The organism is Ralstonia sp. 22086 (assembly GCF_052045975.1).
Lineage (GTDB): Bacteria > Pseudomonadota > Gammaproteobacteria > Burkholderiales > Burkholderiaceae > Ralstonia > Ralstonia wenshanensis.
The window spans coordinates 801,017-916,359 of record NZ_JBQEPZ010000002.1; the positions used below are offsets into that span (position 1 = coordinate 801,017).

Here is a 115,343-nt window from a genome sequence, read left to right on the forward strand (position 1 = left end):
AATTGCTTTCGAACATGCACCGGTCTGCGCCGAAGAGTTCGACACAGGTCTCGAAGTACGGCCTCCACGCGGCTGCGAGCATCTCCGATGCGGGGGCTTGTTCATGAGACGCAAAATCGAAGCCGAACACGGTCATGCCCGCACCGCCGAGTTTCATCCGCGTGTTGGGCAGACTTGCCAGCCGGGTCAGTGCCTTGCGCCAGTCTTGAAATACAGCGGCGGATTGCCCAGCGTACGGGCCGACGCCAATCGGCCCACCAAAGTGGTCGATGACGATCGTGACCCCTGGCATCGCACTCGCCAGCTCGAACAACGCGTCGAGCTGTGTGTGATAGACCCAGGCATCGAGCGACAGGCGGTAGCGTTCCAGCGCTCTGACACCTTCCCGGAACGGCCTGCTGAACATCAGGTCCGGCGGCGGGGTTACCGGGCTGGAGCGCACCGCATCGCTTACGTGCCATGCAAGCGGATTGCGAATGCCGCGCAATCGCCCACCAGAGACTTCAAGCATGGCTTCCAGCACAGGGATAACGTCTCGTCCCAATGAGAGATCCGCTCCTCCAACGATTGCCTCACAACCGCGTGCTGGCCCATAAGCATCGCTGGCAAACATGGCAGCAACCCCGTTGGCAAACTCGACCTCACCCACCGGCCGCATGGCGACAGGACCGTCGCTCCGCAGCATCGACCTGCATTGCACATAGACCGTCGAAATGACCCGATGGCCGCTGCTCACGTCTTGCTGCAGTTCTTCGGTCAGATAGCGGCCGGTCTGCCGATCCCACAGATGGTGATGCGCATCGATGATCGGCAGCTCAGGCAGCAGAACCGCTTCCTGACGGGTGGCGAGCCACGCTTGCCTGATAGGCAGATGCGGCGCATGGACGATTTGCACGGGCTTTCTCGATGAGGATGAAGTCAACCGGGCTGGAGGTGTTGCGTCAGCGGATCGCGTCGGCTTCACCGGCATCGGCGCCCGGGTCGCCCAGCCAGGCAATCGACAGCGCACCGATGAGCAACACAGCCGACACCGCCAGCAGCGGCGCAGTAAAGCCATGCGAGAACTGCTTGATGGCACCGATCATCGAGGGGCCGACAAAGCCGCCGAGGTTGCCCACGGAAACGATCAGCGCCAGGCCGCCCGCGGCCGCACGGCCCGTAAGGAACGTGGACGGAATCGCCCAGAACGTGGCCTGGAACGCCAGGATGCCGCTCACCGTCAGGCACAGCGCCAGCAGCTTGAGCGCCGGTGCATCCACGGCTGTGCTGGCCGCCAGCGCTACCGCTGCAACCACCAGCGCACCCGCCACATACGGGATGCGGTTCTGCGCCCGGTTTGCCACACGCGCCCACCAAAGCATGGCCACCGCACCCACGGCATACGGGATGGCCGTCAGCCAGCCGACCACGGTGTGCTCGACGCCAAACTGCTTGATGATCTGCGGCATCCAGAGGCCCACGCCGATGGAGCCGACGATGCCGCAGAAGTTGATGAACGCCAGCACGAAGACGCGCCAATTGGTCATGGCACCGCGCAGTGTCGCGCCGTGCTTGCTGGCGATGTCGCGTTGCTCCAGCGCCAGGCGGCGCGCAAGGACGGCCTTCTCATCGTCGGTAAGCCATGTCGCCTTCTCCGGCCGATCCGCCAGCACGAACAGGCACGCGATACCGAGCAGCACCGCCGGCAGCCCTTCGATCAGCAGCAACCATTGCCAGCTGCGCAGCCCATGCAGGCCACCGAGTTCGAGCAGCGCGCCGGAAATGGGGGAGCCGATCATGTTCGCCACCGGAATGCCGACCAGGAAGGCAGCCGTCACTTTGGCGCGCCACTTGCCCGGAAACCAATGCGTGAAGTACAGGTAGATGCCCGGCGTGAAGCCCGCTTCGGCAAGACCCAGCAGAAAGCGCGCCGCCGCAAAACTCTTGGGCCCGACCACGAACGCCGTAGCCATCGAGAAGATGCCCCACGTGATCATGATCCGCGCGATCCAGATGCGCGCACCCACCTTCTGCATGATGAGGTTGCTCGGGATCTCGAACAGGAAATACCCAATGAAGAACAGCCCTGCCCCGAACCCGAACTGTTCGGCCGTCAGGCCAATGTCCTTGTTCATGGTGAGCGCGGCAAACCCCACGTTGGTGCGATCAAGATAGCTGATCACATAGCAGGCAAAGATGAACGGCAGGATGCGGCGGAACGCCTTGGCCAGCGTGCGTTCGCTCGCCTGGTAGTCCGCATCGGGCAGCGTGGCGGCGGAGCGCACATCCGCGCCATGCCCTGGCGTGGTGGCACTCAAGGTCTGGGACATTTGCATGGTCTCCTCCATCGCGCTTCTATGAGCGCTAGGGGTTGTGTATCGATGATCTGTGGCTAGGGCGTGGCTTTTGTCTGCTTTGCCCGATGCGGCTGCGGGCCGGCGATGTCCATCTCTGTCTTGAGCACCGTGCCGGACACCGATTCGGTCATGAACAGCGTCTTCATTTCACGGCCACCGAAGCACAGGTTCGTGAGCGATGCACCTTCGGGACTGGTCACGACCACATCTGGCTCCGCGCGGTGGTTCAGCACCCAGACGCGACCGAGCCCGGGGTTGGCCACGAACAGCCGCCCCGCCGTGTCGATCGTCAAACCATCCGGGCCGCTCGGGCCGTACGACGTGAAGAACTGTCCGACCTTGCTGACGGAGCCATCGGCCTGTAACGGCACACGCCACACGCAGTTGCCGCGCGTCATGGCGACGTACAGCACCTTCTCGTCGGGCGACAGCACAAGCCCGTTGGGACTGGGGCAATTGCCGAGCAGCATGTCGAGCCTGCCCTCGGGCGAGAGCCGATAGACGCGCCCCGTCGGGTCTTGCAGCCCAGTCTGTCCCTGGTCGGTGAAGTACAGGTTGCCGTGCGAGTCGAACGTCAGGTCATTCACGCCCTTGAAGCGCTCCGAGTTGCGGCGCTCCAGATACGGCGCGACTTCGCCGCGCTTGATGTCGAGCAGCATCAGCCCGTTGCGGTAGTCGGTGATGAGCAGGTGCGCATCGTCGACGAACTTCATGCCGTTGGGCTCGCCGTCGTATTCGGTCACCAGTTCCCAATCGCCTGCCATCGAGATGCGGAAGACGCGGCCGTGCGGGATATCCGTCACGTACAGATGACCGTGACCGCGGCCGTCCGGACACCACACCGGTCCTTCGAGAAAGGAATCGGTGGCTTGCCCCCCGCGATTGGCGCGTGCCCATTCCGTCTGGACATCGGGCTTGCGAAACTTGGCCGGCATGCGCGTGAAGACTTCGGCTTCACGCACCACGGGTGGCGAGAGCAGGAACATGGACATCACGCCGCCGTGCGGGCACGTTCCTCGATCACTTCGAGCACATTGGCCGCCGCGCCTTTGCCCATGTTCACGTAGGCCGCGTCGCTCACGCCGCCGATGTGCGGCGACAGGATGATGTTCGCAACGCCCTGGAACGGATGCGGCGTGGTCATCGGCTCCACGTCAAAACTGTCGAGCCCTGCTGCACGGAGTTGGCCACTGGCCAGCGCTTCCACCAGCGCTGGTTCGTCGATGAGGCCGCCGCGCGCCGTGTTGACCAGAATCGCACCGGGCTTGAAGCAGTTGAACGCGTCACGGTTCAGCATCTTGCGGTTCTCGGCCGTCAACGGGCAGTGCAGCGACACCACATCGGACTGTGCGTACAACTCGCCCAGGCTCACCAGCTTGACGCCTGCGGGCGCCTCCTTGGCGTACGGGTCGAATGCGACAACGTGCATACCGAACGCCAGCCCGATCGCGGCGGCCCGGCGCCCGATCGCGCCCAAGCCGACCAAGCCAAGCGTGCGGCCATCCAGCTCGACCGACTTGTGCGTCGCTTTATCCCAATGCCCGGCATGCATGCGCACGTCGAGATGCGGGACAGACTTCGCACACGCCAGGATCAGTGCCCACGCATGCTCGGCCACGGCGGCGGCATTGGCCCCCACTGCTGCACGCACCGCGATGCCACGCGCCGCGGCGGCATCCTGATCGATGACGTCGATACCACTGCCATGCTTGGAGATCACCTGCAGGTTACCGGCCGCGGCATCCATGATGCGGGCGTTGATCTTGCCGTAGCGCACGATGATCGCCACCGGCTTGTGCCGTGCGCAGAGCGCGACGATGTCGTCTTCGGTGGGTTGCTTGCCGGCAAACACGACTTCGAAATCGCCCAGCATCTCCAATGCTTGCGGTGCCAGGTCAGCCGCCGTGACGAGCAGGACAGGCTTGGTTGCAGTCGTGCTCATTACAGTGCCTCACCTTCTGCCAGCATGCCCGCGGCGCGCAGTTCTTTCTCGAGCCAGCCCGGGCGCGTATCGCCCTTGCGGATCGCTGCAATGCGGGCCGCTTCGGCGTCCACCTTTTTCTGTGCGAGCACGAGGATGCGCTCAACGTCGGCACGCGGGATCACGACCACGCCATCCGCGTCGCCCACCACCAGGTCACCCGGGTGGACCGTCGCGCCGGCGGCGGACACGGGCAGATTTACGCGCCCAGCCACGCTCTTGGTCGGCCCGCACGGGTTCAAGCCGGCAGAAAAGATCGGGAACGTGCCGTGCGCCAGCTCGTGCGAATCGCGCACGGCCCCATCGATGACAAATCCGGCGATGCCGGTTGCCTGCGCCTGCGTGGCCATGATTTCGCCGATCAGCGCACAACTCTGGTCGCCCTTGCCGTCCACCACGATCACATCGCCGGGCTTGGCGACCGCCAGCGCGGCATGGATGGCGAGGTTGTCGCCGGGGCGAACCTCCACCGTTACGGCCGGCCCGGCCACTTTCATGGTCGGCGCGAGCGGTTTGACGCGACAGTTCAAGGTGCCGCGGCGGCCGGCAACGTCGGCCAGGATGGCGGCCTGGAAGCGGGCGGCAGCCTCGACCAGCGCGGGCGAAACGCGCTCGATATCGCGAACGATGGCGGAAGAGTTGTGCGAAAGGGTACTCATAAAAACCTGCCTCAGACTATGATGTTTTACTGTGTAAAACTGTGGTGTACTCAGTGAAATCACTATAGCCACCGCAGGCGGGTCGATCCACTAGCGTTTACCCTTCCGCCAGATACAACGGCGTTGTACATAGTACAATCGTGCCATTCGGAGTTCGGGGATTCGGAAATGGGAAATGACGGCGTTGCCGCAGTAGAAAAGGCGTTGGCCTTGCTGGATTGCTTCAAGCCGGGGGCGGAAGCGCTGTCACTCGCGACCTTGGCGCAAGCGTCGGGCATGCACAAGACCACGGTGTATCGGCTGATGAACTCACTGGAGCGCATGAGCTATGTCATCCGCTCCGAGTCCGGCGCGTACTCGCTCGGGCCGCGCCTGCTGTATCTCGGCAAGCTGTACGAGCAGTCGTTCCACTTGTCGTCCGTGGTGGAGCCGGTACTGCACGCCCTGGCGGCGGCCACGCGAGAGAGCGCATCGTACTACGTCATCGATCACGGCCGGCGGCTTTGCCTGTTCCGCGCCGAGCCCTCGGAAGGCCTGCGCGAGACCCGTCTGCCTGGCACGTCGCTGCCACTGGACGACACGGCCATCAGCCACGTGCTGCGTTATTGGGGGCTGGGTGAAGCGTTGTATGACGGCGTGCCCGAATTACCGCTGTTCACCTCCGGCGCGCGCGATCAGCACACGGCGGCGTTTGCCACGCCCATCTTCGGTTCCGGCGACAAGTTCATGGCCGCGCTGACGCTGTCGGGCGCAGCCTCCCGGCTGGAAGCGGCGCGCACCTCTGGGGATGTCGTCGCAAAGCAGTTGCAGGCGGCGTCCGAGCTGTCGCGCAAGCTCGGCGCAAGTGCGGCGTTGTGCGAACGCTTCTACGGTGTTTGATGTGAAGGCGCTGCCTCGGTAGGACGCTTTGCATGGCCAATGCGCTGCGCATGATAGATGCCGGTGTGGCCTGAGAAGAGATAGCTCACCACACACGCGATGCCGGCAAACGTGCCGACTTCAGGGCCGAAGAGTTCCATCGCCATCAAGGTCGACGCGATGGGCGTATTGGCGGCACCCGCAAACACCGCAACGAACCCAAGGCCGGCCAGCAGCGGAAACGGCAGCGGCAGCACATAACCCAACGCATTGCCCAACGTGGCACCGATGTAGAACAGCGGCGTGACTTCGCCACCCTTGAAACCCGAGGCCAGCGTCACGATGGTGAAGGCCGCCTTGCCGGCAAAGTCGTAGGCCGGAAGCGGGTTGTGGAACGCATCCACGATGACGGGAATGCCGAGGCCCAGGTATTTGTCTGTACCGAGCGCCAAGGTCGCAGCCACGACCACGCTGCCGCCCAGCACGGGGCGCAGCGGGCCAAACGCAATGTGATGCTTCAACAGGCGGCCAAACCGATGCGTGAGCGCCGCGAACGTCATCCCCGTCAGACCGAAGATGATGCCGGCCACCACAACCAGGCCAATTGCGATTGGCGTGAGATGCGGCACAAACGGAATCGCGTACGGCGTGTGGTGTACGCCCAGCAGCGGCGGCACCAAGTCGCCCACAATGGCCGCGATAAAACACGGCAGGATCGCGTCATAACGCAGACGCCCGATCGCAAGCACCTCCAGCCCGAACACAGCACCAGCCAGCGGCGTGCCGAACACCGATGCGAAACCGGCGCTGATGCCCGCCATCAGCAAGATGCGCCGGTCCGCCGGCGCCAGCGAGAACAGGCGCGTCAGGTAGTCCGCAAAGCTGCCGCCCATCTGGACAGCCGTGCCTTCACGCCCCGCTGAACCACCGAAGATGTGGGTGACGACGGTGCCCAGCAGGATGAGCGGCGCCATACGCTTGGGCACGACCCGCTTGGGGTCGTGGATCTCGTCGATCAGCAGATTGTTGCCGCCTTCCACCGAGCGCCCCGTGTAGTGATAGAGCAACCCAACGGCAAGCCCCGCCACGGGCAGGAACCACAGCAGCCACGGGTGGGCGGTGCGCGTGTTGGTCGCCCAATCGAGCGCCAGCAGCAGCACCGCAGAGCCTAAGCCGGCGAGCATGCCGACGAGCGAGCCCAGCGAGAGCCAGCGCAGCAGATACCCGAACATGAGCATCGGCTCGGAGCGTGTAAGCGTTTTCTTCATGATGACCAGATTCGAAGAACTCAAACCTGAGCGACAGAACGTCGTTTGGGCGTGTGCCTACAACTTCCTTCGTTCAGGAACTTGTAGGCATCATCAGCCGGTTTCGTGATCCGCAGACCGGCGGTTAAGGGAGGAATGCCATCTCCACAAGGTTGCGCATTGTGCCTGAAAGCGGCCTACGGGCACAAGCCGATCTGGCCTCGCGTGGCGTGCTGCCCACTGTCGCCTTACGGCTTGGCAAGCATCTCCTCGATGGCATGCTCGAACACACTCAGACCTTGCGCGCCAACGATCAGGCGGCCCTGCACCATGCCATCCACCACCCTGCCGACCACAAACGACGGGGTGCCGGAAATGCCCACGGAATGCGCGTACTGGCTATCCGCATTGATCTCAGGAAGATACTTGTTGTCCGCCATGCACTTCTGATACTGGCCGGCGTCGAGCCCCAGGTCTTGGGCGTATGAGGCCAGTGCAGCGGTGTCGATCCGGCTCTGGTTCTTGAACACCAGATCCTTCATTTCCCAATACTTGTTCTGATCGCCCGCGCAGCGCACCGACTGCGCCGCGTTGATCGCGAAGGGATGAAAGTCGAGCGGGACGTCTCGCAAGACGTAACGCATCTTGCCCGTATCGATGTATTTCTTCTTGAGTTCGGGAAACGTAGTGGCTTCAAAGCGCGCGCAGTACGGGCACTGGAAATCGGTAAAGGCGACCAACGTGATCGGCGCATTCGCCTTGCCCAACACATGCGTTGCCGGCGCCTTGACGGACAGCGTGCGTGCCGGCGCGGCATTGCCCGGCGCAGCGGGCGCCGCCTGCCGCGTCAGTAGCTGGTGGATCTCGCGCAACTCCTTGAGAATGGCCTCGCCTTGTTGCTGGGTCATGGGCGCGTCGGCATAGGCCGCGCACGAGAGGAGCGCGCTGGCGGCGCAAACGAGGATGGCTGACCAGAACTTCATGTCGTTCCTTGCATGGAGATGGATGGAGAACTCGCGGGTCAGTGGCAAAAGCCGGCCGTGCATACTCCGGATTGGCAGTCGGTCGACACCAGACAAGCCTGCCCTGCCGCGCAAGCGCCGCAGACACCGCCGCCGCAGTCGATTGCCGTCTCGCTACCGTTCTTCACGCCGTCAAAACAGCTTGCCGCTTGGCAGACGCCGGACGCACAGACGCCCGAAGTGCAATCGCTCGGCGCTGCGCAGTGCTGCCCCACCGCACATGCCGAACATGTGCCGCCACCACAGTCCGTGTCGGTCTCCTGACCGTCGCGCACGCCATCGGTGCAGGTGGGCGCCTGGCATGTGCCGCCCAGGCAGACATCCCCACCTGTACAGTCGGCAGTCGTCGTGCAAGCCGCGGCAACGCAGCCGCCGGAACTGCAGGCGAAGTTGGCGGGGCAGACCACGCCGCAACCGCCGCAGTTGTTCGAATCGGTTGCGGTATCGACGCACGCACCACTGCAAGCGCTATAACCCGACGCACACGAACAGGACACGGACACGTTCGTCACGTTGCCGCTGATGGTTCCTGATCCATTCACCACCGGGCAGCTCAGATTGGCGGGCTGGCTCGATACGGTCACAACGTACGGATTGCCGTAGGCCACCGCCGATGGAAACGTGAAGGCGCCGTTGACGCTGCGCGAGAGGCTGTCGCCGCCATTGTTCTTGAGCACGACCGTGCCGCTGCTCAAACCCGAGAGCGTTCCGCCCACGGTATAGGCGTTGGTTGTGCAGGTGACCGCAACGGTGCTGATGTCGCCCGTGCCCATGGTGCCGGCGCCGTTGGCAACGCTGCAGCTCTGCCCAGCCGGATTGGTCTGCACCGTGACTGAGAATCCGCCGCCTTCCGCCACAGGCGTAGCAAAAGCGAAAGCGCCGTTGGCGGAACGGCTCAGGCTGTCCGTGCCGTTGTTCTGCAGGACGACGGTGCCATTCAGCCCCGAAACCGAGCCGCCGACCTTGAATGCATTCGTTGCGCAGACCACCGACACGTTGCCGACATTGGCGGCCGAAACCGTACCGGCGCCATTGGTCACGGTGCACGTCTGGGTCGCCGGCTGCGTCGATACGGTGACGTGATACGCCGCGCCGTTGGATACGCTGGTCGCAAAGGTGAAGGTGCCGTTGGCGCCGATGGCGAGATCATCGGCCGCATTGTTCTGGAGCACCAAGGCGCCGGACAGGCCCGTCACCGATCCGCCAATGGAGTAGCCCTGCGCCGCAGGTGCCGTAGGCCCCGTAGGCCCAGTAGGTGCCGAAGGCCCCGTAGGCCCGGCAGAGGCCGCGCCGGTTGTGCTGCCTCCATCCCCTCCCCCGCAACCGGAAAGACCCAGGACGACACAGCAGGCCAGAAGCCTGCTTGAGAACTTTTTCGACACGCTCATTTGGAGCCCAGCGGGTGACCGCATTCAGAACGATGCCCGCGACGACATGCACGGCGCGCGGCAAGGCGACATCCCGCGTGCGGCTGCCCGCCGTTGGGGATGAACCACAAGGAAGCCATTGAAGTGAGGCCTGGAGAGGCTCGACAGACTGCGCCATGCGCCGCCAGAAGCAGCGCCTGGAGACACCTAACGCGTCAGCACTTGCGGCTGACGACGGTGGTGCCGCAGCGCATCGGACACGGTCGGGCGCATCTACTGAAGCAAGCCCGGTGTGGCTGCCCGGCCCTCGGCTTGGCGGAGGTGAGAGGAGCGGTCAGCCGCCCTTTCAACGCCCGCCTTCCCCCGTCTTCATTCGACTTCTTCTTATAGGCATGTGTAATTTTGTGGCATAGGCTACACATCCGACCCCACCGCTGCAAGGGATATTTGGAGGGGGATGGCACCGCTCCAGTGGGGGAGCCCGGGCCCGCGCGGGATTCATAAACAGGCCCGGTTGTCCAATCGCATTCACCAGTGTGCGCAATCGGGGGCGGATTGTTCAGCGTTGGGCGATCCGGCATGCTGCGCAGGCTAAGCTGCCGTCCGACTGCAACATCACAACATAGAGACCCGCCACAGGAGACACGCATGACCGCCAGCCTCATCTTCGACGATCGCCCGACCGATGCCGACACGCTGCTCGCGCGGGGTGCCGCCCTTGCCGGTGGGTTGCGCCGCATGGGTGTGCAGGAGGGCGACGTGATCGGGGTGCTGCTGCGCAATGCGCCCGCCTACATCGACGTGATGCACGCCTGCCGCATCGCCGGGTGCTACTTCTGCCCCATCAACTGGCACTTCACGCCGGCCGAGGTGGAATTTCTCGTGCGCGATTCGGGCGCCAAGGTGTTGATCGGCCATCGCGATCTCGTCGATGCGGTGGAACCGCTGCTGCCTGCCCATGTGCAGCTGTTGCGTGTGGACGCCGAAGGCACCGACCGTGCCGACGGCTATGCCAACTGGCTCGCGCTGCAGACGCCATACGACGGGCCGATGGTTTCTCCGCGCGGGCACATGGCCTATACGTCGGGCACCACGGGCCGGCCAAAGGGCGTGGTGCGTCAGGCCGTGCCGCTTGATCAGCTCGACGCGCATCTGCAAAAGGCGCGTGCCGTGGTGGCGGCCACGTTCGGTATCGTGCCCGGCTGCCGTGCGCTGGTGCCGGCGCCGCTGTATCACAGCGCGCCGAGTCTATTCGCGCAGCAAGCCGCGCAGATGGCGGAGCTGCTGGTGGTGAACGCGCGCTTTGATGCGCTGCGCGTGCTCGAGCAGATCGAGCGCTACCGCATCGACACCGTCTACCTCGTGCCCATCATGTACGTGCGCCTGCTCAAGCTGACCGACGAAGAACGCAGCCGCTACGACCTGTCTTCGTTGCGCTTCGTGGCCTCCACCGGCGCACCCTGCGCGCCGGAGATCAAGCGCAGGATGATCGACTGGCTCGGCCCCGTCATCTACGAAACCTATGCGTCGAGCGAGACCGGCATGATCACGGTGATGGACCCGCGCGACGCAGCCGCTCGCCCCGGCAGCGCCGGCCGCCCGGTGTGCGACGCGCAGGTGCGCATCCTGCACGACGACGGCACGCCATGCGACACGGGCGAGATCGGCCTGATCTACAGCCGCCAGCCCGCTTACCCAGACTTCACCTATCGCGGCAACGACGAGGCACGTCGCAAGGCCGAGCGCGATGGCCTCGTCACGCTGGGCGACATGGGCTACCTCGATGCCGACGGCTATCTGTATGTGTGCGACCGCGCGTCGGACATGGTCATCTCGGGCGGCGTGAACATCTACCCGGCCGAGATCGAACATGCGCTGCTGCGCCACCCCGATGTGGTCGACTGCGCTGTCTTTGGCGTGCCGGACGACGAATACGGCGAGCGCCTTGTCGCCGTGGTGCAGACCGAACGCGAAGACCTGCAAGCCGGGCCCGTGATCGAGTGGCTGCGCGGCCAGATTGCGGGCTTCAAGATCCCGCGCCACATCGAATTCACCGCAGCCCTGCCGCGCGATGACAACGGCAAGATCGCCAAACGCCGCCTGCGCGATGCGTGGTGGGGCGACCGGCAGCGGCGCGTTTGATCGCCCGGCTCAACCAAGCCCCGCCAACGGATGCCCCTCTGCCCGCCACGGCGACGTCAGAAAATGCCGCACCCGCTCCGGCCGCACTTGCGGCAGCGTTGCCGGCGCCCAGCCGGGGCGATGATCCTTGTCTACCAGATGCGCGCGCACGCCTTCACAGAAATCGCCGTCCAGGATTCCGCGCGCGACGATGCCCAGCTCCATCTGAAAGCACTCGGCCAGTGACAGCTGCCGACCGCGCAGTAGCGCTTCGCGTGTGACGTGCAGCATCGTCGGCGAGTGTGAAGTCATTGCATCAAGCGTGCCCTGCAGCCATTGGCGCGGCTCGCGGGCCTGCTCGCGCTCCAGGCTCTCGCGCAGCGTGGCGACAATGCGATCGACCGACGAACGCCGATCGAAGTAGCGCAGCACCCACGGCGTCGCCTGTGCCAGCGGCGCGTGCGGCACGACGTTGCACGGCGGCTCGAACACGCGGCGCAGCGCCTGCATGAGGTCGCCATCGTGCGGCATGCGCTGCAGGCGCTCTTCGAAGGAGGCAAGCCATTCGGCAGGCACGCACACATCGGCCAGGTGGCAATGCAGCGCGTCGGCACCCGTGAGCGTCACGCCCGTCAGCCCGACATACAGCTCAAGCTCGGGGGACATCGCGCTCAGGAAGCGCGTGGCGCCCACGTCGGGCAGGAAGCCGATACGCGTCTCTGGCATCGCCATCTTGGTGCGTTCGGTCACGACACGCAGACGTGCGGCCTGCCCCAGGCCCATGCCACCGCCCATGGTGATGCCGTCCATCAGCGCAACGATGGGCTTCGGGAACTGATGCAGCGCGTAGTCGAGCCGGTATTCGTCAACGAAGAACTGCAGCCAGCCGTCGTCGCCATCCATGCGGCCCTGTTGCGCAAGCTGATAGAGCGAGCGCACATCGCCGCCGGCGCAGAAGCCTTTCTGGCCAGCGCCGCGCAGCACCAGCGCGACGATGCCGTCGTCATGCCGGCATTGCTCCAGCAGCGTCGCCAACTGGCGCACCATGCCATGGGACAGCGCGTTCAAGGCTGCTGGCCGGTTCAACGTGATGATGGCCACGCGGTTCACCACGCGCATCAATACCTCGGGTTCGGCAGCGGCTGCCTCGGGCAGCGTTGCCTGACGTTGGACGGCACTCATTGCAGCGTCTCCGATTCGTGTGCGGCATGCCAGCGCGGCGCGCGCTTCTCCAGAAAGGCGTTCACGCCTTCGCGTTGATCCGGATGGTCAAACAGGTCGACAAAGCGCTCGCGCTCCACGGCCAGCGCCGCGCTGCGCGGCACGCCATTGCGCGCCTGATGGATGAGCTGCTTGCTGAAGGTAACGGCCTGCGGGCTCAACGTCGTGACACGCAGCGCCATGGCGATGGCGGCTTCGCGTGCGGCACCGGTTTCCACGACTTCCTCGACCAGGCCGATACGCAGGGCGGTCTGCGCATCGACGCGCTCGCCGGTCAGGATCATGCGCTTGGCCCAGCCTTCACCCACGAGCCATGGCAGCGTCTGCGTGCCGCAACCGCAGCACAGCAGGCCGACGGCCGTCTCGGGCACGGCCAGCTTGGCGTGGGCCTCGGCGATGCGGATGTCACATGCGAGCGCGCACTCCAGGCCGCCGCCCATCGCAAAGCCATTGATGGCCGCGATCACCACCGGCGGCGCATTCTGCAGCGCCTCGAACGCGGCACCGAAGCGCGCAGCGGCCTCGCGGGCCACATCGCGGTCGCCATCGGCAAAGGTGTTGAGATCCGCCCCTGCGCTGAAGAACTTCGGCCCGTCGCCGGTGACGACGATGGCGCGCACGCGCGCGTCGGCGTTCAACCGTTCGACGGTGGCTTGCAGTTGCAGCAGACCTTCCGGCGTGAATGCGTTGGCCGGCGGCCGCTTGAGCGTCAGCACCGCGATGGGGCCGTCATGCAGCGTTTCCAGTTCGATCATCACACCGCTCCGTCTTTCCGATACAGCTTGATGACGGCGGAGAAATCCAGCTTGCCATCGCCCTTGCTGCTCACGGTTTGATAGAGCTGCTGCGCGAGCGCCCCCAGGTAGACCGGTTGATGGACCGACTTTGCCGCATCGCCAGCCAGGCCCAGATCCTTGAGCATCAGGTCGGTGCCGAAGCCACCCGTGTAGCCGCGCGAGGATGGCGCGGTCTCGATCACGCCCGGGAACGGGTTGTAAGTGTCGGAACTCCAGCAGCGTCCCGTCGATGTGTTGATGATGCCGCCAAGCACCTTCGGGTCGATGCCGAGCGCCTCGCCCAATGACATGGCTTCGGCCACGCCAGCCATGGTGATGCCGAGCACGAGGTTGTTGCAGATCTTCGCGCCCTGCCCGGCGCCGGAGTCACCGCAATGCACGAGGTTCTTGCCCATGGCGGAAAGCACGGGGCGCACCTGTTCGAACGCCGCCGCGCTGCCGCCCACCATGAAGGTCAACGTGCCGGCCGCCGCGCCGCCCGTACCGCCAGAGACTGGAGCATCGACAAAGGTGTTGCCGTGCTCGGCCGCCAGCGCAGCAAACGCCTTCACGCTGGCCGGGTCGATGGTGCTTGAATCAATGATCGGCACGCCCTTCGCGATGCCCACCAGCACGCCATCTTCCGCCGTCAGCACGTGGCGCACGTGGGCGGCGGCGGGCAGCATGGTGATGACCGTCTCCGCGCCGGTCACAGCGTCCTTGGGGGATGCGGCGGCTACAGCACCGGCTTCCACCAGCGCGCCCACTGCCTGCGCGTTCAGGTCGAATACGCTCAGTGCGTGGCCCGCCTTGAGCAGGTTGCGCGCCATGGGGGCGCCCATGTTGCCCAGGCCGATGAATGCGATTTTCATGACAACGCTCCCGGTGCGATCAGCGCAGGCTGATGGTGGTGTTCACGCCGCCGGCGTCGACCGCATCGTCAAACCAGCGCGCCGTGACCGTCTTCGTTTGCGTATAGAACTGCACGACCTGCTTGCCGTACGGGCCCAGGTCGCCCAGCTTGGACCCACGCGAGCCGGTAAAGCTGAAGTACGGCACGGGCACCGGAATGGGAATGTTGATGCCCACCTGACCGATGTCGATCTCGCTCTGGAACTTGCGTGCAGCTGCGCCGCTCTGCGTGAACAGCCCCACACCGTTACCGAACGGGTTGGCATTGACCAGCGCAATCGCGTCGTCCAGCGTGGGTGCAGTCAGCACCAGCAGCACGGGGCCGAAGATTTCGTTGGTGTAGATGTCCATGTCGGTCTTCACGTCGGTGAAGACCGTGGGGCCGATAAAGTTGCCGTCTTCGTAACCGGCCACGCGCACATTGCGACCGTCGAGCGCCAGCGTGGCGCCCTGCTGCACGCCGGATTCGATCAAACCGAGAATGCGTTGCTTGGCGGCACGCGAGACAACCGGGCCGACGTCGGTACCCGGCTCCACACCGGCATTCACCTTGAGCGTTTTTGCCTTGGCGATCAGGTCCGGCACCCACTGCTGCGCCGCGCCCACCAGCACGACGACGGAGGTCGCCATGCAGCGTTGCCCCGCCGCGCCAAAGGCCGCGCCCACCAGCGCGTTGATGGCCTGCTCGCGGTTCGCATCGGGCAACACCACGGCATGGTTCTTCGCGCCCATCATCGATTGCACGCGCTTGCCGTGCTCGCTCCCGAGGCGATACACATGTGTGCCGACCGCGGTGGACCCGACAAACGAAATCGCCTTCACATGTTCGTGCGTGCACAGTGCGTCCACCACATCCTTGCCGCCGTGCACGACGTTCAGCACACCCGGCGGCACACCGGCTTCCAATGCCAGCTCAACGAGTTGCATGGTTGAGAGCGGATCCTGCTCCGAGGGCTTGAGCACGAACGTGTTGCCGCACACGATGGCCATCGGGAACATCCACAGCGGAATCATGGCCGGGAAATTGAACGGCGTGATGCCCGCGCACACGCCAATCGGCTGGCGCAGCGTGTAGGTATCGACCGCGCCGGCCACATTCTCCAGGAACTCGCCTTGTTGCAGCGAGCCCACCGAGCACGCGTGCTCCACCACCTCCAGCCCGCGGAAGATGTCGCCTTCGGCATCGGGCAGCGTCTTGCCCTGCTCGGCCGTGAGCGTGCGGGCGATGCGCGGCGAGTGTTCGCGAATCAGCGCCTGGAACTTCAGCATGATGCGCATGCGCGCACCGACCGGCGTGTTCTTCCACGTGGCAAACGCGGCATGTGCGGAGCGTATGGCTGCATCCACTTCGCCGGCCGTGGCAAACGGCACGCGCGCCAGAACTTCCTGCGTGGCGGGGTTGACGATGTCGCGCCATTCCTTCGACTGCGATTCGACAAACTCGCCGCCAATCAGCAGCTTGACGGTGGGCGGGGTGTCCTGCTGTGCAGCAGGCTTGGCGGAAGCGAGGGAAGCAACGGCGCTCATGGGAGTCTCCTGGCGAATCGGTGTCGGTTGCGGTGGCGGTAACGGGTTCAATGCGAGATGGGCAAATCAGGCGAAGTCTTCTTCCCAGTACTCGCCGGGCAGGCGAGCCGGCTGGGGCGTGCGTTCCAGTTCGAGCCGGCGCAGTTCAACGCGGCGGATCTTTCCGGAGATCGTCTTGGGCAGCTCGCTGAACTGCAGGCGGCGGATGCGCTTGTAGGGCGCGAGCTTTTCGCGCGAGAAGAGAAACACGGCGCGGGCCAATTCAGGGCCGGCTTCGTAGCCCTGGCGCACCGTCACGAACGCCTTGGGCACGGACAGCCGCAGCGGATCGGAACTTGGCACCACGGCGGCCTCGGCAATGGCCTCGTGCTCGATCAGCACGCTTTCCAGCTCGAACGGGCTCAGGCGATAGTCGGACGATTTGAATACGTCGTCGGTGCGCCCCACGTAGACGAAGTAGCCGTCGTCGCGGCGCATCGCCACGTCGGACGTGTGGTAATAGCCATTGCGCATGGCTTCGCTCGTGGCTTTGGCGTTGTTGGCGTAGCCCTGCATCAGGCCGAGCGGGCGGTGCGAGAGCGGCAGTACGATTTCGCCTTCGCTGGCGGGCTGGTCGTCGTGGTCGACCAGCTCCACGCGGTAGCCCGGCAACGGGCGCCCGACCGAACCCGGCACCACCGGCTGTCCGGGCGTGTTGCCGATCTGGCAGGTGGTCTCGGTCTGGCCGAAGCCGTCGCGAATGGTCACGCCCCAGGCGCTGCGCACGCGCTCGATGATCTCGGGGTTCAGCGGCTCGCCCGCACCGACGATCTCGCGCAGCTTGACGGCGTAGGAGGCCAGCGGCTCCTGCACCAGCATGCGCCACACGGTGGGCGGCGCGCACAGCGTGGTCACGTTGAAGCGCACCAGCACGTCCAGCGTGTCCTTCGGCACGAAGCGCGCGTAGTTGTAGACGAACACGCAGGCCTGCGCGTTCCAGGGTGCGAAGAAGCAGCTCCAGGCATGCTTGGCCCAGCCGGGTGAGCTGATGTTCCAGTGGATGTCGCCAGGCTGCAGGCCAATCCAGTACATCGTCGACAGGTGGCCGACCGGATAGCTCTGGTGCGTGTGTTCAACCAGTTTCGGCTTGGACGTGGTGCCCGAGGTGAAATACAGCAGCAGCGGGTCGGTCGCCTTGGTCGGGCCGTCAGGCGTGAACTGCGCGGGCGCGTCGTAGGCTGCTGCCAAGTCGATCCAGCCTTCGCGCTGCGCACCCACGGCGATGCGCTTGACGCTCGCATCAACACTGTCGAACTTGTGCAGCTCCGCTGCGTCGACGACCACGCAGTTCGCGCCCCCGAGTTCCACGCGGTCGCGCACGTCATCCGGGGAAAGCTGCGTGGTGGCCGGCAGCACCACCGCGCCCAGCTTCATTGCCGCGAGCATCACGTCCCACAGTTCAACGCGGTTCGGCAGCATCAGCAGCAGGCGGTCACCACGCACGATGCCAAGCCCACGCAGAAAGTTCGCCATGCGCGATGAGCGCTCCGACATCTGCGCAAACGAGAGCTTCAACCCGCCGCTTTGCGGGTCATCGACGATCCACAGCGCCGGGTTGTCGTTGCCGCGCGCCATCACATCGAAGTAATCGAGCGCCCAGTTGAACGTGTCCAGCTTCGGCCACGCAAACTCGCGATACGCGCGGTCGTAGTCGGTGCGATGGCGCAGCAGAAAATCGCGCGCCTCCACAAAACCCTGTGCTGCAGATACCGCTTCGTTCATCGTCGTCTCCTGGTCGGCGCGTTTGCGCTCTTTCGTATGCGGTCGATGTGCGCGGGGCGTGCTACACGTGCCGCGCGATCACCATCCGCTGGACTTCGCTGGTGCCTTCGTAGATCTGGGTGATGCGTGCATCGCGGTAGTGGCGCTCGACAGCGTAGTCGGCCAGATAGCCGTAGCCGCCGTGGATCTGGATGGCGTTGGAGCAGATCTCCTCCGCCAGTTCCGATGCGTAGAGCTTGGCCTGCGAGGCTTCCGACAAGCACGGTTTGTCTGCGCTGCGCAGGCGCGCCGCGTGGTGGACGAGCAGGCGCGCCGCATTCAGGCGCGTGGCCATGTCGGCCAGCATGTTGGCGATGGTCTGATGCTCGCGCAGCGCCTTGCCAAACTGGATGCGTTCATTCGCGTAGTTGCGCGCCGCATCGAACGCGGCGCGCGCAATGCCCACGGCCTGCGCGGCAATGCCGATGCGCCCGCCTTCCAGGTTCGACAGCGCGATCTTCAGGCCCTCGCCGCGCTCGCCCAGCAGGTTCTCTTCGGGCACGGCGCAGTCTTCGAGCGTGATCGGGCAGGTGTCCGATGCGCGGATGCCAAGCTTGTGTTCGGGCCGGCCAACGTGAAAGCCCGGCGTGTCCGTCGGCACGATGAACGCGGAAATGCCGCGCTTGCCCGCCTCAGGATCCGTCACGGCAAACACGATCGCGATGTCTGCGCGCGCGCCATTGGTCACGAACTGCTTGTTGCCGTTGAGCACCCACTTGCCATCGCGCAGCACCGCACGCGTGCGCAAGTTGTTGGCCTCAGAGCCGGCGTGCGGCTCGGTCAAACAAAACGCGCCGATCGCGCGGCCGGTGGCCAGATCCGGCAGGTAACGCGCCTTCTGCGCCTCGGTGCCGAACTTGAGGATCGGGCCGCAGCCGACCGAGTTGTGCACGCTCATCATCGTCGCGCTGGCGGCGCAGCCGGCGGCCACCTCTTCCAATGCGAGCGCATAGGCCACGTAGTCGGTGTACGAACCGCCCCACTCCGCCGGCACGATCATGCCCAGCAGGCCCAGCTCGCCCATCTCGCGCACCACCTCGTCGGGCAGGGCGCCGTCACGGTCCCACTGCGCGGCGTTGGGCGCCAGGCGCTCGGTGGCAAAATCGCGCGCAGCGTCGTGGATCATCCGCTGCTCTTCGGTGTAGAAGTCGTCCATCGCTTGGCTCTTGCTTGTTGGCTGACCGGGGCCGCGTGACGCTGCCTGTGCAGGCGCCTTACACTGTGCAGCCCGCGGCGCTTGGGTTCGATGGGGAAAAAGTGTAGGCACGCGGCTGGGCGGCTTCGATGCCCGTCACGATCAACTTGCGTGAGCGGATTTGCCATACCAATGAAAAACAACGAAAAGGGAACCGTCTCGGTCAGTCTCGTCAACGAGGCCGTCACGCGTGCACGCGCGCATGGCGTGGACATGCAGCCCATCATGGCGGCAGCCGGCATCACGCCGCAGATGCTGGCGCAGCCGCGCAGCCGCGTGTCGTCCGCACAGTACGGCGCGCTGTGGGCCGGCATTGCGCAGGCCATGGACGATGAGTTTTTCGGGCAGGATGCGCACCCCATGCGCTGGGGCAGCTTCGTGGCGATGACGCAGGCGGCGCTCACCGCGCGCACGGGCCGGCAGGCGCTGGCCCGTGCCACGGGTTTTCTGCGGCTGGTGCTGGACGATCTGCATGTGCGTGTTGAAGAAGACGATCAGCGTGTGCGTCTCGTCTTTGTGCACCGCAAAAGCACGCGGGTGCCGCCCATGTTCACGTACGCCACGTGGCTCATCATGGTCTACGGCCTGGTGTGCTGGCTCGTGGGGCGGCGTATTCCGTTCATTGCCGCACGCTTCCGTTGTGCGGCGCCGCAGGATGCGCAGGAATACCGCCTGATGTTCTGTGACGACATGGCGTTCAAGCACGATGCGTCGTACGTCGACCTATCGCCGGACTTTCTCGACCTGCCGGTCATTCAGACGGCCGCGTCCGTCAAGACCTTCCTGCGCGACGCGCCGGGCAACTTCATCGTCAAGTACCGCAACCCGGATTCCTTCGCCGCGCGCGTACGCAAGACGCTGCGCAATCTGCCGGTGGCAAGCTGGCCCGCGTCGGACGCAATGGCGCTCAAACTGAACGTGGCCGAGGCCACCATGCGGCGGCGCCTGAAGCTCGAAGGCCACACATATCAGTCCATCAAGGACGACCTGCGGCGCGACATTGCCATCGGCCAGTTGCAGGACACGCGCCGCACCATCGCCGACATCGCGGTCGCAGTGGGCTTTGCAGAGCCGAGCGCCTTCCACCGCGCCTTCCGCAAATGGACGGGCATGCGGCCGACGGACTATCGGCTGGCGAGCGCCGACTGAGGCTGCGCAACGACGGCGTCTTCGCTCGTGCCGCTCACTTCCCGCAGGGTCTCCAGAAAGGCCCTGAGCACCGGCGAGTGATCGTCCACGCGATAGTGCACATACAGCGGCACGGCCGGCAGTGCAGGCTCCAACGGCCGGAAGACCACACCGGGCGGCGCCAAGTTCGCCGTTGAGCCCGGCAGCAGCGCCACGCCAAAGCCCGCGTTCACCAGCGCCAACAGCGTCTGCACCTCGGTCACCTGCTGGCGCACCAGCGGCGCAAATCCGGCTTGGATACACAGATGAAGCAGGTGATCGGCAAAGCGTGAGCGCTTGGATTCGAATGCAACGAACGGCTCGCCGGCAAAATCGCCGAGCGCGAGGCTGGAGTGTCCGGCCAGGCGGTGCGTGGCCGGCAGCGCCATCACGATCGGCTCGTGCTGCAGCAGCTCGCTGCGCACGGCAGGGTCTTCGTGGCCCAAGCGGAAGATGCATGCATCGATGCGGCGTTCCTTGAGCGCGGCCACCTGCGCCGCAGGCGTCATCTCTTGCAGGCGCCATTCAACGCCGGGGTAGCGCTCGCGGAACTGGCGCAACGCTTCGGGCAGCAGCCCCACCATCACCGAGCTGATCATGCCGATTTCCAGCTCGCCCACCTGCCCACGGCCCGCCTGGCGGGTGAGGTCCAGCGCGCGATTGAGCTGCGCAAACACGAGCGGCGCCTGCTCCTTGAGCGTGCGCCCCGCCGCGGTCAGTTCCACGCGGTGGTGGCTGCGCACAAACAACGGCGTGCCGATCTCGTCTTCCAGCAGCCGGATCTGCTGGCTCAGCGGCGGCTGCGACATGAACAGGCGCGCCGCCGCCCGACCAAAATGCAACTCGTCGGCCAGCACCGAGAAATAGCGCAGCAGGCGGATGTCCACGGTATGCGCTATGCCTTCAGGTCGAAGTTGAACGGCGTTTCGCGCTGGCGCTTGCCGGTCAACCGGAAGATGGCATTGGCAATGGCGGGCGCCACCGGTGGATTGGCCAGCTCGCCCACACCGCCGGGCTTGTCGCGGTTGCCATCGATGACGACGATGTCGATGGCGGGCATGTCCGACATGCGCATCACGGGATAGTCGTGGAAGTTGCTTTGCTGCACCGCGCCGCCCTGGATGTCGATGCGATCGAACAATGCATGGCCGAGGCCCCACATCAGCCCGCCGTACAGCTGCTCCTCCACGCCGGTGCGCGAGACCGCCAGGCCAACGTCGGCCACGCAGGTGAGCTTTTCGACAACTACGCGGCCGTCCTTGCGCGCCACCTGCGCCACCACGGCGATGTAGCTGTCATACGCCTGATGCGTGGCGACGCCCAGTGCGTGGCCGTGCGCCATGTTTCTCCACCCCGCACGCTGTGCGGCGGTGCGCAGCACGTCGACATGCCGGTGCCGGTCGGCCATGTGAGCGACGCGGAAATCAACCGGATCGCGCCTGGCCGCCACAGCGAGTTCATCGATGAAGCTCTCGGTGGCGAACACGTTGGGGATGAAGCTGACGGCGCGGTACCAGCCTGTCGGGATGCCCGTTTCGTGCCGCACCCAGCCGATGTCCATGTGGTGCGCGCGGTATGGGAAGTCCCATTTGGAGATGGCCTCGGTGGTGCTGTAGTCCATGCGATCGGGCCGGTCGAAGTAGCCGGGCTCCCACTGCTCAGGCGATGCGGGCGACACCGCACGGATGCGCAGCGCATCGATCCGGCCCTGCGCGTCGAGCGCGCCCTCGAGCCGGTGATACGTTGCCGGGTGGCCGTACAGCGCGCGCATCTCGTCTTCGCGGCTGTTCATCAGCTTGACGGGAACGCCCGTCTTTTTGGCGAGGTAGCTGACTTCGAGCAGCCAGTATTTGCTCTCGCGCGCGCCAAAGCTGCCGCCCGATACCATCTCGTGCAGCACCACCTTGTCGCGCGGCACGCCGCAGATCACCTCGGCCGCTTCCATCGCGGTGGATGGCACCTGGATGCCGCCCCAGTATTGAATCGCGCCGTCCTTGAACCATGCGGTGATATTGACGGGCTCCAGTGGATTCTGCTGCTTGTAGGGCATGCGATACGCCGCGTTAATGCGCTTTGCGCCATGGGCCATCGCCACGTCCGTATTGCCGCTCTGCACGGTGTGCACCACGCGCGCCTTGCCGCTGGCGAGCCATGCTGCCTGATGCTGTGCGACTTGGCCGCTGTCGAAATCGGCGAAGGCGCTGTCGTCCCACTCGACCTTGAGCGCCGCGCGGCCCTTGTTGGCGGCCCAGTAGTCATCTGCCAGCACGGCCACGCCTTCCTGGTTACCGCCCAGCACATCGGAGCGCATCGGGATGGTCATGACCTGGCGCACGCCGCGCACCTTCAATGCCTCAGCGCTGTCGATGCGGCGCACGCGTGCACCGGGCATGGGCGCACGCTGCACCACCGCCACCAGCATGCCGGGCAACGACACATCGATGCCGTACTGGAACCGGCCTGTCGCCTTGGCCAGCGCATCACGCTTATGCCTGAGCTTGCCGATGTACTTGAAGTCCGCCGGGTTCTTCAACGTCACGTTAGCAGGTGCGGGCAGGCGGCCTGCTGCATCGGCCAATTCGCCGTAGGTGGCCTTGCGGCCGTCGGCATTGCAGACCACGGTGCCGTCGGCGGTGCTGCATGCGACCACGGGCACACCCCAGCGTTGTGCCGCCGCACTCACGAGCATCGCGCGCGCCGTGGCGCCGGCTTGTCGCAGGCGCGCATATTCGAGCGACACGCTGGTGCTGCCGCCGGTGGAATACACCTTCCAGATCGGGTGGATGTATTCGTGGAAGAACGGATCTTCCGGCGTGATGACGGCAATGCGCATCGGGTCGACATCCAGCTCTTCGGCCACGCACGCCGCCAGCGCGGTTTGCGTGCCGGTGCCGGAATCGTGCTTGTGGACGACGATCTTGACGGTGTTGTCGGCCAGCACCCTCACCCAGGCATTGGGCTCGAACTCGCCCGCAGCCATATCCTTGCCGGCAGCCAGTGCATCGGGCAAACGGAAACCGACTGCCAGCCCTGCCGTCAGCAGCGCGCTTTGCTGCAGGAACTGGCGGCGCGACGGTGCATGCAAATCACGGGGCGCGTTCATGCCTTGCCTCGCTCGTCGGCGGCGCGCTTGATGGCCTGGCGGATGCGTCCGTAGGTGCCGCAGCGGCAGATGTTGCCCGCCATGGCATGCGTGATGGCCTCGTCGTTGACGGGCGTGCCTGCCGCCAGCAACGCCGCGGCCGACATGATCTGTCCCGACTGGCAGTAGCCGCATTGCGGCACGTCTTCGGCCACCCAGGCGCGTTGCAGCGGGTGCGTGCCGTCTTTCCACAGGCCTTCGATGGTGGTCACGCTGTGCCCGGCCGCCGCCGATGCCGGTGTGATGCACGCGCGGATTGGCGCGCCATCCAGATGGACGGTGCACGCCCCGCAGAAACCGCCGCCACAACCGAACTTGGTGCCCGTCAGCTTGAGCCGATCGCGCAGCACCCACAGCAGGGGCATGTCGGCATCGGCATCATCCAGCGCGTGGGGCGCGCCATTGACCATAATCTCGGTCATCATTGTCTCCTCCAGAATCGGGCCGTCTCATGCGGCCGCGCCTGGCAGCAATATGAAGCCGCGCACGGGCACCCCGCCAGCGACGATTTCTGCCAGCCCGTGTAAGTCGAACTAACAGCTCACCCACCGCCGCCATGTACAAGCGTTATCCGTCGATCCAGTCGATGCATGCCTTCCTGCAGGCGGCGCGCACCGGCAGCTTCACCAAGGCCGCGCAGCAGCTGGACCTCACGCACAGCGCGATCAGCCAGCAGATCCGCTCGCTGGAGGAATTCATCGGCCAGCCGCTGTTCGTGCGCGAAGCGGGCGGCATCGTGCTGACCGATGCTGGCCAGCTCTTTGCCAGCATGCTGACCGACGGCTTTGGGCAGGTCGACCGGGCGCTGTCTTCGGTGCGCAACCGGCATGTACCGCAAACGCTCATCGTCGATGTCGACAGCGAACTGGCGCAGGGCTGGCTCAATGCGCGGCTGCCGCAGTTGCTGGGGGCGCTGCCCGGCTACCAGGTGATGTTCCTGTCGACCACGCGCGGCGAGCGGCCCTCGTTCGAGCGCGTGGATGTCTCGCTGCGCTACGGCTATGGCGAATGGGATGACTGCGAGATGGCCCTGATCTGTGGCGACCACGTCACCGCAGTGGCGGCGCCCGCGCTGCTGGAGCGCCATGGCGTGCAGGCGCCGCTGGCCCCATCGGCAGCGATGGCGCTGCCGCTGCTCGGCTACACGCGGCGCTCGTGGATTCCGTGGGTGGACGCCGCCGGTCTGGAGCCGCTGGAACCCGCCGTGGTGGCAGCGTTCGACAACGCCGCAAACATGGTTGCCGCCGCCGAAGCCGGCATTGGCGTGGCGCTCGTCCGTGGGCTGCTGGCGGCCGATGCACTGCAACACGGGCGCCTCGTGCGGCTGACCGATGTCGCCATCCCCGCGCACTACAACCTGTATGCCGTCTGGCAGCGCGGCCATGGTGAGCGCGCACAAGCGGTGGTGAACGCAGTGCAGCAACTCGCCCGCGACACGCTCGGCGCCTGAGCGCCCGCCGCCTTCCTGCCGATCTGCCGATATCGGCAACGTATCAAGACTGCCGCCAAATAGTATTGGCCGGCCCCCGGCCCTGACTCCGATACTGCGCCCCAAGCAGCACGCATCCGGCATCACGCGATCCGGCGAGGGGAAGGCACACGCCTAGCAAAGCGCCACGCTGCCGCACGTGCCTGCCCTCACCGGGAAGCCATCACGCGCTTCCTCCCAGTCATCAGGAGATCCAACGATGATCATCGACATCAGCTGCTACCCCACCGACCTGGTGGACCTCGCGTGGTGGCACGCCGGCGACCCCTTTACCGGCGAGCGCTTGCTCGAAATGATGGACGGCCCTTACATGATCAACGGCAAGCCGCGCCGTATCGACAAGGCCTTCATCCAGCCGCCGCAGGGCAACACCATCTACACGTGGACGGACGGCGAGCTTTCGGGCCGCGAATCCATCGACGCCTACATGGCATACACGCTCAAGATGGTGCAGACGTACCCCGACCGTTTCATCGGGTGCTTCGTCTACAACCCGCGCTGCGGCGTGCAGAACGGCGTGGAGGCCATCGAGCGCTACGTGAAGGAACACGGCTTCAAGATGGTCCAGATGCAGGCCAACATGCACGCCTACCGGCCCGACCGCGCGCTGGACTGGGTGATGCCCGCGTTCGAGAAATGTGCCGAGCTGGGCGTGCCCGTCAAGCTGCATACGGGTGACGGCCCCTACAGCATTCCGTCGGAATGGATTCCGATGATCAAGCGCTTCCCGAACGTCGATTTCATCATGGCGCACTTCGGTGTGCAGACCGGCGGCGTCTACGTGTTCGAGCCGATGCAGTGGGCGATGGAGTTGCCCAACGTGTATTGCGAATCGGGCTGGTGCCTGCAGTCGCGCATCGTCGAGTTTGCCAAGGTGCTGCCCAAGCACAAGATCCTGTTCGGCACCGACACGCCGCCCAACGAGCCCGGCATGTGGCTGCGCCTGCTCGAAGTCTTGTGCATGGACCCGCCGCAGGGCCTGAACCTCGATGAAGACACGCTCGAGGATTACCTGGGCAACAACATCGCCCGCATGATCGGCCTGGAGCCGACCCGTCCGCCCAAGACCGTGGCCGAAGCCGAAGCGCAGCTCGCGCTGGCCGCCGCCTGAGCCACCGCAGCACGCACGGAGCGCACACATGATTATCGATACCCATCTGCACCCGACCAACCTCGTCGACGAGGCCTGGCGCCACACCGGCACGCCGTTCAACGGCGAGCGCATGATCCAGTTGATGGATGGCCCCTACATGATCAACGGCAAGCCCCGCCGCATCGACATGGGCTTCATCCAGCCGCCGCCGGGCAACACCGGCTATCGCGACGGCAACCGCCGCGGCCGCGAAGGCATTCGCGACTACATGGCGTACATCGCGGAACTCACGCAGAAGTACCCGGACCGCTTCATCGGCAACTTCACCTACAACCCGCGCTGGGGCCCGGAGAACGGCGCGGCGGAGCTGGAATTCCACATCAAGGAATACGGCTTCAAGATGGTCAAGCTGCACGCCAACATGCACGGCTACCGGCCCGACCGCGCGCTGGACTGGCTGCGCCCGGCGATGAAGGTCTGCGCCAAGTACAACATCGTGGTGCTGATCCACACCGGCGACGGCCCGTACACCATCCCGACGATGTTCTACCCGATCATCCGCGAGTTCCCGATGGTGAACTTCATCATCGGCCACTTCGGCATCCAGACCGGCGGCAACTACTCGTTCGAAGCGTTCTGGATGGCAATGGACACGCCCAACGTGTACTGCGAATCGGGCTGGTGCTTCCAGTCGCGCATCGTCGAATTTGCGAAGCAGTTGCCGCGCGACAAGATCGTCTTCGGGACCGATTCGCCGCCCAACGAGCCCGGCATGTGGCTGCGCGAGCTGGAGGTGCTGTGCTCGGCGCCGCCGCAGGGGCTGGGCATCGATGAAGACCACCTCGAAGACTATCTGGGCAACAACATTGCGCGACTGGTCGGCATCGAGCCCACCAAGCCGCCCAAGGACCTGGCCGAGGCGGAGCTTCGCCTGAAGTCGACCTACCTCCAGACAGCAGAAGCGGCCTGAGCGCCGATCCCGCGGGCGCCGCGCCTCTGTGGTGTTCGGCGCCCGCCTCTAGCGAGGTGTGCCATGAGCATGACCCGGCTTGGCGAAGGCCAGGATTTCCACGTCTTCGCCAATCTCTATCGCGAGCTGTATCCGGAAGATGTGCTGACCCTGCACAACGGCGTCTGCGCCGATCAGGATGTCACCGCCGTCATCGATCAGCTTGCTGCGCGCAACCAGACCCCGATGCTGGTCTGCGAGCAGGTGAGCGGCCTGCAGGTGCCGCTGGTCACCAACGTCTTTGCCTCGCGGTCACGGCTGGCACGGCTGTTCGACGTGCTGCCGCATCAATTGCACGATGCCTTCCTGGCACGCGCCAATGCGCCCATCGCACCGCGTGTCATCTCGCACGGTGCCATCACCGACGAGGTGATCGAAGGCGACGCAGTGGACGTTGCGCTGCTGCCGATGATCAAGCACTTCGAGAGCGATCGCGCGCCCTATATCACCAACGCCATCATCGTGGCCGAGGACCCGGTGACGGGCGTGGCGAACATGAGTTATCACCGCTCGATGCGCCATGCACGCAACGCACTGGCGACGAGCCTGCACTCGCGCGGCCACCTGTGGCGCATGCTGCAGACCGCGCGCGAACGCGGCGACGTGCTGCGCGTGGCGATGGTGGTGGGCGCGCATCCGCTGTTCATGCTGGCCGCAGCCGCCCGCCTGCCCTTTGGCGCGGATGAACGCGCCGTGGCCGGTGGCCTGCTCGGCGCGCCGCTCGATATCGTCCGCACGCCGCGTTACGGCATCGGCGTGCCGGCGGCAGCGGAGTTCGTGCTCGAAGGCACCATCGACCCCGCCGCCTATGCCGAGGAAGGCCCGTTCGGTGAATTCACCGGCTATTCGTCCGACCGCTCCACCAACAATGTGCTGCGCATCGATGCCCTGATGCGCCGGCGCGACGCTTGGCTGGTCGACGTGGTGGGCGGCCCGTACGCCGAGCACCTGACGCTGGCCCGCCTGCCGCGCGAAGCCGAGATGAGCGAGAAGCTCAAGGCGCGCTTCCCATCGGTGACGGCGCTGCACTATCCGAACTCCGGCACGCACTTCCATTGCTATGTGGCGCTCAACCCCACGCGCGACGGCGAGGCGCGGCAGGTCATGCTGGCACTGCTCGGCTGGGACCCGTACCTCAAGACCGTGATTGCCGTGGATTCCGATATCGACCTGCAGCAGGACGAGCAGGTGCTGTGGGCCATGGCCACGCACTTCCAGCCGCACCAGGATGTGTTCATGATCGATGGGCTGCCGGGCAGCCCGCTCGATCCGTCGTCGTCCGTGCATGGCACGACCTCGCGCATGGGCATCGACGCCACGCGCGGCGCCGGCTTCGAGGGCATCCGCGCACGCATCGACCCGCAGGCCATTGCCCGCGCGGGCGACATCCTCCGCCAGGCCGGAGTGCGGCCATGAGCGCGCGCCACCCTCGCGCTCCCGCCCGGCCGCGCATGGTGGTCGGCATCAGCGGTGCTTCGGGCTTCATCTACGGCGTGCGGCTGCTCGAACTGCTGCGCGCGCTCGATGTGGAGACGCACCTCGTCGTCACGCGTTCTGCGCTGCTGACGATGGCGCACGAAACGCCGTACAAGCTTGCCGACGTGATCGATCGCGCCACGCATTACCACCGTGCGGACGACATGGCCGCCGGCATTGCCAGCGGATCGTTCCGCGCGCTGGGCATGATCGTGGCGCCGTGCTCGATGAAGTCTTTGGCGGAGATTGCCACGGGCGTCTCGTCGACGCTGCTCACACGCGCAGCAGACGTCACGCTCAAGGAGCGCCGTCCGCTTGTACTGATGGCGCGCGAGACGCCATTCACGCTTGCACACCTGCGCAACATGCAGGCCGTCACGGAGATGGGCGCCATCGTCGTGCCGCCCGTGCCGGCCTTCTATGCGCGCCCCAATACGTTGGACGACATGATCGGCCACACCCTCGGCCGCGTGCTCGACCTGTTCGGGCTCGATGCCGGCACCGCCCTGCGCTGGGGCGAAGAAGCCTTACCTGCCTGAGTCCGTACCCCACCCACGCCCGACAAGGAGACAACATGAAACCCCAAGCCACCGCCCACGCCACGCTTCCCGGCCCGAACACCAAGATTCCGGTCACCATCCTCACCGGCTTTCTCGGCGCCGGCAAAACCACGCTGCTGAACTTCATCCTGCGCGAAAACCACGGCCGCAAGATCGCCGTGATCGAAAACGAGTTTGGTGAAGTCGGCATCGACGGCGGCCTGGTCATGGCCTCGGAAAACGAAGAGATCTACGAAATGGTCAACGGCTGCGTGTGCTGCACGGCCGAGGTGCGCGAAGACCTCGTGCGCATCGTGCGCCAGCTCGTCGCGCGGCCCGAACGGCTCGACCACATCCTGGTGGAGACCAGCGGCCTGGCCGATCCGTATCCGGTGGCGCAGTCGTTCTTCATCGACGACCCGATTGCCGAACATGTCGAGCTTGACGCCATCGTCACCATGGTCGACGCCAAGCACATTGCGGCGCATCTGGACGACCTGCACCTCGACGGCGTCGACAACCAGGCCGTCGACCAGATCGTCTGCGCAGACCGCATCGTCATCAACAAGGTGGACCTTGTGGGCCGCGACGATATCGACGCGCTGCGCGGGCGCATCCGCGGCTTGAACGCCACGGCCGACATCGTCACTTCCAGCTATGCCGAGGTCGATCTGAACAAGATCATCGGTGTGGGTGCGTTCGAGGCAACGCAGAAGCTGCTGGAGATCGGCGCAGACGCCGGCCATGGCGAGCATGACGCGCACGACCATGAACATGAGCATGCTCACGCGGCGGCTCATGAGCATGACCATGAGCACGAACATGAGCACGACCACCAGCATGATCCGAGCGTCTCGTCAGTGGGTTTTGACGTGCCGGCCGACGTGGATCTCGTGCGTTTTCACACGTGGATCGACACCCTGCGCACCGAGCAGGCGGAGACCCTGTTCCGCATGAAGGGCATCCTGGCCGTGAAGGGCCAGGCGCAGCGCTATGTGCTGCAGGGCGTGCACAGCCTCATCGACTTTCGCGCAACGCAGCTCTGGGGCAGCGAAGCGCGCAGCAGCAAGATCGTCTTCATCGGCCGCGACCTCGATCGTGCGGCCCTGCAGGACGGTTTCAACGCATGTCTGGCGGCGTGAGCATGCCATGACATGACATCCCCCTGACCCGAGGGCGGCTCCTGGCACGCCCCGGGCATGACAACGATAGGAGACAACCATGACAACAGCCGTACACCCGGTCGACCAGATTCTGTCGACCCGACAGATGTTGACGTTGGGCTTGCAGCATATGGCGGTGTCGTACATCGGCGCCATTGCGGTGCCGATGATCATTGCATCAGCACTGAAGATGTCGCAGGCGGACACCATTGTCCTCATCAGCACCACGTTGTTCTGCTCGGGCATCGCCACGCTGTTACAGACCATCGGATTCTGGAAGTTCGGGGTGCGGTTGCCGATCCTGCAGGGGGTGGCGTTCAGCAGCGTGGGGCCGGTGATTGCCATCGGCACCAACCCTGCCGTAGGTTTCGCGGGCGTGTGCGGTGCGGTCATTGCGGCCGGGCTGTTTACGCTGCTCGCCGCACCGCTGGTGGGGCGGCTGCGGCGATTTTTTCCACCGGTGGTCACGGGCTGCATCGTGACCGTCATCGGCCTGCAGCTCTTTCCCGTCGCGTATGACTGGGTGGGCGGCGGACGCAACGCCGCCAACTTCGGTGCGCCGTCGTTTCTGCTGGTGGCCGTGGTTGTCGTCGCCACCATCCTGCTCATCAACCGCTTCGGCAGCCCGCTGCTGCGCAACCTTGCCGTGCTGGTGGGCATGATCGTCGGCACGTTGCTGGGCTGCACCATGGGCATGGGCAACTTCCACGGGGTGGCTGAGGCGCCGTGGGTCACGCTGCCGGTGCCGTTCCACTTTGGGGTGCCAGTGTTCGCCGTGGTGCCCGCGCTGACCATGATCGTGGTGATGATCGTCCAGATGGTGGAATCGATGGGCCTGTTCCTGGCCATCGGCGACATCGTCGAAAAGCCCATCGAAGAAGAGGAAGCCATCAACGGCCTGCGCGCAAACGGCTTGGCCAGCGCCATTGCCGGCATGTTCGCCGCATTCCCGTTCATTGCGTTCATGGAGAACGTCGGGCTGGTGGTGCTCACCGGCGTGCGCAGCCGCTGGGTGGTGGCCGTGAGCGGTGTGCTGATGTGCCTGGTGGCGCTGGTGCCCAAGGCAGGCGCCGTGATTGCGGCCACGCCGCCTGCCGCATTGGGCGGTGCCGGCATCGCCATGTTCGGCGTCGTGGCCGCTGCGGGCATCCAGACCCTGGCACGCGTCGACTACGAGCACAACCGCTACAACGTGCTCATCGTGGGCTTCACGATAGCCGCCGCGCTGGTGCCGGTGCTCGCGCCCACGCTGTTCAAGCAGTTGCCCGACTGGTCGCAACCGTTCCTGCACAGCGGCGTGGTCATCGCCTGCCTGGTGTCGGTGGCGCTGAACCTGCTGCTCAACGGTACCGAAGAAGCACATGTGCCCGCGTCTGTCGTGCGTACGGCCGGCCGCGCCTGATTTTCCAATGGACACCTCCATGCACAACACGCCTCAAGACATCCTCATCCGCCGCCCCTTGGCCGTCATGACCGGCCTGCGCGGTGACGCAGCACGCGCCGGTGCCGTCGACATCCGCATCGCCGGCGGGCGCATCGCCGAGATGGGCCCCGACCTCATGCCCCGCCCCGGCGAGCGCGTCATCGACGCCAGCGACTGCATCGTCTACCCGGGCTGGATCAACACGCATCATCACCTGTTCCAGAACCTGCTCAAGGCCGTGCCGGAAGGCATGAACCAAGACCTGCAAGGGTGGCTGGCCAGCGTGCCGTATCCTCGCCTGCCGCTCTTTACGCCGGAATTGATGCGCACGGCAGCGCGCCTGGGCATGGCCGAGCTGCTGCTGTCGGGCGCCACCACCTGCGCCGACCACCATTACCTCTATCACGCAGGCGGCGGCACCGAATCGGGCGACATGCTGTTCGATGTCGCCGATGAATTCGGCATGCGCTTCGTGCTCTGCCGCGGCGGCGCCATCGAGTCCGCCAGCAGCCACCCGGGCTTCTCCAAGACGGCGCTGCAGCCTGAAACGCTCGACCAGATGCTGGCCGACATCGAGCGGCTCAAACACCGCTATCACGACGACGCCCCCGACGCGATGCGCCGCGTGGTAGTGGCACCGACCACACCGACGTTCTCGTTGCCGCCGGCATTGCTGGTCGAGTTGGCACGTGCCGCGCGGGGGATGCATCTGCGCATGCATACGCATTTGTCCGAGACCGACAACTACGTGCGCTTTTGCCGTGAGAAGTACAACTGCCTGCCGGTGGAGTTCGTGGCCGAGCACGAGTGGCTGGGCCCGGACGTCTGGTTTGCGCACCTCGTGCACCTGCAGCCGTCGGAGATCCGCATGCTCGCGCAAACAGGCAGCGGCATCGCGCACTGCCCCGTCAGCAACAGCCGGCTGGGCAGCGGCATCGCGCCAGTGCCGCAACTCGCGGCGGCCGGCGTGCCGGTGTCACTGGGTGTGGATGGCGTAGCGTCCAACGAATCGGGCAGCATGACCGGCGAGGTCAACACCGCGTGGCTGATCCACCGTGCCGCGCAAGGCGCCAGTGCCACCACCGCCGAAGACGTCATTCACTGGGCAACCGCAGGCGGTGCGCGCGTGCTCGGCTTGAGTGAAGTCGGCACGCTGCAGGTCGGGCAAGCCGCCGACCTGGTGCTCTACGACATCAATCACCCGCGCTTCTACGGCTTCCACGACCCCGCGCTGGCGCCCGTGGTCGCCGGCGAGCCCATCACCGTGCGCACCAGCATCATCGGCGGCCGTGTCGTGGTGGACGAAGGTGTGGTGTGCGGGCTCGATGTGGCGAGCATCCGCGCCGAGGCCAGCCGAGGCGTGGCGGACCTGATGGCGTGTGCCTGACGGTTCAAACGTCCAACCGCAGCGCCATGTGTTCTTCGTCGTAGAACCGATCACCGACACGCATGGCGCGGCGCTCGATACCGAAGGTCTCGAAACCCGCGTTGCGATACAGCGCTTGCGCACGCGGGTTTTCGGCGTTCACGCAGAGATGAATCTGCAGCACCTGTGCAGCACGCGCATGCGCAATGGCGGCGTTGAGCAGACGGCCGGCAATACCGCCTCGCCGGTGTGCGGGATCAACAAACACGCCCCACAGCACGGCCTTGTGCGCGACCTGCGCCAGCGGCTCGCGACGCAGCCCGGCAATGCCAATCAGCGCCGGCCCGGAAAATGCACCGAAGACGATCTGATGCTCGGTCGCCCGGATGCGGTTGCGGGTGTCCTCCAGCGTGCGCCCCGACTCTTCATCGTGCGTCGGCCAGATGGCGGTAGGCGCATCTTGAATGGCCTTCAGGCGCAGCGCCTTGAACGCTGCGGCATCCTCATCGACCAACGGGCGGATGGCGATGTCGCTCATGGCTGCTTAGCCTCCACGGTAAATGCATCACCGGTTTCGAAGAACGCGCCGCCCGCGAGGTAATGCACGGTCTTGCTGCCCGCATCGGTAAAGTGCCAGCGGCCGTTGCTGAACAGCGCCGGGTCCGCCCAGGCGGCTGTCACTTCAGCGATGAAGAGGTCGTAGCGCTTCTCGTTGTGCGGTTCGGGAATGACGCGGCATTCCAGCCACCCTGCGCAACCTTCTACCAGCGGCACGTCGATCGTGCGGGCTGGCACCGTGGCCAAGCCGAGCGCATCGAACTTGTCGCCATCCCGGCCTGACAGCGTGCCCACCGCGAGCGTCGTCTCGGCAATGGCGCGCGTCGGGATATTGAGCGCAAACACGCCCGAGGCTTCGATCAGCTCACGTGTGAGGGTGCGGCTGTCGACCACGACCAGCACCTTGGGTGGGTCAAAGTCGAGCGGCATGGCCCAGGCGGCTGCCATGACGTTGCGCACGCCGTTGTGGGCGCTGGTGACCAAGGTGGTCGGGCCGTGGTTCAGGAGGCGGTAGGACTTTGCCAGCTCTACTGGGGCGAGTGTGATGGGGTTGGGCATGATGGCGAGGGCACTCAGGGGAGGTGTCATCATAGGCCAACGATGTTGTGGGTGGTTTTGTGTTGGTTTTTTTGTTGTTGGTGCATCCCTTGTTTCATCCCCTGCCGGGGCTGACTCACTTTCTTTGGTCTTGCCCAAAGAAAGTAAGCAAAGAAATGCGCGCCCGAGATGGCGAAAGACTCCTTGAATTTATGTCGCAGGGAGGGGAAGGGAAAAACTCGCTTCGCTCAGACAGTTTCCCTTCCTTTTTCCTCCCTGCAACAGAAATTCAAGGCGCCATCTAGGGCAGGAAGGTCAAAGGACAACAGCCACACCTTCTGGGCGCCAGCCCAAATGCCAAGGCCAACCTCACGACGGGTTGGCCTTTCTCTTTTGACGTTGAGCCCTTGATGGCGCCTTGAATTTTCGTAAGCGGGCGGAAAAAAGAACGGGAACTGTCTGAGCGCAGCGAGTTTTCCCGTTCTCCGCCCGGTTACGCAAATTCAAGGAGTCTTTCGCCATCTCGGGCGCGCCTTTCTTTTGCTTACTTTTCTTTGGCAAGACAAAGAAAAGTGAGTCGTGCCCGGCAGGGTACGAAACAGGGATGAACCACAAAAACAAAACCCCGGCGAACCCCATCAAGCGGGCCAAAACTCATTCCGCAACGCGCCGCGCAATATGCTCCAACGCCTCCTCCACCTGATCAATCAAAATCAGGCAGAGATCCCCCGGCTGCAACCGCCCCAATGCGGTGTCGATAGCCAGAAATTCACCACGGATTTCATCCACACGGCTCGTGCGCGACGCACCCTGCAGCCCTTCACGCAACAGCGCGAGCACTTCACCATCGGCGCGCCCGCGCTGGCATTGGTCTTCGTACAGGACCACATCATCAAACACGCCGCCCAGAATCTGCGTCTGCCGGCGGATATCCTCGTCGCGGCGATCGCCCGCCCCGCTGATCACTACCGAGCGGCGCTTGGCCGGCATGGTGGCGACGGCGTTGCATAGCGCCTGGATGGCATCGGGATTGTGGCCGTAGTCGGCGATGAGCGTGGCGCCCTTGTAGTCGAATACGTTGAAGCGGCCGGGCGCGGTGGCGGCGTCGTTCACAAAGGTGGCGAGGCCCCGGCGGATGATCGCCCAATCGATGCCGAGTGCCCATGCAGCAGCAATCGACGACATCGCGTTTTCAACCTGGAAGCCGATCGTGCCGTTGCGCGTGAGCGGAATGTCGGCCAGTGCGATGCGCGTTTCGCTGGCGCCTTCGGTGGCCACAATCTCGGCACCATCGACGAACACCACGCGCTTGCCCTGCGCGCGGTGCAGGGCCATGGTCGGCAGGCTGGCGTCGTGCGCGAAGAACGTGACCGATCCGGGGCAGCCGTCGGCCATGCGCGCGACCATCGGGTCGGCGGCGTTGAGCACCGCCATGCCGCGCGGCGCCACGTTCTGCACGATCACGCTCTTGAGCACGGCCAGGTCTTCCACCGTGCTGATGTAGTTCAGGCCCAGATGGTCGCCTTCGCCCACGTTGGTCACCACCGCCACATCGCAGCGGTCGAACGCGAGGCCTTCGCGCAGCAGGCCGCCACGCGCGGTTTCGAAGACGGCGGCATCGACATCCGGATGCAGCAGCACGTTGCGTGCGCTGCGAGGGCCGCTGCAGTCACCGGTGTCGATGCGCTGGCCCTGGATGTACACGCCGTCGGTACCGGTCATGCCCATGCGCAGGCCGCTGGTGGCGAGCAGATGCGTGATCAGGCGAACCGTCGTCGTCTTGCCGTTGGTACCGGACACCGCCACCACGGGAATGCGCCCGTCGTCTCCATCGGCAAACATCGTGGAGATGATCGCCTCGCCCACCGCGCGGCCCTTGCCGTACGACGGCTGCAGGTGCATGCGCAGGCCGGGCGCGGCGTTGACTTCCACAATGCCGCCGGCCTGGTCCTCAAACGGCTTGAGCATCGTTTCGCACACGGCGTCCACGCCGCAGATGTCGAGGCCGACCATCTGCGCTGCCGCCACGGCACGCGCCGCGATGGCGGGGTGCACGTCGTCGGTCACGTCGGTGGCGGTGCCGCCCGTGGAGAGGTTCGCGTTGTTGCGCAACACCACGCGCGTGCCCTTGGGCGGCACGGCGTCGGCGCTCAGGCCCTGCTTGGCGAGCGTGGCCAGCGCAATGTCGTCAAAGCGGATTTTCGTGAGCGACGTGGCATGCCCTTCCCCGCGGCGCGGGTCGCGGTTCACTTCATCGACCAGCTCACGCACGGTGTGCTTGCCGTCGCCAATGACTTGCGGCGGGTCGCGGCGTGCAGCCGCCACCAGGTGCTTGCCCACCACGAGCAGGCGGTAGTCATGGCCGGGGATGTAGCGCTCGACGATCACGTCCGACGAAATGTCGGCGGCCACTTCGTAGGCCGTCATCACTTCTTCGCGCGTGCGGATGCGCACGGCCACGCCCTTGCCCTGGTTGCCGTCGCGCGGCTTGACCACGACTGGGCCGTGGATTTCCTGCGCGGCTTCCCAGGCTTCCTCGGCGCTGCGCACCGACCGGCCCAGCGGTACCGGCACGCCGGCCGCGTGCAGCAGGGTCTTCGTCAGATCCTTGTCCTGCGCGATGGACTCGGCCACGGCGCTGGTCATGTCGGTTTCGGCGGCCTGGATGCGGCGCTGCTTGCTGCCCCAGCCAAACTGCACCATCGAGCCCTGCGTGAGACGACGGTACGGAATCCCGCGCGCCACAGCGGCGTAGACGATGGAACCGGTGCTGGGCCCCAGGCGCACGTCTTCGTCCAGCTCGCGCAAGCGGTGCAGCGCCTCGTCCAGATCGAACGGCTGGTCGTCGCGCGCGGCCAGGCAAAGTTGGCCGGCCAGCTCGAATGCAAGTCGGCCCACTTCCTCTTCGCTGTATTCCACGACGACCTGGTACGTGCCGGGTTCGAGCGTCGGCTCGGTATGGCTGAACGTCACCGGGCAACCGGCGGCAGCCTGCAGGCCCAGCGCGGCGGCTTCCAGCGCGTGCGCAATCGATGGCGCATCGGCTTCATCATCTGGCCGCAAGGGGCCAATCGCCGGAAAGCGCGCGCGCAGGCGGTCTTCAAAGCCCGGCAGTTCGGCCAGCAGTTGGGATTGATCCGAGCAGGCCACGATGGCTTCGATGGCCGTATGGCGGCACCAGAGATTTGGGCCGCGCAAGGCCCGGATACGAGAGACTTCCATGCAATCAGCTTTCCGTTGTGCTTTGGGCGTTCTTTTGGATTCAGGCCCGATCGTCAGTTCTGGGATTCGGCGCGGCCCATCCACTGGTGGACCTGCTCGACGGTGCCCTCGATGGCGCACTCGTCGCATTGCAAGACCAGCAGGTCGCCTGCCGTGAGCTGCGAGAGCGCCGCATCCACGACATCCCGGCGCTTGGCCCCTTCGACGACGACTTCAGCCACGCGACCGCCCGCCTGCAACCCTTGCTTGAGCAGCGCGCGCGTCTGGCGATCAAACTCTGCATCGGTGCGCTTGACGCTGGCGTCTTCGCACAGCAGCACGCGATCGAACGTCTGGCCGATGACGGTGCCTTGCGCAATCAGGTCTTCGTCGCGGCGCTGCAGCCCGGCGCCAAATACCAGCGTGCGACGTTGGGCGGGGAAGTTGTCCAGTGCAGCGGCCAAAGCTTCCAGCGCCGAGGCGTTGTGCGCGTCGTCCACCACGATGGTGGCGCCGTTGTGCTGGAACAGCGTGAAGCGGCCCGGCACATCCACCTGGCCCACATCGAAGGTGACGATGCCGGCGCGCATCAGGTCGTTCGAAATGCCCAGTGCCCAGCCGGTGGCCACGGCGGCCAGCACGTTCTCAAGTTGGAACGGCACGCGGCCGGCGTAGGTCAGCGGAATGGCCGACACGTCGGCCAGTGCCAGTTCGGTCGCGCCAGTAGCGAGCACCACCTTGCCGTCACGCACGAACACGGCCCGTTTGCCAGCGGCACGATGCGCGGCAATGGCTTCCAGATCGCCCGACAACGCGAAGAAGATCACTTCGCCGTCGCACAGCTCGGCCATTTCAACGAGGCGCGCATCGGCGGCATTGAGCACGCCCACACCGCTTTTCAGCACCACGTCGATCTGCGTGCGCAGGACGCTAACCATGCGGTCTTCGTCTTCGACGTAGAAATCGCCCAGGTGATCGGGCTTGCCGAAGTTGGTGACCACGCCGACCTGGCAGCGGTCATACGGCAATCCTTGCGAGAGGATCATGCCGCTGTCGTTCTCGAACACGGCGGCTTCCACCGCGCGGTTCATCAGGATGCGATGGCAAGCGTCCCACGCGGCACGGTCGCTGCGGGCGCCGGCTTCCACCTGGCGGCGATCGAGGTAAAGGCCGTCACTGCAGCCCAGCCCCGTGTGCTTGCCCGAGAGCTGCAGCAACTGCGCAACCAGCTTGGCCACGACGGTCTTGCCGTTGGTGCCCGTGATGCCGACGATGGGAATGCGGCCATCATCCTGCGCGCCGTCCTTGTCGGAAAACAGGTGATCCACAATCGCGCGGCCCACCGGGCGCGGTTCGCCCTCGGCCGGCCGGATGTGCATCAACAGACCGGGCCCTGCGTTGACTTCCACAATGGCGCCACGCTGTTCGTCCAGCGGGCGCGAGATGTCGTCGGCCACGAGGTCCACACCGGCAATATCGAGCCCGACCACCCGCGCGGCCAGCGATGCGTGCGCGGCTACGCTCGGGTGCACGCGGTCGGTCACGTCAAAAGCGACGTTGCCGTTGCGCTGGATCAGCACGCTGCGGCCCGGGGGCGGCACGGCGCTGCCATCAGCATAGCCCTGGCGCTTGAGTTCGAGGCGCGCGGCGGAATCCAGGCGCACGCAGTTCAGCGGATGTTCTTCGGTGCTGCCGCGGCGGGGGTCGGAGTTGATCTGCGATTCGATCAGTTCTTCGATGGTCGAAGTGCCGTCGCCGACCACCGAGGCGGTTTCGCCCATCGCCGCCGCTGCCACGCGGCCGCCCACCACCAGCAGGCGGTGTTCGTTGCCGGAGACGAAGCGCTCGACGATCACGCCGTTGCCTTCCTCGATGGCCACGGCGTAAGCGGTTTCCACCTCTTCGCGCGTCATCAGGTTTGTGAACACACCGCGGCCGTGGTTGCCGTCGTACGGCTTGACGACCACCGGCACGCCGATGTCTTCAGCGGCGTCCCAGGCGTCTTCGGCGCTGTCGACCATGCGGCCTTCCGGCACCGGCACGCCGCACGACTGCAGCAGGCTCTTGGTCAGGTCCTTGTCGCGCGAGATCGATTCTGCAATGGCGCTGGTGCGGTCGGTTTCGGCCGTCCAGATGCGGCGCTGGCGTGCGCCGTAGCCGAGCTGCACAAGGTTGCCGTCCGACAGGCGGATGGACGGGATATTGCGGTCATCGGCGGCATCGACAATGCATGCGGTGCTGGGGCCGAGGCAATGTTCGTCCACCAGGTCGCGCAGCGTCTCGACGGCGGCATCCACGTCGTACGGGCGGTCTTCGATGGCCGCCATGACCAGATCACGGGCGGCGAACAGGGCAGCGCGGGTCACGTCTTCGTGCCACGCACGGACGATTACCTTGTAGACGCCGCGCACGGGCGTCTCGCGCGCCTTGCCAAACCCGCCGGGCATGCCGGCCAGGTTCTGCAATTCGAGGGTGACGTGTTCCAGGATGTGGCCGGGCCAGGTGCCTTCCTTCAAGCGCATCAGGAAGCCGCCGCGCACGCCGGGGCTGCAGCGGTGCTCGATCAGCGTTGGGAGCCATGTCGAGAGGCGCTCGTAGAAACCCGGAATCGTGTTGGAAGGAAAATCCTCCAGTTCACCAATGTCGACCCATGCCTCCAACACTGGCCGATATGTCCACATATTCGGGCCGCGCAGCGACATGACATCGAGAATCTCAATGTCCTTCTTCTTCATTGAATTTGCTTGGAAGCAGGGGGCGATGTACCCGTGAATTGGTCCGTGGAATCGAACCGTTACCTTTCAATAACGTTACAACGGCGTCGGCGTTGACGTCTTGAGCCCGAAGTGCGTTGTGCAGCGCACCAAATGCCGTGCTGGCGTGGCTATGTATACTTGCGAGCAAAATTTGCAGGCCGCAACAATTGCGACGCCACGCTCTTGCCTCGATTTATGTTCGTCCTTTTCCCGTTTTGGGCTGTTTTTTGGCCATTTGGACGCGCTTTTTGAATTCTTTGCGCCACTGATGACCCAGTCCTCCCCATCGTCCGCCCCCACCGTCGCCCGCGCTCAGGAACCCTGGAGTGTCGCGCTGGGCTCAAGCCTCGCTCCAGAAGAAACCGTCCAGGCCGGGCTGAAGCTGGATTTGGACGCAAGGCTGCATTTTACCCAAGGGTGGCTGGTTGTTACGAACCGCCGCCTAGTCTGCCAGGCGCCTGGTGAAAAGGTTTTACAAAGCTGGGATATCGCCCCCGGCATGACACTTGCCCACAGCGACCACGCCGGCGTGGGCACGCTCGAGCTGTCCGACGGACAGCGCCGGCTGGCAAGCTGGCGTTACACGCTGGGCCGCAACACCGACGCCCTGCGCCTGGCCGACGCCTTCGACGCCGAGCGCAACGCCCTGGCCACCGGCGCCAAGGCCGCACAGCCCGACGCGGAGGTCTGCCCCACCTGTAAGGCGCCCCTCCCGGCCGGCGAAGATAACTGCCCGCAATGCAGCCGTGAACTGGAGCAGCCGCCCTCGACCTGGGCGCTGCTGCGCCTGTGGCGCTTTGCCCGGCCGTATCGGTGGGAATTGCTGGCCGGCTTCGCCCTGCTGCTGATCGGCACGGCCGCTACGCTGGTGCCGCCGTACCTGACGATGCCCTTGATGGACAAGGTGCTGATCCCCTATCAGAACGGCCAACCCGTCGATTACCGCTTGGTGACGCTCTACCTGTCGGGCCTGTTTGGCGCCGCGCTGGTGGCGTGGGTGCTGGGCTGGGCGCGCACCTATCTCCTGGCGCGCGTGTCCGAGCGCATCAGCGCCGACTTGCGCACGACCACCTACGAGCACCTGCTGAAGCTGTCGCTCGAATACTTCGGCGGCAAGCGCACCGGCGACCTCATGGCGCGCATCGGCTCGGAAAGCGACCGCATCAGCGTGTTTCTGTCGTTGCACCTGCTCGACTTCGCCACCGATGTGCTGATGATTGCGATGACGGCCGTCATCCTGGTCTCGATCGATCCGTGGCTGGCGCTCGTCACGCTGGTGCCGCTGCCGTTCATCGCGTGGATGATCCACCTGGTGCGCGACCGCCTGCGCCACGGCTTCGAGAAGATCGACCGGATCTGGTCGGAAATCACCAACGTACTGGCCGATACCATCCCGGGTATCCGCGTGGTCAAGGCCTTTGCCCAGGAAAAGCGCGAAGTGACGCGCTTTGCCGAGGCCAACAAGCACAACCTGGCGATCAACGATCGCGTCAACGCAGTGTGGTCGCTGTTTACCCCGACCGTCACGCTGCTGACCGAAGTCGGGCTGCTGGTGGTGTGGATCTTCGGCATCTGGCAGGTGAGCCACGACGCCATTACCGTCGGTGTGCTGGTGGCGTTCCTGACGTATATCAGCCGCTTCTACACACGTCTGGATTCCATGAGCCGCATCGTGTCCGTCACGCAGAAGGCGGCGGCCGGTGCCAAGCGCATCTTCGACATTCTCGACCACGTATCGAGCGTGCCGGAGCCGGCCAAGCCCGTGCACATCGATAAGGTGAACGGCGCGATCGAGCTGCGCGACCTGGGCTTCCGTTACGGCAACCGCGCGGTGATCCGCGGCCTGAACCTGTCGATCCAGCCGGGCGAGATGATCGGGCTGGTCGGGCACAGCGGCTCGGGCAAGAGCACGCTCGTGAACCTGATCTGCCGCTTCTACGATGTATCGGAAGGCGCGATCCGCCTGGACGGCACCGACATCCGCTCGCTGCCCGTCTCGGAATTCCGCCGCAACATCGGCCTGGTGCTGCAGGAGCCGTTCCTGTTCTTCGGCACGATTGCCGACAACATCGCCTACGGCAAACCCGACGCCACGCGCGAAGAGATCATTGCCGCCGCGCGTGCCGCCCATGCGCACGAATTCATCCTGCGCCTGCCGCACGGCTACGACTCGCTGGTGGGTGAGCGCGGCCAGGCGCTGTCGGGCGGCGAACGCCAGCGTATTTCGATTGCGCGGGCGCTGCTCATCAACCCGCGCATCCTGATCATGGACGAGGCCACATCGTCCGTGGACACGACGACCGAGAAGGAAATCCAGAAGGCGCTCGACAACCTTGTGCAAGGGCGTACGACCATCGCCATCGCGCACCGTTTGTCGACGCTGCGCAAGGCGGATCGCCTGGTCGTCATGGATCGCGGCCAGATTGTCGAAGTGGGCAACCACGATGAGTTGCTCGCGCGCGAAGGGGCTTACTACAAGCTCTATCAGGCGCAGGCCCGCAATGTCGACGCCGACACCGATCTGACCAGCGACGGCGAGCGCGTGGACGCCGCCGCGCCGGCTTACGCGCAGTGAACCGCTATTTGAAATGACTGCGATGCAAACGCCCGATTTCAGCCTGAGCCGCAACGGCTTTGGCAAGCTTGTGATGACCCTGGCCGACGGCACCGTGCATGAAGGCGTGGTGCCCGTGCGCGCCTTTCCCATCTCCGCCGCCGACGAGGGCTTGAGCCTGATGAGCACCGACGGCCGCGAGCTGGCATGGATCACGCAGCCGGCAGCGCTGCCGGCGCCCATGCGCACGTTGATCGAAGCCGAACTCGGCGCGCGTGAATTCATGCCCGAGATCCGCAAGATCGTCGGCGTATCGACCTACGCCACGCCCAGCACGTGGACGGTACAGACCGACCGCGGCCAGACCGACCTCGTGCTGCGCGGCGAAGAAGACATCCGGCGCCTGGCCGGCACCACGCTGCTCATCTCCGACAGCCACGGCATCCACTACCTGATCCGCGATCTGCTGACGCTCGACAAGCACAGCCGCAAGATCCTCGACCGGTTCCTTTAAGCCCGCGTAGCCACGCAACCGCGCCGCCGTTAGCGGGGTGTCGGCTGCACGGCTGCCATCACTTGGTCGAGTAGGTTTTCAGCCTGTTTCCAGCTGGCCCGCTGGTTGTAATCGCCCGCCGTGGTGACCATCACCATGTCGAGCCCCGGCACGATCCACAGACGCTGGCCGCCGTTGCCGATGCCACCGATCCACGCCTGTTCGGTGCCGCCGGCCACCACCTTGCCGAGCCACCACTGATAGCCGTACTGCAGGTCCATGCCGGTATCGATGTGCGGGCGTGTTGATTCGGCAATCCACTCCGCAGGCACAATCTGCCGCCCATTCCATTGGCCGTGCTGCAGCACGAGCTGGCCGATGCGCGCCAAATCTCGGGGGCGCAGGCGCACGCCGGCAAACGCCAGCGGGCGGCCACGGTAGTCGTCCACCCATTCCCAGTCGGTGATGCCCAGCGGTTCAAACAGTTGCGTGCGCGCGTACTCCGGCAACGACATGCCCACGCGCTCTGCCAGCAATTGCGCCAGTACCGCCGTGTTGCCGCCGTTGTAATTGAACTGCGTGCCAGCCGGCGCCGCCATCGGGCGGTCGAACACGTAATGCGCCTGAGACGTGTGCCAGAACAGTCCGAACTCGTCGTTGTTCAGAAAGCTTGTCGCACGCCATTCGTTCCAGGCAAGGCCGCTGGACATCGACAGCATCTGCGAAAGCGTAATCGCCTCGCGCCCATCGCGATTCAGATCGGCCAGCCCGGGAAACAGCGACAGCACTGGCGTGTCGAGCGGCGGCATCTTCCCCTGCCCTTGCGCAATGCCCCACAGCAGGCTCGTCACCGATTTGCTGATCGAGCGGATGTCGTGGAGCGTGCTGGCGTCGAACGTGCGCGCGGTGCGGAACAGATCCTTCACGCGCTCATCTTTGCCGGCGTGATAGACCTCCGCCACCAGATGGCCATGGCGCACCACGAGCAGGCTGTGGAAGTTGATATCGGCGTCGGCAAAACCGCGCAGCACGGCGCAGAGTTGGCCGGCATCGAAGCCGGCTGCGGCGGGGTCGGCTTCGGTCTGCCAGCCGTCGTTCAACTGGGCTGGCGCGTCGCAGGGCGCTGCCTGGGCGCCGCCTACCGCGCAAACCAATGCCAAAGCGATGCCGATGCTGCGCAGTCGTAGCGTCATCCCAGCCCCCGTTTGATGTGTCATCAAGTATCGTAACCGGCACTTGAAAGGTCAAACGCCCTGCGATGAATGGTCGATTTGGGCGTCCGAACGGCGCTGGATCGGCCATCCGGGGGAGTGTTCAGCCCGCGTCGGAACCTGGGCCCGCGTTACCATGTCGGACCCTTCTTGTTCATCAGTCACATCACAGGCACCTATGGTCACACGTCGAACCCTTCTTGCCTCCGCATCCGTTACCGCCACGCTGGCTGCGCTCGGCATCACGCCCGAAGCGCTGGCCGCCAATCGCGTCAAGCTCGGCGATGCCGCGCCGTTTTCATTCGATGCGCTGATCGAACGCGCCCGCTCGATGGCCGGCAAGCCTTACACGCCGCCCGCCACGGCACCGGCTGACATCCTGTCCAAGATCGATTACGAGGCGCACGGCAAGATCAAGTTCGACACCGCCCACGCGCTCTTTGCCGACGGTCCAGGCCAGTTTCCGGTGACGTTCTTCCACCTGGGGACGTTCTTCCGCGCGCCGGTGCGCATGCACGTGGTGGAAAAAGGCGCCGCACGCGAGGTCGTCTACGACGAATCGTATTTCGACATGCCCGCCGACAGCCCGGCGCGCAAGCTGCCGCGCGGCAGCGGCTTTGCCGGCTTCCGCTTCCAGGAAAGCCGCCTGGGCGATCAGAAAAAACTCGACTGGAAAAAGAACGATTGGGTTGCCTTCCTGGGCGCGTCGTACTTCCGCGCCATCGGCGAGCTATACCAGTACGGGCTGTCCGCACGCGGCATTGCGCTCGACGTGGCGCAGGCCGGCAAGCCCGAAGAATTCCCCAACTTCACGCACGTGTGGTTCGACACGCCGGCAGACAACCGCGCCGATTCCGTGACGATCTACACCCTGCTCGACGGCCCAAGCATCACCGGTGCGTACCGCTTCGTAATGCACCGCACGAAGGGCGTGGTGATGGACATCGACACGGCCATCTTCCTGCGCAAGGACGTGGACCGTTTCGGCATCGCGCCGGCCACGTCGATGTACTGGTTCTCGGAAACCGCCAAGGGCACGGCCACCGATTGGCGCCCCGAAGTGCATGACTCCGACGGCCTGGCCCTGTGGACCGGCAGCGGCGAACGCATCTGGCGCCCGCTGAACGATCCGCCGCGCACGATGGCGTCTGCCTTTGGGGACAACAACCCGCGCGGCTTCGGCCTGCTGCAGCGCGACCGCGACTTCAACAACTACCAGGACGGCGTGCACTACGAGCGCCGTCCGAGCCTGTGGGTGGAGCCGCTGGAAGGCTGGGGCGAAGGCGCCGTGCAGCTCATCGAGATCCCGACCGACGACGAGATCCACGACAACATCGTCGCCATGTGGGTGCCGAAGGCCCCGGCGCGCGCGGGCAGCCAATACCGTCTGCGCTATCGCCTGCACTGGTTGGCCGACGAGCCGTATCCGACGCAACTGGCGCGCTGCGTGGCCACGCGCATGGGTAACGGCGGCCAACCGGGCCAGCCGCGTCCGCACGGCGTGCGCAAGTTCATGGTCGAGTTCAAGGGCGGCCCGCTGGAGAAATTGCCCTTCGGCACCAAGCCAGAGGCCGTGCTGAGCACCTCGCGCGGCACGTTCTCGTATGTGTTTACCGAGGCCGTTCCGAATGGCGTGCCTGGGCACTGGCGCGCGCAGTTCGATCTGACAGTCGACGGGAAGGAGCCAGTGGATATGCGGCTGTTCCTGCGCGTGGATGGCAAGCCGCTGTCGGAGACGTGGCTGTACCAATACCACCCGTTCCAATCGCCGGTGGGGCCGGTGGCGTCGTAAACGCCATCGCGGCGGTCGACAAATAAGGCGGGGATTCCCGCCTTTTTCATTACTGGTAGGACAGCGTCACCACAGCCAGTGCTGGTTCCGCCCCCGGCGCCCGCGACAAGGTCAGCGTGCCGTTGTTTGCCGTCAGCAGGTTGGCCTTGAAGCCGCCGTATTTGGCCAGGACGTCCGCCTTGCCGCGTGCATCGCCCACACGCAAGGGCTTGAGCGACGATGCCGCGCACGCCTCCACCGATACATCAACCGGTACGACGCGCATCGCCGGCGAATGAAACTCCAGTACCACCTGATCGCCAGCCGCGGACGCACGCGCCTGCAATGCATTTTCCGCGCCGGTTGACCGCTGTACCGACTGCACGCGAAACCCTGCCTCGACGATGGCGCCCGTGAAATGAATCACGCCGTCCTCGCTACCGCCCGCAAGCGCGCTACTCGCGCCGAGGGCGGCCACCATGGCGACCGCCGTTGCCTTGTCAACCTTGAACATGAGGACCCTCGATGTGCGCATCCGCCGCCTTCCGGCAGACCGGCGCAATAGTTTTTTACGATTTTCATCGTCCTCAGGATCAATCTCATTGTGGATTGCGGGCATCCCTGATTGCGGGTCAGACGGCGAAGCCCGCCGATGCGCCTCTCACGGCGCCGGCCACACCTCCAGCGCCTGCATCAACTGCTTGCCCAGCGGAATACGCTTGGCCATGTCGCCCTCGCGTGGCATATCGATGTTCAGTGCGAACGCATACACGTGGCCTGCACGCTCCACCCAGCCGACCCACCAGCCGATCTGCGGCTGGTATTCCGTGGCAACGCCCGTCTTGGCGTACAGCGCGGCATCGCCCTGCTGCTCGATCAACAACATGCGGTGGACCATGTCCCACGTGCGCGGCTTCACCGGCAATTGCTTGAGCGCCATGCGGCTGGTGAAGCGCGCTTCTTCAAACGCGGAAATTTCCAGCGGGCCGCGTAGCCAGAATTGATCGATCACGCTGCCGAGCTGGCGGTTGCCGTAGTCGAACGCATCAACGTAGGCCTGCATGCGTTCAAAGCCGACGCGGCGCGCCACCTCCTGGTAGATCGGCACGGCCGACAGGCGAATCGCCTCGGGCAACGCCATGTCGTGCTCCCACTGCTTGTAGGCCTGCGGCTTGCCGCCGTAGGGCAGCACTTCGTGATCGTCGCGCACAGCGCCGGTGTCGAAGGCGATCAGGCTGTTCGGAATCTTGAACGTCGATGCCGGATGGATGCGCCGCGCGGCGCGCGCCGGATCGACGACATAGGTGCGGTCGGCGCTGATATCCATCAGCACGAAGGTGCCGGAGACGCCGGCATCGTCGAACACGCGCTTGAGGTCATTGCGCACGACCAGCTCGGCGTGGGCCGTGGCGGTGCTCATAGCAACGGCGCACGCCGTGAGGGCAAACGCGAAGGTCTTCGACCAGCGAGAGAACATGGAAAGCTCCTTGAATTGAGTGATTGGCTGCCGGCAACCCTCGACACGCGGATGAGCCGGCGCTGCGCATCGTAGGGAGCGCACCGTGCCACCGCCAGCGCACCTACCTCGCCGCACGTCACGCGCGTAACTCCTGTAACAAGGGGCTTGGCGCACAATGGCGCCACGTTTCGCTTCGCCAGATTGTTTGCATGACGCCGCCCCCCCTGCCCGCCCTCCATGTCGAGCTGACCACACCGCAAACCGTCGACGGCCGGCGTGCGCCGTTCCAGAGCCTGTGGCTGCTGGTGCGGCTTGCATACGCGCACCGTCTGTCGCCGGAACAACCGCTGGTGCGCCTGGCCGACCTGCGCGGCGCCGTATCGGACGCCAGCACGCAGCGCATGATGATCAGCCGCGCCTTTCGCGACTGGCAGAACTGGGGCGTGCAGGCCGGCTGGGGCGAGGCGCGCGATCGCGAGCCGCGCTTTCTCAACGCAGACAAGCGCAGCCAAGGGCCCTTCTGGCTCACCCCCGAAGACGCAGAGCGCGTGGTCTGCGTGGTTGAAGGGCGGATTGCCGATGATGCCGATGTGCGTGCCTTCCTCGGGATTGCCGCGCCGGATGGCAGCACGGACAACACCACCGAAGCCAATGCCAGCGCGCTGTCCGGCCCGGCGCCTGGCACGCCCAACCCCGCGTTCTGGCACGCCTTTCTGACCGCGCGCCACGCCATGCGCGAAGGCCGTCTGCTGCATGCGCTGGGCGCCAGCACCGGCGCGTCCGACACCGAGCGGGGCGGCGCCCTGCTCGCGCTGCGCCACGCCAGTGACGCCGCCGACAACGACTTCCAACGCGCCCTCGTCACCCTGGGCGAGGCAATGGCCGCGCGCCGCCTGGGCGACTCCACACGCGCAAGCGCCCTGCTCTCGCAACTGCGCGCGCACCGCCGGCAGCGCCATGTACTCGGTAACGATTTCCTCGCCGCCATGGAGCGCATCGTCACCGCATGGTGTGCGTATGACCGCCGCGACCTCGACCTCGCCGCCGGCCTGCTCGCCCGTCTGGCCGATGCCGAGCCCGGCCGCAGCCTGCTGCGCTATCACCCACAGATCCGCTTCGAGTGGAACAACCTCAGCGCCCTCATCGAACGCGCCCGCCTGCTCTACGCCGATGCCGATGGCCTTGCATTGGATCTACGCGCCCAGGCCGCACAGCGCATCGTCGCGCAATTCGAAACCGCGCTGGCTGCCGCACTGGAAAGCCAGGCGTCCGACGCGGTGCAGCAAGTTGCCGCCAACCTCGGCATGACGTGCTGGCTGCTGCGCGATGTGCTTGGCAACTCTGCGCATGCCGACGGCACGGTCGATGCCGTCCGCTGGCTGGCCATGAGCGAATGGCAAGCGCTGCGCAACGGTGGGCCACTGCAATCGGCGTGGAACGCCATCGCGCTGATGCGGATCGCACGCGCCGACACACGTCGGGCTGCACTCACGTTGGCCGACCTCCGCACGCAGGCCGGCCCATTTGCAGAAGCATTTGACTCGCGCTACTGGCCGCAGCGCTGGACCGACGTGGCCGCACTGCGCCTGCGCGAACACGACAGCGGCCGTCATCGCTACGGCCACGTACAGGTGAGCGGGTTGCTACTGGAGCTGGCATGGTTTGCCCACGCAGAGCGCGATCACGTCACCGCCCGCACAACGATGGAGCGCCTCTCGCAAGCCATGCAGGACTTGGCGCCGCACGATCGGGCGTACTTCGTCCAGGCGCTGAAGCAGCTGACGCAGATGGCGGAAGCACCACCCTGATCCGCACCCCAAGCCGCACCTTGAGCAGATCGATGGGCGGATAAATTCATTGCATCCCTAACGATCCGTCGCTAGACTGCCGCACATGTTTGATCACTGCCTGTACTTCAACACCACCGCGCTGGCGCGCTCCGTCGAACACGAATGGGCGGCAGCGTACGCACCCTTCGGCCTGACGCCGCCGCAAGGCTTTGTGCTGCGCGCGGTGCTCAAGCGGCCCGGCGTGCTCAACCGCGAACTGGCCGAAGTGCTGGGCATTGCGCGGCCCACGGCCACGCGTCTTGTCGATGGCTTGGTCGCCAAGGATCTGGTGGAGCGCCAGCCGTCCGCAGAGGACGGCCGCGAGTGGAACCTGTTCCCCACGGAGGCGGCCCGTGCAGTAGAAGACGCGCTGCAAGCCGCCAGCGCCAAGGTTGCGCGGCGCTTGCGCAAGCATGTCGGCGCAAGCGCGTTCGACGATACGGTGCAGGCCATCCGCGACGTTCGGAGTGCACTGAACACGTAAGAAAAACGGGGCGGTCATTGCCGCCTTTTTGATCGGCAAATAGTTGCATCACTACGGATATAACCGAGGAGCGCCCGCATGGCTACCGTTCTCGTCACCGGCATCGAGCCGTTTGAATCCGACCCCACCAACCCTTCGTGGGACATCGCGCAGGCACTCGACGGCACGCAGGTGGATGACGCGGTCATCGTGGCGCGGCAGTTGCCGTGTGTGTTTGGTCTCGCCAACGAAACATTGGTCAACGCGATCGAGGAAACGTCGCCCACGTTGGTTTTCGCGCTCGGGTTGGCCACGGGCCGAACGGAGATATCGGTGGAGCGCGTGGCCATCAACGTGATCGATGCACGCATTCCGGACAACGCGGGCAATCAGCCCGTCGATACGCCCGTGGTGCCCGATGGGCCGGCGGCGTATTTTTCAACGCTGCCGATCAAGGCGATCGTGCAAACGCTGCGCGAGGCGGGCGTGCCGGCAGGCGTGTCGCAAAGTGCAGGCACCTACAACTGCAACCACCTGTTCTACGGTTTGATGCACCACATTGCCACGCGTGCGCCGCATGTGCGCGGCGGCTTCATCCACGTGCCGACCACGCCCGAGCTGGCGGCGCGGCACGCGGGCCGGCCGAGCCTGGCGATCGATACGCAAATCGAGGGGATCCGTCTGGCGGTGCGTACAGCGCTGGCCACGCGGGCAGACCTGAAGGTCAGCGGCGGGGCCGTCCACTGACACGCGCAACACCGCGGTCGGGCCTGATGCAATCAGGCCACCAGCGGCATCAACAACATCCGCGCAGCCAGCTCCTGTCGGAAGCCTTCCAAGGTCCGCATGGCGGAATCGGCACCGCGTGCCGTGTTCTGCAAGCGGATGCCTTCGACCTGACGGATGCCCACCGTGGCAAACACATACCGCAGATACGGCATCAGGAAATCGGTCTGCGCGTGGGCGCCATCGAAGTTGCCGCCGGAGGCAGACACAACCAGCACCGAGCGATCGGTCAGCATGCCCACCTTGCCCGTGGGCGTGCGGCGGAACGTGCGCTCGGGCCGCACTACCAGATCGATCCACGCCTTCAACGCCGAAGGCACCGTGTAGTTGTGCACCGGCGTGGAGATCAGCACGGCATCCGCCGCTTCCAGCTCGCCGATCAACGTTTCCGACAACGCCAGCGCGGCGCGGTGCGCTGCAGTGCGGTCGGCATCGGGCATGAGGCTGGCCTCGACAAAGCCGGCATCGGGATGCGGCAGCGGGGTCGCCGCCAGGTCGCGCTCGACGATGCGCAGGCTACCGACGGCTTCAGCCAATTGTGCAATCACCAATTGCGCGCCACGCCGGCTGTGCGAGCGATCGTCGCGCGGGCTCACGGTCACGTGCAGCAACGTTGTCATCGTGCAGCCCCGGGTTGCATGTTCATGCCAAAGCGCAAAGCACCTGCGAGCAGCCCATTGCGATAGTAGAAGCGATGGCCGAGCACGTTGGACAGCGGCGTGTCGAGCACGAGCCGTGCACAGCCCAGGCGCTCGGCTTCGGCCTTGAGGTGGTCCATCAGCACGTTGCCGAGGCCGCTGCTGCGCAGGTTGGCATCGGTCACCAGATCGTCGACATACATGAACGGACCGTAGACGAGGTTCTCCTGCTGCCGATACCCCGCCAGCGCAACCGGCACGCCATCGCGCCAGACGGCGATGAGGCGATAGCCGTCTTCCACCTGCCGGCGCCAGCGCGCGGCCAGCTCGTCGGCGTCGGCAAGATGCGGCCGCAGTTGATGCATGACGGGAAAGCACGCACGCAACGCGGCTTCGTCTTCGATGGGGCGGATGGTGTCCATGGTCATGCTTCCTCTGCGGCCACGGCGGCCGGCACCTGCGGCGCAAAGCGCATCGCGACGGCAATACGGTTCCACGCCTGGATGTTGGCGACGGCGGCCGTGAGGAACGCGACTTCCGTCCTGGAGAAATGCTGGAGCACGGCGTCGTATTCGTGATCTTCCACGCCGTGGTCGGCGGCGCGGGCCAGGGTGGTCAGCGCTTCCGTCCAGGCCAGCGCGGCACGCTCGCGCGGCGTGAAAACCGCCGGCGTGTCGCGCCAAACCGCCACAAGATCGAGCTTGGCCGGCGCCACGCGCAGCTTGCGCGCCAGGTTCAGGTGGAACTGCACGCAGAACGCGCATCCGTTGATTTGCGAGGCACGCAGCTTGACGAGCTCGGTCAGCGGCTTTTCCAGCCCTGAGGCATCGACTGCCTTGCCAAGCGCCTGCAATGCAGGGGCCACGCCGACGGCGGTGTCGACAAATTCCGAGTAATCCATGCGAGGGGAGAGATCTTCCATGTCTGGCTCCTGTTAAAGGTCCGGGTTGGAGGAATGGTAATATCAGTGCTCGAACATCATATTCGAACTCTGACATCATGAGCAAGCGCACTCCTGCCGCCGGCAAGGAAACCGACCCGCCCCGCACCTCGCCCTCCATCCCCGAGCCCGGACAGGGCAAGCGCGGTGAAGAAGGCTATCTTGGCTATCTGCTGCGCCAGGCCAGCGCCGCGCACCGGCTCCGCATGGAGCGGGCCATGGCCGACGTGGGTGTCACGCTGCCGCAATTCCTGGTGCTCACGATGCTCCGGGCCTACCCGGGCATCTCGAATGCCGACCTCGCCCGGTTGACCATGCTCACACCCCAGACGGTGAGCGTGATCGTCACCAACCTGGAGCGCAGCGGCGCCATCACCCGCCGGCCCCACGCCGTGCACGGCCGAATCCAGCACATCGACGTCACAACGGAGGGCTCTGCCCTGCTTGCAGCGTGCCGAGAACGCTCCGGCGGCATCGAGCAGGACTTGCTGGAAGGGTTCTCGGCCAAGGAAGAAGAGGTCGTGCGGCGTTGGCTTGTACACGTCGCAACACTCGGCAGCGACAAACCCGCCCCCTGATTCGCACGTCATTTTTCTCCGCTGTCCTTGACTTCTGGACGGCCGCCACTATCATCCGATGTATCTTACGATATATCTGATGATGTTCTTCAGGAGAATGACAATGCGCGGTTGGTTCGGACATCACCACAAAATGTGGATTGCAAAACACTTCATGATGGGCCGCCACGGTCACGGCGGACACGGCTTCGGGCGTGGCATGGGCGGTTTTGGCGGCCCCGGCGGCTACGGTGAAGGCGATGACGACGGTGGCAGCCCGTGGCGCGGCCGCCGGCTCAGTTCGGCCGACTTGCAGCTCGTGTTGCTGGCGCTGCTCAAGGGCACGCCCCGCCACGGCTATGAATTGATCAAGGCAGTGGAAGAGCATTCGCTCGGCTTCTACACGCCAAGCCCGGGCATGGTGTATCCGGCGCTGTCGTACCTGGAAGACCACGGCTTCGCTTCCGTTACCGTCGAGGGCAACAAGAAGCGCTACGGCATCACGCCCGAAGGCGAAACGTGGCTGGCCGAGCGCCAGCACAGTGCCGATGCCATCCTCGCGCAACTGCGCGCCATGGGCGAGCGTGTGAAGCGCATGAACGAGGCCATGGCCTTCGACCGCGAAACCGACAACGCCGCCGAGTGGACGGACACGGGGCACGACCCGCTGCGCACCGCGCGCTGGCGTCTGAAGTTCGCGCTCATGGAAAAACGCTTCGCCTCGCGCGAAGAACAGCAACGCGTGGCAGACATCCTGCTACGTGCCCTCAAGGAAATCACCGGCGAGCGGTGAGCGGCAAGCAGCAGCATCTGTTCAGCCGCCCCGGGGGATGTTTCGTCGCCCGGGCACCGCGTCGGTCCAGTCGGTTCATTTCGCAGCCATCTATGTTTGCTTTCAATCGCACACAAGGTCTCATGTCGCAGCTGCTCAGTTCTGTCAAACCCGCCACACGCCGCATGCGTGTGCGCGCTATCCATACCCTGTCGCCGCGCATGCGCCGCGTGGTGTTTACCGGCGTAGCCGCTACGGATCTCGCCGATCTGGCCAGCGCTGCGCCCGGCGCGGCCATCAAGCTGATGTTTCCGCACGATGCCGCAGGCAGCGGTCGCACGCTTGGGCGCGCTTACACCATCCGCCGCTATCACCCTGCCCGCGGCGAACTGGAAATCGATTTTGTCGTGCACGACGAAACGCCCGCCACGCAGCATGGCCCGGCGGCACGCTGGCTCGAACACGCCGCCCCGGGCGATGAAGTGGAATTTGCGGGCCCTAAGCGCGGCTTCCGCGCCGACCCCGCTGCACCGTGGACGCTGCTCATCGGCGATGAAACGGCGTTGCCCGCCATCTTCGCAATTCTGGAAACATTGCCCGAGCACGCGCAGGTGCTGACCTATATCGCCATCGGGGACGCTCGCGCCAGACTGCCCCTGGAAGGCGCCTTGGCAAGCCACCCGCGCAGCCGCAACATCCATTGGGTAGAGAGCGATACGGCGCACGCCGGCGCAATGATGGTCGGCGCACTCAGCGCCCAGTCCATGCCGACCGGCACGCCGCAGGTGTTCCTGGCCGGCGAGGCGTCCTTGCTCAAACAGGTCCGCACGCTGCTCGAAGGCGCCTGGGCCGTGCCGCGCGACGCCATCGACGCCAAGGGCTACTGGACGGCAGGGCTTTCGCGCGAAGAACGCAAGGCGGCCGAGGCGCGTTGATCTTCGAGTCGCTTCAAGTGGCGACTTCGGCACTGGGCGCGCCACCCCGCACCCAATCGCGCAGCAGGCGCTGTCCGTAAAGCAGCGCCGCGTCCATCGCTTCGCGCGGCGAGCCAAACGTACATCCGGGCCGCACCGGTTGCGAGCCCGACAACGATTGCCCTTCCGCGCCGCGGAACACCACCTCGACACGCGCCTCCCAGCCCCGCCCACCGGCGGGAACCACACGCGGGACGATTTCAACGTCTCCACAGATCTTGTGCACCTTGTTCCTCCATCTGCAGCGCCTGAACGGCGCATTGCCAGCAAGGTAGCAACGGCCATGCCCATCTGGGCATCGCCTCGTGATTTGATCGAGATCAACTGCCGGCGCCCGCATCACCTTTAGCCCGTCGCGGGCGTGCCGATGCAAGGGAGGAAAGCGCGTTTCTCGCGCGCCCCTCCTTCCGTCCATCTGCGCCCACGAAGCGCGGCACAACCATGCGCAAGAATCTGCCGGTCACCCAAGCCGAAACCGCCCTCAACCCGACGGACTACCTCATCTCCCGGACCGACCTCAAAGGCCGCATCGTCTTCGCCAATCCGGCGTTCGTGCGCGTCAGCGGCTATTCGCAGGAAGAACTGGTCGGTGCGCCGCACAACCTCGTGCGCCACCCAGACATGCCCGAAGCCGCGTTCGCCGACTTGTGGGCCACGCTGCAAGCCGGCAAGCCATGGCGCGGGTTCGTCAAGAACCGCCGCAAGGATGGCGGTTTCTATTGGGTGCTGGCCAACGTGACGCCGGTGTTTCAGAACAATGCGGTGGTCGGTTATACGTCCGTGCGTTCGATGGCCACCCCTGCGCAGATCGCGCGCGCGCAACGCGCCTACACCGCCATCAATGAGGGCGATAGGTCGTACACCGTGCGCGCCGGCCGCATTCTTCGCACAGGCTGGCGGCGCGCCGCGAATCTGTTCCAGCGCGACAGCCTGCGCTTCAAGGTGATCGGTCTGCAAACACTGATTGCGTCGGCCATCCTGATCGGTACGCTGTGGGCGCACATCGCGCTGGAAGCCGCCGATCTGCATGGCGCAGCGTGGCTCGTGTTCAGCCGCGACTGGCTGTGGCTCACCGGCGTCGGTTGCGCGGGGCTGGCGACGATGTCGGGCGTGTTGCTTGCGCGAACCCTCATCCGCCCGCTGGAAGAAGCCGCCATGCTGGCCACGCGCCTGGCAGCCGGCGATCTGACCACCGTGGTTGAAGCCCGCTCCAGCGACGAACTGGGCGAAGTCATGCGCGCCATGGCCACCATGCGCGCGAGTCTGTCGTCCATCGTGCGCGATATCCAGGACGGCGCCGCCAACGTCGCACACAGCACGCTGCAGATTTCTGCCGGCAACCATGACCTCTCTGCCCGCACCGAACAGCAGGCTGCCGCACTGGAAGAAACCGCTTCGAGCATGGAAGAACTGACATCGATGGTCGCGCAGAATGCGGACCACGCCCGCGCCGCCAGCGCGCTTGCCGAGGAGGCCTCCACGATCGCGGCCGACGGCGGCCAGGTCGTGCAGCGCGTCGTGCACACCATGGACGCCATCCGCGCAGACAGCCAGCGCGTGACCGAGATCATCGCCACCATCGAGAGCATCGCGTTCCAGACCAACATCCTTGCGCTCAATGCCGCCGTTGAAGCCGCCCGCGCAGGTGAAGAAGGCCGCGGCTTTGCAGTCGTCGCCGGCGAGGTACGCAGCCTCGCGCAACGCAGCGCGCAGGCCGCAGCACAGAGCAAGGAGATCATCCGCGCCTCCGACCAATCCGTGCGCGACGGCGTTGACCTCGTCCACAAGGCCGGCGCCACCATGACGCAGATCGTGCAGTCGGTGCAGACCGTCACGCAGCTCATGTCGGAAATCTCGGCCAGCTCGCGCGAGCAGAGCAGCGGTATTGCGCAGATCAACGCGTCGGTGTCGCAGCTCGATGGGGTCACGCAGCAGAACGCCACGCTGGTGGAAGAGGCAGCGGCGGCCACCTCGGTGCTGGCGCGCCAATCGGAAGATCTGAAGCACGCCGTCGCGGTGTTCCGCGCCTAGCGCCGCAGCAGGAGCAGCGCCTTACAGCGTGAAGCGCGTGTCGCTTTCCAGCAGTGCCGTCACCGCCTCGGGCAACAGTGGCTCACTGAAGTAATAGCCCTGCAGCACGTCGCATTGGTGCGACGTCAGGAAGGCAGACTGCGCGGCATCTTCCACGCCTTCTGCGCACACTTTCACGCCCAGGTTGTGGGCAAGCACCACGACGGTCGTGCAGATGGCGGCATCGTTGGAATCGCGGTCGATGTCCTTGACGAACGCGCGATCGATCTTGATGAGGTCGATTGGCAAGCGCTTCAGATAGGCCAGGCTCGAATAGCCTGTGCCGAAGTCGTCGATGGCCATGCGCACGCCAAGCTGCCGAATGGCAGTGAGGTCTTCGATGGTGCGCTCGGTGCCCTCCATCAGCATCGACTCGGTCACTTCCAGTTCAAGGAAGCCCGAGCCGAGGCCGTATTGGCGCTGGAGCTTGAGCAACGTCGGCAACACGGTGCCGCGCTTGAACTGCAACGGCGATACGTTCACCGCCAGCGTCAGGTCATCGGCCAGGCCGCGCTTGTGCCACTCGGCGTGCTGCTGCGCGGCCTCGGTCAGGACCCAATTGCCGATCTCGACAATCAGCCCGCTCTCTTCGGCCACCGGAATGAACGCGGCCGGCGGCAGCAACCCGCGCGTCGGATGAACCCAGCGGATCAGCGCTTCGAGCCCGCACACGCGGCCCGTCTTGGTGTCGATCTGGGGCTGATACAGCAAGCGGAACTGGCCTTGTTCCAGCGCTGCGCGAATCTGGTGTTCCAGGTTCAGCCGGTACGACACGCCGATATCCATCTCGGGCGCGAAGAATTCCAGGCGATTGCGGCCGTTCTGCTTGGCGTAGTACATCGCCATCTCTGCATGGCGGATCAGGCTATCGGCGTCTGTACCGTGCGCTGGATATTCAGCCACGCCAATGCTTGCCGTCACGAACACTTCGTGCCCTTCCACGCGCACCGGCTCGGCAAACAGGTCGAAGCCGAAGTCGACACCGCGCGACCCCGCGTGCGAGATCACCAGTGCAAACACGTCACCGCCAAAGCGCGCCACAGTGTCCACCGTATCTGCCGCATCGCGCAGGCGCTCGGCCACACGGCGCAGCACCTCGTCGCCCAATAGGTGGCCAAGGCTGTCATTGACGACCTTGAAACGATCAATGTTGACGAGCGCCACATAGAAGCGGCTGCGCTGGCGTGCGGCCATCTCCACCGACTGCTGCACACGGTCGGCCAGCAGCGTGCGGTTGGGCAGGCCCGTGAGCGAATCGATGGTGGCGTGCTGCGCCAGGCGCGTGCGCGTCATCTCCTGCTCGGTCACGTCGTCCTGAATGCCGACGTAATGCGTGACCGCGCCTTTGGCATCGCGCACCGGCGAGAGCAGGAAGTTGTTCAGGAACGCGTGGCCGTCCTTGCGGAAATTGCGCAGCAGCACGCGGATCTCGCTCTCGTCGCGCAGGGCGGCACGCACTTCATTGAGCGCGGGCTGCCCCGGCTCGGACGAGTGCAGGAAGCGCGCATTGCGGCCCAGCACTTCTTCTGCGCGATAGCCCGTCATGCGCTCGAAGCCGGGGTTCACATACACGATCGGAAGGTCGGGTTGCTGTGCGTCGGCCACGGTAATGCCTGACGGCACTGACTCGACCACGCGACGCAGTAACCGCAGTTGCTCGTCGGAATCGCGCCGCTCGGTGATGTCCTGCATGGTGCCGAACAGGGCGACAACCTCGTCGCGATCATTGCGCTCGATGTTGCCGCGCGAAAGCACCCAGCGGTGTTCGCCGTCACGGCGGATCATCTCCAGGTCCAGCGCGTACGGTTCACCTTCGGTCACGGCGCGGCTGGCGGCCTCACGCAGGCGGTTATAGCTGTCGGCGGTAAAGAACTGCGCCTGCTGCGCAAAGGCCGGAGGCGCGCCCAGCGGCATGCCCGTCAACACATACATGCCCGATGACCACGTGGTCGAGTCGCGCAGCACGTCCCAGCGCCAACTACCCAGGAGCGCAATCTGCTCGGCTACCCTCAGGTTCGCTTCGCTGCTGCGCAGCTCTTGTTCAATCGCCGAGCGCTGCGAAATGTCGGTCACCCCACCGACCACGCGCACGGCGCGGCCGTTCTGATCTCGATACAGGCTCGCGCGAATTTCCACCGTGCGCGTGGCACGGTTGGCATCGATCACGCGGCAGACGTGCTGCCAGCTGTCGCGGTCCGAATTCAGTACGGCGCGCAGTTCCTTGGCGAAGGCATCGACGTCGTCCGGGTGGACGAATTGGTGGAAGGTGAGCGTGCGCGAGGTACCCCCGCCCGTGCCGTCGTCGTCGCCAGGGCTCAGCAGCGCATCACTGCCAAGCAGCCGATGCAGGCTGGCGTTGGCCCAGGACTCGCCGGTGGCGATATCCCAGTCGAAGATCCAGTCGTTAGTGGCACGCGCCACGCGCTGAAAGCGTTCGGTCAGGCGGTGAACGGTGGCGTCGTGGCGCTGGATGGCGGCGCGCATTTCGTTGAAGGTACGTTCCAGCAGCGAGAGTTCATCGCGCGAGGTGCCGTGCTCAGGCACGCGGGCAGAAAAATCGCCCGTTGCGTAGTGGCGTGCCGCATCCACGAGGGCATCGATGCGGGGCATCACCATCCGGCGCAGGGCCATCTGGATCAGCGCCAGCAGCATCACGACCATCAGCAGGATGGCGCCGCCGCCAGCCAGCGTCACGTTGCGCTGCTGGCGAACGATATCGGTGGCATCCACACCGCGCACAATGCGCAAATGCCCGCCGGCCGCATGCGGCACCACCATGGCGGCGTAGGCACGGCGCACGCCGTCGGTGTCGTCCACCAGCAGCGGCTCGCCCGGCTGCTCCCCTGCTGCAGCCAGCAGCGGCCCCTGAACCACCGCCGGCACTTGCGCTGCACGCAACGTGCCCTGCGTCGACAGCACATTGCCGTCGGCATCCACCAGATAGACCGGCGCTTGCGGCATGCCGTCCACGGCTGCCGCAATCAACGCGCTCTGTCGCACGGCTGCATATGCCACGCCGCGGATCGCGCCGTCGCTGCCTGTCATCGGCCGCGCCGAAATCAACACGGCCTGGCTGGAGGCGCGCCCCGTCACGAACGTCGACAAGGAAGGCCGGCCCGTCGCCAAGATCTCGTTGAGGTACGGCCGGTCCGACAGATCGACGCCAAGCTTCGCCGTGTCGGGCGTACATACCAGCTTGCGGTGCGCGTCGATGATGCCGAGGTTCGCGAGTTCGCTCTGGTTATGGAAGACGCGGTTGACGAAGCTGCTGCACTCTTGCTGCTCCATGCGCAGTGCCGAATCGTCGGCAAGCAGCACCGAGAGAAGCGTATTGGCGTTGGAGAGCACCATGCCGACCCGCGCTGCGGCGGCCTCGGTTTCGTGGGTCAGGTGCTGAGCAAGGTGATCGTTGAGCCGGTCACGGTAAAGCGCCACACCGGCAATCGCCACGACGATGGCCGGCAAGGCGGCCACCGCGGCCAGGGCAAGCAAGCGGCCGCGCAGCGTGGTGGGAAAGAAAGCGTGCTTCGGCACTTGAATGACCGGTAGAGCCTTATGTGGAGAGCGAATGCACTCTGCGGTTGCACGATGCGCGGCTCAAGGACCATCCCCTCGGCGCACGATGCAGTTGCGGCATCGTGCCGGCGGACGGCTGACGCAGTGCGCAAGCATTTTGCTTGCAATTCCTATCGCACGCAACTTGTGGATAGTCTGTAGGTGACCGAGCCGCAAATCGGCGTGGCAGGCGGCATGACAGGTGGTAGCGGTGTTGGCAAAGCGGTGCCCCAACCCCCGTTGCCGCGATGCCGCTCAACAGCAAGGCGAGCTCGCGGTCAGGTGCCGGCAGCGTCTGGCGCGGGACGTCTGTGCGCAGCAAGCACCCATAGAAAAAGCCACCGGATAGCGGTATCCGGTGGCTTCAAGAATACGCTTTGAACGGGGAAGTTCAGCGCAGTTGAAGGATAGGCAATGCCCCCCGTTCAGGCCAATACCCAGGATAGGGTAATTTGGGAAAAACCCTGCATGGCAGCGGGTTTCACCACCCTGCGCCTTTCGCGTGTGCTTTCTGCACAACGCCTGACTCCGTAACAACCCGTCCTCCGAAATATCCATCCCAGCGACCGGGTGCCGCAGCCCGTCACACGGGATGTTGCGTTATAATGAAAACGATTCGCATTTAGCCTCCCTGCTTGTACCACGCTACGTTAACGATCACGCACGATGCGGCTTTCCGAGCTTTCCCGCCGGGCGACGGCGGTGGTGGATCACGTTGAAGACCGTGAACCCGCCGATCCCATCAGCCAACGCCTGCGCGAACTCGGGTTCGTGACGGGCGAAGAGGTGCGCGTAGTGGCTGTCGGCCCGTTTGGCGGCGATCCGCTGGTCGTGCAGGTGGGCTTCACCCGCTTTGCACTGCGTCGCCAGGAGGCTGCCCGCGTGCGCCTGCGCGCCCAATCGGCAACGCAACCCGCTGCCGTCATCGCCGCTCCCGAGACGCCCCCGCCCGCCAAGGTGCGCGAGGCGGCATAGCCAGCCTCCCATTGCCGCCGCCTTCCGGCTCCGCTTATCCGGCTTCATGCAGATGCACGCTTCTTCCTCCTCCGCTTCCACCCCCGCATTGCGCGTTGCCCTGGTCGGTAACCCCAACTGCGGCAAGACCGCGCTGTTCAACCTGTTAACAGGCAGCCGCCAGAAGGTTGCCAACTATGCGGGCGTGACGGTCGAGCGCAAGGAGGGCCGCTTTACCGCGCCGTCGGGCCGGCATGTACAGATTCTCGACCTGCCGGGCGCCTACAGCCTGATCGCCACCAGCCCCGACGAAGCCATCACGCGCGATATCTGCCTTGGCACGTTCCGTGGTGAGTCGCGCCCCGATTTGCTGATCTGCGTGGTCGACGCCACCAACCTGCGGCTGCACCTGCGCTTCGTGCTGGAGCTGCAACGCCTGGGCTTGCCGATGGTGCTGGCGCTGAACATGGTCGACGCGGCCGAGCGGCGCGGCATCCGCATCGACCGTGCCAAGCTGGAGGCCGCCCTGGGCGTGCCGGTGGTGCAAACCGTGGCCATCAAACGCAACGGCGCAGCCGACCTTGTCGCCCATATCGATCACGAAAAGCTGCCGGCCGTGCCGGTTGGGCTGCCGGCCGACGCCGATCCGCACGTCGAAGTGAAGCGCCTGCTCGATGCCGCCGTGACCATGCCGCGCAGCACGGCCGAGCTGGACGACCGGCTCGACCGCATCGTGCTGCACCCGGTACTGGGCCTGATGCTGCTGGCCGTGCTGATGTTCTTGATGTTCCAGGCGGTGTTCTCGTGGGCGCAGCCGCTCATGGACGGCATCCAGGGCGCCGTGGAAGCCGTGGGCGTGTGGGTCGGCAACGTCATGCCCGACGGCATGCTCAAAAGCCTGTTGGTGAACGGCATCATCGCCGGCACGGGCAGCGTGCTGGTGTTCCTGCCCCAGATCCTGATCCTGTTCCTCTTCATCCTGTCGCTGGAAGAGTCAGGCTATCTGCCACGCGCAGCCTTCCTGCTCGACCGGTTGATGGCGGGCGCGGGGCTGTCAGGGCGCTCGTTCATTCCGCTGCTGTCCAGTTTTGCGTGCGCGATTCCCGGCGTGATGGCCACGCGCACGATCCAGGACCCGCGCGACCGGCTGGTGACGATTCTGGTTGCACCGCTGATGACCTGCTCGGCGCGGCTGCCTGTGTATGCGCTGCTGATCGGTGCGTTCATCCCGGTGCGGCAGGTGTGGGGCCTGTTCAATCTGCAGGGGCTGGTGCTGTTCGGGCTGTACATGGCGGGTATCGTGTCGGCGCTGGTCGTCGCTTACGTACTCAAGTACCTGAAGCGCGATCGCAACGAGCACCCGCTCATTCTCGAGTTGCCGTCGTACCGACTGCCCAGCGTGCGCAACCTGATCGTCGGGCTCGTCGAGCGTGCGCGCATTTTCCTGCGCCGCATCGGTACGGTCATCCTGAAGATGATGGTGCTGCTGTGGTTCCTCTCGACGTTCCCGTCGCCGCCGGCCAACGCCACGCTGCCGGCCATCGATTACAGCTTTGCCGGGATGATCGGCCGTGCGCTTGAGGTCGTGTTCGCGCCGATCGGCTTCACATGGCAGATGTGTATTGCCCTGATTCCCGGCATGGCTGCACGTGAAGTGGCCGTGGGCGCGTTGGCAACGGTGTACTCGCTGTCGGCCACGCATGAGGATGCGGCTGCGCAGCTGGCGCCAATCATCTCCCAGCAATGGTCGCTGGCCACGGCATTGGCCTTCCTGGCTTGGTACGTCTACGCGCCGCAGTGCATCTCGACGCTGGCCACCATCCGCCGCGAGACCAACTCGTGGAAGGTCATGGCGGGCACCGCCGGCTACCTCTTCGCGCTGGCCTACCTGGCCGCTTTCGCTACCTACCAGATCGCACGGGTGCTGACATGAGCGTGTATCACGTTGTCGAAACCGGCGTTGTCGCCACCGTCGTGGCACTGAGCGCGTTGTCGCTGACCGGCCGCTATGCACCGGCGATGCGCGCCCGCACGGCGGCGCGCGTGGCAGGCTGGTGTGATCGACCGTCGCGGCCGGGCTGGATGCGCGCCTTCGGCCAGCGCCTGCTTACGCCGGGCGAGTCGCCCTCGTGCCACTCCGATCCGCTTTCGGGCAGCGCATGCGGCAGCGGCTGCAGTGGCTGTGCATCGGGTGAATCGTCATCATCCGCGGCGGTTGAACAGCCGATCCACTTCGTGCGGCGCAAATAACAGCCGACGCAATGTCACAACACCAACGGGCTCGCATCACGCGGGCCCGTTTTGTTTTTGCGCAGCGCGGGCGTAGACTGGCTCAAACCTGAACGGGGGACGCGTCATGACCGAAGAGTTGCTGGTCCAGTTGATTGCGGAAGTCGAGAAGGAAGACCCGGTGGATTTCGCCAACCTGCCCTTCGACGAGCAGATGTTGCGCGACCTGGTCTGCAAGCTGGTGTCGCGCCAGCTGACGCAAATGGAAAATGCCCATTTCAGCCAGGATGAGGTGATCGTCTCGCTCACGGCGAGCATCGCCAAGCTCGTCCTCGAAAATCTTGTGCTGAATGCGCGCCTGCTGGCACAGCAGGGGCACGGCGAAAGCGCACGCGCGCTGCTGGAGCGGATCTCTCGTCAGGCGAAGGGATAAGCGGCGCGGTTACTGCGCGCGCACAACGTTGTACTGCGTGCGGGCGCGCGTCAGTAAACGCTTGGCGACAGATAGGCCGCGAATGGCGGCGGCATCGTCGTCGGCCGGAAAATCAAACTCGGCGCTCCAATTGCAGCCGGTGTGATCCGGGCGGTGAATGCACATCGCGCGCAGTTCGCACTGTGCGCATTCCGGGTGTTGCTGGACGCAGCGGGCCAGCAATGTCTTGAGTTCATCTTCGGACTTCAGACGGCGTTGCATCGGCATCTCCTGAATAACAGGGAGTTGGAACACCGAGCGCGCAGTGAGTTTCGCCATGATTGCGCCGATACTGTTTCAGCAAGTTACCGGATCACGTCACGCGTTCAACCCAATCGCGCCCGACATACCTGCGCCTGCCTGACACGCCGGGCATACGCCGTAAAGCGCCAGCGCGTGATCGCGCAGCACAAAGCCGCGCTCGTTGGCCACACGCTCCTGCCGCGACTCGATGGCGTGGTCGTGAAACTCTTCCACGCGGCCGCACGTCAGGCAGATCAGGTGATCGTGGTGCGCGCCCTCGTTCAGCTCATACACCGCATGGCCGGCCTCGAACGCATGACGCAACAGCACGCCGGCATCGACCAACTGATTGAGCACGCGGTAGACCGTTGAGATGCCGATGTCGAGTTCCGACGTGAGCAATTGGCGGTACACATCTTCTGCGCTCAAGTGACGGCCGTGTTCCGTACCGGCGGTGAGGATTTCCAGGATCTTGACGCGCGGCGAGGTGGCTTTGAGCCCCGCCCGGCGCAGGTCGGTCGAGTTTGGCATGGCGTTCGTTGGGCGAGATTTGGGTACGGCAGGCGGGGTATTGCAGCGGGCGAGAACCGGAAACGACAAGGCCGCAAGCATGCGAGCCGGGTCGACAAGTCCTAAAAAAAAAAACGGCATGGCTGGCAGCCCGGAAAAGTCGCAGTCGGGAAAGCGGGGTCTGAGTGCTTTCCCGACTGTCGGGCGGCTTGCTACTGCCAAACGCTCTGTGTGTCAGAGCGGTCCCCACAAAAGATCGGGTGCCGGGCGCTGCCACGGAATAGCGAGCGCACGCAGCGAAATTCGGTTCGATCCGGCGCTCTGAGGGATATGCCCTAGGGGGCGGATCCATCGGCTGCAGCGCCGTCGATGGACACACTATAAATGCGAATGATTCGCATTACAAGCGTTTTCTTTGCGATCTATTGAAGACCCCGATCTGAGCGCGGCTTTCTCGACGCCGCAAGGGGCATCACCCCATCCCGATAGCGCGGGCGTAGCCGGCTCCGCCCTCAAGGCTGACGGTCGGACGGTGTATCAAGCGTCCGCTACAGTCTTTCTACTGCCGGCGTGCGCATTGATCAGGCTACGAGTCAGCAGATTGGCTTGCTGCTGATCATGTCGGTTGCGAGCAAAGGGGCTGCGTGGACGTCGTCGGTGCGTGCTCCGAACCGCCGATGGCTACGTATGGGGCGTCCAGGCAGCCAATTGACTAAGCGCCCGGTTGAACGCGCCCGGGTTGGCGATGTTCATGCCATGCGACGCGCCCGCGATGGTTTGACGCTCAGCCTGCGGAATCCACGCATGGAGTTTGTCGACGGTGTTCCGGAACATGCGCGGGCTCTTCTGCCCGTCGATCAGCAACGTGCGGCACTGGATTTCGCCGGCCGCCTCAGGCGTATAGGCCGGTAGCGGATCACGCAGCTGCTTTGGCAGCGTGAGCGCGTTGTCGAGCGCCATCCTGCGGAAGCTCTGCGTGCTCTTGACCCAGAAGCCGGGCATGGTGACCGAGTCCACAAACAGGTTCAGGCCTGCGTCAAATTCACCCTGTTCGATCAGGTCGGCAGCCTGTGCTCTCAATGCCTGGACCGCGGGCGGCAAGGCGCCGGCGGCTGCTTGCGGCGCTGCCTGCAACGGGCCGCCCGGATCGGCCAGCGTGAGCGTCTTTACCAGGTGCGGGTACTGCCGCGCCAGATGGAACGCAACGCAACCGCCGCGCGAATGGCCAACCAGGTGCACCGGGCCCAGCCCGAGCGCCTCGATGAACTCTGCCATCTCAACGACGTGCGCTTCCCAGCTGAAATCGCCGTGCCCGAATGCGTGGGTTTCCGGCCAATAGTGGCCCAGGCTCGGCGCGAAGCAGCGGAACTGTTTCGACAGCGCGGCGAGTTGCGGATCCCAATAGCGGTAATCGCACAACGACCCGTGAACAAAGACCATCGGCTCGCCGCTTCCGGCTTCTACGTAGGGCACCGAGGTGCCCGAGGCGGTGGCAGCAAAAGCGGGTTGTGGCCATACGCCGGCAAGAGCCAGCGTCGTCAGGGGCGTTCGCGCATTCATTGTTGAAACTCCGTTTTCCCGAGACTTTGCTGCACTGCGATTGAAAAGGAAATCGCATAATATTGATGGAATCTTTCAGTTTTTCTGATACATCCTCGCAAGCGAGTGCACATGAGTACCGAGATGAAAGCCCTGGACGTCGACGTTCTCACCATGATCGTCGCTGTTGCCGACACAGGCACGATCAGCCGGGCGGCAGATCTCGTGCACCGCTCGCAATCGGCTGTGAGCATGCAGATCAAGACGCTGGAATCGGCACTAGGAAAGGCGCTGTTCGTGCGCAAGCCGCGTAGCGTGATACCAACACAAGACGGCGAGGTGCTGCTGGCGTATGCGCGCCGGATCATTGCGCTGCGTGATGAAGCTTGGGCAGCGGTCGTGCGGCCGGACGTGACGGGCCGCGTGGTGATCGGTGTGCCCGACGACTATGCGTCGTCGCTGTTCCCGCCGATTCTCAAGAAATTCTCGGCCAGCTATCCGAAGGTCGAGATCCAGGTCATCGGCTTGCCCAGCGTGGCGTTGGCGCCGATGTTGCGTGATGGCACGGTGGACCTCGTCTGCGCCACGCGCGTCAAAGGGCTGACCGGCGAGTTTTTGCGGCACGAACCGATGGTGTGGGCGGCGGGCCCGGGGACCACGGAAATCTGGCGTGAACGGCCATTGCCCATTGCGGTGTTTCTGCCGGGCAGCGTCGCGCGCGAGAAGGCGATCCGCAGTCTCGAGCGCGCAAAGATCGCCTACCGGACTTCGTATGAAAGCCCGAGCCTGCTGGGCTTGCTGACGATGGCCCGAGCGGGCCTCGCCATCACGCCATTGGCGCGATGTGCCGTGCCCTCCGACTTTACGTTGCTCGGATCCGCGCACGGCCTGCCGGAGATCGGTACGTTGGAGATCGTCTTGGCGCGTAGTGTCACTTCCAACCGTCAACCCTGCGATTTCCTGGCCGAGCGAATTGTGGCCGAGCTAAATGCGTGAGCCCGCTTCGTCAAGCTTCCCTTGACTGATCGGGGAATCGCTCGCTTCTGGAACAACGGCGGCTAGGTCGTTGAATCTCGGGGCGCAGGTTCAGCCCCCAGCGCAACGGGTCTGCCAAGCTTCGTAAAGGCCCTGCTCGCCCTTTGGCCTGAACGGATGCAGTTGCAGCTCACCGCCCTCCGGCGCGCGACGCAGCTCCGCATACATGGCAGCGGTCGACATACCGAAAGGCTCGCCATCTTCGTTCGAATAGGCAAAGTACGCCGCGCGAATGCCGCAGCGGTACATGGCCGCAAAGCACATCGGGCACGGATGGCCGCTGGCGTACATCACTGCACCGCGCAAGTCGGCCGTGGCCAGCGTCTGGCTTGCCTGGCGGATGGCCTGCATTTCGGCATGGGCTGTGGGGTCATTGGTGGCGAGCACCTCGTTCACCGCACGCGCAACGATCTTTCCGTCGCGCACAAGCACCGCCCCAAACGGCAAGCCGCCGCCGTTGACGTTACCGCGCGCAAGCGCCACTGCCTCACGCATGTACTGCTCATCGGACATCGGGTTCTCCGCAGACGAAATTGCGGGTCGATTATGGTTGCGCCCCTAAACATGTTGAAATTAAATAATGAAATGAGATTCAGTGGGTTTTCCAATGATTGATCTTGTGTTGCTGCGCAGCTTTGTCACGGTGGTCGATACGGGCAACTTCACACGCGCGGCCGAGCATTTGCACCTGACACAATCGACCGTCAGCCAGCAGATCCTGCGGCTCGAGCAGCAGTTGGACTGCCGCCTGCTCGACCGCAGCCAGCGCCAGGTGTTGCCGACGGAAGAGGGCGACCGCCTGCTCGGCTACGCCCGCCGCCTGCTACGCTTGGCCAACGAAGCGAGCGAGGCGCTCAGCCCCGAACACACCGGCGGCGTGCTGCGCTTGGGCGTGCCGGAAGACCTCGGCAGCGGTGCGCTGATGCCGCTCATCGCGAGCTTTGCGCGCGAGCGCCCGCGGCTGCGGCTGGAAGTGGAAAGCGGCCTCTCCCACCACCTGCTGCGCCTGTATCGCAATGGCGATCTCGACATGCTGCTCGTCAAGCAATGGGGCACCGATAGCGATTGCCATGCGCGCTGGGCTGAACCGGTTTGCTGGATCGACAGCGCCGAGAGGCCGCACACGCTGCCGCTTGGGCCATCGCAACCTGCGTTGCCGCTAGTGGTGTTTCCGGTGGGCGCGCTGTATCGGCAGGAGATGCTGCATGCGCTGGAATCGATCGGCCAGCCGTGGCGCATCACGTATTCAAGCCCGAGCCTGGCAAGCCTGTGTGCGGCTGTCAGCGCGGGGTTGGGCGTGAGCCTGCTGCCCGCCAGCACCGTGCAGGCCGGACATCGCGTGGTCGGCGCTGCCGATGGTTTTCCGGAGATCGGCGGGCTGGAGCTGGCGCTGTTTGCGCGACCCGACCTCGACAGCGCGGGGCGCGCGTTGCGCGATCGCCTTGTCGACATGTGCTCCGCGCGCGCGCAGGCGCTGCAGTCAGCCACCGGCTGAGCGCCCAGGCCCCAAAGAAAAAGCCGGACCCGCTGATCGCGAAGTCCGGCTTGGTACGGGTACGGCTGAGTTCAGCTTCAGGCAGCTTCGGCCAGCGGCACGCGGATCAGATGATCAAACGCCGACAGCGCGGCCTTCGCACCATCGCCGGTGGCAATGATGATCTGCTTGTACGGCGTCGTGGTCGCATCACCTGCGGCGAACACGCCTTCCGCGCTGGTCTGGCCACGCGCATCGACGACGATCTCGCCAAAGCGATTGCGCTCAAGCGCGCCGTCCAGCCATTCGGTGTTGGGCACCAGGCCGATCTGCACAAACACGCCTTCGAGCGCGACAGTGTGCTCGACGCCATCCACGCGGCTCTTGTAACGCAGGCCATTGACCTTCTGGCCGTCACCGGTGATCTCGGTGGTCTGCGCATTGGTGACGATGGTCGCGTTCGGCAGGCTTTGCAGCTTGCGCACCAGCACGGCATCGGCCTTCAGCTCACTGGCGAATTCCAGCAGCGTGACGTGGCTCACGAGGCCGGCCAGGTCGATGGCCGCTTCCACACCCGAGTTGCCGCCGCCGATGACCGCCACGCGCTTGCCCTTGAACAGCGGGCCATCGCAGTGCGGGCAGTACGCCACGCCCTTGTTCTTGTATTCCTGCTCGCCTGGCACGTTGACGTTGCGCCAGCGGGCACCCGTCGACAGGATGACCGAGCGACCCTTGAGCACCGCGCCGTTGGCCAGCGTCACCTCGGCAAAGCCACCCGGCTTGTCTGCCGGCGTGAGCTTGACCGCGCGCTGCGTGTTCATGATGTCGACGTCGTACTGGCGCACGTGCTGCTCAAGCGCGGCGGCAAACTTCGGCCCTTCGGTCTCCTGCACGGAGATGAAGTTTTCGATGCCCAGCGTGTCGAGCACCTGGCCGCCAAAACGCTCGGCCACCACGCCGGTACGCACGCCCTTGCGTGCCGCGTACACGGCAGCAGCGGCACCAGCCGGGCCACCACCGACGATCAGCACGTCAAACGCTTCCTTGGCGGCGAGCTTTTCAGCGTCACGGGCGGCAGCGCCGGTGTCGATCTTGGCGAGGATCTCTTCCACGCCCATGCGGCCGGTGCCGAAGGTCTCGCCGTTCAGGAACACGGTCGGCACGGCCATGATCTGGCGCGCCTCGATTTCGCCCTGATACAGCGCGCCGTCGATGGCGACGTGCTGGATGCGCGGGTTGATCACGGACATCACGTTCAGCGCCTGGACCACGTCCGGGCAGTTCTGGCACGTGAGCGACATGTAGGTCTCGAAGCGGAAATCCCCTTCGATATTGCGAATCTGTTCGATGACGTCGGCTTCGAGCTTGGGCGCATAGCCGCCCACCTGCAGCAGCGCCAGCACGAGCGAGGTGAACTCGTGACCGGTCGGGATGGCGGCAAAACGCACGCTCACATCGGCGCCGGTGCGGCGGATCAGGAACGACGGTGCGCGCTCGGCGGCATCGCGTTGTTCGGTCAGCACGATCATGCTGGACTGCTCGGCCACGTCGCGCAGCAGGTCCATCATGTCGCGGGAGCCCTCGCTGTCATCGACGTTGGCGACCAGCTCAATGGGCTGCACGAGGCGTTCGAGGTAGGCCTTCAGTTGGGCCTTGACATCAGCATCCAGCATGACGACTTCCTTTATTCGTTTTGATTCAGTGACAGGGCGCGGCACATGCCTGCGCCCTTAAGCAAACGGCCGGCAGAGCCGGCCGTTTTTCACGCTGCATGTCTGCAGCAACAGCCTTTACAACTTAGATCTTGCCGACCAGGTCCAGGCTCGGCTTGATCGTCTTGGCGCCTTCGTTCCACTTGGCCGGGCACACGTTGCCCGGGTTGTTGGCGACGAACTGGGCAGCCTTGAGCTTGCGCAGGGTTTCCTTCACGTCACGAGCGATGGCGTTGTCGTGCACTTCCATCGTCTTGATCACGCCTTGCGGGTCGATCACGAACGTGCCGCGCAGGGCTAGGCCTTCTTCCGGAATGTGCACGCCGAATGCGTTGGTCAGTTGGTGCGTCGGGTCACCCACCAGCGGGAACTGTGCCTTGCCCACGGCCGGCGACGTTTCGTGCCACACCTTGTGCGAGAAGTGCGTGTCGGTCGTGACGATGTAGACCTCGGCGCCAGCCTTCTGGAATTCTGCGTAGTTGTCCGCTGCGTCTTCCACTTCGGTCGGGCAGTTGAAGGTGAATGCGGCCGGCATGAAGATCAGCACGGACCACTTGCCCTTGAGCGACTCATCCGTGACTTCGATGAACTTGCCGTTGTGGAACGCTTGGGCCTTGAACGGTTGGACTTGAGTATTGATCAGCGACATAGTGGTTTTCGGTTGGGTTGCTTGGTTGACAACGGAGTGGATCGTATCGTCGATCAGTGCATTGCACAAGTTGATTGATATGATTTTGTCGATTGTTTTTTTCTATTGCCCTAGCAACCGAGCGCTTGCCGACTGAAGCGCCACATATCCAAAAGGTGCGCCTGCGTGCATAGACGAAATTACATGGCACACCCGCAGGTTGCACACCCCGCACGTGTTCTCGCAGTGCGCACATCACGTACAGCCAAGGCGGCGCGCGCCAAGACTACAGCCTTGTCAGCGTCTGTCTGACTGGCATAGGTCTTGCGCGAAGAGGTCGATCGCAAACCTCCGCCGCGCATCGGCGCCGTCCACTGCTCATGCAGTTGGCTGACGGCCCGGCAGGCAAATTCCTCCGGGAGCATGACCTTGTCGCTGAACGTTCTCTTTGTCGCTTCTGAAGCTGTGCCGCTGGCCAAGACCGGCGGGCTTGGAGATATGGTCGGGGCCTGCGCGAACGCATTGCGGCGCGCCGGCATGAAAGTGACGGTGATGCTGCCGGGCTATCCCGACGCCATCACGCAGTTGCAGCACACGCGCACCGTGTGCGAATGGACCGACCTGCCGGGCGGCCGCGCCCGCCTGCTGAACGGCCGCATGGGCACACAGGGCATCCCGGTGCTGCTGTTCGACGCCCCGGCGCTGTTCGCGCGGCCCGGCAATCCTTACCTCGACGACCACGGCCAGCCATATGACGACAACGCGCTGCGCTTTGCGTCATTCAGCCAGGCCGCTGCGCGCGTTGCCGGCGGCGTGCCCGGGGTGCATCGTTTTGACATCGTGCAAGCGCATGACTGGCATGCGGGGCTGGTGCCGCTGTTCGTCAAACGTGCGCAAGTGCCGGCGAAGACTGTCTTCACGATCCATAACCTCGCGTTCCAGGGGAATTTCCCGATGCACGTGGTGCCGGACATTGGCGTGCCGCCCGACGCGGCGCACGAAGCCGAGTTCTGGGGTCAGTTCAGCTTCCTGAAGGCCGGCCTGCTTTGGGCCGATCGCATCACCACGGTGAGCCACGCGTATGCGCGCGAAATCCTGACCGAGACAGCAGGCTGCGGCATGCAGGATCTGCTGCGCGCACGCCAGCAAGACCTCGTCGCCATCCTCAACGGCATCGATAACGACGTGTGGAACCCGTCGAAAGACCCGCTGCTGCCGCAGCCGTTTGTTGCTTCCAACCTGAGCGGCAAGCAAACCGCCAAGCGCGTCCTGCAGCAACGCTTCGGCCTGCCGGAAGACCCGAAGGCGCCGCTGCTGGCCGTCGGCAGCCGCCTGACGCATCAGAAGATGGCCGACGTGGCGTTGCAGGCGCTGCCCCAACTGCTGGAATCCAACCCGCAATTGCAGGTGGCCGTGCTCGGCTGCGGTGAACACGCCTATGAGACCGGCATGGCTGAGCTGGCGGCGCGCTATCCCCGCCAAGTGGCCGCGAAGATCGGCTACACCGAGGCCTATGCCCACCTGCTGCATGCCGGCGCCGACATCCTCCTGCACGGTAGCCGCTTCGAGCCGTGCGGCCTGACGCCGCTCTATTCGATGCGCTACGGCACGGTGCCTGTTGCGTCGCGCGTGGGCGGGCTGCTGGACACCATCACCGACCACGGCTCGCCGGAAGCGGCGTTGCACGGCGCGACGGGCTTCCTGTTCGACGGCGACACCGCCGACGCCATGGTGGCCGCGGTGGAACGCGCCCTGCGCGTCTTCGCCCAGCCGCAGGCGTGGCGCATCCTGCAATACAACGGCATGACGACCGACTTCGGCTGGTCGCAGCCGGCCCGCGAATACATCGCGCTGTACCGCAACCTCGTGCCGGCCGCCACGCCCATGCCCGCCGTGGCGCTTGCGCAGACGCCCGTCGCACCCGACGCGCTGCACACGGCCCGCCCCGATCAACCTGTGCGTACGCCAGCGCGGCGACGCTCGACGGCGCTGTCCGACGAGATCCGAGCGCACGCGGTGGCGCGCGCCGCCAGTGCCGAGAAGATCCGTGCCTGACCGCGCCTGACGCTCTGCCCCGCTTTCACGCATGCCCGAGACCAAGTCGCCCAAGCCCGCCACTCCACGTAAAAACACGGCCGCACTCAACGCGGCCAAGCCACCCGGCAGCAAAGCCAAATCGGTGACCAGGCCGGCAGCAATGCCGAGCCCAGTCGCGCCCACCGCGGCAGAGCCTCCATACGCCCCAGCCATCTGCTACGTGCACCCGCTCCAACTGGGCAGGCTCGACCGCTGGGACGGCGTGCTCGATCGCATCGCCTCATTGGGTTTCGATCATGTATTGATGGCGCCGCCGTTTGCGGTGGGTGCGGCCGGCAACGTCTTCGTCACCCGCGACCATGCGCAACTGCATGCGGCGCTGGGCGGCGGGCCGGCCGACGCAGCCCTCGCCAAGCTGGCCGAGGGCTGCCGCTCGCGGGGGCTTACGTTGCTGCTCGACCTGGTGATCGACCGCGTGGCGGTGGATGCGCCACTGCGTGCCGACCACCCCGACTGGTTCGCCAGCCACGCCGAAGACGGCGACGCGCTGGACCCGCGCCTGCCGCCTTCGCACCTTGAGGTGGCCTCGTTCCGCCACGACGACCCGCGCAACGCAGATGCCATCCTCACGTGGTGGGCTCAGCAACTGCGCAACTGGGCCGCATTGGGCATGGGCGGGTTCCGCTGTGAAGCGCCTGCCCGCCTGCCAGCCGAACGTTGGCGCACGTTGATTGCCGACGTGCGCAAAGACGCCGGCGCCGTCCGCTTCCTGGCGTGGACGCCCGGCATGGACGGCGCGGCAATCGACGCACTGGCAGGCGCCGGCTTTGACGCGACGTTTTCATCGTTGCGCTGGTGGGACTTCCGCGCCGGCTGGATGGTGGAAGAGCACGCGCGCCTGGCCGCCGTGGCCCCGCCGATCGCCACCGTGGAAGCACCGTTCGGCACGCGCTACGGCCAGGCGTTTGGCGACGCAATGGTCCGTGAACGCGCCTATCGCCGCCTCCTGCATATTGCCGACACACTCGATGCCGGCTGGCTGATGCCGCTGGGGTTCGAGCGCGGCGCGCTGCTGCCGATGCTGGCCGAGCGCGGTGACCCATCCGACCAGCAATGGATCGACGCCCATGCCGCGTTCGACCTGAGCGACGCCGTGCGCGATGTGAATGCGACCATCCGCGCCGCACGCGAGACGAACACCGTCGCGCCGCACGCCGAGCTGCGCATGCTCACCGGCCCCGACGCGCCGGCCACCGCCCTGCTGCGCGCAGACGGCCCAGACCTGCGCGCAGACGATGCCGCCACGCTGACGGTCATCAATCCCGATCTGCACATGGGCGTGTCGGTGCATGCCGACCACTTCCTGCCCGGTGTGGCGGGCGGCTTTACGCGCGGCGTGGCACTCGACCTGCTGACCGAACCGGTGGGCAGTTGCGACGATACGCTGCGTGCCAATGCACGGCCCTTGGCCGAGATTGACTTGCTGCCCGGCGACGTGCAGGTCTGGCGCGTGTTCCGGAATGCCCCGGTGCGCATGCCGGCCGCGGCCAAACCCGCCAAGACCCAGCGCACCAAGGCCGGCGAAGCGAAAGAGCCGGTCAACACTGCGATTGCCTCGCCGCGCATCGGCATCGAGCAGGTGCAGCCCTCCGTTGAAGACGGCCGCTTTGCCGTCAAGCGTCTGGTGGGCGACGACATCATCGTCGAGGCCGATGTGCTGATGGACGGGCACGACAAGCTGGCCGTGCACCTGCTGTGGCGCGCGCAAGACGAAGACGCCTGGCAGCACGTGCCGATGGTGCCGCTTGGCAACGACCGCTGGCGCGGTGCATTCCGGCCCGAACGGCTGGGGCGGCACGCCTATGCCGTGGCCGCGTGGCGCGATGCGTTTGGCACCTACCGGTCTGAACTGGAGAAGAAGCACACCGCCGGCGTGGACGTGACGCTGGAGCTGGAAGAAGGCGCGCGGCTCGTCGCCCAGGCCGCCGAGCATGCGCCCAAGGACGCACCGGTGGACGCATTGCACAAGCTGGCCCATCTGTTGGCCGAGGCAGACCACGCGCACCGCCTCAAGCTGCTGTTGGACCCCGTGACCGCCCACGTGATGACACAGGCTTCGCACTACCGGCCGTTCTATGTGGAAAGCGTGGCGTACCCGCTGGACGTGGAGCGCGCTGGCGCGGCATTCGCGAGCTGGTACGAGCTGTTCCCCCGCTCGGCATCGGATGACGAACAGCGGCACGGCACCTTTGATGACGTGATCCGCCGGCTGGGCGCCATTCGCGGCATGGGCTTCGACGTGCTGTATTTCCCGCCCATCCACCCGATCGGCCGCACCAACCGCAAGGGCCGCAACAACAGCCTGCGCGCCGAAGCTGACGACCCCGGCAGCCCGTACGCTATTGGCGCTGCCGAAGGGGGGCACGACGCCATCCACCCGCAGCTCGGCACGCTGGAAGATTTCCGCCGCCTGGTGCGCGCCGCGCGTGAAAAAGGCCTGGAACTGGCGCTCGACTTCGCCATTCAATGCTCGCCCGATCACCCCTGGCTGCGCGAGCACCCCGGCTGGTTTGCATGGCGCCCAGACGGCAGCATCAAATACGCCGAGAACCCGCCCAAGAAGTACGAAGACATCGTCAACGTCGACTTCTATGCGGACGACGCCAAGCCCGGCCTATGGACGGCACTGCGCGACGTGGTGATGTTCTGGGCGGACGAAGGCGTGCGCCTGTTCCGTGTCGACAATCCGCACACCAAGCCGCTGCCGTTCTGGGAATGGATGATCGGCGAGGTGCGTGCGCGCTATCCGGATACGGTGTTCCTGTCGGAAGCCTTTACGCGGCCCAAGGTGATGTACCGGCTGGCAAAGGTCGGGTTTTCGCAGTCGTACACGTACTTCACGTGGCGGCATACCAAGCAGGAATTCATCGATTACCTGACCGAGCTGACGCGCACGCCGGTGCGTGAATATTTCCGCCCGCACTTCTTCGTCAACACGCCGGACATCAACCCGGTGTTCCTGCAGTCGTCGGGCCGGCCGGGCTTTTTGATTCGTGCCGCGCTGGCGGCCACGCTGTCTGGCCTGTGGGGCGTCTATAACGGGTTCGAACTGTGCGAAGGCGCTGGGGTACCCGGCAAGGAGGAGTACCTCGATTCCGAAAAGTACCAACTGCGCGCGTGGGACCACAACCGCCCCGGCAACATCGTCAAGGAGATCGCGCTGCTCAACCGCATCCGCCGGGCCAACCCGGCGCTGCATTCGCATCTGGGCGTGACGTTCCAGCCGGCATCGGGCGAGCAGATCCTGTTCTTCAGCAAATCGACGCCGCCCGTGCTACCGGCGCAGTTGGGGGCCACCCCGCCCGAACTGGCCAACGCCCTGACGCCAGACCGCTTTGGCGACAACACGGTGTTCGTGGCCATCAACCTCGACCCGCACCACGCGCACGAGTCCGACATCGAACTGCCACTGTGGCAATGGGGCCTACCCGATCACGGCGCACTGATGGCCGAGAACCTGGTCAACGGCCAGCGCACGGTGTGGCGCGGCAAGTGGCAGCACATCCGCCTTGAACCCGAGCAGCCGTTTGCCATCTGGCGCGTGCGCCCGGCCCTGCCTTCGGAGGAAAACCCGTCATGACGCGCAATCCGACCGCGCTGCTGGTGGACGACGCGCTCTGGTACAAGGACGCCGTCATCTATCAGCTGCATGTCAAATCGTTCTGCGATTCCGACAACGACGGTGTCGGAGACTTCCCCGGTTTGATCTCCAAGCTCGACTACATCGCCGAGCTGGGGGTGGACGTCATCTGGCTGCTGCCGTTCTACCCATCGCCGCGCCGCGACGACGGCTACGACATCGCCGAATACCGCGGCGTCCACCCCGATTACGGCAGCATGGCCGACGTGCGCCGCTTCATTGCCGAAGCGCATGCGCGGGGCCTGCGCGTGATCACCGAACTGGTCATCAACCACACGTCGGATCAGCACCCGTGGTTCCAGCGGGCGCGGCGCGCCAAGCCGGGTTCTGCGCTGCGCGACTTCTACGTGTGGTCCGACAACGACAAGAAGTACGCCGGCACGCGCATCATTTTCATCGACACCGAGCCTTCCAACTGGACGTGGGACCCGGTGGCCAACGCGTACTACTGGCACCGCTTCTATTCGCACCAGCCCGATCTCAACTTCGACAACCCACGCGTGCTGAAGGCCGTGATCGGCGTGATGAAGTACTGGCTGAACCTGGGCGTGGACGGCCTGCGGCTCGATGCCGTGCCCTACCTCGTGGAACGCGAAGGCACGTCGAACGAGAACCTGCCCGAGACGCATGACGTGCTGCGCAAGATCCGCGCGGCCATGGACGGGGAATTCAAGAACCGCCTGCTGCTGGCCGAAGCCAACCAGTGGCCGGAAGACACGCAGGAATACTTCGGTGCCGGTGACGAATGCCACATGGCGTTCCACTTCCCGCTGATGCCGCGCATGTACATGGCGATTGCGCGTGAAGACCGCTTTCCGATCACCGACATCATGCGCCAGACGCCGGAGGTGCCGCCCGGCTGCCAATGGGCCATCTTCCTGCGCAATCACGATGAATTGACGCTCGAAATGGTGACCGACGCCGAGCGCGACTACCTCTGGGAGGTCTACGCCAGCGACCGCCGTGCGCGCCTGAACCTCGGCATCCGCCGCCGGCTGGCGCCGCTGCTCGAACGCGACCGCCGCCGCGTCGAGCTGATGAACAGCCTGCTGTTCTCCATGCCCGGCACGCCCGTCATGTACTACGGCGACGAAATCGGCATGGGCGACAACATCCACCTGGGCGACCGCGACGGCGTGCGCACGCCCATGCAGTGGTCCCCCGACCGCAACGGCGGCTTCTCGCGCGCCGACCCGGAACAGCTCGTACTGCCGGCCATCATGGGCTCGCTGTACGGCTATGAATCGGTGAATGTGGAAGCGCAGAGCCGCGACGCGCATTCGCTGCTGAACTGGACGCGCCGGCTGCTTGCCACGCGCAAGCGGCATCGCGTGTTCGGCCGTGGTTCCATCCAGTTCCTGCAGCCGTCCAACCGCAAGGTGCTGGCGTATATCCGCGCGCTGGAAGGCGAGGCGCCGATCCTCTGCGTGGCCAATCTCTCCCGCGCCTCACAGGCCGTGGAGCTGGACCTGTCCGCCTTTGCGCAGCGGGTGCCGGTGGAGCTGATCGGCGGGACGGCGTTTCCGCCAATCGGGCAGTTGTCGTATCTGCTCACGCTGCCGCCCTACGCCTTCTATTGGCTGGAGCTGCGCGAGAACGAGCCCGGCCCGACCTGGGCGCAACCGGCCGCCGAGCAGTTGCCCGAGTTCACGACGCTGGTGCTGCGCGCGGGGCTCGATGCCCTGGCCGACACGCGGCAGCGCGAGGCGCACCGCCAGTTGATCGAACGCGAAATCCTGCCGACGTATCTGCCCAAGCGCCGCTGGTTTGCCGCCAAGGACAGTGTGCTGCGTAGCGCAAAGTTTGCCTGGGGCGCGACCGTGCCGGTGGATGCCGCATCCACCAACCGCCCGCTGGCTGGCGCGACGCGGCCAGAGGTGTTTCTCAACGAAGTGGCCGTCACGCTGGGCAGCCCGGACGGCAGCGAGCGCGTCGAGCGCTACCTGCTGCCGCTTTCCATCGCTTGGGAATCGGCCACGCTGCCGGCGCTGCCCATTCAACTTGCGCTGGCGCGCGTGCGGCGCGGCCGCCATGTCGGCTACCTGACGGACGCCTTTACCACTGAGACCTTCGCCCGCGCGTTGCTCACCAACCTCGTGCGCGGCACCACGCTGGAGGCCAATGACGGCACCGTGCGGTTCGAGCCCGAACCGAACATTGCAGAACTGGCAGAACCCGCCGGCTCCACAACGAGCGCCGAAGCCGGCAGCACGCGGCCTGCGCCGCTTCCGCTGGCACCCGACACGCCCATCCAATGGCTGGCGGCCGAGCAATCGAACAGTTCGCTGGTGATCGGCGAGTCGGTCATCGTCAAGCTCATCCGCCGTATCGCCACGGGCATCCACCCCGAGGTGGAGATGACGCGCCACCTCACGCGCGTGGGCTATGCCAACACGGCGGCGCTGATCGGCGAGGTCTCTCACCACGCTGCCGACGGCGAACGCTCGACGCTGGCCGTCATGCAAAGCTTTGTTCCCAACCAGGGCGATGCGTGGACGTGGGCGCTGGACTACCTGCGACGCACCATCGACGAACTGGCCGTACAGATGGAAGGCGTGACTTCTGGCGATGGTGAATCGTCCCCAGTGGCCGTCTCGGAAGCGCGCTTGGATACCGACGAGGCATTGGCCGGCTACGTCAACTTCATCGGCGTGATCGGCACGCGGCTGGGCGAATTGCATGCCGCACTGGCGGCGCCCACCGAAGACCCGAACTTCGGCGCGCGCATTGCCGATACCGACGATGCCGCCTACTGGATAGCCCGCGTGAGCGAACAGCTCATCCGCGCGCATGACAACCTGACGACATGGCAACGGCAAAACCCCGACAGCCCGCGGCAAGCCGACGTGCAGTGGCTGCTGTCGCAACACCAGGCGCTGCTCGACGCTGCCCGCACGCATGCCGAAGATGGCCTGGGCGCCACGCTCTCGCGCATCCATGGCGACTTCCACCTCGGCCAGGTGCTGGTGGCGCAGGGCGATGCCTTCCTGATCGACTTTGAAGGCGAGCCCTCGCGCCCCGTGGAAGAGCGCCGGCGCAAGACCAGCCCGTTGCGCGACGTGGCAGGGCTGATGCGCTCGCTCGACTACGTGGTGGGCGCCATGCGGCAAGGCCCGGAACATGTGGCCGGCCCGGCCCAGGAGCGTCGCAATGTCCTGCTGGAGCGGTTCCGCGCTGCGTCCACCGAACGCTTCCTGGAGGCGTATGCCGCGGCCATTCGCGGGCCCGATCTGAACGCGCTGGATCAGCCCGTGGTCGACTTTCACCTGCTGGATCTTTTCCTGCTGGAAAAGGCCGCGTACGAGGTCAACTACGAAGCATCCAACCGCCCGACCTGGCTGCCGATTCCGCTGGAAGGCTTCACACGCGTGGCACGCCGCCTGCTGCATGCAGAGCCACCGTCACCCGCTGCAGAAGACTCGACCGGAGGCCCACCGTGACCGCGCTCGACTTTGCCTCTCCAACCAAAACCGCTGCCGAACCCGAAGCGCCGATCGTGCTGCCGGCGGGCGTCGACCAGATGCGCGTCGATGCGCTCACGCACGGCCGCCTGGGCGATCCATTCGCCGTGCTGGGGCCGCATCGCATGGACACCGAAGACGGCACGCGCTGGGTCGTGCGCGCTTTCTACCCCGGCGCGCGCCGCGTGCAGGCCATCGACTCGCGCGGCCAGATCATCACGGAGATGACGCCGGTCGGCCGCACAGGACTGTTCCACGGCCCGCTGCGTGCCGATGCACAGGACGTGTATGGCCACCCGGAGCTGTATCGCCTGCGCATCATCTGGCCGGCGGGCACCGGCCATGAAGCCGTGCAGGAAACCGAAGACCCATACGCCTTCGGGCTGCTGCTCGGAGATCTGGACCTGCACCTGCTCAACGAGGGCACGCACTGGGCGCTGGCAAGCTGCCTGGGCGCGCAGGCGATGCGCATCGACGGCATCAGCGGCGTGCGCTTTGCGGTGTGGGCACCGAATGCGCAACGCGTGTCGGTGGTGGGCGAGTTCAACCAGTGGGACGGCCGTCGTCACCCCATGCGCCTGCGCCACCAGGCCGGTGTGTGGGAATTGTTCCTACCGAGCGGCCTGGGCGTTGGCCCCGGCGCACGCTACAAGTTCGAACTCATCGGCGCCGATGGAAGGCTGATGGTCAAGGCCGACCCCGCCGCCCGCCAGACCGAACCGCCGCCCGCCACCGCCTCGGTGGTGGCCGACCCGGCCCCGCTGCGCTGGAACGACGACGCGTGGATGCAAACGCGCGCGGAACGCCAGAAGCCCGACGCGCCCATCAGCATCTATGAAGTGCATGCCGGCTCGTGGCTGCGCGATCTGGAAGACGGCGGCCGCAACCTGCAATGGGACGAACTGGCCGACCGGCTGATTCCCTACGTGACGGCGCTCGGCTTCACGCACATAGAACTGCTGCCGGTGGCGGAACATCCGTTTGGCGGCAGTTGGGGTTATCAACCGCTGGGGTTGTTTGCGCCGTCTGCGCGCTTTGGGGCGCCCGAGGCGTTTGCGCGCTTTGTTGACCGCTGCCATCAGGCGGGCCTGGGCGTCATCATCGACTGGGTGCCCGCGCACTTCCCGACGGACGCGCACGGACTGGCGCAGTTTGACGGCACGGCGCTGTACGAACACCAGGACCCGCGTGAGGGTTTCCATCAGGACTGGAACACGCTCATCTACAACTTCGGCCGCAACGAAGTGCGCGGCTTCCTGATCGCCAGCGGGCTGGAGTGGCTGGAGCGCTTCCATATCGACGGCCTGCGCGTGGATGCCGTGGCGTCGATGCTGTATCGCGACTACTCGCGCCGCGCCGGCGAATGGGTGCCCAACCGCTACGGCGGCCGCGAAAACCTGGAGGCCGTGGCGTTCCTCCAGCAGATGAACACGGTCGTGCACGAACGCTGCCCCGGCGCCATCACCATCGCCGAAGAATCGACCGCGTGGCCTGGTGTGACCGCGCCCGTGGAGTTCAACGGCCTGGGCTTCGACTACAAGTGGAACATGGGCTGGATGCACGACACGCTGCACTACATGCAGCGCGACCCGGTGTACCGCCAGCACCATCACGACGGCATGACCTTCGGCCTGGTGTACGCGTTCTCCGAGCACTTCATCCTGCCGATCTCGCACGACGAGGTGGTCCATGGCAAGGGTTCGCTGCTGGGCAAGATGCCCGGCGATGAATGGCAGCGGCTCGCGAACCTGCGCGCCTATCTCGCGTTCATGTGGACGCATCCGGGCAAGAAGCTGCTGTTCATGGGCTGCGAGTTCGGGCAAGTAGGCGAATGGAACCACGATGCATCGCCCGAATGGCACCTGCTGGACGACCCACGGCACCGTGGCGTGCAGCGGCTGGTGCACGACCTGAACGCGCTGTACCGGAATGAACCGTCATTGCATGCCCGGGACACGGCGCCGGAAGGGTTCAACTGGGTGATTGGCGACGACCGCACCAACAGCGTGTTTGCGTTCCTGCGGCTGGATGGCGAAGGACGGCCGATGCTGGTGGTCGCGAATATGACACCGGTGCCGCGCGAGGGGTATCGCATTGGCGTGCCGCCGGCGGATGGGGCCACGCAGTGGCGTGAGGTGCTGAACACGGATGCTGCCGTGTATGGCGGCAGCGACCTGGGCAATGGTGGGGCGGTGGATGTGGACCACGTGGCCGCGCATGGGCAGGGGCAGTCGTTGGTGTTGAGGCTGCCGCCGTTGGGGGTTGTGGTTTTGAAGGTTTGATTTTTGTGTTGGTGGTTTGCCTTCATTTCATCCCCTGCCGGGGCTGACTCACTTTCTTTGTCTTGCCAAAGAAAGTAAGCAAAGAAAGGCGCGCCCGAGATGGCGAAAGATTCCTTGAATTTATGTCGCAGAGAGGGAGGGGAGGCAAACTCGCTTCGCTCAAACAGCCTCCCCTCTTTTTCCTCTCTGCAACAGAAATTCAAGGCGCCATCTAGGGCAGGGTACGGCCACACCGTCGTGGCACTGGCGGTGGCGTGGGAGCACACCGGTTCGTGCGCCGTGCTCTTGCTGCGACTTGGGGATCCGCGCTTCAACTTCGAGGTTCAGAACGCGTACATCGAGGTTCTGAACGCGTGTTTTGGAGTTCAGGGGCTTCGACTTTGAAGTTCTGAACTTGGACGTTGAGGTTCTGAACTTCAGCTTTGCGGTTCTGAACTCCGACTTCGGGGTTCCGAACTTGAGCTTTGGGGTTCTGAACTCGGACTTTGAGGTTCTGAACGCCGACTTTGGAGTTCTGAACTTCAGCTTTGCGGTTCGGAGACTTCGACATCGAGGTTCTGAACGCCAGCTTTGAGGTTCTGAACGCCGACTGTGAAGTACTCGAACGCCAACGTTGAGGTTCCGAGCTTCAGCAGTGAGGTTCGGAACGCCAACGTTGACGTTCCGAACCCCAATCCCCGGGTTTTGAGCCTCGACAGAAGGAGGCAAACAGCGCCCCGGGCGGTGCCCAGCCGGTTTGGCCGTACCCGCCCTAGATGGCGCCTTGAATTTTCGTAAGCGGGCGGAAAAAAGAACGGGAACTGTCTGAGCGAAGCGAGTTTTCCCGTTCTCCGCCCGGTTACGAAAATTCAAGGAGGGGGTCGCCATCTCGGGCGCGCCTTTCTTTGCTTACTTTCTTTGGCAAGACAAAGAAAGTGAGTCGGCCCCGGCAGGGGACGAAAGCGAGGCAAACCACCAAGGCAAAGACAATACTGAAACCAACCGCTAATGCTCCGCTTCCCCAAAACCCTCGCCCCCGGCAAACCCTTCCCCCTAGGTGCCCAATGGGACGGCCTGGGCATCAACTTCGCCGTCTTCTCGGCCAACGCCAGCAAGATCGAACTCTGCATCTTCGATCCAACCGGCCGCAAGGAACTGACCCGCTTCGCCCTGCCCGAATGCACCGATGAGGTCTGGCACGGCTACCTGCCCGGTATGGAAGCCGGCCTCGTCTACGGCTACCGCGCCTACGGCCCGTGGGAGCCGCAGCATGGCCATCGCTTCAACCCGCACAAGCTGCTGCTCGACCCCTACGCCCGCCGGCTGGTGGGCGCGCTGCGCTGGTCTGATGCGCTGTTCGGCTACCGGCTGAACTCCAACCGCGGCGATCTTTCGTTCGACCGGCGCGACAGTGCACCGGCTATGCCCAAGGCTGTCGTCACCGACGAGTCATTCAACTGGGGCAACGATATCCGCCCGAACACGCCGTGGTCGCGCACGGTGATCTACGAAGGGCACGTTCGCGGGTTCTCGATGCTGCGCGAAGATTTGTTGCCGCCCGAACGCGGCACCTTCAGCGCGCTCGGCGACAGCGTCTTCATCGAGCGCCTGCAGCGGCTTGGCATCACCGCTATCGAACTGTTGCCCATTCACGCCTTCCTGCAGGACCAGTTCCTGGTGGAGCGCGGCCTGCGCAACTACTGGGGTTACAACACGCTGTGCTTCTTTGCGCCGGAGCCGTCGTACCTGTCTGCGCCATCGCTGCATGAGCTGAAGGTGGCGATCCGGCGGCTGCATGCGGCGGGCATCGAGGTGCTGCTCGATGTGGTCTACAACCACACCTGCGAAGGCAGCGAGCTGGGGCCGACGCTGTCGTTCCGGGGGCTCGACAACGCGAGCTACTACCGCCTCGTGCCGGGCCAGGAGCGTTACTACATCAACGACACGGGCTGCGGCAACACGCTCAACCTGTCGCACCCGCGCGTGCTGCAGATGGTGATGGATTCGCTGCGCTACTGGGTCAACGCGTTCCATGTGGATGGCTTCCGCTTTGACCTGGGCGTCACGCTCGGGCGCGAGGGCAACGGCTTTGATCCGGGCTCCGGCTTCTTCGATGCCATACGCCAGGACCCGGTGCTCTCCACCGTCAAGCTCATCGCCGAGCCCTGGGACGTGGGCCCCGACGGCTACCAAGTGGGCAACCACCCGCCCGGCTTTGCCGAGTGGAACGACCGCTTTCGCGATGGCATCCGCCGCTTCTGGCGTGGCGATTCGGGCCAGCGGCCGGACCTTGCCGCGCGCCTGACGGGCAGTGGCGACTTGTTCGACCGCCGGCACCGCCGGCCGTGGGCGTCGATCAACTACGTGGCCTCGCACGACGGCTTCACGCTGCACGACCTGGTCAGTTACGCCGACAAGCACAACGATGCCAACGGCGAAGACAACCGCGACGGCCACAACGACAACTGCAGCGCCAACTGGGGCACGGAAGGCCCGACCGACGACACCGCCATCCAGGCCCTGCGTGAACGCGTGACACGCGCGCTACTGGCGACGGTGTTCTTCTCCAACGGCACGCCGATGCTGCTGGCGGGTGACGAGTTTGGCCGCACGCAGGACGGCAACAACAACGCCTATTGCCAGGACAACGCCCTGTCGTGGCTCGACTGGTCAATGCTGGAGAAAGACCCTGGGCAGGCACTTGCGCGCTATACGGCGCGGCTCATCGCGTTGCGCAAGGAAAGCCCCGCATTGCGCTGGCCGCATTACGTGCACGGCAACACCGAGATCCTGCCTGGCGTGCAGGACATCGCCTGGTTTGATGAGCGCGGCCAGGTGCTCTCGCCCGAGGCGTGGAACGACAGCGAGGCGCGGGCGTTGGCGCTTCGTCGCGCATGTGTCGAGACCATCGACGGAGAAGCGCGCCCGCATGTGGCGCTGCTGCTCATCAACGGCGCGGCGACGGACCTCACGTTCACGCTGCCCGAGCCTGCCATGGATTGGCAAATCGCCATCGACAGCGCAGCACCGGAGCAGGACACCCGTCCGCACGGCAGCGGCACGCTCAAGGTTGGGGGGCGCAGCGTCGTGCTGCTGCTCGCCACGCAACTCGCCACGATCGCCCACATTGCCGGGCAGCCCGATGCGGACGTCAGCGGTGAAACCCTGGGGCAGGTTCCCGAAACGCACCACGCACTGCAGGACGATACGCCCGGGCAACCTGCCACCGACGACGAGCGCACCGCCCCAACCGCGGGCCAAGCCGCCAACGATGACACTGGAGACGCCACGCAATGACCGCACCTGCCCCCCGGTTTGCGCACGACATGCCGTTCGGCGCCACTGTCCTGGCGGATGGCAACACCCGCTTCCGGCTGTGGGCACCGGACGCGACCGCCGCGTGGGTCGAGATCGACGACGCGCGGGGCGACGAGGCCATCCGCATGGATGCCGAGCCCGAGGGTTGGTACGCAGCGGTCACCCCCGTGAGTGCCGGCACGTGCTATCGGTACCGCATCACCAACCGGGACGGCGTGACGCTGTCCGTGCCGGACCCGGCCGCTCGCGCACAGTGGCAGGACATTCCCGGCCCAAGCCTCGTCGTCGATCCGCGGCGCTACCGCTGGCAGCATGCCAACTGGCAGGGCCGGCCCTGGCACGAGACCGTGCTGTATGAACTGCACGTCGGCACGCTAGGCGGCTTCAAGGGGGTGCGCGGGCGGCTGCCGGAACTGGCACGGCTCGGCATCACGGCCATCGAGCTGATGCCGGTGGCGGAGTTTCCGGGCGCGCGCAACTGGGGCTATGACGGCGTACTGCCCTTTGCGCCCGACGCCAGCTACGGCACGCCGGATGACCTCAAGGCCTTGATCGACACCGCGCACGGGCTGGGCATGATGGTGTTTCTCGATGTGGTCTACAACCACTTCGGGCCCGACGGCAACTACCTGCACCACTACGCGCGCAGCTTCTTCCGCGACGATGTGCATACGCCCTGGGGCGCCGCCATCGATTTCCGCATGCCGCAGGTGCGTGAGTTCTTCATCCAGAACGCGTTGATATGGCTGATGGAATACCGCTTCGACGGCCTGCGGCTCGACGCCGTGCACGCCATCACCGAGCGCGACTGGCTGGGTGAACTCGCGGCGCGCGTGCGGTTGTCGGTGGAGCCCGGCCGGCATGTGCATCTGGTGCTGGAGAACGAGCACAACGCCGCATCGCTACTGCGCGATGGCGATACCCATGGCGACTTCGACGCGCAGTGGAACGACGACGGCCACAACGTGCTTCACGTGCTGCTGACCGGCGAGCGCGAGGCCTACTACGCCGCCTATGCCGAGGCGCCCGCGCAACGCCTGGCGCGCGTGCTGCAAGACGGCTTCTGCTACCAGGGTGAGCCATCACCCATCCATGAAAACGCACCACGTGGCGAACCGAGCGCACATCTGCCGCCCACCGCGTTCGTGCTGTTCCTGCAGAACCACGACCAGATCGGCAACCGCGCCTTTGGCGAACGGCTGACGCAGCTCGCCCACCCCGATGCATTGCACGCGGCGCAGGTGCTGTTGCTGCTGAGCCCACAGATTCCGATGCTGTTCATGGGCGAGGAATGGGGCAGCACATGCCCCTTCCTGTACTTCACCAGCCACCACGGCATGCTGGCCGAAGCCGTGCGGGAAGGCCGGCGCCGCGAGTTTGCAAAGTTCGAGGCATTTGCCGATCCGCGCCAGCGCGAGCGCATTCCCGACCCGAACGACGAGCGCACCTACCTCACCTCCTGCCCCGGCGAGGCGAACCTCGCCGACCCGGGACAGCTCAACACACTGAACCGCACGCACCGGCTGCTGGCACTGCGTCACGCAGAGATCATCCCGCGCCTGCCCAATGCGCGCGCGCTCGATGCGGTGGCACTGGGCCATGCCGGCGCACTTGCCCGCTGGCGCATGGGCGATGGCAGCGTGCTCACGCTGATGGTGAATCTGTCCGATCAACCCGTGGCGGTGCCTACGGTGCTGGCGGGCAGCCCTGCCGACCTGCTCTACGAATCGCGTGAAGGCGCGGCCGCTGCGCTCATCGCGCATCGCCTGCCGGAGCGTGCGTGCGTGGCATTGCTGCACACCCCATCGCCCACCTGACGTCTGACAACACCAACGGGCCAACGCATCATGGACCGCACGACCCCCTCCTCAGGCACGCAGCGCACGCCGCTCCAGCAACTGGCCACGGATGCCGGGCTACTGGTCGACTGGGAAGACGCTGCCAGCCGCCCTATGCGCGTAGCCGACGAAGTGCTGCGCGCGGTGCTCTTTACGCTGGGGCTGCCGGCCGGCACGCCGGCCCAGGTATCGGAAAGCCAGGCCCGCCTGCGCGCAGAAGCCGAAGCGGTGGCCATACCGCCGCTTGTAACCGGCGTGGTCGGACAGCCGATCGTGCTGCAGACCTCGGCGCCGCAAGCCGCGTTGCTGGGCGGCCAAATCTATCGTGTCGACTTTGAATCCGACGGCAGCACGGAGGGCAAGATCAGCGTCAGCGCAAGCGAGCACCATGCAACGCTGCGCCTGGCGCCGGTGCAGGCCGCGGGCTACCACCGCCTGACCATCGACGCGGGGCCGGGCACCGTGATCGAAGCCACGCTCGCCATTGCGCCTGCGCGTTGCTATGGCGTGGCCGACGCGCTGCGCCAGCACGATCGCCCGGCCGACACCCGCCTGTGGGGCGCCTCCGCACAGCTCTACGGCTTGCGATGCGATACCGCACGCGCCGCCAGCAGCGCGGGCCTTGGCGACTACACCGCTGCGGCCACGCTGGCGCGGCATCTCGCGCAGCGCGGTGCGGATGCATTGGCGCTCAGCCCCGTGCATGCCATGTTCACGGCTGACGCGCGTCGCTATTCACCGTACTCGCCATCGAGCCGCCTGTTCCTGAACGCGTGGATGATCGACCCGGCCGCGCTCTTTGGGGACGACGCCGTGCGGCAGGCCGTGGTCGACTGCAACCTCGTCGCCGACTACGCTCGCCTGGAAGCCGCACAGCTCATCGACTGGCCGGCCAGCGGCAACGCCCGCATGACGGTGCTGCGCGCGCTGCATCGCCGCTTGCTGCAGGCGCCGCTTGGAGACACCGTCGCCCAGATGCTGCTGGACGATTTTCGCGCGTACTGCATTGATGGCGGCACGAGCCTGCGCGATCACGCGCACTTTGAGGCACTGAATGCGCACCTTGGGCCCGCGCATTGGAAGCAGTGGCCCGAGCAGTATCAACATCCGAGCTATCTTGGCGTGCAGGCCTTCGCACGCGAGCATGAAGATGCAGTGAATTTCCACCTCTTCCTGCAATGGGCTGCGGCACGCCAGTGGGCCCTTGCGCAACGCACCGCGCAGAACGCCGGCATGGCCATCGGCCTCATCGCCGACCTCGCTGTGGGCACCGACAGCGCGGGCAGCCATGCATGGGCCCGGCAGCGCGACTTGCTGATCGGCGTGACGGTGGGGGCGCCACCCGATGTGTTCAACGCGCAGGGCCAGGGCTGGGGGCTGACGACATTCAGCCCGCGCGCCATGCGCACGCAAGGCTTCTCGGCGTTTATCGAGATGCTGCGCGCGGTGATGGCCGTGCCCGGCGGCGTGCGCATCGACCACGTGCTCGGGCTGATGCGGCTGTGGGTGATTCCCGATGGCGCACGTCCGCTCGACGGCGTGTACCTGCGCTACCCGATGCAGGATCTGCTGCGGCTGGTGGCGCTGGAATCGTGGCGCAACCGCTGCATCGTCATTGGGGAAGATCTCGGCACCGTACCGCCTGGCCTGCGCGACAAGCTTGCCGACGAGGGCCTGCTTGGCATGCGCATCCTCTGGTTCGAGCGCGAATACACGCGCGACGATTCCCCCTTCAAGGCGCCGCGCACATGGGCCCCGGCATCGGTGGCGATGACGAGCACGCACGATCTGCCCACGCTCGTCGGCTGGTGGATCGGCAACGATCTGCGCTGGCAAGCCCAGCTCGGCCTGCTGCCCGCCGGCATGACCGAGGGCGAAGCGCACGCACGCCGCATGGACGATCGCGCCGCGCTGGTGGCGGCCTTTGCAGAGCACAACCGGCTGGTGCTGGCCGATGGCGGTGTGCCGATGATCGGCGTGGCGCCGCTGCAGGCTGCGTTGGAACAGGCGCGCGCGGCCACTGCAGCACAAGCCGAAGCCATCCTGCAAGCCAGCGCGCAGGACTTTGCCACGGCGGCCACCGTTTTCACGGGCGCTGCCAACACGCCGCTTGCGCTGGTGCCGCTGGAAGACCTGCTGGGCCTTGTCGAACAGCCGAACCTGCCAAGCACGATCGACACCCACCCGAACTGGCGGCGTCGCCTGCCTGGGCCGTCCGGCACGCTGCTCGACACGCCCACGATGCAAGCGCGCCTGTCCGCGCTGGCCAACGCGCGCAACAGCACGTCATGAGCGAACAGACCACCCTCCTCGCCCCCGTCACCCTCCAACGTGTGCCCCGCGCTACGGTGCGGCTGCAATTGCACCGCGACTTCACGTTCGACCATGCGCGCGCGTTAGTGGATGACTTCGCCGCGCTCGGCATCTCGCATCTCTACACGTCGCCCATCACCACGGCGCAGCCAGGCTCCACACATGGCTATGACGTAGTCGACCCCACACACGTGAACCCCGAGCTGGGGGGCGAACGCGCGCTAGAACAGTTGGTGGATGCGCTGCATGCGCGCGGCATGGGCCTCATCGTCGATATCGTGCCGAACCACATGGGCGTGGGCGGCGCACACAACGCGTGGTGGCTGGACGTGCTCGAATCCGGGCCCGACAGCGCCTACGCCAACTTCTTCGATATCGACTGGCAGCCGCCCAACCCCGCACTGCGCAACAAGGTGCTCGCGCCTTTCCTGGGCGAGAACTACGCCGACGCACTGGCCGGCGGCCGACTGCAACTCGCCTACGACGACACAGCCGCCCGGCTGGCCATCGCGTACTACGACCACCGGTTCCCGATTGCGCTGGCCGACTACGCCACGCTGCTTCGTGCCGGCAACGCCGACACCGCCACACACGCGGTGGCCGACCGCTTTGCCGCGCTCGGCACGATCCGCTCACTGCGCACGCGCCGCGAGCGTGCCGATGAAGCACGCGACGCGCTGCGCAACCTGGCCACCACCGAAGCCGGCGCCGCACACATCGCCGAAGCCGTGCGCACGCTCAACGCGCAGCCCGATCAACTCGATGCGCTGATGGCGCGCCAGTATTGGCGCCTGGCTCACTGGTGCACCACCAACGACGAGATCAACTGGCGCCGCTTCTTCGACATCGGCTCGCTGGCCGGCCTGCGCATGGAGCGCACCGAGGTGTTTGAAGCGACGCACGCGCTGCTGTTCCGGCTTTATCGCCTGGGCTGGATTGACGGCGTGCGCATCGACCACGTCGATGGCTTGGCCGACCCAGCCGCGTACTGCCGCCAGCTACGCCGCCGCCTGCAAGCCGAACATGCGGCACGCCCTGCTGACCGGCTCACGAGTCGCCCGTGGATCGTTGTTGAAAAGATCCTCGCCCCCGATGAAGCCATGCGCACCGACTGGGGCGTCGACGGCACCAGTGGCTACGACTTCATGAACCAGGTGAGCGCGCTGTTGCACGACGCGCACGGCGAGCCCCCTCTCACCCAGGGCTGGCTTGAGTGGATTGGCGCACCGGTGGCTGAAGCGTCGTTCTCGGCCACGGCTGTACCCGCACGTCGCCAGATCCTGCATGCGCACTTTGCGGCAGAACTCGATGCAGCCACGTCAGCACTGCACGCGGTGGCACAGCAGAACCGCAGCAGCCACGACATGACGTGGCACGCCATCCGTCGTGCGCTTGCTGAGGTGATCGTCCACTTTCCGGTATATCGCACCTATGCGAATGCGCAACAGCGCGATGCGCAGGATTCGGCCATCGTGCAAACCGCCATGTCGGGGGCGGCAGCCTGCCTGCGGCGCGTTGATCAACCGGTGCTCGGCTGGCTCGATGCCTGGCTGGGCAGGCAACCTGCCGGGCAGGACAAGCTGCGTCAACTCGCATTGCGGCGGTGCCAGCAGTTGTCGTCGCCGGTGGCGGCCAAGGCGGTGGAAGACACGGCGTGCTACCGCTACGGGCGGCTGCTGTCGCGCAATGAAGTCGGCGCGGATCCGGGTCAGTTTTCCATGAGCGCCAACGCGTTCCATCACGCCATGCAAGCGCGCGCTCTCTCGTGGCCGCACGCGATGCTCGCCACCGCCACGCACGACCACAAGCGCGGCGAAGACGTGCGCGCCCGGTTGGCCGTGCTGTCGGAACGTCCCACGCAGTGGTTGGCCGCCGCACACCAATGGCGCACAGAACACGCTGCATGGGTGCGCCAATTGCCGACCGGCCCAGCCCCCTCACCCGCCGCTCAGTGGATGCTGTATCAGACACTGGTGGGGATCTGGCCTGCGGATCTGGACTGGCATGACGCCGATGCCGTGCGCGAGCTGGCCGAGCGTGTCGCGCAGTGGCAGGAAAAGGCGCAACGCGAAGCCAAGCTGCGCACCGACTGGTTCGCGCCCGATGCAGAGTACGAAGCCGCCAGCCGCGATTTCGTCTTTACGCTGCTGACGGGCGAGGCCGCCCCGACCTTCCTGCCTTCCCTCTCGGCCTTCGTGCAAAGCGTGGCGCCGGCCGCGGCCATCAACAGCCTCGCACAGACCTTGCTGCGCACCACGCTGCCCGGCGTGCCCGACCTGTATCAGGGCGCCGATTTCTGGGACACCAGCCTTGTTGATCCCGACAACCGCCGGCCCGTCGACTACGCCGCGCGGCATCGCGCATTACGGGCATTGCACGTGCATGCCGGACACAGCCTCGCATCGCTGCTCACGCATTGGACCGATGGCCGCATCAAGCAAGCCGTGCTGGCACGTGCTCTGGCCCTGCGTGCCGCGCTGCCAGCGGTGTTCGAATCCGGCGACTACCAACCGCTGGCCGTAACCGGCAGCGGCGCACACCACGTGCTGGCGTTTGCGCGTGTGCATGGCGCCCAGGCGGTCGTCGCGATCGTGCCGCTGCATGCCTCCGCCTTGCTGGGCCATACCGCCGCACCAACCTTTGCGGACGGCGCGTGGCGGGACACCACAGTCTGCCTGCCGGCCGCGCTTTCGCACACGCCGCTGCATAGCGCTTTTGACGGCCAGACTCTGCACAGCCCCCGCCTTGCGTTGGGCCAGGTGCTCGCCCACCTGCCGGTCGCCCTGCTGCACACCTGACCGCCGTTTCACCTCCGCTCGGGTTAACACCGACTGCACCGTCTCCTGCTGCGCCCTAGAATTCCTCTATTCATATAGATGACTAGAGTAATGCGTGATGAACGCGACGCTCACGTCACCCGGAGGAGACCGCATGTTCGGCTGGTTCAAAGAGATTTCGAAAGGGGAAAAGCGCACGTTCTGGGCCTGCTTTGGCGGCTGGGCGCTCGACGCGCTGGACGTGCAGATGTTCAGCCTCGTCATCCCGACCATCATCGCGGCCTGGCACATCGGCAAGACTGAGGCCGGGCTGGTGTCGGGCGTCACGCTGGTGGCGTCCGCGCTGGGCGGCTGGATTGCCGGGGCGTTGACCGACCGCTTCGGCCGTGTGCGCACGCTGCAGATCACGGTGCTGTGGTTTTCGCTGGCCACATTCGCCTCGGCCTTCGCGCAGAACTTCGAGCAGTTCCTGGTGCTGAAGGCCATTCAAGGCTTCGGCTTTGGCGGCGAATGGGCGGCGGGCGCCGTGCTGATGGCCGAGAGCATTCGCGCCAGCCACCGCGGCAAAGCCATGGGCACCGTGCAGAGCGCCTGGGCCGTGGGCTGGGGCGCGGCGGTGCTGCTGTATGCGCTCACCTATTCCTTCATCGAGCCGGACCTCGCCTGGCGCGTCATGTTTGCCGCCGGGTTGCTGCCGGCGCTGCTCATCATCTATATCCGCCGTGGCGTGAAGGAACCCGTGCCGGCCGCCAAGCCGGATGCGAACGCCAATGCGATGCCGATCTCGCGCTTTCCGCTGCTCGACATCTTCCGCCCGCAGGTGCTGCGCATGACGCTGATCGGCGGCCTGCTGGGCGTGGGCGCACACGGCGGCTACTACGCGCTGATGACGTGGCTGCCGACGTATCTCAAGACGGAGCGCCACCTGTCGGTGCTGGGCACGGGCGGCTACCTGGCCGTGATCATCTTCGCCTTCTGGTGCGGCTGCGTGGCCAGCGCGTGGCTGCTGGATGTGCTCGGCCGCCGCGGCAACATCCTGCTGTTCTCGTGCTGCTGCGTGGTGACGGTGCTGGTGTATCTGCTGGTGCCGCTGTCGGATGGCGCGATGCTGGTGCTGGGCTTTCCGCTGGGCTTCTTTGCGGCGGGCATTCCGGCCAGCATGGGCGCGCTGTTCAACGAGCTGTATCCGCAGGGCGTGCGCGGCACGGGTGTGGGCTTTTGCTACAACTTCGGCCGCGTGGTGTCTGCCGCCTTCCCGGTGCTGGTCGGCAAGATGAGTGCATCGATGTCGCTGGGCACGGCCATCGGCATCGACGCGGCCATCGCCTATTCGATCGTCGCGGTGGCGGTGCTGATGCTGCCCGAGACGAAGGGCCGCGATCTCGCTGCCGTTACGGTCTGAACGCCCATCACAACATCATGACGACGCACTCGATCCGTCGCCGCCAGGAGACCCCATGCCCACTCGCCGCGCCTTCAACACTGGGTTGCTTGCCATGCTAGGTTCCACCGCCCTTGCCGGCTGCGCCAGCACCGGCAACAGCGACATCTCGCGCGGAGGCCCCGCTCGCATCACCGCCATCGACACGCACGCGCATGTGTTCGAACGCGGGCTGCCGCTGGCCGGTGCGCGCCGCTATGCGCCCACCTATGACGCACCGCTGTCGGCCTACCTCGCGCAGCTCGACGCGCATGGCGTGTCGCACGGCGTGCTGGTCCAGCCAAGCTTCCTGGGGGTCGACAACAGCTATCTGTTGGCCGCGCTCAAGCAAGCGCCCCAGCGCCTGCGCGGTGTGGCCGTGATCGACCCGGCCGCGCCCGAGACCTTGCTCACGCAGATGAACGCCGAGGGCATCGTCGGCATTCGCCTGAACCTGATCGGTGCGGCAGACCCGCAATTGAAATCGCCCGTGTGGCAAGCCGCGCTGGCACGCCTGCATGCGCTCGGCTGGCATGTGGAATTGCATGTCGAGGCACGCCGCCTGCCCGCGCTGCTGCAGCCGCTGCTGGATGCGCAGGTGAACGTGGTGGTTGATCACTTCGGCCGCCCCGATCCGGCGCTCGGTGTGGACGACCCCGGCTTTGCCGCATTGCTCGCCGCTGGCCGCTCGCGCCGCGTGTGGGTGAAGATTTCCGGCGCTTACCGGAACGGCGCCAACGGCCGCGGCGAAGCCATCGCCCAGGCCGCCATGCCGCGCCTGAAGGATGCACTCGGCCTGGACCGCCTCGTCTGGGGCAGCGACTGGCCGCACACGCAGTTCGAATCGCAAATCAACTACGACAAGATGTGGGCCTTCGCCGGTGTGCTGCTGCCCAACGCAGCAGACCGCAAGCAGGTGCTGATCGACACGCCCGCGCAGTTGTTCCGCTTCGTCTGAACGCGCAACTGCTGCTGCCGCCCGCGCGATACCCCATTTCGCGAATCACGAATTTCGCCGCGCGGGCCGCACTCCTACACTGGCCGCTCCTCATCCCAACAAGCCACAAGGAGCAGCCATGCAGCAGCATCGACTCGTCGACCAGCAATTCGGCCAGGTCGCCCAGGCCTACCTGACCAGCGCAGTGCATGCGCAGGGCGCCGATCTGGACGCGCTGGCGGCGCTGGCGCAATCGGTGCCGCATGCCAAGGTGCTTGATCTTGGCTGCGGCGGCGGGCACGTGAGCTTTGCGATGGCGCAGCACGTGGCGGCCATGGTGGCGTATGACCTGTCAGAAGACATGCTGAACGTGGTGGCCGCCGAAGCAGCGCGCCGCGGCCTTGCGCAATTGCACACGCAAGCCGGCCGCGCCGAGAGCCTGCCCTTTGACGATGCCGCGTTCGATATCGTTGCCACGCGTTTTTCCGCTCACCACTGGTACGACGTGCGCAAGGGCCTGGCTGAAGCGCGCCGCGTGCTCAAACCCGGCGGCAAGCTCGTCATCGTGGATATCGTCGCGCCGGAAGCACCGCTGCTCGACACGCTGCTGCAAACCGCCGAGGTGCTGCGCGACGCGTCGCACGTGCGCGACTACCGTGTGTCCGAATGGCAGGCCATGCTGACCGAGGCCGGTTTTCAGCCCGGCACCCCGCGCACGTGGAAGCTGACGATGGCCTTCGACAACTGGATCGCCCGCATCCGCACCCCGCAGGTGCGCGCAGATGCCATCCGCGACCTGTTCGACCGCGCGGCCGATGAAGCACGCACGTACTTTGCCGTGGCGCCCGACCATTCATTTGCCATCGACGCGATGCTGATCGAGGCCACCTGAGCCATGTGAGCCGCTTGAACTCCTCGGGCGCCTCCATCCTTCTCATCCTTTTTGTCACACCCGTTGGAGGGATGCCGCGATACGGCGCCGTTTTCAGGGTTTCGCTTAATCCAGAATGAAAAAAATGTGATATCGGAACGCGTGTACGAACGCGGCGTTGCCGGTAGCCTTCCGGGTTACCGTCGATCCTGGTCGGCATTGGCGCGCGGCCACTGCGCCGACTTCCGATTTCCATGTACGCCCTGTTCCCCGCCTTCGTCTCGTCGCTCTTCCTGTTCTACGGCGTCTATGTCGTGACCACGCGCGGCCGCACGCGCGCGAGCCTGGCGTTTCTCGGCATGACGACGCTCACGTGCCTGTGGCAGGGCATCTGGGCGTTTCTCTTCCAGACGCAAGACGTGGGCACGGCCCAGGTGCTCGCCAAGCTCGGTTGGATCGCCATCCTCGTCATGCCGACCATGCTCTATCACTTTGCCGTGGAGGTGGCCGAAACACCGGGTGAGCGGCGCTGGCTCGTGGCTGCCTATGCGCTGGACGCTGTGCTGATCGCGTTGCTGCTGACCACCAATCTCGTCATCGACGGTGTGTATCAGTTCCACTTCGGGTTCTATCCGAAGGCAGGCGTGCTGGAGGCCGTGCATATCGCCCAGACAGCCGCGCTGGTCACGCGCGGCATGTGGGTGCTCTACCGCGAGCAGCAGCATGCCACGGCCGAGAAGCGCAAACGACTGCTGACATGCCTCGTCGGTGTGGGACTGATTTCGTTGGCGGCAGCCGACTACGCAGTCAACTACGGCATGGCGTTCTACCCGCCGGGGGTGCTACCCCTGGCCATTGCGCTCGGGATCATCGCCGTGGGCGTGGTCAAGTTCGACTTGATGCGCCCTTACGCACTGGCTGCCACCGTGGCACACGAGGTGCGCACGCCGCTGACGACCATCCGCTTGCAGGCAGCAGAAATCGCCCGCGCCTGGCCCGACGTCTACCGCGGCTATCAGCTAGCCATCGACAACGGCCTGTGCCAACCGCCGCAGCATCCGGCCATGCTGGACCGCCTGTCCAAACTGGCGGGAGCCATCACGTCGGAAGTCGCGTCCGCACACAGCGTGATCGAGATGGCCCTGGCCTCCGTCACGCTGGAGCGCCTGGACCGTCGCACCTTCGCCGCCCATTCGCTGCACGAATGCGTCCAGACGGCCGTGGCGCAGTACCCGTTCCAGGCTGGTGAGCGCGAACGCGTGCAGGTGCAGGCGTTCAACGCCGACTGGCGTTTCGTGGGCTCCGACACGCTGCTGGTGTATGTGCTCTTCAACCTGCTGAAGAATGCGCTGCATGCCATCCAGATCGCGCGTAAGGGGCACATCGAAATCTCCGCCCGCCAGGATGGAGACGCCTATGTGCTCGTGGTGCGCGACAGCGCCACCGGCATTCCGCCCAGCGTGCAGCGCCGCATGTTCGACCCGTTCTTCTCCACCAAGCATGTCGGCAAGGGCTCGGGCGTGGGCCTGACGTTCTGCCGCCGCGTCATGCAGGCATTTGGCGGGCGCATCCAGTGCGAATCTGTGGTTGGGGAATACACGCTGTTCTCCATGCGGTTTCCCCAACCTCCTGCTATCTGACGTTCACACCTTCAGAACGTCAGGACACGTGCGCCAGCTCCGGCAGCGTGTCCAGCTCATACGACTTCACACGCGTGCGCACGTGGTCGGGCAAGCGCTGAATCACGCGCTCGGCGTTGGCGCACACCACCTGCTGATACCCTAGCGACACCAGCCGCCCGCCTGAAACAAACCGGAACACCATGTAGAACGAGCACGGCTGCACCCGGAAGGTGTTCAGGTGGCATTCCACGCGCTGAAACGGGAATGTCTCTTCAACGAATTCCTGATGCGCGAGCTTGGTCACGAAAATCACGCGCCCGCTCATGAGCAGGTCCGCGTCGATGCATTCGTGAAACCACCGCTCGCGCACCACACCCTGCCACTCGAAATACCGCGCGAAATACGTGTTGGCGTAGGCGTTGGAATCCTTCAGATAGACATCGAAGGCGTGCTGGAACGTCTGCTGCGCAGAAATGGCTTCGGGCAGCTCGGCATTGCGCAGATAGTGGTTGACGACTGTGGCAATGGATTGGCCTGTCGGCATCGCATACTCCAAGAATGGAATTGGCTGCTGGCGGCAGCCGCGCATGTGCGGTGATCCCGCGCATGTGTCCATTCTTCCGAGGCACTTGCCGTTGCGTAACAAGCCAATGCCGTAGCCCTACGAACGGGCGGCCTACTCCCCGCCCGCAACACTCCGCAGTCCTGGCGGACTCTGATGAAAGCGGAACGTATTGCGCCCGCTGCGCTTGGCATCGTAGAGCGCCGCATCGGCCCATTCCAACAATACGTCCAGGTGTTCGTCGGCGGGCGTGAGGGTGACAGCGCCCGCTGACAGCGTGACGTACGGCGCGGCAACGGACGCCGCGTGCGGTTCGGCCCGTTCTGCCACCATGGCCACCGCACGCGCCACGGCCAGCCGGGCCTCGTCGCGATCCAGGTCAAACAGCATGGCGACGAATTCTTCTCCGCCCACACGCGCGATGAAGTCATCGGGGTGGCGGCACGCCGTGCCCAGCGTGTCGGCCACCATGCGCAGGCAATCGTCGCCACGCAGGTGGCCGTAGGTGTCGTTGTATTGCTTGAAGCAGTCGATGTCGAACAGCGCCAGCGTGACAGGGCGCTTGTCACGGCGGGCGTGGTCGAACAGGCGCGGGGCCTGTGTCTCAAAAAAGCGCCGGTTGAACAGGTGCGTAAGTGCGTCGCGGTTGACGTCGTTCTCCAGCACGCTGAGCTTGGCTTGCGTGCGCTGCAACTCGCCGCGCAGTGCATCCTGGGCGCTGGCCATGCCGGCACGCTGCAACTGCTCGACCGTCACGTCGCGCAGCAGCAGGAATACGCCGGCATGCCAGCCGCGCGCGTCGCTCAAGCCTTCGAGCGTGACTTCCAGCGTGCGACCCGTGTCGGGCAACCAGACTTGATGGCGGTTCGGCAGGCGCGTACGCTCAAACTCGCGCAGGATGCCGGCCACGTTCAAAACGCCAGGCGGCATTGCATGCACCTTGGCAGTCGGCAGCAGGTGGCGCGCGGCGGCGTTGATGCTGGCGATGGAGCCATCGCGGGCGAGCACGATGCAACCATCACGCATGGATTCGATGATCTTGCCGCGAGCATAAGCGGCGGTATCGCGCAGGCGCGGCCGCAAGACGATCCAGCCGAGCAATGCTGTGCTGACGGCAAACGTGGCGGGTGTGAGATCGCCGCCGAGCGCCGTCGTCCAACGCTGCAGATAGGCAAGATGCGCCACCAGCGGCAGCAGTTGCCCGATGACAAGCGCCAGCCGCACCTGCGTGCGCGACGACACATAGAGCCCGGAGGCAACCTCGTCGATGGGCAACACCAACAGCACTAGGCTGATAGCCAGCAGCACGTAGTTGTAGGCGGTGGCCACCCAGAACATGCGCCCGTGCTCGAACACCGCGCCCCGTATGCCGTCGATGACGACGAAACGCGCATCAAGCCATACCAGGTGATGCAGTTCATTGGTAGCGACCAGCCCGACGAATCCGGCGCCCACGAGCAGCGTCAACACCCAACCCACGCGCACCAGCAGCAATGCATTGAGTTCTGGCCGTATGAGGCCAACGACCATGCGCAGCCACGCGGCCGGCACCATCATGATCCCGAGATAGGCGACTTTGGCCCAGCCCACGCGCATGGGCATCTCGAAGCTGACGACTTCCATGAGGCGCGCGCCGCTCCAGAGTGCGGTACCGAGCGCCAGCAGCATGAAAGCGGAGACTTCCGTGTCATCGCGACGCGGCCATGAGAGGCCAATCAGCGCGATCGAAACGAGTGCAGCGCAAGCCAGTGCAGCGATCAGCATGATCGGCACGCCCAGTGCGCATGGCGATGCCGGCGAATGACGACGCCAGCGGGTTGGTCCACGTGTATTCCCCGTTCGTTCGTTGTTTCTTGCAGTGTATCGACCACTGTTGCCGGGTGATTGACTGCGTGGTGCGCACTTGATCACCTTCCAGCGCTATCGGCATGAAATGTAAAAACTGAAGGCCCGTGCGGCTTTGCGGCACATGGCGGGGCCTGCGCGCGTTGAGAGCGGCATATCGGGTTGCCAACGAATTCGTTTGCGCGGCGTAGGAATCACCTGCGCGCTGGACTACCGAAAAGCTCGGAGCTGTCATGCGCTCCTGTTTTTTGGGTATTTGGGGGCGGTGTCCGTGCTGCGCTGTCCCGCTATGCAGCGGGGGATGGAGCACCGCCCAAATGGGTGGCGCCCGCCCCTCCGGACGCCCCCTGCCACAGGCCGACCGGGCAACGCTTTTGCGCACGGGCGAACGTCCCGTTTCGGATGCCGTGACTTGAGCGACACCGCTATCTTGGCTTCACAAAACGTCGGTATCATCGAACACATGACCGATACCCGCGCCACAGCCCATCTCTATCCTGCGCACGACCTGGCGATCTGCACTGACGCCAACACCGCCGTCGAGCGCATCACCGCCATTTACGAGCGCTCTGCGCAAGCGATCCGCGATCGTTTCCACGCGTTTGCGCGTGGCGAAGATTGCAGCGAAGACCTGTCCGCCTGCTACCCCTACCTCGGCATCACCGTTGACCCGAAAACGCTGGTGAGCGACGCGCGGCCGGCGTGGGGCACGGTGGCGTATCCGGGCGTGTACGGCACGACGCTCACGCGGCCGGATCTCTTCCGTGATTACTACCGCGTGCAGATCGAACGGCTGCTGCACTATCACAACAGCCCCGTCGTGGTGGGCGTGAGCAACCGGCCGATCCCGCTGCCGTTCGTGGTGGAAGCGTCCACCGTGGACATCACGCCGGAACAGGCGCGCGCGCTCGGCGGTGCGTTTACGCTGCCCGACCTCGCGCAGATCGACGACTCCATCGCCAACGGCACATACCGCCCGATCGGCGACGAACCGCAGCCGCTGTCGATGTTCACGGCCGAGCGGGTCGACCTCGCCCTGCAGCGCCTGTACCACTACACAGCCACGCATCCGAAGCACTTCCAGCGCTTCGTCCTGTTCACCAACTACCAACGCTACGTCGATGAGTTCGCTGCCCTCGGGCGCAAGCTCATGGAAGACGGCAACGACGAAGGCTACATCCGCTTTGTCGAGCCCGGCGACACCGAACACGAACTCGGCACGCCCGCACCGGACGACTCCCACCGCATCAAGGGCCTGCCGCAAATGCCCGCCTATCACTTGGTGCGCGAAGACCGCCTGGGCGTGACGCTGGTGAACATCGGCGTGGGACCGTCCAACGCCAAGACCATCACCGATCATCTGGCTGTGCTGCGGCCGCACTGCTGGATGATGATCGGCCACTGCGGCGGCCTGCGCCGTTCACAGCAGTTGGGCGATTACGTGCTCGCCCACGCCTATGTGCGCGATGACCACGTGCTCGACCAAGACCTGCCGCCATGGGTACCCGTGCCGCCCATCGCCGAGATCCAGGTGGCGCTGCAGGAGGCTGTGGCGCGCATCACGGGGCTCTCGGGCGCCGACATGAAGTCGCGCATGCGTACGGGCACGGTGGTTTCCACCGACGACCGCAACTGGGAGCTGAAGTACCAGGCGCTGTACAGCCGCTTCAACCAGTCGCGCGCCATTGCCATCGACATGGAAAGCGCGACCATTGCCGCTAACGGCTTCCGCCTGCGCGTGCCCTACGGCACGTTGCTGTGCGTGTCGGACAAACCGCTGCATGGCGAGCTGAAGCTGCGCGGCATGGCCAACCTGTTCTATCGCCAGCGAGTCAGCCAGCACTTGGACATCGGCATGGAAGCCGTGCGCCTGTTGCGCGAAAGCGGCGTTGAAGCGCTGCACTCGCGCAAGCTGCGCAGCTTTGACGAACCCGCGTTCCGGTAGCGCGGGTTAGCGCGGGGGCTGCTCCGGCAGCGCCTCGCGCAGGAAGTCCAGAAACACCCGCACCACTTCGGGCAAGGTGCGGCCCGCCAGGGTCTGCAGTTCCACCGTCCGCCCACGCATGCCGCGCTCGCGGATCTCCGCGGCATGCAGCTCACCGCGCTGCACGCGCTCGCGCACGGTGATCTCCCCGGCAATGCCCAGGCCGCCGCCTTGCAGCACGAAACTCAAGAGCCCATCGAAGCGGTTGCTGACCAGCACCGGCTCGAACACGAGCCCGCGTTGACTGCAACCCATGTCGAACAATTGGCGCACCGTGTTGTCCGGCCCGGAAAGCGCAATCGGAAATGGGTGCATCTGCGCGAGCGTCACGCTGTTGAACTTCGCCAGCGGGTGGTCGGGCCGCATGATGGCGAACACCGAGCCGCGCTGTTGATACGCCACGCGAATGCCCTGCACGGCGGCGCGGCTGTACGTCAGGCCGATGTCCACATCGCCACGCAAGACGGCCTCGGTCACGCGCATGGGCTCTTCGGCGCGCAGGTCGAACTGAATGCCCGGATGCCGCTCCCGAAACGCCACGATGGCGCGTGGCACAAACTCGATCGCAAAGCCATCGGAGCACGCAATGCGCACGCGGCCGCGCTGCAGCCCTTGCAGGCCCTGAATATCCGAGACCACGCGCTCCGCCTCCAGCGCCCCGCGCAGGGCATGCGCGGCAAGCAGTTCGCCGGCGGCGCTGGGCCGCATGCCGCGCGGCTGACGCTCGAACAGCGGCACGCCCAGCAGCTCTTCAAGCATCGCAACTTGCCGGCTGATGGCCGATGCGCTGACGTGCAGGCGCGCAGCCGCCTCCGTCAACGAACCGCTGCGCACAACCTCCAGAAAATAGCGGAGGGACGTCTCCTGCAGGCGATGGGATGACATGAGCGACGTAGGCGCCGGAGCCCTTTTGCTTTGCATAAAACGCAAAGATATCCCAAGAAAATTCTAATGGTCAAAAAGGTGTGGCATACGCAGACTCATCCGGAACTGTTCGATCAGCGGAGTGTCCAGATGCCCCTTCAGCCCGCAGCCCGTCAAACTGCCTCGCCCCGCGCATCCCATCGCCTTCGGGCGTTGGTGGCGGCCCTCATGCTGGGTGCCGCTGGCTTGGCCGGCGCCACCGAACTCTCTGCGGCAGACGCCGAACGCCATGCGCAGGCAACGTACCGCGAATACTTTCAACTGCTCTCCCTGCCCAATGACGCCATCGCGCCGGAAGATGTCCGCAAGAATGTCGACTGGCTGGAGCAGGCATTCCGTAAGCGTGGCTTCACGACAAAGCAGTTGGCAAACAACGGCAAGCCGATGCTCTACGCCGGAATGCCAAACCCGGATGCTGCCCGCAAAACCGTGCTGTTCTACATGCACCTCGACGGCCAGCCGGTGATTCCCGCACAGTGGGCACAGAAAAGCCCGTGGACACCCGTGCTCAAGCACAAGACCGCACAAGGCAACTGGGAAGAGATCGACTCGGCGCAGCTGTTCAGCGGCCCACTCGATCCGGAATGGCGGGTATTCGGCCGTTCGTCCGCCGACGACAAGGGCCCGATCATGATGATGCTGGCCGCCATCGACGCACTGAAGGCGAGCGGCGCCCAGCCTGCCGTCAACATCAAGATCATTCTCGACAGCGAAGAAGAGAAAGGCTCGCCGTCGATCAGCAAGGTGATGCAGGCAAACCGCGACCTGCTGCGCTGCGACGCCATCGTCATCCACGATGGCCCCATGCACGCGAGCAACCTGCCAACCCTCGTCTTTGGCAACCGCGGGGCGGCCGAAGCCCGCCTCACCGTCTATGGTGGCAAGGTGCCATTGCACAGCGGGCACTACGGAAACTACGCCCGCAACCCGGCCCAGCAGTTGGCCAACCTGCTGGCATCGATGAAGAACGACGAGGGCCGGGTGACGGTGCCGGGCTACTACGACCACGTGAAGATCAGCGAGGCCGACCGCAAGATCATGGCGGCCGTGCCCGACGACCAGGCAGCGCTCAACAAACGCCTGGGCATTGCGCATGCCGACAAGGTCGGCGCCAATTATCAGGAGGCGATGCAGTACCCGTCATTGAACGTGCGCGGCATGGCCTCTGCGGCCGTGGGCGACAAGGTGGCGAACATCGTGCCAGACAAGGCAGTCGCCGAACTCGACCTGCGAACCACGCCAGACTCCAGCGCAGCCTACCTCGGCAAGCTGATCGAGCAACACATCGAGCGCCAGGGCTACCACCTCGTCAAGAACGCCCCGACGGATGAAGAGCGCAGCCGTTACGACAAACTGGCCACCTTCACCTATCAAAGCGAAGGTGCAGACGCTGCCGGCTCACCGATCGACTCGGCCGTGGGCACATGGGCCTACAAATCCCTGACCGAAACCTTCGGCGCCAATCCGGCGCCGGTTCGCATCCGCATGATGGGCGGGACCGTGCCCACCGCAGAAATCGTGGGCGTGTTGCAGGTGCCCTTCGCGATCATTCCTCTGGTCAATGCCGATAACAACCAGCACGCTGCCAACGAGAACCTCCGGATGGGCAACTACGTGAGCGGCGTGCGCACCATCTACGGCCTGCTGACGCACCCGCTGTGACGGGGATCTGCGCCTAGGCCGGGCGAAACAGCCCATGCAGGCCGAGCGGCGCCACACCGTTCAGGCTTGCCATGGCCACAGGGCCCGCGGCGACCTGTTGTGCATCGAAGGCCGTCAGCCTCGTGCAACCGGCATCCACATCGAACACCGTGCCGATCAGCCAGCCCTCGCCTTCACGAGCGCTCGCCGAGGCCGGCACGAACATGTGTTCCTCCACCAGCGTGCGGTGCCCAAAGCGGTACTGCTCCACCTGCCCGGAATCCGTATCCACGCGCATGACGGTATCGAACCCGTTGAGCGACTGCGGAGTGCCGCTGGACGAAGGCGCCGTGTGGGCCACCATGAACAACGCGTGATGACGCCGCGCGGTGCGGCGTGGGTCGATCTTCGGGAATTCGGCCACATGCCCGGTGCTGAACTGCTTGGCACGGCCGGTGCGCAGGTTCAACTGCACTTGCGTGAAGCGTGCGCCCGGCGACGGGCGGATCTGACCGCGCATCAGTTCACGCAGCGACGTGGTGACGACCGTGGCATCGTCCGAGCGGATGTAATCGAGATGGACCTCCTGCCCATCCGGCGACGACCACGCGTTGCCCAGATGGAAGACAAAGCCCGCCGGCAACTGCAGCCAACGCATGCGCGTGACGTCGTCCTTGTCGAGCACGAGCACACGCATGCCCAGCTCCGGCCGCCAGACATGGGAATCCAGAAACGACATGCCCGCGCGCGAGCGTTCCACTTCGTACACGAACGGCGGCAGCAGAAACACCAAGTGACGCCGCGTCACGGCAAAGTCGTGCACCATTGCCACGTCCGGCACCTTGAGCGTTTCCACACGCTTGAGCGCACCGTCCGGGCCCACACAGTAGACGGTCAGCAGACCGGCAGCGCTGCTCACACCAAAGTTCCACAGCGTGCCGTCGGGTTCGACCTTGGGGTGGGCGGAAAACGGCATGCCCTTGTAGTCGTCGCGCCAGGTCTGCACGCCCAGCGTGCGCAGTGAATCCGGATCGACGCGCGTGGCCGAGCCGCCTTCCCACAGCGCAAGCATCTCGTCGCCGTGCATCACCAGGCTGGTGTTGGCCACATTGATGCTGTCGGGCGAAGCGACCGGCTCCATGTCGGGGTTGGCGGTGCCGAATGTCGCGCGCAACGGCCGGCCGGCGGCGGTGTCGGCGATGAACTTGTCCGTGCGCACGAACACGCCGCGGTGCGTCACGCCCTGCTCGCTGATGTCGTAACGCTGGATCATGCCGTCGCCATCAAACAGGTGGTGGTAGCGCACGCCGCCGATCTCATGCCGCGCCGGGCCGTTTCGATAGAACGCGCCGTGCAACGCGGGCGGGAACCTGCCTTCCACCTTCAGCGCGCGAGTCGGCATGTCGGCGCTGACGCCCTGGTATCCCGCCAGCCACGGATACTGCGCGCACGCCGCTGCAAACCCGGCAGCCCAAGCGTCCGGGGTGGCGGCCATTACATCGGTCAGGGTCAAACCAAACGGTGCGGCGCCCAAGGCCGCAATGAAGGATCGGCGTTGCATGACGGGACCTCGCTCAGCATCAGTGCAAGTGAATCGTCACGCGCTGGTCGCCCTGCACGTCGATGGCAGCATCGTCAAATGCGGGTGGTCCGAAGCGGCCGCGTGCATCGCGGCTAAAACCGTATGGCTCGATGGGAATGCCGGCCGGGTTGGTGCCGAGCTTGGCATCGTTGTTGGCGTCATGGAAGACCGACAACGCGTAGCGCCCCGCCGGCAAATCCGGATACACGAAGGTGACGCTTGCGCCGGACACGCTATCGACCGCTGCAATGTCAGCACGAATGGCCGCATCGGGCTTGAGCCAACCAGCGGCGTCGCGGAACATCGCGGCACGCACCGCCCCCTGGCGCCCTTGCGCGCCCTCCACCACCACAGTCAGTGTGGCGGCGGAGGCACTTGCGGCAAGTGCTGTCAGCGTCAGGGCCAGCGCAAGGCGCGGCAGAGAAAACATGGCAGTCATGAACGTCTCCTGAGTGGCCGGCGATGCGTTGGCAGGCCAGCGGTCAGGAGGCAATGTAGGCAGACATTTCGCAGCAGTCAGCGGCAATGCGACGAAGTGCGAGCGCCGGGGCGCAAACGGTCGCTTGCGGGCGATGAGCGAATCACAGGAGCTTGAGGAGACCACGCCAGGAGGCTTCACTAAAACGCCCGCGGATCGGCGGGCGCTTTGTGATGTTGGCGCTAATGCGGCAAGCTCGACAAGCGGTGGTCGGCCAGCAACACACTCGCGCTCAGGGCAAGCTGGGCGGAGATAAAGCCTTCCGGCATCTCAACGTCTTCCCAGTCACACACGATATGGCCGGCACGGCAAATCTGGAAACGGGCCGTCCACCGATGATCGTCGCGTTGCAGCGGGTCAACGAAGATGACATGCGAGCCGTGCGTCACTTCCTGAATCGCCATTGTGGTTCCCCCGTTCGTGATCGTTGGGAATTCACCTTAACAAAGGCCCGTGACACAAATCTGTCCGCCGCTCACCTACAAATGGGGGAGGGCGCACCTCAACCGACCAGCGGATCGGGCCGCGCAGAGGAGCGCGTGCCCGGCAGCGGATGATTACCGGGGCCGTAGTACGTAAAGACCGCCGAGAACTTGACGGCGCCGGTCTGGTTGGCGCGGGCTGCGTGGAAGGTGTTGCAATGGAAGAGCAGCACGTCGCCGGGCAGCAGCGGCACAGGGCGCGCGGTGTCGATCAATGCGCGGTTTTCTGGCAGCTCCTGGCGCAGGAACAGCTTGGCGTCGAACCGGTCGGCGGGCAGGTCAAGCGTGTGGCTGCCGGGGATCACCCACAGGCAGCCGTTGTCTACGGTCTCCTCCACCAGGGCCAGCCACGACGACACCAGCTCGTTGCGAGCGAACGACCAGTAGCGGCTGTCGCGGTGCCAATGCGTGGCGGTGCCAAACGCGGGGTGCTTGGTCATCACGCAGTTGTGGTGCGCGAGAGAGAGATGCACAGGGCTGCCAATCAGTTGCGCAATCGCGCCGGCCACGCGTGGGTCGCGCGCCCATTCCGTATAAGGTGTGCCGCGTGAATCGGCGTCGAGCAGGCGGCGCACCGTCTGGCCGCCCTCGGCTTCGCGCGAGAGCGGTGCCCCGGCATAGCCGACGTCGGTTTCCAGCTCCACCGGCGCCACAGCCCTGGCCAGCCCGTCCTGTGCGGCTGCAAGCAACGCGGCACTTACCTGCTGGCTCACGAAGCCTCGCAACACAACGTAGCCATGCTCCTTGAAGAAAGCTTGCTGCTCGTCGGAAAGCGGGTGTGCGTGGGTGGCAATGGGGGCAGACGCGGACATGGTGGAAAGAGCGTACGGAGACGGCGAAAGACAACGAGTGTAACGCGCCGCCGTGTGCATTGCAGACCCGCTCCCCGGCTGACCTGCCCAGGATCAAACGCAGTGCGCGTCGTCCTGGTCGGGCTTTACCAAAACGCCTGTTGGCCTGACAACCGAAAGTATTTTGCGATCACCATCAAGCCGAGCAGCCGTTCCTGGTCTCGGTTCATGAATTGCGCTACCCAACGATTGGCGTTGCGCACGATCGCCAGTGCATCGCCAGGGTGCTTCCGGTAATGCTCCATTTTCTCCTGGAGATCCGAATAATCGTCCTTCAGCAAGACATAATGCACATCCGGAATCAACCTGCCCTCCATGAACCATGTCTCATATCGAGGCCGCCGCATGAAGCAAAGCGAGTTGGAGGACATGATCCATTTGAGGTTGGTGGCAACGTCGTTCCCCTCGACGCTCACGATGAATTTATATTGCAATTGCTCGGCAATCGTCATCGGTGACTTGTAAGTCGCCTTCCCAATTTCCGATTTTCGAGTATCGCCAATGTCAACGTTTGCCAAGTCGTGACAGCGATCGACAAACGCTTTCCGATGTTCCTGATGGCACGGCCCCCGAAAAACCGCCATGGGCTTCTTGTCGTGGAAATCGATCTTGTCGCGTGCCAGCGAAAAATGCCGGATGGCGTCCAGCTTCAACAAAATCCCATTATGTGAGCTGCTCTTGATGGGACGGCTTTTCACGAATGCCGGATGGGCCGGCTCGGCAGTGACGTCGCCGCAGTCGTAGTCGAAGCTGTAGCCGGGGCCAAAATAGTCCATCAGATCAACGAGATCATAGAAATAGGTGCTGCCTATTTCACGCCCCTTGTTCACGATGGTGCTGGTTGAAGACTTCAGAAAGAACCGTGAATACTCGACGGCATTGCGGCTCGGGTCAAATGACTCCGACACCGAGTTGTAATAACTCAGTCGATCGATGACGTCCTGCATGCCACTGTGGGCGCCTTTTCTTTTCAGAAGAGCCTCGGCTCTTCCATTCTTTGTGGCGCCCGCCAGAAAATGGCTCGAGGCATTTGAAAAGTAATACCAGAATTTTTTTGCAGAGACTCTGCTCAAGCGGTATTTGAATTGACGCATGAACCAAAAGATGCCGCGGAAATTTAAACCCGGGGTGTCGCCTGTCGAGCGAAATGTCCAGCCCCCTACACGCAGATTCAAGTGGCATACGATCCACTTCTGCTCGCCGCTGACACACGACGCGGCCGATCGCGCCATCTCCGATCACTTCAGGACAGCGCATCGACCCCGTCTGCCTCTCGCATTCGCGGCGGCCCTCACTTTACCGTAAGTATCTTGCCGCTCATTGCGTTTCTTGGCGTCGCGCCCGCCGCTTCGGTGGTCGTCCCGTTTGCCGCAGCTTGGCTGTTGTCATGACGTAACACTTTGCCGTCGTCCGAGGCCGACGAACCATGTCAGCCTCGTCCACTGCATTGACGGCACGGGCAGCCAGCAGCCCCCGGCCCTCGCGTTACTGCACGTCCAACGCCGTCACGGTCAATGCGCCGTTCACCTTCTCGGCGACAAAGCGCACTTTGCTGCCAACGTGCACTTTGGTGAGCATGGCCGGATCCTGGACTCGGAACACCATCGTCATGGGTTCCATACCGAGGTTCTCAAGCGGGCCGTGCTTGATGGTCAGTTTGCCGGCAGCGGTATCGATCTTCTTGATCTCACCTTCTGACATCGGGGCGGCAGCGGTAGCCGCAGGGGCGGAAGCGGCATCCTCAGCCGCGTGGACAAACGGTGCACCGGCCAGCAGCACGGTCAGCATCAGGGCGTAGCGAAACATGTTGGACTCCTTGTTCAAAGACGGGGTTGGGGAGAAATCAGGATCTGTTGCCGCGCACCTGCACGGCGCCGCGCATGCCGGCTTCGAAATGTCCGGGCTGCAGACAGGCAAATTCCACCGAGCCGGTGCGCGTGAAGTGCCAGACGATCTCGCTATGCTGGCCTGGGTCAACGGTCACGGCATTGCCGTCGGCGTGCTCCATCTCGGGGTGCTTGCGCATCTGCTCCGCGTGGGCGAGGAGGTCGGCTGGTGTGCCCAGCGTCATCTCGTGCCGCACGTGGCCGCTGTTGACGACCTCGAAGCGGATCGTCTCGCCGCGCTGCACGGTGATCTGCGCGGGCGTAAAGCGCATGGTGTCGGCCATGTCGACGCGCACGGTGCGTGTGATGCGGGCGGCGTCGCCGGGTTCGCCGATGGCGGCATCGCCATGGTCATGCCCGCCGGCGTGGTTGCCGGATGCGTGGGCGATGGCGGCCATCGACATCAGCGCGGCCAGGAAGGTGGAACGGATCAGATTGCGTTGCATATTCGGTCTCGATTTCGTATGGGATGTGGATTCGGGCATCGATCAGTCGTCGATGCCGGTGCCGGTGTACTCATAGGCGACAGTGCCCTTGGGGTGCTTGTACCAGCCGGGGTCTGCGTAGCTGTTGCGCGGCAGATCGCGACGCACCTTCATCACCGTGAACATGCCGCCCATTTCAATGGCACCGAATGGGCCCTGCCCCGTCATCATCGGCAGCGTGTTGTCGGGCAGCGGCATTTCCATCTCGCCCATGTCGGCCATGCCGGCCTGGCCCATGCCCATGTAGTCGGGCACCAGCGCGTTCATCTTCTTGGCAAGATCTTTCTGCTGCACGCCGATCATGGTCGGCACGTTGTGCCCCATGGCGTTCATCGTGTGGTGGGACTTGTGGCAGTGGAAAGCCCAGTCGCCCGGGTTGTCCGCGATAAACTCGATGGCGCGCATCTGGCCCACAGCTATGTCCGTCGTCACCTCCGGCCAGCGCGCGCTGGGCTGGACCCAGCCGCCGTCGGTGCCGGCCACTTCGAAGGTGTGGCCATGCAAGTGCATCGGGTGGTTCGTCATCGTGAGGTTGCCCATGCGGATGCGCACTCGATCGCCAAGGCGCACGGGCAACGGGTCGATGCCTGGGAATACGCGGCTGTTCCACGTCCACATGTTGAAGTCGGTCATCTGTGCCACGCGCGGCGTGTAGGAACCGGGGTCAATGTCGTATGCGGCGAGCAGGAAGACAAAGTCGCGGTCCACACGGTGCTGCGCCGGATCTTTCGGATGCACGACGATGAAGCCCATCATGCCCATCGCCATCTGCACCATCTCGTCGGAGTGCGGGTGATACATGAAGGTGCCGGACTTCTTCATCTCGAACTCGTAGACGAACGTTTTGCCGGGCGGAATGTGGGGCTGCGACAGGCCGCCCACACCGTCCATGCCGGCCGGCAGGATCATGCCGTGCCAGTGCACCGTGGTGTGCTCGGGCAGCTTGTTGGTGACGAAGATGCGCACTCGATCGCCTTCCACGCATTCGATTGTCGGGCCCGGGCTCTGGCCGTTGTAGCCCCAGAGGTGTCCCGTCATGCCTGGCGCGAATTCGCGCTCGACCGGTTCGGCCACGAGGTGGAATTCCTTCCAGCCACCACGCATGCGCCACGGCAGCGTCCAGCCGTTGAGCGTCACGACGGGGTTGTAGGGCCGGCCGTTGGGTGGCACGAGCGGCGGCTGTGTGGCCGGCTTCGTTTGCAGCGGTGCTTCGGGCAGCGAGGCGGCGCCGGCACGCGAGACCATCGCCGCGCCCAGCATGGCCGCGCCCGTGCCGCCGAGAAATTGACGTCGGGAAACCATGTTCAATGTCCTTGAGGAGGGTTCGGCGCAGGGGCTGCAGCATTCGCTTCGACCGGCGGCAACTTGCCGCCCAGCGCCATCTGCAGATCGGTCTGCGCAATCCAGTAGCCGCGCAGCGCGTCGATGTAGCCATTGACCGCATTCACCTGCTCGCGCGCATCGGCCAGCAACTCGAACACGCTCACGAGCATGCCGTTGTAGCGCAGCAGCATCTCGTCGGAGATGGTCTTGCGCAGCGGCACCACCTCGTCGCGGTAGTGGCGGCTGAGGTCATATGCGGTCTGATAGCGCATGTACGATTCGCGCACTTCGGAACGCGCCCGCACCGCCGTGTCGGCAAGCTGATCGGCAGCCTGCATGTAGATCGACTGCGCACGCGCTACGCGGGCGCCGCCCCAGTCGAACAGCGGGATCTCGATGCCGATTTCGTAGCCCGTTTCGCGTGGCTCGTTCGATTTGCTGTTGCGCACGTAGCCGAGGTCGAGCACGTTGATGAAGCGCGTTGCCTGTGTAAGCCCCAGCGACGATGCCAAGCCCTCGACCTGCAACTTGCCCGCCTGGATATCGAGCCGGTTGCGTAGCGCGTAGGCTTCAATCTGCTGCAGCTCGGGGCGATCCTTCGGCAGGTCGGGCAGCCGCTCCGGCAACTTGAAACCGGTATCTGCGCCCCACACACCAAGCATGCGGGTCAACGCCTCCCGATCCGCCTGCGCCTGCTGACGCATGCGCGCCAGGGTGGCAGTGGCCTCCGCATAGAAGGCCTGTTCGCGAGCACGATCCAGCTTGCTGAAGTTGCCGGCCGAAGCCAGGCGCTTGGCGAACTCGGCACCGGCTTCGGCGGCCTGCTGGACCTGCTGCGCATAGCGCGCCGATTGCTCCGCCGCCACGGCATTCACGTATGCGCGGCGCGTATCGGCTGCCACCTGCAGCATCTGGTTGGCGACCAGCAGCTTGGTCTGCTCGAAGTATCGGCTTTCGATGCGAGTGGCCATCGGCAGCGTCAGCAGGTTCAGGAACGAGAGCGAGAACGTGCGCTCGATCGACAGGTCATCACCGCTGCGTGTGCGTTTGAAACTGAAGCCGGGATTCGGCAAGCGGCTGGCCTGCACGAGCGCGGCTTCAGACAAGCCCAGCTCCGCATATGAAGCCTGCAGGCCACGATTGTTCAGCAGCGCGATCTGCACGGCGCTGTCCATCGTCAACGGCTGGGCGAGCAGCTCGCGCGTGCGCTGCGCGGCGCTGTCGCGTGCTTCCGGTGAGCGCTGCCACGTCGCGTCCTTGCCGAGCCGATCGCGCGCCACGTCGGCAACGGTCTTGAAGCCGCTGTCTTGCGTGATGGTGGCGCAGCCGCCCAGCAGCAGCGTAGCGGCCAGCGCGCACACTGCGAGCCGGCGTGTGGATGGTGTGAGCACGGCGCCTCCTAGTGGTGGTGCATGCCGGGCATGGAATCGCCGGCAGGCTTGTTGGGGGAGACGGCGGGCGCGCTCGCAGGCATGGCGTGCCCCGCGTGGCCACCCTGCTCAGTGGCGCCCGGCTTGGGGCTCACGGCCGCGTTGGTCTCGCGCCAGGGTGCGGGGCCGGTATCGCGATACGCGTGGTAGCTGTCGAACGTACGTGGCGCGGCCACAGCCGGCACAGCCGCGTCCGCATTCAACGGGTCAGGCGCAGAGGCCGCCGGCGCAGACGCAGCGCCTTGCGCCAACACCCATGGCGGCGCCAGCGCCAGTAGCGCGGCGGCCACGAACCATCGTGAGAAAAGCATGAGAAACCTCGATCAAGCGTGATGACGTACGGCCGCATGCGGTGCACGGAGCCGTCAAACCGGAGGCCAGCCCGTTCTATGGACGGACTGGTGGCGTCAGATGCGAATCGAGGGTGGACGTTGCAGCGCTTCGGGAATGAAGCTGCGGAAGGAAACAGCAAGGCCACGCGGCGCAGCGGCCGGCAGCTTGATCAGCGGCACGCCAAGGCTGGCGGCCAGGGGAACGACCGAACCGAGCGAACAGGCCGCGCAGATCGGACAAGTCTTGCAGTGCGACTGCGCCGGCGCTTTGGGCTCGCTGTCGGCAGCCATGGCGTCTTCATGCTCATGGCACGCGTCGGACATGACGGCGCCGTCATCCGGCATTGCCATGGCAACCATTGAATCGTCCATTGCACCGCCGTGCGCCATCATGGCCGTCGCGGCAAACCCTTGCAGGGGCAGTGCCAGGACAACCAACCAGAGCAGGAGGCGGGTCAGCAATCGGTGCATGGAAAACAGGACGGGCTGAAAATCGTTTGCCAGTGAAGCCGCTAGTGTAGCGCGATGCCATCAAATTTCACGCAATGCAGCACAAGATGAGTCGAGCGCGGCACAATGTCGGCCTGCTGCGTACCCATTTCTGCGCGCACGGCTTTCCCATTGTTCCAGCTTCAACGCCCCCATGAATACGCAATCCCACCAGCTCAGCATGACCGTGCTGATGACGCCCGACATGGCCAATTTTTCCGGCAACGTGCACGGCGGCCATATCCTCAAGCTGCTCGATCAGGTCGCGTATGCGTGCGCGAGCCGCTACGCCGGCCGCTATGTCGTGACGCTGTCGGTGGACCAGGTGGTGTTCCGCCAGCCGATTCACGTGGGTGAACTGGTGACGTTCCTCGCGTCGGTCAACTACACCGGCCGCACGTCGATGGAAATCGGTATCAAGGTCGTGACCGAGAACATCCGCAACCAGGTCGTACGCCATACCAACAGCTGCTATTTCACGATGGTGGCCGTGGACGACGAAGGCAAACCGGCCGACGTGCCGCCGCTGGCACCTGCCAACACCGAAGAAAAGGAACGCTTCGAAGCCGCGCAACAGCGCCGCGCGCTACGTCAGGAAATGGAAGCTCGGCACAAGGCGATCAAGGCGACCTACAGCACGGCAGCTCCAGCAAACTGAGCTGTCTGCCTACGCAGTCAGCAAAGCACTGCAGAGCGCGTGGTATCGCGGTCGGGCATCGTTATCCACAGGCTTACCCACTGTTTCTGTGGATAACGCGTGGCGCCAGTGTTGCGCAAACGCACTCGGCCTCCACGCTACCTAGGGCGGAGGAAGCCTGTGCAGAAACGCCAGCATGGCGTCGTTGAACGATGCCGGTCGCTGCAATGGCGCGAAATGGCTCACGCCCCGCAGCAACACAAACTGCGCGTCAGGAATGGTCCGCGCGAGATACTGCGCGTGCTCGGGCCGGATGAATTCGTCGTGCTCGCTCTGCACGATGGTCACAGGCACACGGGTGGCGGCAAGCTCTTCGGCTGTGGCATTCGGCTGCGTCTGCATCATTTCGGTGACAACCGCGACGAATGCATCAAAGTCGTGGGGTGTGGATGACAGCGCGGTGTAATCCTTTCGGTGGCGCGAAAGACAGCGATCGATGACGGGCGTGGGCTCAAAGGGCTTGGCACCGCTTGGGTCCATGTTGCAGCCAAAGAAGAACACACCCGCCGCGCGTTCCGGCGTCTGCATGGCCAGGGTGAGCGCAACACAAGCACCGTCGCTCCAGCCGACGAACGGCGCACGGTCGATGCGCAGCACATCCATGACGGACCGCACATCAGAAGCCATGCGCGTGTAGGCGTAAGGCTGTGCGTCGCGTGTGCTTCTGCCGTGCCCACGGCTATCAATGACGATGGGCCGGTAGCCCGCAGTCATGAGTGCCGGAACCTGATACCCCCAATTGCCGCTATGGCCGAGCCCGCCATGCAGCAGGATCACAGGCCTGCCGACGCCGAAGGTCGCATACCAGATGCGGGCGCCGTCGTGCTCGACATGGCCTTGCGCAACGGCGGCCGGCAGCGGTCCAGTACCGTGGGCGGCAAAGCATGTCAGATCGTCGTCGAAGGCGTCCATGTCGATCAGGTATCAGTTAGCAGAGCCAAGCGGCGTGAGGGGCTGGCGTTCGGCATCACGGTAGGCCAACTTGGCG

Annotated in this window: 92 protein-coding genes and 1 riboswitch (1 of these 93 cut by a window edge); of the genes, 42 read left to right on the forward strand and 50 right to left on the reverse strand. The window is 65.2% G+C overall.

Annotated elements, in window-relative coordinates:
• The 5 genes from ACTJK6_RS12635 to ACTJK6_RS12655 form a co-directional block, all read right to left on the reverse strand.
• A protein-coding gene (locus ACTJK6_RS12635) for an amidohydrolase family protein (RefSeq protein ID WP_440839215.1) crosses the window boundary here: on the reverse strand, positions 1–895 show its 5' portion. Its footprint begins 152 nt before the window's first position; the window shows 895 of its 1,047 coding nt (coding positions 1–895); its start codon is at positions 893–895; the stop codon falls past the left edge of the window.
• A 46-nt stretch (positions 896–941) separates the two neighbouring features.
• A complete protein-coding gene (locus tag ACTJK6_RS12640) occupies positions 942–2,309 on the reverse strand; it encodes an MFS transporter (RefSeq protein WP_414561638.1) in 1,368 nt (455 codons plus the stop codon).
• Positions 2,310–2,371: 62 nt separating this feature from the next.
• A complete protein-coding gene (locus ACTJK6_RS12645) occupies positions 2,372–3,322 on the reverse strand; it encodes an SMP-30/gluconolactonase/LRE family protein (protein ID WP_440839324.1) in 951 nt (316 codons plus the stop codon).
• 5 nt (positions 3,323–3,327) lie between these two features.
• Positions 3,328–4,278, reverse strand: coding sequence for an NAD(P)-dependent oxidoreductase (locus ACTJK6_RS12650; protein WP_440839216.1), 951 nt, complete (start codon positions 4,276–4,278; stop codon positions 3,328–3,330).
• A complete protein-coding gene (locus tag ACTJK6_RS12655; protein WP_440839217.1) occupies positions 4,278–4,976 on the reverse strand; it encodes an RraA family protein in 699 nt (232 codons plus the stop codon). The genes ACTJK6_RS12650 and ACTJK6_RS12655 overlap by 1 nt, the downstream gene beginning before the upstream one ends.
• 168 nt (positions 4,977–5,144) lie before the next feature.
• On the opposite strand from ACTJK6_RS12655, the gene ACTJK6_RS12660 reads away from it, so the two are divergent.
• Positions 5,145–5,855: an IclR family transcriptional regulator gene (locus tag ACTJK6_RS12660; protein WP_440839218.1), complete on the forward strand. Its 711-nt coding sequence runs from the start codon at positions 5,145–5,147 to the stop codon at positions 5,853–5,855.
• Here ACTJK6_RS12660 and ACTJK6_RS12665 read toward each other — a convergent pair.
• The 3 genes from ACTJK6_RS12665 to ACTJK6_RS12675 form a co-directional block, all read right to left on the reverse strand.
• Complete coding sequence (locus ACTJK6_RS12665; RefSeq protein ID WP_260801338.1) at positions 5,843–7,102, reverse strand: voltage-gated chloride channel family protein; 1,260 nt, start codon at positions 7,100–7,102, stop codon at positions 5,843–5,845. The two genes, ACTJK6_RS12660 and ACTJK6_RS12665, sit on opposite strands and share 13 nt — an antisense overlap.
• 77 nt (positions 7,103–7,179) lie before the next feature.
• A riboswitch (Fluoride riboswitch) is annotated at positions 7,180–7,257 on the reverse strand.
• Positions 7,258–7,329: 72 nt separating this feature from the next.
• Complete coding sequence (locus ACTJK6_RS12670; protein WP_260801337.1) at positions 7,330–8,064, reverse strand: DsbA family protein; 735 nt, start codon at positions 8,062–8,064, stop codon at positions 7,330–7,332.
• Positions 8,065–8,102: 38 nt separating this feature from the next.
• Positions 8,103–9,299, reverse strand: a complete 1,197-nt coding sequence (locus ACTJK6_RS12675) for a hypothetical protein (protein ID WP_260801336.1) — start codon at positions 9,297–9,299, stop codon at positions 8,103–8,105.
• Between the two features lie 819 nt (positions 9,300–10,118).
• On the opposite strand from ACTJK6_RS12675, the gene ACTJK6_RS12680 reads away from it, so the two are divergent.
• Complete coding sequence (locus ACTJK6_RS12680; RefSeq protein WP_440839220.1) at positions 10,119–11,612, forward strand: acyl-CoA synthetase; 1,494 nt, start codon at positions 10,119–10,121, stop codon at positions 11,610–11,612.
• A gap of 9 nt (positions 11,613–11,621) precedes the next feature.
• On the opposite strand, the gene ACTJK6_RS12685 is transcribed toward ACTJK6_RS12680, so the two are convergent.
• The 6 genes from ACTJK6_RS12685 to ACTJK6_RS12710 all read right to left on the reverse strand — a co-directional run bounded on the left by ACTJK6_RS12685 (position 11,622) and on the right by ACTJK6_RS12710 (position 18,983).
• Positions 11,622–12,773, reverse strand: coding sequence for an enoyl-CoA hydratase/isomerase family protein (locus ACTJK6_RS12685; protein WP_440839221.1), 1,152 nt, complete (start codon positions 12,771–12,773; stop codon positions 11,622–11,624).
• On the reverse strand, positions 12,770–13,567 hold the full coding sequence (locus ACTJK6_RS12690) for an enoyl-CoA hydratase (protein ID WP_440839222.1): 798 nt from the start codon (positions 13,565–13,567) through the stop codon (positions 12,770–12,772). The genes ACTJK6_RS12685 and ACTJK6_RS12690 overlap by 4 nt, the downstream gene beginning before the upstream one ends.
• Positions 13,567–14,460, reverse strand: coding sequence for a 3-hydroxyisobutyrate dehydrogenase (mmsB, locus tag ACTJK6_RS12695; RefSeq protein WP_440839223.1), 894 nt, complete (start codon positions 14,458–14,460; stop codon positions 13,567–13,569). The genes ACTJK6_RS12690 and mmsB overlap by 1 nt, the downstream gene beginning before the upstream one ends.
• Positions 14,461–14,479: 19 nt before the next feature.
• Positions 14,480–16,027 (reverse strand): CoA-acylating methylmalonate-semialdehyde dehydrogenase, encoded by a 1,548-nt coding sequence (locus tag ACTJK6_RS12700; protein WP_414561629.1) that lies wholly within the window; start codon positions 16,025–16,027, stop codon positions 14,480–14,482.
• Between the two features lie 66 nt (positions 16,028–16,093).
• Positions 16,094–17,788: an AMP-binding protein gene (locus ACTJK6_RS12705; protein WP_440476511.1), complete on the reverse strand. Its 1,695-nt coding sequence runs from the start codon at positions 17,786–17,788 to the stop codon at positions 16,094–16,096.
• 61 nt (positions 17,789–17,849) lie between these two features.
• Positions 17,850–18,983: an acyl-CoA dehydrogenase gene (locus ACTJK6_RS12710; protein ID WP_232040023.1), complete on the reverse strand. Its 1,134-nt coding sequence runs from the start codon at positions 18,981–18,983 to the stop codon at positions 17,850–17,852.
• Between the two features lie 171 nt (positions 18,984–19,154).
• Here ACTJK6_RS12710 and ACTJK6_RS12715 point away from each other — a divergent pair, with 171 nt between their 5' ends.
• Positions 19,155–20,171 (forward strand): AraC family transcriptional regulator, encoded by a 1,017-nt coding sequence (locus ACTJK6_RS12715; RefSeq protein WP_440839225.1) that lies wholly within the window; start codon positions 19,155–19,157, stop codon positions 20,169–20,171.
• Here the strand turns inward: ACTJK6_RS12715 and ACTJK6_RS12720 are convergent.
• The 3 genes from ACTJK6_RS12720 to ACTJK6_RS12730 are packed head-to-tail and all read right to left on the reverse strand — an operon-like array spanning position 20,147 to position 23,753.
• Positions 20,147–21,076 carry a LysR family transcriptional regulator gene (locus ACTJK6_RS12720; protein ID WP_440839226.1) on the reverse strand — a complete coding sequence of 310 codons (930 nt, stop codon included), beginning with the start codon at positions 21,074–21,076 and terminating at the stop codon, positions 20,147–20,149. The two genes, ACTJK6_RS12715 and ACTJK6_RS12720, sit on opposite strands and share 25 nt — an antisense overlap.
• A gap of 8 nt (positions 21,077–21,084) precedes the next feature.
• Complete coding sequence (locus ACTJK6_RS12725) at positions 21,085–23,292, reverse strand: molybdopterin cofactor-binding domain-containing protein (RefSeq protein ID WP_440839227.1); 2,208 nt, start codon at positions 23,290–23,292, stop codon at positions 21,085–21,087.
• A complete protein-coding gene (locus tag ACTJK6_RS12730; protein WP_440839325.1) occupies positions 23,289–23,753 on the reverse strand; it encodes a (2Fe-2S)-binding protein in 465 nt (154 codons plus the stop codon). Before ACTJK6_RS12730 ends, ACTJK6_RS12725 begins: the two co-directional genes overlap by 4 nt.
• 134 nt (positions 23,754–23,887) lie before the next feature.
• On the opposite strand from ACTJK6_RS12730, the gene ACTJK6_RS12735 reads away from it, so the two are divergent.
• The 8 genes from ACTJK6_RS12735 (at position 23,888) to ACTJK6_RS12770 (ending at position 32,910) form a co-directional block, all read left to right on the forward strand.
• Positions 23,888–24,781 carry a LysR family transcriptional regulator gene (locus ACTJK6_RS12735; protein ID WP_440839228.1) on the forward strand — a complete coding sequence of 298 codons (894 nt, stop codon included), beginning with the start codon at positions 23,888–23,890 and terminating at the stop codon, positions 24,779–24,781.
• 238 nt (positions 24,782–25,019) lie between these two features.
• Positions 25,020–25,931 carry an amidohydrolase family protein gene (locus ACTJK6_RS12740; protein WP_440839229.1) on the forward strand — a complete coding sequence of 304 codons (912 nt, stop codon included), beginning with the start codon at positions 25,020–25,022 and terminating at the stop codon, positions 25,929–25,931.
• Between the two features lie 28 nt (positions 25,932–25,959).
• On the forward strand, positions 25,960–26,883 hold the full coding sequence (locus ACTJK6_RS12745; RefSeq protein ID WP_440839230.1) for an amidohydrolase family protein: 924 nt from the start codon (positions 25,960–25,962) through the stop codon (positions 26,881–26,883).
• Between the two features lie 63 nt (positions 26,884–26,946).
• Complete coding sequence (locus ACTJK6_RS12750; RefSeq protein ID WP_440839231.1) at positions 26,947–28,338, forward strand: UbiD family decarboxylase; 1,392 nt, start codon at positions 26,947–26,949, stop codon at positions 28,336–28,338.
• The gene (locus ACTJK6_RS12755) at positions 28,335–28,937 is read left to right on the forward strand and encodes a UbiX family flavin prenyltransferase (protein ID WP_440839232.1); all 603 of its coding nucleotides are present in this window, start codon (positions 28,335–28,337) and stop codon (positions 28,935–28,937) included. The genes ACTJK6_RS12750 and ACTJK6_RS12755 overlap by 4 nt, the downstream gene beginning before the upstream one ends.
• A 35-nt stretch (positions 28,938–28,972) precedes the next feature.
• Positions 28,973–30,079, forward strand: coding sequence for a CobW family GTP-binding protein (locus tag ACTJK6_RS12760; RefSeq protein WP_440839233.1), 1,107 nt, complete (start codon positions 28,973–28,975; stop codon positions 30,077–30,079).
• A gap of 79 nt (positions 30,080–30,158) precedes the next feature.
• A complete protein-coding gene (locus ACTJK6_RS12765) occupies positions 30,159–31,502 on the forward strand; it encodes a nucleobase:cation symporter-2 family protein (RefSeq protein ID WP_232040031.1) in 1,344 nt (447 codons plus the stop codon).
• A 19-nt stretch (positions 31,503–31,521) separates the two neighbouring features.
• Positions 31,522–32,910 carry an amidohydrolase family protein gene (locus ACTJK6_RS12770; protein WP_322017859.1) on the forward strand — a complete coding sequence of 463 codons (1,389 nt, stop codon included), beginning with the start codon at positions 31,522–31,524 and terminating at the stop codon, positions 32,908–32,910.
• A 4-nt stretch (positions 32,911–32,914) separates the two neighbouring features.
• Here ACTJK6_RS12770 and ACTJK6_RS12775 read toward each other — a convergent pair whose 3' ends face one another.
• From ACTJK6_RS12775 to cphA (ACTJK6_RS12790), 4 genes are all read right to left on the reverse strand, one after another.
• Complete coding sequence (locus ACTJK6_RS12775; RefSeq protein ID WP_232040033.1) at positions 32,915–33,427, reverse strand: GNAT family N-acetyltransferase; 513 nt, start codon at positions 33,425–33,427, stop codon at positions 32,915–32,917.
• Positions 33,424–34,038, reverse strand: a complete 615-nt coding sequence (locus tag ACTJK6_RS12780) for a flavin reductase family protein (RefSeq protein WP_414561617.1) — start codon at positions 34,036–34,038, stop codon at positions 33,424–33,426. The genes ACTJK6_RS12775 and ACTJK6_RS12780 overlap by 4 nt, the downstream gene beginning before the upstream one ends.
• Positions 34,039–34,638: 600 nt before the next feature.
• Entirely contained in the window at positions 34,639–37,206 is a 2,568-nt protein-coding gene (gene cphA, locus ACTJK6_RS12785) for a cyanophycin synthetase (RefSeq protein ID WP_433867745.1), read from the reverse strand.
• 53 nt (positions 37,207–37,259) lie between these two features.
• The gene (gene cphA, locus ACTJK6_RS12790; RefSeq protein ID WP_440839234.1) at positions 37,260–39,920 is read right to left on the reverse strand and encodes a cyanophycin synthetase; all 2,661 of its coding nucleotides are present in this window, start codon (positions 39,918–39,920) and stop codon (positions 37,260–37,262) included.
• Positions 39,921–40,209: 289 nt separating this feature from the next.
• On the opposite strand from cphA (ACTJK6_RS12790), the gene ACTJK6_RS12795 reads away from it, so the two are divergent.
• Entirely contained in the window at positions 40,210–42,516 is a 2,307-nt protein-coding gene (locus tag ACTJK6_RS12795) for a cyanophycin metabolism-associated ABC transporter (RefSeq protein ID WP_440839236.1), read from the forward strand.
• 22 nt (positions 42,517–42,538) lie between these two features.
• Entirely contained in the window at positions 42,539–43,009 is a 471-nt protein-coding gene (locus ACTJK6_RS12800) for a cyanophycin metabolism-associated DUF1854 family protein (protein ID WP_440839326.1), read from the forward strand.
• Positions 43,010–43,038: 29 nt separating this feature from the next.
• Here the strand turns inward: ACTJK6_RS12800 and ACTJK6_RS12805 are convergent, their stop codons facing one another.
• Complete coding sequence (locus ACTJK6_RS12805) at positions 43,039–44,181, reverse strand: serine hydrolase domain-containing protein (RefSeq protein WP_440839237.1); 1,143 nt, start codon at positions 44,179–44,181, stop codon at positions 43,039–43,041.
• A 196-nt stretch (positions 44,182–44,377) separates the two neighbouring features.
• Between ACTJK6_RS12805 and ACTJK6_RS12810 the strand changes: the two genes are divergently transcribed.
• A complete protein-coding gene (locus ACTJK6_RS12810) occupies positions 44,378–45,991 on the forward strand; it encodes a glucan biosynthesis protein (RefSeq protein WP_232040039.1) in 1,614 nt (537 codons plus the stop codon).
• A gap of 49 nt (positions 45,992–46,040) precedes the next feature.
• Here the strand turns inward: ACTJK6_RS12810 and ACTJK6_RS12815 are convergent, their stop codons facing one another.
• A complete protein-coding gene (locus ACTJK6_RS12815; protein ID WP_440839238.1) occupies positions 46,041–46,589 on the reverse strand; it encodes a hypothetical protein in 549 nt (182 codons plus the stop codon).
• A 42-nt stretch (positions 46,590–46,631) separates the two neighbouring features.
• Positions 46,632–47,447, reverse strand: a complete 816-nt coding sequence (gene blaOXA / locus ACTJK6_RS12820; RefSeq protein WP_260801315.1) for an OXA-60 family carbapenem-hydrolyzing class D beta-lactamase — start codon at positions 47,445–47,447, stop codon at positions 46,632–46,634.
• Positions 47,448–47,638: 191 nt separating this feature from the next.
• On the opposite strand from blaOXA, the gene ACTJK6_RS12825 reads away from it, so the two are divergent.
• The 3 genes from ACTJK6_RS12825 (at position 47,639) to pcp (ending at position 50,468) form a co-directional block, all read left to right on the forward strand.
• Positions 47,639–49,237: a hypothetical protein gene (locus ACTJK6_RS12825; protein WP_440839239.1), complete on the forward strand. Its 1,599-nt coding sequence runs from the start codon at positions 47,639–47,641 to the stop codon at positions 49,235–49,237.
• A gap of 85 nt (positions 49,238–49,322) precedes the next feature.
• Positions 49,323–49,742, forward strand: a complete 420-nt coding sequence (locus ACTJK6_RS12830) for a MarR family winged helix-turn-helix transcriptional regulator (RefSeq protein WP_440839240.1) — start codon at positions 49,323–49,325, stop codon at positions 49,740–49,742.
• A 78-nt stretch (positions 49,743–49,820) separates the two neighbouring features.
• Positions 49,821–50,468: a pyroglutamyl-peptidase I gene (gene pcp, locus ACTJK6_RS12835; protein WP_316869520.1), complete on the forward strand. Its 648-nt coding sequence runs from the start codon at positions 49,821–49,823 to the stop codon at positions 50,466–50,468.
• 32 nt (positions 50,469–50,500) lie between these two features.
• Here pcp and ACTJK6_RS12840 read toward each other — a convergent pair whose 3' ends face one another.
• From ACTJK6_RS12840 to ACTJK6_RS12850, 3 genes are read right to left on the reverse strand one after another with little or no spacing between them, the layout of a single operon-like run.
• Positions 50,501–51,127 (reverse strand): FMN-dependent NADH-azoreductase, encoded by a 627-nt coding sequence (locus tag ACTJK6_RS12840; protein ID WP_440839243.1) that lies wholly within the window; start codon positions 51,125–51,127, stop codon positions 50,501–50,503.
• Complete coding sequence (locus tag ACTJK6_RS12845) at positions 51,124–51,573, reverse strand: GNAT family N-acetyltransferase (protein WP_316657437.1); 450 nt, start codon at positions 51,571–51,573, stop codon at positions 51,124–51,126. Before ACTJK6_RS12845 ends, ACTJK6_RS12840 begins: the two co-directional genes overlap by 4 nt.
• Positions 51,570–52,067, reverse strand: a complete 498-nt coding sequence (locus ACTJK6_RS12850) for a carboxymuconolactone decarboxylase family protein (protein ID WP_232040047.1) — start codon at positions 52,065–52,067, stop codon at positions 51,570–51,572. The genes ACTJK6_RS12845 and ACTJK6_RS12850 overlap by 4 nt, the downstream gene beginning before the upstream one ends.
• A gap of 77 nt (positions 52,068–52,144) precedes the next feature.
• On the opposite strand from ACTJK6_RS12850, the gene ACTJK6_RS12855 reads away from it, so the two are divergent.
• From ACTJK6_RS12855 to ACTJK6_RS12865, 3 genes are all read left to right on the forward strand, one after another.
• Positions 52,145–52,663, forward strand: a complete 519-nt coding sequence (locus ACTJK6_RS12855) for a MarR family winged helix-turn-helix transcriptional regulator (protein ID WP_232040048.1) — start codon at positions 52,145–52,147, stop codon at positions 52,661–52,663.
• 103 nt (positions 52,664–52,766) lie between these two features.
• Entirely contained in the window at positions 52,767–53,435 is a 669-nt protein-coding gene (locus tag ACTJK6_RS12860; protein ID WP_232040049.1) for a PadR family transcriptional regulator, read from the forward strand.
• Positions 53,436–53,527: 92 nt separating this feature from the next.
• On the forward strand, positions 53,528–54,349 hold the full coding sequence (locus tag ACTJK6_RS12865) for a siderophore-interacting protein (RefSeq protein WP_440476498.1): 822 nt from the start codon (positions 53,528–53,530) through the stop codon (positions 54,347–54,349).
• Positions 54,350–54,362: 13 nt separating this feature from the next.
• Here ACTJK6_RS12865 and ACTJK6_RS12870 read toward each other — a convergent pair whose 3' ends face one another.
• Positions 54,363–54,614, reverse strand: a complete 252-nt coding sequence (locus ACTJK6_RS12870) for a hypothetical protein (RefSeq protein ID WP_232040051.1) — start codon at positions 54,612–54,614, stop codon at positions 54,363–54,365.
• 215 nt (positions 54,615–54,829) lie between these two features.
• On the opposite strand from ACTJK6_RS12870, the gene ACTJK6_RS12875 reads away from it, so the two are divergent.
• Positions 54,830–56,419: a methyl-accepting chemotaxis protein gene (locus ACTJK6_RS12875; protein WP_232040052.1), complete on the forward strand. Its 1,590-nt coding sequence runs from the start codon at positions 54,830–54,832 to the stop codon at positions 56,417–56,419.
• 21 nt (positions 56,420–56,440) lie between these two features.
• Here the strand turns inward: ACTJK6_RS12875 and ACTJK6_RS12880 are convergent, their stop codons facing one another.
• Positions 56,441–59,992 (reverse strand): EAL domain-containing protein, encoded by a 3,552-nt coding sequence (locus tag ACTJK6_RS12880; protein WP_440839245.1) that lies wholly within the window; start codon positions 59,990–59,992, stop codon positions 56,441–56,443.
• A 687-nt stretch (positions 59,993–60,679) separates the two neighbouring features.
• Here ACTJK6_RS12880 and ACTJK6_RS12885 point away from each other — a divergent pair.
• The 4 genes from ACTJK6_RS12885 to ACTJK6_RS12900 all read left to right on the forward strand — a co-directional run bounded on the left by ACTJK6_RS12885 (position 60,680) and on the right by ACTJK6_RS12900 (position 63,629).
• Positions 60,680–60,988: a FeoA family protein gene (locus tag ACTJK6_RS12885; RefSeq protein WP_316869514.1), complete on the forward strand. Its 309-nt coding sequence runs from the start codon at positions 60,680–60,682 to the stop codon at positions 60,986–60,988.
• A 46-nt stretch (positions 60,989–61,034) separates the two neighbouring features.
• A complete protein-coding gene (gene feoB / locus ACTJK6_RS12890) occupies positions 61,035–62,900 on the forward strand; it encodes a ferrous iron transport protein B (protein WP_232040055.1) in 1,866 nt (621 codons plus the stop codon).
• Entirely contained in the window at positions 62,897–63,217 is a 321-nt protein-coding gene (locus ACTJK6_RS12895; RefSeq protein ID WP_316881483.1) for a DUF6587 family protein, read from the forward strand. Before feoB ends, ACTJK6_RS12895 begins: the two co-directional genes overlap by 4 nt.
• Before the next feature lie 106 nt (positions 63,218–63,323).
• The gene (locus ACTJK6_RS12900) at positions 63,324–63,629 is read left to right on the forward strand and encodes a hypothetical protein (RefSeq protein ID WP_004627974.1); all 306 of its coding nucleotides are present in this window, start codon (positions 63,324–63,326) and stop codon (positions 63,627–63,629) included.
• Between the two features lie 9 nt (positions 63,630–63,638).
• Here the strand turns inward: ACTJK6_RS12900 and ACTJK6_RS12905 are convergent, their stop codons facing one another.
• The 3 genes from ACTJK6_RS12905 to ACTJK6_RS12915 all read right to left on the reverse strand — a co-directional run bounded on the left by ACTJK6_RS12905 (position 63,639) and on the right by ACTJK6_RS12915 (position 65,981).
• A complete protein-coding gene (locus ACTJK6_RS12905) occupies positions 63,639–63,890 on the reverse strand; it encodes a hypothetical protein (protein WP_440077483.1) in 252 nt (83 codons plus the stop codon).
• A gap of 96 nt (positions 63,891–63,986) precedes the next feature.
• On the reverse strand, positions 63,987–64,442 hold the full coding sequence (fur, locus tag ACTJK6_RS12910) for a ferric iron uptake transcriptional regulator (protein ID WP_440839247.1): 456 nt from the start codon (positions 64,440–64,442) through the stop codon (positions 63,987–63,989).
• Between the two features lie 660 nt (positions 64,443–65,102).
• Entirely contained in the window at positions 65,103–65,981 is an 879-nt protein-coding gene (locus ACTJK6_RS12915; RefSeq protein WP_440839249.1) for an alpha/beta fold hydrolase, read from the reverse strand.
• Positions 65,982–66,104: 123 nt separating this feature from the next.
• Between ACTJK6_RS12915 and ACTJK6_RS12920 the strand changes: the two genes are divergently transcribed.
• On the forward strand, positions 66,105–66,956 hold the full coding sequence (locus ACTJK6_RS12920) for a LysR substrate-binding domain-containing protein (protein ID WP_260801301.1): 852 nt from the start codon (positions 66,105–66,107) through the stop codon (positions 66,954–66,956).
• A 90-nt stretch (positions 66,957–67,046) separates the two neighbouring features.
• Here ACTJK6_RS12920 and ACTJK6_RS12925 read toward each other — a convergent pair whose 3' ends face one another.
• Entirely contained in the window at positions 67,047–67,508 is a 462-nt protein-coding gene (locus tag ACTJK6_RS12925) for a nucleoside deaminase (protein WP_440839251.1), read from the reverse strand.
• A gap of 94 nt (positions 67,509–67,602) precedes the next feature.
• Between ACTJK6_RS12925 and ACTJK6_RS12930 the strand changes: the two genes are divergently transcribed.
• Positions 67,603–68,490 (forward strand): LysR family transcriptional regulator, encoded by an 888-nt coding sequence (locus ACTJK6_RS12930; protein ID WP_343619585.1) that lies wholly within the window; start codon positions 67,603–67,605, stop codon positions 68,488–68,490.
• Positions 68,491–68,567: 77 nt separating this feature from the next.
• On the opposite strand, the gene ahpF is transcribed toward ACTJK6_RS12930, so the two are convergent.
• Positions 68,568–70,142, reverse strand: a complete 1,575-nt coding sequence (ahpF, locus tag ACTJK6_RS12935; protein ID WP_012430076.1) for an alkyl hydroperoxide reductase subunit F — start codon at positions 70,140–70,142, stop codon at positions 68,568–68,570.
• 124 nt (positions 70,143–70,266) lie between these two features.
• On the reverse strand, positions 70,267–70,830 hold the full coding sequence (ahpC, locus tag ACTJK6_RS12940; protein ID WP_024978277.1) for an alkyl hydroperoxide reductase subunit C: 564 nt from the start codon (positions 70,828–70,830) through the stop codon (positions 70,267–70,269).
• Between the two features lie 402 nt (positions 70,831–71,232).
• Here ahpC and glgA point away from each other — a divergent pair, with 402 nt between their 5' ends.
• The 12 genes from glgA (at position 71,233) to ACTJK6_RS13000 (ending at position 97,382) form a co-directional block, all read left to right on the forward strand.
• Complete coding sequence (gene glgA, locus ACTJK6_RS12945; RefSeq protein WP_440839254.1) at positions 71,233–72,864, forward strand: glycogen synthase GlgA; 1,632 nt, start codon at positions 71,233–71,235, stop codon at positions 72,862–72,864.
• Positions 72,865–72,895: 31 nt separating this feature from the next.
• Positions 72,896–76,486 (forward strand): maltotransferase domain-containing protein, encoded by a 3,591-nt coding sequence (locus ACTJK6_RS12950; RefSeq protein WP_440839256.1) that lies wholly within the window; start codon positions 72,896–72,898, stop codon positions 76,484–76,486.
• Positions 76,483–79,986: a maltose alpha-D-glucosyltransferase gene (gene treS / locus ACTJK6_RS12955; RefSeq protein WP_440839258.1), complete on the forward strand. Its 3,504-nt coding sequence runs from the start codon at positions 76,483–76,485 to the stop codon at positions 79,984–79,986. Before ACTJK6_RS12950 ends, treS begins: the two co-directional genes overlap by 4 nt.
• Positions 79,983–82,289 carry a 1,4-alpha-glucan branching protein GlgB gene (gene glgB, locus ACTJK6_RS12960; RefSeq protein WP_440839260.1) on the forward strand — a complete coding sequence of 769 codons (2,307 nt, stop codon included), beginning with the start codon at positions 79,983–79,985 and terminating at the stop codon, positions 82,287–82,289. The genes treS and glgB overlap by 4 nt, the downstream gene beginning before the upstream one ends.
• Before the next feature lie 987 nt (positions 82,290–83,276).
• Positions 83,277–85,565: a glycogen debranching protein GlgX gene (gene glgX / locus ACTJK6_RS12965; protein WP_440839262.1), complete on the forward strand. Its 2,289-nt coding sequence runs from the start codon at positions 83,277–83,279 to the stop codon at positions 85,563–85,565.
• Positions 85,562–87,403, forward strand: a complete 1,842-nt coding sequence (gene treZ, locus ACTJK6_RS12970; protein WP_440839264.1) for a malto-oligosyltrehalose trehalohydrolase — start codon at positions 85,562–85,564, stop codon at positions 87,401–87,403. Before glgX ends, treZ begins: the two co-directional genes overlap by 4 nt.
• A 30-nt stretch (positions 87,404–87,433) precedes the next feature.
• Positions 87,434–89,716, forward strand: coding sequence for a 4-alpha-glucanotransferase (gene malQ, locus ACTJK6_RS12975; protein WP_440839266.1), 2,283 nt, complete (start codon positions 87,434–87,436; stop codon positions 89,714–89,716).
• On the forward strand, positions 89,713–92,535 hold the full coding sequence (gene treY, locus ACTJK6_RS12980) for a malto-oligosyltrehalose synthase (RefSeq protein WP_440839268.1): 2,823 nt from the start codon (positions 89,713–89,715) through the stop codon (positions 92,533–92,535). The genes malQ and treY overlap by 4 nt, the downstream gene beginning before the upstream one ends.
• 133 nt (positions 92,536–92,668) lie before the next feature.
• A complete protein-coding gene (locus ACTJK6_RS12985) occupies positions 92,669–93,916 on the forward strand; it encodes an MFS transporter (RefSeq protein WP_232040071.1) in 1,248 nt (415 codons plus the stop codon).
• Between the two features lie 55 nt (positions 93,917–93,971).
• Positions 93,972–94,892 carry an amidohydrolase family protein gene (locus tag ACTJK6_RS12990; protein WP_440839270.1) on the forward strand — a complete coding sequence of 307 codons (921 nt, stop codon included), beginning with the start codon at positions 93,972–93,974 and terminating at the stop codon, positions 94,890–94,892.
• 118 nt (positions 94,893–95,010) lie between these two features.
• The gene (locus tag ACTJK6_RS12995; protein ID WP_440839272.1) at positions 95,011–95,763 is read left to right on the forward strand and encodes a class I SAM-dependent methyltransferase; all 753 of its coding nucleotides are present in this window, start codon (positions 95,011–95,013) and stop codon (positions 95,761–95,763) included.
• Between the two features lie 233 nt (positions 95,764–95,996).
• Positions 95,997–97,382, forward strand: coding sequence for an ATP-binding protein (locus ACTJK6_RS13000; RefSeq protein WP_440839274.1), 1,386 nt, complete (start codon positions 95,997–95,999; stop codon positions 97,380–97,382).
• Between the two features lie 19 nt (positions 97,383–97,401).
• Here ACTJK6_RS13000 and ACTJK6_RS13005 read toward each other — a convergent pair whose 3' ends face one another.
• The gene (locus ACTJK6_RS13005) at positions 97,402–97,908 is read right to left on the reverse strand and encodes an acyl-CoA thioesterase (protein WP_232040077.1); all 507 of its coding nucleotides are present in this window, start codon (positions 97,906–97,908) and stop codon (positions 97,402–97,404) included.
• A gap of 132 nt (positions 97,909–98,040) precedes the next feature.
• Positions 98,041–99,690, reverse strand: a complete 1,650-nt coding sequence (locus ACTJK6_RS13010; protein WP_440839277.1) for a diguanylate cyclase domain-containing protein — start codon at positions 99,688–99,690, stop codon at positions 98,041–98,043.
• Between the two features lie 544 nt (positions 99,691–100,234).
• On the opposite strand from ACTJK6_RS13010, the gene ACTJK6_RS13015 reads away from it, so the two are divergent.
• Complete coding sequence (locus ACTJK6_RS13015; RefSeq protein WP_092975103.1) at positions 100,235–101,716, forward strand: AMP nucleosidase; 1,482 nt, start codon at positions 100,235–100,237, stop codon at positions 101,714–101,716.
• A gap of 6 nt (positions 101,717–101,722) precedes the next feature.
• On the opposite strand, the gene ACTJK6_RS13020 is transcribed toward ACTJK6_RS13015, so the two are convergent.
• On the reverse strand, positions 101,723–102,640 hold the full coding sequence (locus ACTJK6_RS13020) for a LysR family transcriptional regulator (protein ID WP_232040083.1): 918 nt from the start codon (positions 102,638–102,640) through the stop codon (positions 101,723–101,725).
• 207 nt (positions 102,641–102,847) lie between these two features.
• On the opposite strand from ACTJK6_RS13020, the gene ACTJK6_RS13025 reads away from it, so the two are divergent.
• The gene (locus tag ACTJK6_RS13025) at positions 102,848–104,341 is read left to right on the forward strand and encodes a M20/M25/M40 family metallo-hydrolase (protein ID WP_440839279.1); all 1,494 of its coding nucleotides are present in this window, start codon (positions 102,848–102,850) and stop codon (positions 104,339–104,341) included.
• A 13-nt stretch (positions 104,342–104,354) separates the two neighbouring features.
• Here ACTJK6_RS13025 and ACTJK6_RS13030 read toward each other — a convergent pair whose 3' ends face one another.
• The 11 genes from ACTJK6_RS13030 to ACTJK6_RS13080 all read right to left on the reverse strand — a co-directional run bounded on the left by ACTJK6_RS13030 (position 104,355) and on the right by ACTJK6_RS13080 (position 113,640).
• Entirely contained in the window at positions 104,355–105,881 is a 1,527-nt protein-coding gene (locus tag ACTJK6_RS13030; protein WP_440839281.1) for a carotenoid oxygenase family protein, read from the reverse strand.
• Positions 105,882–105,900: 19 nt separating this feature from the next.
• The gene (locus ACTJK6_RS13035) at positions 105,901–106,341 is read right to left on the reverse strand and encodes a DUF2141 domain-containing protein (RefSeq protein ID WP_232040088.1); all 441 of its coding nucleotides are present in this window, start codon (positions 106,339–106,341) and stop codon (positions 105,901–105,903) included.
• Positions 106,342–106,562: 221 nt separating this feature from the next.
• Positions 106,563–106,784: a hypothetical protein gene (locus ACTJK6_RS13040; RefSeq protein ID WP_232040090.1), complete on the reverse strand. Its 222-nt coding sequence runs from the start codon at positions 106,782–106,784 to the stop codon at positions 106,563–106,565.
• Positions 106,785–106,882: 98 nt separating this feature from the next.
• Positions 106,883–107,674, reverse strand: coding sequence for a phytanoyl-CoA dioxygenase family protein (locus ACTJK6_RS13045; RefSeq protein WP_260801280.1), 792 nt, complete (start codon positions 107,672–107,674; stop codon positions 106,883–106,885).
• A 125-nt stretch (positions 107,675–107,799) separates the two neighbouring features.
• A complete protein-coding gene (locus tag ACTJK6_RS13050) occupies positions 107,800–108,888 on the reverse strand; it encodes a glycosyltransferase family 90 protein (protein WP_232040092.1) in 1,089 nt (362 codons plus the stop codon).
• Between the two features lie 310 nt (positions 108,889–109,198).
• A complete protein-coding gene (locus ACTJK6_RS13055; RefSeq protein WP_045205425.1) occupies positions 109,199–109,519 on the reverse strand; it encodes a copper-binding protein in 321 nt (106 codons plus the stop codon).
• Positions 109,520–109,556: 37 nt separating this feature from the next.
• Positions 109,557–110,045, reverse strand: coding sequence for a cupredoxin domain-containing protein (locus ACTJK6_RS13060; protein WP_343620286.1), 489 nt, complete (start codon positions 110,043–110,045; stop codon positions 109,557–109,559).
• 42 nt (positions 110,046–110,087) lie between these two features.
• Positions 110,088–111,386 (reverse strand): multicopper oxidase domain-containing protein, encoded by a 1,299-nt coding sequence (locus ACTJK6_RS13065; RefSeq protein ID WP_440818639.1) that lies wholly within the window; start codon positions 111,384–111,386, stop codon positions 110,088–110,090.
• A 2-nt stretch (positions 111,387–111,388) separates the two neighbouring features.
• Positions 111,389–112,798 (reverse strand): TolC family protein, encoded by a 1,410-nt coding sequence (locus ACTJK6_RS13070; RefSeq protein ID WP_440839284.1) that lies wholly within the window; start codon positions 112,796–112,798, stop codon positions 111,389–111,391.
• Between the two features lie 8 nt (positions 112,799–112,806).
• A complete protein-coding gene (locus tag ACTJK6_RS13075) occupies positions 112,807–113,148 on the reverse strand; it encodes a hypothetical protein (protein WP_322017895.1) in 342 nt (113 codons plus the stop codon).
• 96 nt (positions 113,149–113,244) lie between these two features.
• Entirely contained in the window at positions 113,245–113,640 is a 396-nt protein-coding gene (locus ACTJK6_RS13080; protein ID WP_440839286.1) for a hypothetical protein, read from the reverse strand.
• 172 nt (positions 113,641–113,812) lie between these two features.
• Here ACTJK6_RS13080 and ACTJK6_RS13085 point away from each other — a divergent pair, with 172 nt between their 5' ends.
• Positions 113,813–114,316 (forward strand): acyl-CoA thioesterase, encoded by a 504-nt coding sequence (locus ACTJK6_RS13085; RefSeq protein WP_232040103.1) that lies wholly within the window; start codon positions 113,813–113,815, stop codon positions 114,314–114,316.
• 141 nt (positions 114,317–114,457) lie between these two features.
• Here the strand turns inward: ACTJK6_RS13085 and ACTJK6_RS13090 are convergent, their stop codons facing one another.
• Positions 114,458–115,267, reverse strand: a complete 810-nt coding sequence (locus ACTJK6_RS13090) for an alpha/beta fold hydrolase (protein ID WP_440839287.1) — start codon at positions 115,265–115,267, stop codon at positions 114,458–114,460.
• Positions 115,268–115,343 lie beyond the last annotated feature (76 nt).

Coding starts and splice junctions, on each gene's coding strand:
- ACTJK6_RS13025 (WP_440839279.1), top strand. CDS start 102,848: ATGCTGGGTGCCGCTGGCTTGGCCGGCGCCACCGAACTCTCTGCGGCA.
- ACTJK6_RS12845 (WP_316657437.1), bottom strand. CDS start 51,573: ATGACCATGGACACCATCCGCCCCATCGAAGACGAAGCCGCGTTGCGT.
- ACTJK6_RS12710 (WP_232040023.1), bottom strand. CDS start 18,983: ATGGACGACTTCTACACCGAAGAGCAGCGGATGATCCACGACGCTGCG.
- ACTJK6_RS12990 (WP_440839270.1), top strand. CDS start 93,972: ATGCCCACTCGCCGCGCCTTCAACACTGGGTTGCTTGCCATGCTAGGT.
- ACTJK6_RS13065 (WP_440818639.1), bottom strand. CDS start 111,386: ATGGTTTCCCGACGTCAATTTCTCGGCGGCACGGGCGCGGCCATGCTG.
- ACTJK6_RS12755 (WP_440839232.1), top strand. CDS start 28,335: ATGAGCGCGCGCCACCCTCGCGCTCCCGCCCGGCCGCGCATGGTGGTC.
- ACTJK6_RS13020 (WP_232040083.1), bottom strand. CDS start 102,640: ATGTCATCCCATCGCCTGCAGGAGACGTCCCTCCGCTATTTTCTGGAG.
- treZ (WP_440839264.1), top strand. CDS start 85,562: ATGACCGCACCTGCCCCCCGGTTTGCGCACGACATGCCGTTCGGCGCC.
- ACTJK6_RS12875 (WP_232040052.1), top strand. CDS start 54,830: ATGCGCAAGAATCTGCCGGTCACCCAAGCCGAAACCGCCCTCAACCCG.
- ACTJK6_RS12700 (WP_414561629.1), bottom strand. CDS start 16,027: ATGAGCGCCGTTGCTTCCCTCGCTTCCGCCAAGCCTGCTGCACAGCAG.
- treS (WP_440839258.1), top strand. CDS start 76,483: ATGACGCGCAATCCGACCGCGCTGCTGGTGGACGACGCGCTCTGGTAC.
- ACTJK6_RS12860 (WP_232040049.1), top strand. CDS start 52,767: ATGCGCGGTTGGTTCGGACATCACCACAAAATGTGGATTGCAAAACAC.
- ACTJK6_RS12950 (WP_440839256.1), top strand. CDS start 72,896: ATGCCCGAGACCAAGTCGCCCAAGCCCGCCACTCCACGTAAAAACACG.
- ACTJK6_RS12730 (WP_440839325.1), bottom strand. CDS start 23,753: ATGACCGAGATTATGGTCAATGGCGCGCCCCACGCGCTGGATGATGCC.
- ACTJK6_RS12750 (WP_440839231.1), top strand. CDS start 26,947: ATGAGCATGACCCGGCTTGGCGAAGGCCAGGATTTCCACGTCTTCGCC.
- blaOXA (WP_260801315.1), bottom strand. CDS start 47,447: ATGTTCTCTCGCTGGTCGAAGACCTTCGCGTTTGCCCTCACGGCGTGC.
- ACTJK6_RS12765 (WP_232040031.1), top strand. CDS start 30,159: ATGACAACAGCCGTACACCCGGTCGACCAGATTCTGTCGACCCGACAG.
- ACTJK6_RS13060 (WP_343620286.1), bottom strand. CDS start 110,045: ATGCAACGCAATCTGATCCGTTCCACCTTCCTGGCCGCGCTGATGTCG.
- mmsB (WP_440839223.1), bottom strand. CDS start 14,460: ATGAAAATCGCATTCATCGGCCTGGGCAACATGGGCGCCCCCATGGCG.
- ACTJK6_RS12830 (WP_440839240.1), top strand. CDS start 49,323: ATGTTTGATCACTGCCTGTACTTCAACACCACCGCGCTGGCGCGCTCC.
- ACTJK6_RS13040 (WP_232040090.1), bottom strand. CDS start 106,784: ATGGCGATTCAGGAAGTGACGCACGGCTCGCATGTCATCTTCGTTGAC.
- ACTJK6_RS13005 (WP_232040077.1), bottom strand. CDS start 97,908: ATGCCGACAGGCCAATCCATTGCCACAGTCGTCAACCACTATCTGCGC.
- ACTJK6_RS12685 (WP_440839221.1), bottom strand. CDS start 12,773: ATGAGTGCCGTCCAACGTCAGGCAACGCTGCCCGAGGCAGCCGCTGCC.
- glgA (WP_440839254.1), top strand. CDS start 71,233: ATGACCTTGTCGCTGAACGTTCTCTTTGTCGCTTCTGAAGCTGTGCCG.
- ACTJK6_RS12810 (WP_232040039.1), top strand. CDS start 44,378: ATGGTCACACGTCGAACCCTTCTTGCCTCCGCATCCGTTACCGCCACG.
- ACTJK6_RS12915 (WP_440839249.1), bottom strand. CDS start 65,981: ATGAATGCGCGAACGCCCCTGACGACGCTGGCTCTTGCCGGCGTATGG.
- ACTJK6_RS12925 (WP_440839251.1), bottom strand. CDS start 67,508: ATGTCCGATGAGCAGTACATGCGTGAGGCAGTGGCGCTTGCGCGCGGT.
- ACTJK6_RS13000 (WP_440839274.1), top strand. CDS start 95,997: ATGTACGCCCTGTTCCCCGCCTTCGTCTCGTCGCTCTTCCTGTTCTAC.
- ACTJK6_RS12825 (WP_440839239.1), top strand. CDS start 47,639: ATGACGCCGCCCCCCCTGCCCGCCCTCCATGTCGAGCTGACCACACCG.
- ACTJK6_RS12740 (WP_440839229.1), top strand. CDS start 25,020: ATGATCATCGACATCAGCTGCTACCCCACCGACCTGGTGGACCTCGCG.
- ACTJK6_RS12775 (WP_232040033.1), bottom strand. CDS start 33,427: ATGAGCGACATCGCCATCCGCCCGTTGGTCGATGAGGATGCCGCAGCG.
- ACTJK6_RS12665 (WP_260801338.1), bottom strand. CDS start 7,102: ATGAAGAAAACGCTTACACGCTCCGAGCCGATGCTCATGTTCGGGTAT.
- ACTJK6_RS13080 (WP_440839286.1), bottom strand. CDS start 113,640: ATGCACCGATTGCTGACCCGCCTCCTGCTCTGGTTGGTTGTCCTGGCA.
- ACTJK6_RS13075 (WP_322017895.1), bottom strand. CDS start 113,148: ATGCTTTTCTCACGATGGTTCGTGGCCGCCGCGCTACTGGCGCTGGCG.
- ACTJK6_RS13045 (WP_260801280.1), bottom strand. CDS start 107,674: ATGTCCGCGTCTGCCCCCATTGCCACCCACGCACACCCGCTTTCCGAC.
- ACTJK6_RS12660 (WP_440839218.1), top strand. CDS start 5,145: ATGGGAAATGACGGCGTTGCCGCAGTAGAAAAGGCGTTGGCCTTGCTG.
- ACTJK6_RS12985 (WP_232040071.1), top strand. CDS start 92,669: ATGTTCGGCTGGTTCAAAGAGATTTCGAAAGGGGAAAAGCGCACGTTC.
- cphA (WP_433867745.1), bottom strand. CDS start 37,206: ATGGAAGTCTCTCGTATCCGGGCCTTGCGCGGCCCAAATCTCTGGTGC.
- ahpF (WP_012430076.1), bottom strand. CDS start 70,142: ATGCTGGATGCTGATGTCAAGGCCCAACTGAAGGCCTACCTCGAACGC.
- ACTJK6_RS12705 (WP_440476511.1), bottom strand. CDS start 17,788: ATGAACGAAGCGGTATCTGCAGCACAGGGTTTTGTGGAGGCGCGCGAT.
- ACTJK6_RS12655 (WP_440839217.1), bottom strand. CDS start 4,976: ATGAGTACCCTTTCGCACAACTCTTCCGCCATCGTTCGCGATATCGAG.
- ACTJK6_RS12995 (WP_440839272.1), top strand. CDS start 95,011: ATGCAGCAGCATCGACTCGTCGACCAGCAATTCGGCCAGGTCGCCCAG.
- malQ (WP_440839266.1), top strand. CDS start 87,434: ATGGACCGCACGACCCCCTCCTCAGGCACGCAGCGCACGCCGCTCCAG.
- fur (WP_440839247.1), bottom strand. CDS start 64,442: ATGCCAAACTCGACCGACCTGCGCCGGGCGGGGCTCAAAGCCACCTCG.
- ACTJK6_RS12770 (WP_322017859.1), top strand. CDS start 31,522: ATGCACAACACGCCTCAAGACATCCTCATCCGCCGCCCCTTGGCCGTC.
- ACTJK6_RS12930 (WP_343619585.1), top strand. CDS start 67,603: ATGATTGATCTTGTGTTGCTGCGCAGCTTTGTCACGGTGGTCGATACG.
- ACTJK6_RS13030 (WP_440839281.1), bottom strand. CDS start 105,881: ATGCAACGCCGATCCTTCATTGCGGCCTTGGGCGCCGCACCGTTTGGT.
- ACTJK6_RS12795 (WP_440839236.1), top strand. CDS start 40,210: ATGACCCAGTCCTCCCCATCGTCCGCCCCCACCGTCGCCCGCGCTCAG.
- pcp (WP_316869520.1), top strand. CDS start 49,821: ATGGCTACCGTTCTCGTCACCGGCATCGAGCCGTTTGAATCCGACCCC.
- ACTJK6_RS13035 (WP_232040088.1), bottom strand. CDS start 106,341: ATGACTGCCATGTTTTCTCTGCCGCGCCTTGCGCTGGCCCTGACGCTG.
- ACTJK6_RS12900 (WP_004627974.1), top strand. CDS start 63,324: ATGACCGAAGAGTTGCTGGTCCAGTTGATTGCGGAAGTCGAGAAGGAA.
- ACTJK6_RS12920 (WP_260801301.1), top strand. CDS start 66,105: ATGAAAGCCCTGGACGTCGACGTTCTCACCATGATCGTCGCTGTTGCC.
- ACTJK6_RS12905 (WP_440077483.1), bottom strand. CDS start 63,890: ATGCAACGCCGTCTGAAGTCCGAAGATGAACTCAAGACATTGCTGGCC.
- ACTJK6_RS12760 (WP_440839233.1), top strand. CDS start 28,973: ATGAAACCCCAAGCCACCGCCCACGCCACGCTTCCCGGCCCGAACACC.
- cphA (WP_440839234.1), bottom strand. CDS start 39,920: ATGAAGAAGAAGGACATTGAGATTCTCGATGTCATGTCGCTGCGCGGC.
- ACTJK6_RS13010 (WP_440839277.1), bottom strand. CDS start 99,690: ATGCTGATCGCTGCACTGGCTTGCGCTGCACTCGTTTCGATCGCGCTG.
- ACTJK6_RS12895 (WP_316881483.1), top strand. CDS start 62,897: ATGAGCGTGTATCACGTTGTCGAAACCGGCGTTGTCGCCACCGTCGTG.
- ACTJK6_RS12735 (WP_440839228.1), top strand. CDS start 23,888: ATGTACAAGCGTTATCCGTCGATCCAGTCGATGCATGCCTTCCTGCAG.
- ACTJK6_RS12850 (WP_232040047.1), bottom strand. CDS start 52,067: ATGGAAGATCTCTCCCCTCGCATGGATTACTCGGAATTTGTCGACACC.
- ACTJK6_RS12745 (WP_440839230.1), top strand. CDS start 25,960: ATGATTATCGATACCCATCTGCACCCGACCAACCTCGTCGACGAGGCC.
- ACTJK6_RS12805 (WP_440839237.1), bottom strand. CDS start 44,181: ATGACGCTACGACTGCGCAGCATCGGCATCGCTTTGGCATTGGTTTGC.
- ACTJK6_RS13090 (WP_440839287.1), bottom strand. CDS start 115,267: ATGGACGCCTTCGACGACGATCTGACATGCTTTGCCGCCCACGGTACT.
- ACTJK6_RS12855 (WP_232040048.1), top strand. CDS start 52,145: ATGAGCAAGCGCACTCCTGCCGCCGGCAAGGAAACCGACCCGCCCCGC.
- ACTJK6_RS12780 (WP_414561617.1), bottom strand. CDS start 34,038: ATGATGACACCTCCCCTGAGTGCCCTCGCCATCATGCCCAACCCCATC.
- ACTJK6_RS12865 (WP_440476498.1), top strand. CDS start 53,528: ATGTTTGCTTTCAATCGCACACAAGGTCTCATGTCGCAGCTGCTCAGT.
- ACTJK6_RS12645 (WP_440839324.1), bottom strand. CDS start 3,322: ATGTTCCTGCTCTCGCCACCCGTGGTGCGTGAAGCCGAAGTCTTCACG.
- ACTJK6_RS12725 (WP_440839227.1), bottom strand. CDS start 23,292: ATGAACGCGCCCCGTGATTTGCATGCACCGTCGCGCCGCCAGTTCCTG.
- ahpC (WP_024978277.1), bottom strand. CDS start 70,830: ATGTCGCTGATCAATACTCAAGTCCAACCGTTCAAGGCCCAAGCGTTC.
- ACTJK6_RS12680 (WP_440839220.1), top strand. CDS start 10,119: ATGACCGCCAGCCTCATCTTCGACGATCGCCCGACCGATGCCGACACG.
- ACTJK6_RS12840 (WP_440839243.1), bottom strand. CDS start 51,127: ATGACAACGTTGCTGCACGTGACCGTGAGCCCGCGCGACGATCGCTCG.
- ACTJK6_RS12715 (WP_440839225.1), top strand. CDS start 19,155: ATGAAAAACAACGAAAAGGGAACCGTCTCGGTCAGTCTCGTCAACGAG.
- ACTJK6_RS12640 (WP_414561638.1), bottom strand. CDS start 2,309: ATGTCCCAGACCTTGAGTGCCACCACGCCAGGGCATGGCGCGGATGTG.
- feoB (WP_232040055.1), top strand. CDS start 61,035: ATGCAGATGCACGCTTCTTCCTCCTCCGCTTCCACCCCCGCATTGCGC.
- ACTJK6_RS12690 (WP_440839222.1), bottom strand. CDS start 13,567: ATGATCGAACTGGAAACGCTGCATGACGGCCCCATCGCGGTGCTGACG.
- ACTJK6_RS13055 (WP_045205425.1), bottom strand. CDS start 109,519: ATGTTTCGCTACGCCCTGATGCTGACCGTGCTGCTGGCCGGTGCACCG.
- ACTJK6_RS12670 (WP_260801337.1), bottom strand. CDS start 8,064: ATGAAGTTCTGGTCAGCCATCCTCGTTTGCGCCGCCAGCGCGCTCCTC.
- ACTJK6_RS12800 (WP_440839326.1), top strand. CDS start 42,539: ATGCAAACGCCCGATTTCAGCCTGAGCCGCAACGGCTTTGGCAAGCTT.
- ACTJK6_RS13015 (WP_092975103.1), top strand. CDS start 100,235: ATGACCGATACCCGCGCCACAGCCCATCTCTATCCTGCGCACGACCTG.
- ACTJK6_RS12650 (WP_440839216.1), bottom strand. CDS start 4,278: ATGAGCACGACTGCAACCAAGCCTGTCCTGCTCGTCACGGCGGCTGAC.
- ACTJK6_RS12885 (WP_316869514.1), top strand. CDS start 60,680: ATGCGGCTTTCCGAGCTTTCCCGCCGGGCGACGGCGGTGGTGGATCAC.
- glgX (WP_440839262.1), top strand. CDS start 83,277: ATGCTCCGCTTCCCCAAAACCCTCGCCCCCGGCAAACCCTTCCCCCTA.
- ACTJK6_RS13085 (WP_232040103.1), top strand. CDS start 113,813: ATGAATACGCAATCCCACCAGCTCAGCATGACCGTGCTGATGACGCCC.
- ACTJK6_RS12815 (WP_440839238.1), bottom strand. CDS start 46,589: ATGCCCGCAATCCACAATGAGATTGATCCTGAGGACGATGAAAATCGT.
- treY (WP_440839268.1), top strand. CDS start 89,713: ATGAGCGAACAGACCACCCTCCTCGCCCCCGTCACCCTCCAACGTGTG.